The 112,866-nt window shown below is 71.9% G+C and carries 95 protein-coding genes, 1 tRNA gene and 1 CRISPR repeat array (1 of these 97 cut by a window edge); of the genes, 37 read left to right on the top strand and 59 right to left on the bottom strand.

Annotated features, from left to right (window positions below; all coding sequences use genetic code 11):
• Positions 1 to 57 precede the first annotated feature (57 nt).
• Entirely contained in the window at positions 58 to 1,593 is a 1,536-nt protein-coding gene (locus QT381_RS04000) for a recombinase family protein (protein ID WP_289247441.1), read from the top strand.
• Between the two features lie 42 nt (positions 1,594 to 1,635).
• On the opposite strand, the gene QT381_RS03995 is transcribed toward QT381_RS04000, so the two are convergent.
• The 13 genes from QT381_RS03995 to QT381_RS03935 all read right to left on the bottom strand — a co-directional run bounded on the left by QT381_RS03995 (position 1,636) and on the right by QT381_RS03935 (position 12,998).
• Positions 1,636 to 2,055: a type IV toxin-antitoxin system AbiEi family antitoxin domain-containing protein gene (locus QT381_RS03995; protein ID WP_289247440.1), complete on the bottom strand. Its 420-nt coding sequence runs from the start codon at positions 2,053 to 2,055 to the stop codon at positions 1,636 to 1,638.
• 226 nt (positions 2,056 to 2,281) lie between these two features.
• Positions 2,282 to 3,484, bottom strand: coding sequence for a tyrosine-type recombinase/integrase (locus tag QT381_RS03990; protein WP_289247439.1), 1,203 nt, complete (start codon positions 3,482 to 3,484; stop codon positions 2,282 to 2,284).
• Entirely contained in the window at positions 3,477 to 3,662 is a 186-nt protein-coding gene (locus QT381_RS03985) for a helix-turn-helix transcriptional regulator (RefSeq protein ID WP_289247438.1), read from the bottom strand. The genes QT381_RS03990 and QT381_RS03985 overlap by 8 nt, the downstream gene beginning before the upstream one ends.
• Positions 3,663 to 4,056: 394 nt before the next feature.
• On the bottom strand, positions 4,057 to 4,350 hold the full coding sequence (locus QT381_RS03980; protein ID WP_289247437.1) for a PIN domain-containing protein: 294 nt from the start codon (positions 4,348 to 4,350) through the stop codon (positions 4,057 to 4,059).
• A gap of 159 nt (positions 4,351 to 4,509) precedes the next feature.
• Positions 4,510 to 5,370: a hypothetical protein gene (locus QT381_RS03975; RefSeq protein WP_289247436.1), complete on the bottom strand. Its 861-nt coding sequence runs from the start codon at positions 5,368 to 5,370 to the stop codon at positions 4,510 to 4,512.
• 211 nt (positions 5,371 to 5,581) lie between these two features.
• A complete protein-coding gene (locus QT381_RS03970; protein WP_289247435.1) occupies positions 5,582 to 5,914 on the bottom strand; it encodes a 3'-5' exonuclease in 333 nt (110 codons plus the stop codon).
• A gap of 238 nt (positions 5,915 to 6,152) precedes the next feature.
• Positions 6,153 to 6,224, bottom strand: a tRNA-Gln gene (locus QT381_RS03965).
• A 68-nt stretch (positions 6,225 to 6,292) separates the two neighbouring features.
• Positions 6,293 to 7,786 carry a glutamate--tRNA ligase gene (gltX, locus tag QT381_RS03960; protein ID WP_289247434.1) on the bottom strand — a complete coding sequence of 498 codons (1,494 nt, stop codon included), beginning with the start codon at positions 7,784 to 7,786 and terminating at the stop codon, positions 6,293 to 6,295.
• Positions 7,787 to 8,078: 292 nt separating this feature from the next.
• Positions 8,079 to 8,717 carry a nucleoside/nucleotide kinase family protein gene (locus tag QT381_RS03955; protein ID WP_289247433.1) on the bottom strand — a complete coding sequence of 213 codons (639 nt, stop codon included), beginning with the start codon at positions 8,715 to 8,717 and terminating at the stop codon, positions 8,079 to 8,081.
• 92 nt (positions 8,718 to 8,809) lie between these two features.
• Positions 8,810 to 9,556 (bottom strand): fumarylacetoacetate hydrolase family protein, encoded by a 747-nt coding sequence (locus QT381_RS03950; protein ID WP_289247432.1) that lies wholly within the window; start codon positions 9,554 to 9,556, stop codon positions 8,810 to 8,812.
• 4 nt (positions 9,557 to 9,560) lie between these two features.
• Positions 9,561 to 10,637, bottom strand: coding sequence for a branched-chain amino acid aminotransferase (locus QT381_RS03945; RefSeq protein ID WP_289247443.1), 1,077 nt, complete (start codon positions 10,635 to 10,637; stop codon positions 9,561 to 9,563).
• A 60-nt stretch (positions 10,638 to 10,697) separates the two neighbouring features.
• Entirely contained in the window at positions 10,698 to 11,783 is a 1,086-nt protein-coding gene (locus QT381_RS03940) for a 3-isopropylmalate dehydrogenase (protein WP_289247431.1), read from the bottom strand.
• Between the two features lie 51 nt (positions 11,784 to 11,834).
• A complete protein-coding gene (locus tag QT381_RS03935) occupies positions 11,835 to 12,998 on the bottom strand; it encodes a glycoside hydrolase family 3 N-terminal domain-containing protein (RefSeq protein ID WP_289247430.1) in 1,164 nt (387 codons plus the stop codon).
• 59 nt (positions 12,999 to 13,057) lie between these two features.
• On the opposite strand from QT381_RS03935, the gene QT381_RS03930 reads away from it, so the two are divergent.
• Together QT381_RS03930 and QT381_RS03925 are read left to right on the top strand one after the other, a co-directional pair.
• Positions 13,058 to 14,383 carry a GNAT family N-acetyltransferase gene (locus QT381_RS03930; RefSeq protein ID WP_289247429.1) on the top strand — a complete coding sequence of 442 codons (1,326 nt, stop codon included), beginning with the start codon at positions 13,058 to 13,060 and terminating at the stop codon, positions 14,381 to 14,383.
• Positions 14,383 to 14,829, top strand: coding sequence for a 4'-phosphopantetheinyl transferase family protein (locus tag QT381_RS03925; protein ID WP_289247428.1), 447 nt, complete (start codon positions 14,383 to 14,385; stop codon positions 14,827 to 14,829). The genes QT381_RS03930 and QT381_RS03925 overlap by 1 nt, the downstream gene beginning before the upstream one ends.
• Here the strand turns inward: QT381_RS03925 and QT381_RS03920 are convergent.
• The 3 genes from QT381_RS03920 to serA form a co-directional block, all read right to left on the bottom strand.
• Positions 14,826 to 16,169 (bottom strand): M1 family metallopeptidase, encoded by a 1,344-nt coding sequence (locus QT381_RS03920; protein ID WP_289247427.1) that lies wholly within the window; start codon positions 16,167 to 16,169, stop codon positions 14,826 to 14,828. The genes QT381_RS03925 and QT381_RS03920 overlap by 4 nt on opposite strands.
• The gene (locus tag QT381_RS03915; protein WP_289247426.1) at positions 16,166 to 20,368 is read right to left on the bottom strand and encodes a Pls/PosA family non-ribosomal peptide synthetase; all 4,203 of its coding nucleotides are present in this window, start codon (positions 20,366 to 20,368) and stop codon (positions 16,166 to 16,168) included. The genes QT381_RS03920 and QT381_RS03915 overlap by 4 nt, the downstream gene beginning before the upstream one ends.
• 74 nt (positions 20,369 to 20,442) lie before the next feature.
• Positions 20,443 to 22,032: a phosphoglycerate dehydrogenase gene (gene serA, locus QT381_RS03910; RefSeq protein WP_289247425.1), complete on the bottom strand. Its 1,590-nt coding sequence runs from the start codon at positions 22,030 to 22,032 to the stop codon at positions 20,443 to 20,445.
• A gap of 321 nt (positions 22,033 to 22,353) precedes the next feature.
• On the opposite strand from serA, the gene QT381_RS03905 reads away from it, so the two are divergent.
• Positions 22,354 to 23,748: an HNH endonuclease signature motif containing protein gene (locus QT381_RS03905; RefSeq protein WP_289247424.1), complete on the top strand. Its 1,395-nt coding sequence runs from the start codon at positions 22,354 to 22,356 to the stop codon at positions 23,746 to 23,748.
• A 430-nt stretch (positions 23,749 to 24,178) separates the two neighbouring features.
• Positions 24,179 to 25,843 (top strand): sensor histidine kinase, encoded by a 1,665-nt coding sequence (locus QT381_RS03900; RefSeq protein ID WP_289247423.1) that lies wholly within the window; start codon positions 24,179 to 24,181, stop codon positions 25,841 to 25,843.
• A 195-nt stretch (positions 25,844 to 26,038) separates the two neighbouring features.
• Here QT381_RS03900 and QT381_RS03895 read toward each other — a convergent pair whose 3' ends face one another.
• Both QT381_RS03895 and QT381_RS03890 read right to left on the bottom strand, forming a co-directional pair.
• On the bottom strand, positions 26,039 to 27,871 hold the full coding sequence (locus QT381_RS03895; RefSeq protein WP_289247422.1) for a glycoside hydrolase family 2 protein: 1,833 nt from the start codon (positions 27,869 to 27,871) through the stop codon (positions 26,039 to 26,041).
• A gap of 57 nt (positions 27,872 to 27,928) precedes the next feature.
• Positions 27,929 to 28,942: a LacI family DNA-binding transcriptional regulator gene (locus QT381_RS03890; protein ID WP_289247421.1), complete on the bottom strand. Its 1,014-nt coding sequence runs from the start codon at positions 28,940 to 28,942 to the stop codon at positions 27,929 to 27,931.
• 171 nt (positions 28,943 to 29,113) lie between these two features.
• Here QT381_RS03890 and QT381_RS03885 point away from each other — a divergent pair, with 171 nt between their 5' ends.
• The 4 genes from QT381_RS03885 to QT381_RS03870 are packed head-to-tail and all read left to right on the top strand — an operon-like array spanning position 29,114 to position 33,284.
• Positions 29,114 to 30,427: an ABC transporter substrate-binding protein gene (locus tag QT381_RS03885; protein ID WP_289247420.1), complete on the top strand. Its 1,314-nt coding sequence runs from the start codon at positions 29,114 to 29,116 to the stop codon at positions 30,425 to 30,427.
• Positions 30,387 to 31,349 (top strand): carbohydrate ABC transporter permease, encoded by a 963-nt coding sequence (locus tag QT381_RS03880; RefSeq protein WP_502877426.1) that lies wholly within the window; start codon positions 30,387 to 30,389, stop codon positions 31,347 to 31,349. The genes QT381_RS03885 and QT381_RS03880 overlap by 41 nt, the downstream gene beginning before the upstream one ends.
• Before the next feature lie 10 nt (positions 31,350 to 31,359).
• On the top strand, positions 31,360 to 32,268 hold the full coding sequence (locus tag QT381_RS03875; RefSeq protein WP_289247418.1) for a carbohydrate ABC transporter permease: 909 nt from the start codon (positions 31,360 to 31,362) through the stop codon (positions 32,266 to 32,268).
• A complete protein-coding gene (locus QT381_RS03870) occupies positions 32,268 to 33,284 on the top strand; it encodes a glycoside hydrolase family 43 protein (protein ID WP_289247417.1) in 1,017 nt (338 codons plus the stop codon). The genes QT381_RS03875 and QT381_RS03870 overlap by 1 nt, the downstream gene beginning before the upstream one ends.
• A gap of 31 nt (positions 33,285 to 33,315) precedes the next feature.
• Here the strand turns inward: QT381_RS03870 and QT381_RS03865 are convergent, their stop codons facing one another.
• The 3 genes from QT381_RS03865 to QT381_RS03855 all read right to left on the bottom strand — a co-directional run bounded on the left by QT381_RS03865 (position 33,316) and on the right by QT381_RS03855 (position 37,430).
• Positions 33,316 to 34,455, bottom strand: a complete 1,140-nt coding sequence (locus QT381_RS03865) for a mannitol-1-phosphate 5-dehydrogenase (protein ID WP_289247416.1) — start codon at positions 34,453 to 34,455, stop codon at positions 33,316 to 33,318.
• A 159-nt stretch (positions 34,456 to 34,614) separates the two neighbouring features.
• Complete coding sequence (locus tag QT381_RS03860; protein ID WP_289247415.1) at positions 34,615 to 36,840, bottom strand: DUF4232 domain-containing protein; 2,226 nt, start codon at positions 36,838 to 36,840, stop codon at positions 34,615 to 34,617.
• Entirely contained in the window at positions 36,837 to 37,430 is a 594-nt protein-coding gene (locus QT381_RS03855; protein WP_289247414.1) for a sigma-70 family RNA polymerase sigma factor, read from the bottom strand. The genes QT381_RS03860 and QT381_RS03855 overlap by 4 nt, the downstream gene beginning before the upstream one ends.
• 83 nt (positions 37,431 to 37,513) lie before the next feature.
• Between QT381_RS03855 and QT381_RS03850 the strand changes: the two genes are divergently transcribed.
• A complete protein-coding gene (locus QT381_RS03850; protein WP_289247413.1) occupies positions 37,514 to 38,614 on the top strand; it encodes a DNA glycosylase AlkZ-like family protein in 1,101 nt (366 codons plus the stop codon).
• A 130-nt stretch (positions 38,615 to 38,744) separates the two neighbouring features.
• Here the strand turns inward: QT381_RS03850 and QT381_RS03845 are convergent, their stop codons facing one another.
• Positions 38,745 to 39,125 (bottom strand): hypothetical protein, encoded by a 381-nt coding sequence (locus QT381_RS03845; RefSeq protein ID WP_289247412.1) that lies wholly within the window; start codon positions 39,123 to 39,125, stop codon positions 38,745 to 38,747.
• 69 nt (positions 39,126 to 39,194) lie between these two features.
• Here QT381_RS03845 and QT381_RS03840 point away from each other — a divergent pair, with 69 nt between their 5' ends.
• Complete coding sequence (locus QT381_RS03840) at positions 39,195 to 40,037, top strand: FAD binding domain-containing protein (RefSeq protein ID WP_289247411.1); 843 nt, start codon at positions 39,195 to 39,197, stop codon at positions 40,035 to 40,037.
• Positions 40,034 to 42,778 carry a molybdopterin-dependent oxidoreductase gene (locus QT381_RS03835; protein ID WP_289247410.1) on the top strand — a complete coding sequence of 915 codons (2,745 nt, stop codon included), beginning with the start codon at positions 40,034 to 40,036 and terminating at the stop codon, positions 42,776 to 42,778. Before QT381_RS03840 ends, QT381_RS03835 begins: the two co-directional genes overlap by 4 nt.
• Positions 42,779 to 42,830: 52 nt before the next feature.
• Here the strand turns inward: QT381_RS03835 and QT381_RS03830 are convergent, their stop codons facing one another.
• From QT381_RS03830 to QT381_RS03820, 3 genes are all read right to left on the bottom strand, one after another.
• Positions 42,831 to 43,298: a nucleoside deaminase gene (locus tag QT381_RS03830; RefSeq protein ID WP_289247409.1), complete on the bottom strand. Its 468-nt coding sequence runs from the start codon at positions 43,296 to 43,298 to the stop codon at positions 42,831 to 42,833.
• A gap of 188 nt (positions 43,299 to 43,486) precedes the next feature.
• Positions 43,487 to 44,845, bottom strand: a complete 1,359-nt coding sequence (locus QT381_RS03825) for an 8-oxoguanine deaminase (protein WP_289247408.1) — start codon at positions 44,843 to 44,845, stop codon at positions 43,487 to 43,489.
• A 148-nt stretch (positions 44,846 to 44,993) separates the two neighbouring features.
• Positions 44,994 to 45,986, bottom strand: a complete 993-nt coding sequence (locus QT381_RS03820; protein WP_289247407.1) for an XdhC family protein — start codon at positions 45,984 to 45,986, stop codon at positions 44,994 to 44,996.
• Between the two features lie 97 nt (positions 45,987 to 46,083).
• On the opposite strand from QT381_RS03820, the gene QT381_RS03815 reads away from it, so the two are divergent.
• Together QT381_RS03815 and QT381_RS03810 are read left to right on the top strand one after the other, a co-directional pair.
• Positions 46,084 to 46,251 (top strand): hypothetical protein, encoded by a 168-nt coding sequence (locus QT381_RS03815; protein WP_289247406.1) that lies wholly within the window; start codon positions 46,084 to 46,086, stop codon positions 46,249 to 46,251.
• A gap of 130 nt (positions 46,252 to 46,381) precedes the next feature.
• Complete coding sequence (locus QT381_RS03810) at positions 46,382 to 47,713, top strand: amidohydrolase family protein (RefSeq protein WP_289247405.1); 1,332 nt, start codon at positions 46,382 to 46,384, stop codon at positions 47,711 to 47,713.
• A gap of 255 nt (positions 47,714 to 47,968) precedes the next feature.
• Here the strand turns inward: QT381_RS03810 and QT381_RS03805 are convergent, their stop codons facing one another.
• Entirely contained in the window at positions 47,969 to 48,925 is a 957-nt protein-coding gene (locus QT381_RS03805) for a PDR/VanB family oxidoreductase (protein ID WP_289247404.1), read from the bottom strand.
• A 493-nt stretch (positions 48,926 to 49,418) separates the two neighbouring features.
• The gene (locus QT381_RS03800; RefSeq protein ID WP_289247403.1) at positions 49,419 to 50,003 is read right to left on the bottom strand and encodes a helix-turn-helix domain-containing protein; all 585 of its coding nucleotides are present in this window, start codon (positions 50,001 to 50,003) and stop codon (positions 49,419 to 49,421) included.
• Between the two features lie 232 nt (positions 50,004 to 50,235).
• On the opposite strand from QT381_RS03800, the gene QT381_RS03795 reads away from it, so the two are divergent.
• From QT381_RS03795 to QT381_RS03765, 7 genes are all read left to right on the top strand, one after another.
• Positions 50,236 to 51,522, top strand: a complete 1,287-nt coding sequence (locus QT381_RS03795; protein WP_289247402.1) for an amidohydrolase family protein — start codon at positions 50,236 to 50,238, stop codon at positions 51,520 to 51,522.
• A gap of 2 nt (positions 51,523 to 51,524) precedes the next feature.
• The gene (locus QT381_RS03790) at positions 51,525 to 52,307 is read left to right on the top strand and encodes an ABC transporter ATP-binding protein (RefSeq protein WP_289247401.1); all 783 of its coding nucleotides are present in this window, start codon (positions 51,525 to 51,527) and stop codon (positions 52,305 to 52,307) included.
• Entirely contained in the window at positions 52,307 to 53,170 is an 864-nt protein-coding gene (locus QT381_RS03785) for an ABC transporter permease (RefSeq protein WP_289247400.1), read from the top strand. The genes QT381_RS03790 and QT381_RS03785 overlap by 1 nt, the downstream gene beginning before the upstream one ends.
• A 116-nt stretch (positions 53,171 to 53,286) precedes the next feature.
• On the top strand, positions 53,287 to 54,477 hold the full coding sequence (locus QT381_RS03780) for an ABC transporter substrate-binding protein (protein WP_289247399.1): 1,191 nt from the start codon (positions 53,287 to 53,289) through the stop codon (positions 54,475 to 54,477).
• Between the two features lie 92 nt (positions 54,478 to 54,569).
• Complete coding sequence (locus tag QT381_RS03775) at positions 54,570 to 55,895, top strand: FAD-binding oxidoreductase (protein WP_289247398.1); 1,326 nt, start codon at positions 54,570 to 54,572, stop codon at positions 55,893 to 55,895.
• Positions 55,892 to 56,737, top strand: coding sequence for a creatininase family protein (locus QT381_RS03770; protein ID WP_289247397.1), 846 nt, complete (start codon positions 55,892 to 55,894; stop codon positions 56,735 to 56,737). The genes QT381_RS03775 and QT381_RS03770 overlap by 4 nt, the downstream gene beginning before the upstream one ends.
• The gene (locus QT381_RS03765; RefSeq protein ID WP_289247396.1) at positions 56,734 to 57,315 is read left to right on the top strand and encodes a pyridoxamine 5'-phosphate oxidase family protein; all 582 of its coding nucleotides are present in this window, start codon (positions 56,734 to 56,736) and stop codon (positions 57,313 to 57,315) included. The genes QT381_RS03770 and QT381_RS03765 overlap by 4 nt, the downstream gene beginning before the upstream one ends.
• 355 nt (positions 57,316 to 57,670) lie before the next feature.
• Here QT381_RS03765 and QT381_RS03760 read toward each other — a convergent pair whose 3' ends face one another.
• The 5 genes from QT381_RS03760 to QT381_RS03740 form a co-directional block, all read right to left on the bottom strand.
• Positions 57,671 to 58,312 (bottom strand): class I SAM-dependent methyltransferase, encoded by a 642-nt coding sequence (locus QT381_RS03760; protein WP_289247395.1) that lies wholly within the window; start codon positions 58,310 to 58,312, stop codon positions 57,671 to 57,673.
• Entirely contained in the window at positions 58,309 to 59,373 is a 1,065-nt protein-coding gene (locus QT381_RS03755; protein ID WP_289247394.1) for a methylenetetrahydrofolate reductase, read from the bottom strand. The genes QT381_RS03760 and QT381_RS03755 overlap by 4 nt, the downstream gene beginning before the upstream one ends.
• 99 nt (positions 59,374 to 59,472) lie before the next feature.
• Positions 59,473 to 61,638: direct repeats of the CRISPR family, unit length 29 nt; unit sequence GTGCTCCCCGCGCGAGCGGGGATGATCCC.
• Between the two features lie 126 nt (positions 61,639 to 61,764).
• Entirely contained in the window at positions 61,765 to 62,859 is a 1,095-nt protein-coding gene (locus tag QT381_RS03750) for an ABC transporter permease (RefSeq protein WP_289247393.1), read from the bottom strand.
• Positions 62,856 to 63,503: an ABC transporter ATP-binding protein gene (locus QT381_RS03745; RefSeq protein ID WP_289247392.1), complete on the bottom strand. Its 648-nt coding sequence runs from the start codon at positions 63,501 to 63,503 to the stop codon at positions 62,856 to 62,858. Before QT381_RS03745 ends, QT381_RS03750 begins: the two co-directional genes overlap by 4 nt.
• Positions 63,500 to 64,528, bottom strand: coding sequence for a peptidoglycan-binding domain-containing protein (locus tag QT381_RS03740; protein WP_289247391.1), 1,029 nt, complete (start codon positions 64,526 to 64,528; stop codon positions 63,500 to 63,502). The genes QT381_RS03745 and QT381_RS03740 overlap by 4 nt, the downstream gene beginning before the upstream one ends.
• A 199-nt stretch (positions 64,529 to 64,727) precedes the next feature.
• On the opposite strand from QT381_RS03740, the gene QT381_RS03735 reads away from it, so the two are divergent.
• Entirely contained in the window at positions 64,728 to 64,880 is a 153-nt protein-coding gene (locus tag QT381_RS03735) for a hypothetical protein (protein ID WP_289247390.1), read from the top strand.
• Positions 64,881 to 65,361: 481 nt separating this feature from the next.
• Here QT381_RS03735 and rsmI read toward each other — a convergent pair whose 3' ends face one another.
• The gene (gene rsmI, locus QT381_RS03730) at positions 65,362 to 66,189 is read right to left on the bottom strand and encodes a 16S rRNA (cytidine(1402)-2'-O)-methyltransferase (protein ID WP_289247389.1); all 828 of its coding nucleotides are present in this window, start codon (positions 66,187 to 66,189) and stop codon (positions 65,362 to 65,364) included.
• Between the two features lie 35 nt (positions 66,190 to 66,224).
• Between rsmI and QT381_RS03725 the strand changes: the two genes are divergently transcribed.
• The 3 genes from QT381_RS03725 to QT381_RS03715 are packed head-to-tail and all read left to right on the top strand — an operon-like array spanning position 66,225 to position 69,864.
• On the top strand, positions 66,225 to 67,904 hold the full coding sequence (locus QT381_RS03725) for a dolichyl-phosphate-mannose--protein mannosyltransferase (RefSeq protein ID WP_289247388.1): 1,680 nt from the start codon (positions 66,225 to 66,227) through the stop codon (positions 67,902 to 67,904).
• Between the two features lie 59 nt (positions 67,905 to 67,963).
• Positions 67,964 to 69,268: an O-acetylhomoserine aminocarboxypropyltransferase/cysteine synthase family protein gene (locus tag QT381_RS03720; protein ID WP_289247387.1), complete on the top strand. Its 1,305-nt coding sequence runs from the start codon at positions 67,964 to 67,966 to the stop codon at positions 69,266 to 69,268.
• 26 nt (positions 69,269 to 69,294) lie between these two features.
• The gene (locus QT381_RS03715) at positions 69,295 to 69,864 is read left to right on the top strand and encodes a CoA-binding protein (protein ID WP_289247386.1); all 570 of its coding nucleotides are present in this window, start codon (positions 69,295 to 69,297) and stop codon (positions 69,862 to 69,864) included.
• 396 nt (positions 69,865 to 70,260) lie between these two features.
• Here QT381_RS03715 and QT381_RS03710 read toward each other — a convergent pair whose 3' ends face one another.
• On the bottom strand, positions 70,261 to 70,902 hold the full coding sequence (locus QT381_RS03710; protein ID WP_289247385.1) for a hypothetical protein: 642 nt from the start codon (positions 70,900 to 70,902) through the stop codon (positions 70,261 to 70,263).
• Between the two features lie 54 nt (positions 70,903 to 70,956).
• Between QT381_RS03710 and QT381_RS03705 the strand changes: the two genes are divergently transcribed.
• On the top strand, positions 70,957 to 71,706 hold the full coding sequence (locus tag QT381_RS03705) for an MBL fold metallo-hydrolase (RefSeq protein WP_289247384.1): 750 nt from the start codon (positions 70,957 to 70,959) through the stop codon (positions 71,704 to 71,706).
• 235 nt (positions 71,707 to 71,941) lie between these two features.
• On the opposite strand, the gene QT381_RS03700 is transcribed toward QT381_RS03705, so the two are convergent.
• From QT381_RS03700 to QT381_RS03685, 4 genes are all read right to left on the bottom strand, one after another.
• Positions 71,942 to 76,078 (bottom strand): OmpL47-type beta-barrel domain-containing protein, encoded by a 4,137-nt coding sequence (locus tag QT381_RS03700; protein WP_289247383.1) that lies wholly within the window; start codon positions 76,076 to 76,078, stop codon positions 71,942 to 71,944.
• Positions 76,079 to 76,202: 124 nt separating this feature from the next.
• Positions 76,203 to 77,360 (bottom strand): bifunctional 2-methylcitrate synthase/citrate synthase, encoded by a 1,158-nt coding sequence (locus QT381_RS03695; protein ID WP_289247382.1) that lies wholly within the window; start codon positions 77,358 to 77,360, stop codon positions 76,203 to 76,205.
• Between the two features lie 10 nt (positions 77,361 to 77,370).
• Positions 77,371 to 78,906, bottom strand: coding sequence for an MmgE/PrpD family protein (locus QT381_RS03690; RefSeq protein WP_289247381.1), 1,536 nt, complete (start codon positions 78,904 to 78,906; stop codon positions 77,371 to 77,373).
• A 55-nt stretch (positions 78,907 to 78,961) separates the two neighbouring features.
• Complete coding sequence (locus QT381_RS03685) at positions 78,962 to 79,420, bottom strand: ArsR/SmtB family transcription factor (protein WP_289247380.1); 459 nt, start codon at positions 79,418 to 79,420, stop codon at positions 78,962 to 78,964.
• A 534-nt stretch (positions 79,421 to 79,954) separates the two neighbouring features.
• Between QT381_RS03685 and hrpA the strand changes: the two genes are divergently transcribed.
• A complete protein-coding gene (hrpA, locus tag QT381_RS03680; protein WP_289247379.1) occupies positions 79,955 to 83,965 on the top strand; it encodes an ATP-dependent RNA helicase HrpA in 4,011 nt (1,336 codons plus the stop codon).
• 140 nt (positions 83,966 to 84,105) lie between these two features.
• Here hrpA and QT381_RS03675 read toward each other — a convergent pair whose 3' ends face one another.
• Positions 84,106 to 84,396: a hypothetical protein gene (locus QT381_RS03675; RefSeq protein ID WP_289247378.1), complete on the bottom strand. Its 291-nt coding sequence runs from the start codon at positions 84,394 to 84,396 to the stop codon at positions 84,106 to 84,108.
• Between the two features lie 50 nt (positions 84,397 to 84,446).
• Here QT381_RS03675 and QT381_RS03670 point away from each other — a divergent pair, with 50 nt between their 5' ends.
• Together QT381_RS03670 and QT381_RS03665 are read left to right on the top strand one after the other, a co-directional pair.
• Positions 84,447 to 84,704 carry a type II toxin-antitoxin system Phd/YefM family antitoxin gene (locus QT381_RS03670; RefSeq protein WP_289247377.1) on the top strand — a complete coding sequence of 86 codons (258 nt, stop codon included), beginning with the start codon at positions 84,447 to 84,449 and terminating at the stop codon, positions 84,702 to 84,704.
• Positions 84,701 to 85,114, top strand: coding sequence for a PIN domain-containing protein (locus QT381_RS03665; protein ID WP_289247376.1), 414 nt, complete (start codon positions 84,701 to 84,703; stop codon positions 85,112 to 85,114). The genes QT381_RS03670 and QT381_RS03665 overlap by 4 nt, the downstream gene beginning before the upstream one ends.
• 20 nt (positions 85,115 to 85,134) lie before the next feature.
• Here the strand turns inward: QT381_RS03665 and QT381_RS03660 are convergent, their stop codons facing one another.
• The 3 genes from QT381_RS03660 to QT381_RS03650 are packed head-to-tail and all read right to left on the bottom strand — an operon-like array spanning position 85,135 to position 86,632.
• Positions 85,135 to 85,536 (bottom strand): type II toxin-antitoxin system VapC family toxin, encoded by a 402-nt coding sequence (locus QT381_RS03660; protein ID WP_289247375.1) that lies wholly within the window; start codon positions 85,534 to 85,536, stop codon positions 85,135 to 85,137.
• Complete coding sequence (locus QT381_RS03655) at positions 85,533 to 85,763, bottom strand: FitA-like ribbon-helix-helix domain-containing protein (protein ID WP_289247374.1); 231 nt, start codon at positions 85,761 to 85,763, stop codon at positions 85,533 to 85,535. Before QT381_RS03655 ends, QT381_RS03660 begins: the two co-directional genes overlap by 4 nt.
• A 41-nt stretch (positions 85,764 to 85,804) precedes the next feature.
• Complete coding sequence (locus QT381_RS03650) at positions 85,805 to 86,632, bottom strand: aldo/keto reductase (protein ID WP_289247373.1); 828 nt, start codon at positions 86,630 to 86,632, stop codon at positions 85,805 to 85,807.
• A 94-nt stretch (positions 86,633 to 86,726) separates the two neighbouring features.
• Between QT381_RS03650 and QT381_RS03645 the strand changes: the two genes are divergently transcribed.
• Positions 86,727 to 87,821 carry a calcium:cation antiporter gene (locus tag QT381_RS03645; protein WP_289247372.1) on the top strand — a complete coding sequence of 365 codons (1,095 nt, stop codon included), beginning with the start codon at positions 86,727 to 86,729 and terminating at the stop codon, positions 87,819 to 87,821.
• A gap of 15 nt (positions 87,822 to 87,836) precedes the next feature.
• Here QT381_RS03645 and QT381_RS03640 read toward each other — a convergent pair whose 3' ends face one another.
• Together QT381_RS03640 and QT381_RS03635 are read right to left on the bottom strand one after the other, a co-directional pair.
• Positions 87,837 to 88,823, bottom strand: a complete 987-nt coding sequence (locus tag QT381_RS03640) for a ribonucleotide-diphosphate reductase subunit beta (RefSeq protein ID WP_289247371.1) — start codon at positions 88,821 to 88,823, stop codon at positions 87,837 to 87,839.
• A gap of 140 nt (positions 88,824 to 88,963) precedes the next feature.
• Positions 88,964 to 91,429 (bottom strand): ribonucleoside-diphosphate reductase subunit alpha, encoded by a 2,466-nt coding sequence (locus QT381_RS03635; protein ID WP_289247370.1) that lies wholly within the window; start codon positions 91,427 to 91,429, stop codon positions 88,964 to 88,966.
• 205 nt (positions 91,430 to 91,634) lie between these two features.
• Here QT381_RS03635 and QT381_RS03630 point away from each other — a divergent pair, with 205 nt between their 5' ends.
• On the top strand, positions 91,635 to 92,879 hold the full coding sequence (locus QT381_RS03630; protein WP_289247369.1) for an MFS transporter: 1,245 nt from the start codon (positions 91,635 to 91,637) through the stop codon (positions 92,877 to 92,879).
• A gap of 149 nt (positions 92,880 to 93,028) precedes the next feature.
• Here the strand turns inward: QT381_RS03630 and QT381_RS03625 are convergent, their stop codons facing one another.
• The gene (locus QT381_RS03625; RefSeq protein WP_289247368.1) at positions 93,029 to 93,490 is read right to left on the bottom strand and encodes a peroxiredoxin; all 462 of its coding nucleotides are present in this window, start codon (positions 93,488 to 93,490) and stop codon (positions 93,029 to 93,031) included.
• A 19-nt stretch (positions 93,491 to 93,509) separates the two neighbouring features.
• The gene (locus QT381_RS03620) at positions 93,510 to 94,070 is read right to left on the bottom strand and encodes an NADPH-dependent FMN reductase (RefSeq protein ID WP_289247367.1); all 561 of its coding nucleotides are present in this window, start codon (positions 94,068 to 94,070) and stop codon (positions 93,510 to 93,512) included.
• Between the two features lie 109 nt (positions 94,071 to 94,179).
• Here QT381_RS03620 and QT381_RS03615 point away from each other — a divergent pair, with 109 nt between their 5' ends.
• Positions 94,180 to 94,959 (top strand): alpha/beta fold hydrolase, encoded by a 780-nt coding sequence (locus QT381_RS03615; RefSeq protein ID WP_289247366.1) that lies wholly within the window; start codon positions 94,180 to 94,182, stop codon positions 94,957 to 94,959.
• Between the two features lie 13 nt (positions 94,960 to 94,972).
• Here the strand turns inward: QT381_RS03615 and QT381_RS03610 are convergent, their stop codons facing one another.
• The gene (locus tag QT381_RS03610; protein ID WP_289247365.1) at positions 94,973 to 95,959 is read right to left on the bottom strand and encodes an aldo/keto reductase; all 987 of its coding nucleotides are present in this window, start codon (positions 95,957 to 95,959) and stop codon (positions 94,973 to 94,975) included.
• A gap of 102 nt (positions 95,960 to 96,061) precedes the next feature.
• A complete protein-coding gene (locus QT381_RS03605) occupies positions 96,062 to 96,256 on the bottom strand; it encodes a hypothetical protein (RefSeq protein WP_289247364.1) in 195 nt (64 codons plus the stop codon).
• A gap of 180 nt (positions 96,257 to 96,436) precedes the next feature.
• Between QT381_RS03605 and QT381_RS03600 the strand changes: the two genes are divergently transcribed.
• Complete coding sequence (locus QT381_RS03600) at positions 96,437 to 97,441, top strand: DUF4349 domain-containing protein (protein WP_289247363.1); 1,005 nt, start codon at positions 96,437 to 96,439, stop codon at positions 97,439 to 97,441.
• Here QT381_RS03600 and QT381_RS03595 read toward each other — a convergent pair.
• Together QT381_RS03595 and QT381_RS03590 are read right to left on the bottom strand one after the other, a co-directional pair.
• Positions 97,431 to 97,736: a hypothetical protein gene (locus QT381_RS03595; RefSeq protein ID WP_289247362.1), complete on the bottom strand. Its 306-nt coding sequence runs from the start codon at positions 97,734 to 97,736 to the stop codon at positions 97,431 to 97,433. The two genes, QT381_RS03600 and QT381_RS03595, sit on opposite strands and share 11 nt — an antisense overlap.
• A 136-nt stretch (positions 97,737 to 97,872) precedes the next feature.
• Positions 97,873 to 98,301, bottom strand: coding sequence for a tautomerase family protein (locus QT381_RS03590; RefSeq protein WP_289247361.1), 429 nt, complete (start codon positions 98,299 to 98,301; stop codon positions 97,873 to 97,875).
• A gap of 94 nt (positions 98,302 to 98,395) precedes the next feature.
• Between QT381_RS03590 and QT381_RS03585 the strand changes: the two genes are divergently transcribed.
• Together QT381_RS03585 and QT381_RS03580 are read left to right on the top strand one after the other, a co-directional pair.
• Complete coding sequence (locus tag QT381_RS03585) at positions 98,396 to 98,974, top strand: TetR/AcrR family transcriptional regulator (RefSeq protein ID WP_289247360.1); 579 nt, start codon at positions 98,396 to 98,398, stop codon at positions 98,972 to 98,974.
• Between the two features lie 9 nt (positions 98,975 to 98,983).
• Positions 98,984 to 99,535: a GIY-YIG nuclease family protein gene (locus QT381_RS03580; protein WP_289247359.1), complete on the top strand. Its 552-nt coding sequence runs from the start codon at positions 98,984 to 98,986 to the stop codon at positions 99,533 to 99,535.
• On the opposite strand, the gene QT381_RS03575 is transcribed toward QT381_RS03580, so the two are convergent.
• The 6 genes from QT381_RS03575 to QT381_RS03550 form a co-directional block, all read right to left on the bottom strand.
• Positions 99,532 to 101,727 (bottom strand): glycoside hydrolase family 31 protein, encoded by a 2,196-nt coding sequence (locus QT381_RS03575; RefSeq protein ID WP_289247358.1) that lies wholly within the window; start codon positions 101,725 to 101,727, stop codon positions 99,532 to 99,534. The two genes, QT381_RS03580 and QT381_RS03575, sit on opposite strands and share 4 nt — an antisense overlap.
• On the bottom strand, positions 101,724 to 102,848 hold the full coding sequence (locus QT381_RS03570) for a glycoside hydrolase family 15 protein (RefSeq protein ID WP_289247357.1): 1,125 nt from the start codon (positions 102,846 to 102,848) through the stop codon (positions 101,724 to 101,726). Before QT381_RS03570 ends, QT381_RS03575 begins: the two co-directional genes overlap by 4 nt.
• Positions 102,849 to 102,915: 67 nt before the next feature.
• Complete coding sequence (locus tag QT381_RS03565) at positions 102,916 to 104,172, bottom strand: ABC transporter substrate-binding protein (RefSeq protein ID WP_289247356.1); 1,257 nt, start codon at positions 104,170 to 104,172, stop codon at positions 102,916 to 102,918.
• A gap of 55 nt (positions 104,173 to 104,227) precedes the next feature.
• The gene (locus tag QT381_RS03560) at positions 104,228 to 105,100 is read right to left on the bottom strand and encodes a carbohydrate ABC transporter permease (protein WP_289247355.1); all 873 of its coding nucleotides are present in this window, start codon (positions 105,098 to 105,100) and stop codon (positions 104,228 to 104,230) included.
• The gene (locus tag QT381_RS03555) at positions 105,093 to 106,001 is read right to left on the bottom strand and encodes a carbohydrate ABC transporter permease (RefSeq protein ID WP_289247354.1); all 909 of its coding nucleotides are present in this window, start codon (positions 105,999 to 106,001) and stop codon (positions 105,093 to 105,095) included. Before QT381_RS03555 ends, QT381_RS03560 begins: the two co-directional genes overlap by 8 nt.
• A complete protein-coding gene (locus QT381_RS03550; protein ID WP_289247353.1) occupies positions 105,998 to 107,236 on the bottom strand; it encodes an ROK family transcriptional regulator in 1,239 nt (412 codons plus the stop codon). The genes QT381_RS03555 and QT381_RS03550 overlap by 4 nt, the downstream gene beginning before the upstream one ends.
• A 109-nt stretch (positions 107,237 to 107,345) precedes the next feature.
• Here QT381_RS03550 and QT381_RS03545 point away from each other — a divergent pair, with 109 nt between their 5' ends.
• The gene (locus tag QT381_RS03545; RefSeq protein ID WP_289247352.1) at positions 107,346 to 108,212 is read left to right on the top strand and encodes a GNAT family N-acetyltransferase; all 867 of its coding nucleotides are present in this window, start codon (positions 107,346 to 107,348) and stop codon (positions 108,210 to 108,212) included.
• Positions 108,213 to 108,273: 61 nt separating this feature from the next.
• On the opposite strand, the gene QT381_RS03540 is transcribed toward QT381_RS03545, so the two are convergent.
• The 3 genes from QT381_RS03540 to pflB all read right to left on the bottom strand — a co-directional run bounded on the left by QT381_RS03540 (position 108,274) and on the right by pflB (position 111,925).
• Positions 108,274 to 108,762, bottom strand: a complete 489-nt coding sequence (locus QT381_RS03540) for an aromatic ring-opening dioxygenase LigA (protein WP_289247351.1) — start codon at positions 108,760 to 108,762, stop codon at positions 108,274 to 108,276.
• 129 nt (positions 108,763 to 108,891) lie between these two features.
• A complete protein-coding gene (pflA, locus tag QT381_RS03535) occupies positions 108,892 to 109,665 on the bottom strand; it encodes a pyruvate formate-lyase-activating protein (RefSeq protein WP_289247350.1) in 774 nt (257 codons plus the stop codon).
• On the bottom strand, positions 109,652 to 111,925 hold the full coding sequence (pflB, locus tag QT381_RS03530) for a formate C-acetyltransferase (protein ID WP_289247349.1): 2,274 nt from the start codon (positions 111,923 to 111,925) through the stop codon (positions 109,652 to 109,654). The genes pflA and pflB overlap by 14 nt, the downstream gene beginning before the upstream one ends.
• Positions 111,926 to 112,097: 172 nt before the next feature.
• On the opposite strand from pflB, the gene QT381_RS03525 reads away from it, so the two are divergent.
• On the top strand, positions 112,098 to 112,866 hold the 5' portion of the coding sequence (locus tag QT381_RS03525) for a universal stress protein (RefSeq protein WP_289247348.1). The gene runs 65 nt beyond the window's last position; the window shows 769 of its 834 coding nt (coding positions 1-769); the start codon lies at positions 112,098 to 112,100; its stop codon lies off the right edge, out of view.

Below are 112,866 nucleotides of genomic sequence, written 5' to 3'. Positions count from 1 at the left end.
TCATCGTGAAGATGCCTTTCGAGTGGGTTGTAGGAGATTCCTCGAAGGGACTACACGGTGACCGCGCCCACGTCTACGACGAGACCGGCCACCGCGAACTACACCACGTTAAGGGGCACTACTTCGATCCGAGACCAGATCGCTGATTGCCGCTCGTGGTGCGAGCCCCTCGGATGGAACGTCGTTCGCGTCCTCACGGATGCAGATCGGTCCGCCTCGCAGTGGCGCAAACAGGAACGAGAAGGGTTCGATGAGGCACTGAGACTCATCAACTCTGGCGAGATCGATGGATTCGTGACCTGGGAACCGTCGCGCGCCGCCCGCGACCTGGAGATCTACGTCGAACTGCGTGAGGCGTGCCAGAAAGCAGGCGTCCTCTACCTCACGCGCGGACGCGTGTACGACTTCGCTCGTTCGGACGATACGTTCTCGCTGGGTTTCGAGTTCCTGCGCGCCGAGGCGGATGCCAACACCATGCGCGAACGACAGCTGCGGACCGTGCGACTGCTCGCGGAGAGGGGGCGACCGCACGGGCGTATCCCCTATGGGTACCGCCGCGTCTACGAGGGCAGCACCGGGATTCTTGTGGGGCAGGAGCCCGACCCTCAGACCGGCGAGTACGTGAAGATGATGGCGCGAGAGATCCTCGGTGGGACTTCAGTGACAGCCGTTGCGGGCAGGATGCAGGATTCGGGTGCGCCGACGCCCCAGGGCCCCCGGAAGGGCAACGTCTCCGGCGGTTGGACCGTCGCGACCGTGAAGCAGATCCTGAGCAACCCGACGATCATCGGCAAGCGCGTCTTCCGAGGCGAGGTGATCGGGGATGCGGACTGGGAGCCGTTGATCTCCGAGGAGGACTTCGCTCGAGTCCAGCGGCTGCTGTTTGATCCACGGAGACGGGTCCACTCCGGTGATGGAGTCACGCCGAAGTCGCTGCTTTCTCACATCGCGCTCTGTGACTACTGCGGGCATCCGCTTCACAGGGTTCTGGGACCGGCGAAGGAGAATGCGCCCCGGACGGTGCGATACCAGTGTCAGTTCCGAGGTTGTTTCAAGATCACCATCGTGGCGGCGGCGCTCGACGAGTATGTCGTCGAGTTTGCCCTCTCATGGCTGTCGCGGCCGGAAGAGGTCGCACTCCTCGTCGGTGAAGACGACGGCTGGATCGGCCGTGCCGAAGCCGCCCGCAAGGAGTTGGCGGAACTCGAGGATCGACTTCAGGAAGCCACTGCCTCCTGCGCGCAGGGAGGGATCAGTCTCGCTTTGCTCACGAGGATCGAGAAGAACATCCGTCCACGGATCGAGCATGTCCAGCAACAGCTCGTCCTCCCTATCGCCGATGCCGCCCTCCGCGCGCTCGTCAACAGCGATGACCTGCCCACGGCCTGGGAGACGATGGACTTCACTGAACAACGCCGGATCATCAAGGCATTGTTCGAAATCCGCATCTCCAAAGCCCCCCAGCGCGGACCGCGTGGCTTTCAACCGGAGCGTGTATCGATCACTCCCCGAGCGCAGGGAGGCGAGGCACGGTACGACTCGGAGGAGATGATCCCCATCACGAGATCCACGACCCCAGCGCCATATGGGTAAGCACCGGATCGACATAGCGTACGGCCCTCTCATCCGCCATTGTCAGATCAGCAGGATCTCCAGGGTCTGCCGTATTGCGGGTGATGCCTTCGGGAAGTGCTGCGCCACGTCAAGCAGTTTCGAGGCGTAGTTGCCGCGCTCGCGGAGCCAACGCTTGAGCGCCCCGATGGCGAAGTCGCTGCCCCAGTGGTGGCTGAGGCGAAACAGGTCCACGATGGTGCGCTCGGCCGAGTACAGGCCGATCGACAGCCCGCCCGGTAGGGCGTACTCCGTGCGCCCGATGTGGAAGGTGTCGGGGTCGAAGCGGTGCCAGCCGATGTGGAGTCCGTGGACCGTCACCGGCTGGGTCCCGCGTGGGATGGCAATCTCGCTCTGGAACGGGATCTCGTCGGTGAGGTCATAGATCACAAGGGCGGTGCTCAGGCAGATGGTCGCTTCCGGGCGCTTGGCCGCGACTGCCATCCATCCTGCTGTGGTGTCGTCTGTGGCCCAGGCGCGCATGAACAGCCCTGGGGCGATCCGCTCGTACTCACCGGCTTCGAGTAGTTGCCCGAGTCTGTGGCGAGTGATCCCATGCATCGGGAGATCTCGGTATCGGAGAAGCACCGGTGCCTCAGCGTCCACGTCACCCCCTCTCGGCAAAACCATTACATATAGAGCATATCTGGCTTAGTTTCCGTTGATGGAGTCAGCTCCCCAGCAACTCGTCGAGGATCTCGACCGTGATCGGGTCGACTTCTTCGGCGCTGACGACGTAGCTGGCACGGGTGATCTGCTCGTTGGCATGTCCGAGCAGGCGCGATGCCAACGTCAACCCGGCCGCGCGTTCGACCAGGGTTGCGGTGGTGCGACGGTGGATATGCGTGCTGTACTCGTCGACTTCGACGCCGAGCTTCTCGAGGGCCTCGCGGTTGTCGTCGACGAAGGAACGCAGGAGCCGTTCATAGTTGCTGACGCTGATCGGGTTGCCGTTCTTCGTCCCGAACAGCAGCGCGTCCGGTCCCGAGGGTGCGAGCGCGAGGCGTCGCCGAACCGCGGCCGCCGCCAAGGCCGGCAGGGCGACGCGGCGACGCTGTCGGGTGCGCTTGGGAGCGTTCTTACGGACGATGCCCTGTTCCTTGTTCTGGATGATGGTGCCGTCGATCAGCATCGTCGGTGGTGCCGTCGTGATGTCCACGTCCCGGCGTCGCAGGCCGATGCACTCCCCCACGCGCGCAGAGGTGCCGAGCATGATGTCCATCCCGTCGATGAGCGCCCGGTGGTTCGGGCGCGGCCCGTCGGACTGGTCCTCGCGCCAGTGCTCCATCAGCTCGCGGATCCCGGCGATCTGCGCGGGCGTGAGGATCGAGGTCTTCTTCTCGGGCAGCGGCAGACGTTGCACGTCGCGGACCGGGTTGAACGGGATCGCGTCGTCACGGACCGCGTATCCGCAGATCAGCCCGAGCACTGCGCGCGCCCGGCGGGCTGCGGAGACGGACTTCTCCAGAAGGATCGCCTGGATGATGCGGTCGCACCGGCCGACGGTGAGCGCCCCGAGGGTGATCCCGCCGCACTGCGGCACGACGAGCCGCCGCAGCGTCGTCTCGTACGACTCGTAGGTGGAGAACGACAGGGACCCGGCGACGGCTCGGGCGCGGATCTGCTCCAGCCAGGCGACGCCGGCCTCGGCGATGGTGTTGCGGCTGTCGAGTCCGGTGAAGGCCGTACTGCTGAGCGCCTCTGCCCGGCGCAGGAGTCGAGCACGAGCCTCCTCTTCGGTGTCTGCGACGACGCGCAGTTGATGGAGGTTCCCACCGTCGTCGCGGGCTTGGGCTCGGGCGCGGTAGCCGGTGGCGAGGCGGGTGATGTGGATGGTGCCGATCTCACCGGCCGGGATGCGTGGCCTACCCATGCCGGCGCTCCTTCACCCAGGCGAGGAGCTCGTCGCGGTCGTAGCGGACGTGGCGGCCGAGCTTCAGCCAGGGTGGACCGGAGCGGGTCACCCTCCAGTCCTCGACGGTGCGTAGGGGCACACGGAGGAGGTCGGCAACCTCACGGCTGGTGAAAAGAACGGGCGTCGTCTGATCCATGACGGTCAGGTACGACCGGGCTCCCAGCAGTAGGCAGCCGCAACCGGCAGTACCCGGGGCAGTACGCCGCGGATCGGCAGCCCTGGCCGTGCCGGAGCGGTATTCCGTTCCGTATCTCGTCATCGGGCCCGAAACGGGCGCTGACCAGGGCATGGAAAATGGGCTGTTTAGCCGCGGAATCTCGCCGAATCTACTGCTGGGGTGCCTGGACTCGAACCAAGAACAACTGATGCGGTCTGCTCGATGTCGGAGTCGGCTCACGAAGCCCTGACTAACCAATGATTCATTGGCAAGTAGAGGATTCTGGTGATGGTCAGTCTAAGTCCGAACGCGGGTGGATACCGCCGATTTCTGGACGCTCGCGGCCAATGTGGACGTGAATGTGGACGCTAGGTCAGTCCATTGGAACGGCGAGCAATGTCAGCCCCGGCGCCTTCTCGAAGTGCTTGCGGTTCCCCGTCAGCAGCGGAAGCCCCTTTGCGATCGCACAGGCGGCGATCCAGCGATCGCCGACATGATGCGCCTTGTCGCCGAACGGATGTGCGCTCTTCCGCGCTTCGGCGAGCAGCCGAGCATAGGCGTCGATGACCTCGCGATCCTCGTCGACAGTCGGCGTCGAGTCGAGCTTCGCGACGACTGCCTCGAGCCTGTGCTCTCCCCACCCGGCGAGGTGGGCCCCGGACAACACTTCGGCACGAGTCTAAAACGAGATCAGCGGTCGGTGACCCGTGAGGGCTGCGGTCCATGCCGCGACAGGGTGGCCCTGCTTCGCCACGACTTCCTGAGGCGTGACGTAGAGCGCACTGAACACATCCGTGTCCAGCAGGGCGGTCTGAGCGGTCGTCACTCAGAGACCAATCGCCTTCACGTACGACTCCGCCTCGTCGTCCGTCAGACCTGGAATCCCGCCGAGCACCGGACCCGGCGCGCTGGCGAGGATGTCCTCGAGAGATACGACCTCACGCACCCCGAACGCTCCAGGAATCGGGGCCGCTGCCTGGATGACTGCTTCATGGATCTGCGCGAGCTTGCCCTTGGGGTCGCGCTCAGGAGCGCCGACCACCTCGACGTAGCCCCCGATCAGATGCCCGACCTGCACGTCGTTTGCAACGTTCGGCAGCGCGACTCGGTTGCCGACATCGTCGGTCACCTGAAGTCGGTGGGTATCGAGGTTCACCGCGCGAAGGCGACCGACAAAGGTGACCGAATCCGCCTCCGGCTCGACGTCGACCGCCTTCCAAGTCTCCCTGCGAGTCTCCGACGTCTTGAAGGTACGCCGCGCCTGGCCGCCCACCTTGAACTCCACCGTCGGCGCTGCCTTCTCCAGGGCACTGCGCAACTCACCGGCGGCGACTGCCAACGTGTCTGTCACCCACTCCGGTCGCTCGTCGACGGCGATCGACTCGACGATCGCCTGAAACTTCTCATCGAAGGACTTCTCCTCGTCCAGATCGAAGGCGAGTGCATCCTCGTCATCGGCACGACGAACGAGCAACTTCGTGCTGCCCGGCGCGAGCCCGATGCTGAGCTTCGCGACGCGCTGCGTGCGCTTCGACGGACGCCCCACCGGCTCCGCGTCCGTCTCCGCGCGACCGAGCTTCGTCGCGACCTCCTTGAGGCTCTGCACGATAGCGATGAGCTGATCGGCCTCAAGCTCCCCCTCGGGAGCTTCTCCGTCGATCAGCCGGAATTCGAACTGCGTGGCCACTGGGATCACCTCCGTCACCCTCGGTGCGCCGTCCTGAGGGCGTCCAGGCTACCGGCGGCGTCCGACATTGGTCGCGCATCCAGAGTATCGGCGCGACGCCTCGCTCCTCGACAATTGATCCGACGTGCGCAGACTCACCCGTCGCCGCGGTCACCAAATGGACAGCCGCTGAGCGCGCTCCCGAGCACCTCAGGGCCCGGTCCCCTGACCGTCAGCCATACGAGTCGTTGTAGGCGCCTTCCTTCGAGTGGTCGTGTCCGCAGTCGACGTGCCCCGCACGGATGTCCGACGCGACGGCCTGCACCTTGGACTTGATACCGGCAAGGAGCGCGTCATCGACGCGAGCGGTGTAGTCGTCGCTCTTTGCGTCGAGGTTGAGATTGAGCCCGCCCTGCCGGCGCATCGGGAACCGGTTCTTGCGCAGGCACGGGATGAACACCGCCGGCCACTGCATGCCCTTCGAGCGGTGCACGGTCGTGATCGTCACCGCATTCGGCGTCGCAAAGCCGCTGTCCTCGTCCGCTTCCTCGCCGACCGTCCGCATCGGGTGCCGAAGGTCTCCCCCGGGTAGGCGCATCGCCGACCCGGACCGACTCGGCTGCGCCCCGACTCGATGATTCATCGAGTCGGGGCAGCGGTTACCCGAGCAAGCCGTCAAGGATCACTGTTGTCGATGGATCGACGCGCTCGGCCGTGACGATGTAGGACGCAGCACCGCCGAGTGGCGGGAGGAGAGTCATGACGTACTGGCCTTTCCGCCAGTAAATCATTGGAAATCAAAGCTGGGGTGCCTGGACTCGAACCAAGAACAAAAGAATCAGAATCTTCCGTGTTGCCAATTACACCACACCCCAATGTGGCTGCCGGGTGACCCCGGCCGACGAACTACTATAGCGCATCCCGCGCGAGCGTCCGAACCGGGTCAGAGCTCGGAGCGGAGCGCCGCGAGGCGCGCGCGCGTGGACTCCGCCCCGAGGATCTCCATCGACTCGAACAGGGGCGGCGAGACCCGGCGGCCGGATATGGCCGTGCGCAGCGGGCCGAACGCGATGCGGGGCTTGAGGCCGAGTCCGTCGATGAGCGCGGTTCGCAGCGCGGCCTCGATCGCCTGCGTCGTCCACGAGTCGAGCGCCGACAGGGCCGCGATCGCCGCGTCGAGCACGGGGGCGGCGTCCGCGGACGGCATCGCGTCCGGCTGGAACTCGAGCGCCGCATCCGTCGTGAACAGGAACGCGAGCAGGTCGGGCGCCTCGCCGAGCAGCTGCATCCGCTCCTGCACGAGCGGCGCCGCGGCTGTCAGCCGGCGCTTGTGCTCGCCGTCGAGCGGGTCGAAGAGCCCCGCGCGCTCGAGGTACGGCACCAGTCGCGCCGCGAAGTCGGAGACCTCGAGCTGACGGATGTGGTCGCCGTTGATCGACTCCGCCTTCTTCTGGTCGAAGCGTGCCGGGTTCGGCTGCACGTCGGCGACGTCGAACGCGGCGTACATCTCCTCGCGCGAGAACACGTCGCGGTCGGGCGCGAGCGCCCAGCCGAGCAGCGCGAGGTAGTTGACGAGGCCCTCAGGGATGAAACCGCGATCGCGGTGGTGGAACAGGTTCGACTCGGGGTTGCGCTTCGAGAGCTTCTTGGTGCCCTCTCCGAGGATGACCGGCAGGTGCCCGAACCGCGGCACGAAGTCGGTCACGCCGATCTCGATGAGCGCGAGGTAGAGCGCGATCTGGCGCGGCGTCGAGGGCAGGATGTCCTCGCCGCGCAGCACGTGGGTGATGCCCATGAGCGCGTCGTCGACCGGGTTCACGAACGTGTACAGCGGGTCGCCGTTCGGCCGCACGACGACGAAGTCGACGGTGCTGCCGGCCGGGAACGTGATCTCGCCGCGCACGAGGTCGGTGAAGCCGAGGTCGACGTCCGGCACGCGCAGGCGCCACGACGGCAGCCGACCCTCGGCCCGGTACGCCGCCTTCAGCTCCTCGGTCGTGTCGCGGTCGGCGTTGTCGTAGCCCTGCTGCACGGGACGCCCGGCCGCGAGGTTGCGCGCCTCGATCTCCTCGGGCGTCGAGAACGACTCGTAGAGGTGCCCGGAGGCCTTCAGGCGCTCGAGGATGCCGAGGTAGATCTCCTTGCGCTGCGACTGCCGGTACGGTCCGTGCGGTCCGCCGACGTCGATGCCCTCGTCCCAGTCGATGCCCGTCCAGCGGAACGCGTCGACGATCGCGTCGTAGTTCTCCTCGGTGTCGCGGGCGGCATCCGTGTCCTCGATGCGGAAGATCAGCCGGCCGCCGGTGTGGCGCGCGTAGGCGAGGTTGAACAGCGCCGTGCGGATGAGGCCGACGTGCGGCACGCCCGTCGGGGAGGGGCAGATGCGCACCCGCACGTCGGAGCCGGCGGCGGTGCTGAACGGGAGGGTGCTGGACATCGACGTCCAGCGTACCGGCGCGTTCCGCGCGCGCGGATGTCGTCGCACCGGGACGAACACGCTGATCGGCTCGGTGACCCTGGGTGCTCGCGCGCCGAAGCGGTGTGTGCGTTTCGGATACTGGAGTTCGCGCACCGGGGTGCACGAACTCCAGTAAGCGATATGGATGCGGGTTCTCGGCGGGCGGCGCGCAGAGCGGTGGCCGGTGCGCGTAGCGGTAGCCGGTGAGCACAGCACAGCACAGCACAGCACAGCACAGCATCGCCCCGCGTCAGAGCCGCACCGCCCCGCGTCAGAGCCGCACGGTCGCGCTCGCGCGGCCCGCGGCCGCCTCGACGAGCCGCGCGTTCGCCTCGTCCGGGCCGAGCGCCCAGGCGCGGGCGGCATCCGGATCCTTGCCGAAGGCGATGTGGCGGGCGATGAGGCGCTCGAGGCGGATGTCGTGCGGCACCTCGAGCGCGTAGGTCACGTCGAGCAGGGCGGCGAGCTCGCGCCACGGCACGGCGTCGAGGAGCAGGTAGTTGCCCTCGACGATGACGACGCGGTGCTCGGGCTCGATGGCGATCGCGCCCGCGAGGGACTCCTCGATCGAGCGGTCGAAGCGCGGCAGGTACACCGCGCCGTCGTCGGCGCGGATGCGCGCGACGGCCGCGACGAAGCCCGACGCGTCGAACGTGTCCGGCGCCCCCTTGCGCTCGCGCCGGCCGAGCCGGTCGAGCTCGGAGTTCGCGAGATGGAAGCCGTCCATGGGCACGAGGGCGGCATCCGGGAGAGCCGTCGAGACGACCGCCGCGACCGTCGACTTGCCGACGCCCGGCGCGCCCGCGATGCCGACGAGGAGGCGGCGGTCGGCCGCGGAGGCGTCCGCGGCTCGCCGCACGAGGTCGGCGATGAGGCCGTCGACCCCGGCGAACTCGTGCGGCGCGCTCACTCGACGATCAGCCACGCGAACGAGAGGCCCACGATCATCAGCCACGACACGACCGCCGCGCCGAGCGCGCGATCGCGCCGTCCCATCCGCGCTCACCGCGCCCGGATGTCGCTGCGCAGCGTGCCGATCGTCGGGATCGTGACCTCGACCGTGACGCCCTCGTCGAGCTCGACGCCGTCGAGCAGCGGGATGAGGATGACGTCGCCCGGCAGCAGCGTCGCGACCGCGGATGCCTGCTCGATCGCCGTCGCGATGTCGGTCGAGAGCGTGCCGCGGCGCTTCTCGTCGCCGTCGATGTCGACGATCACCTCGACGGTCTCGGAGTCGAGCTCCGTCTCGATGACGGGGCCGAGCGGCGTGAACGAGTCGTACGACTTGGCCCGCGCCCACTGGCCGTCGGCGCGCGCGAGGTCGGTCGCGGTGACGTCGTTCGCGACCGTGTAGCCGAACACGACCTGGGCGGCGTCGCCCGGGCGCACGTCGCGCGCGAGGCTGCCGATGACGATCGCGAGGGCGCCGAACGCCTCGACCGTGCCGATGCCGTCCGGCACCCTGACGCTGTCGCCGGGGCCGACGACGGCCGTGTTCGGCTCGAGGTACATGACGGGGTCGACCGCGGCATCCGGGTCGTCCTCGTCGGGCACGCCCGGCACGAAGCCGATGAGCTTCGAGCGCGGGATGACCGGCGCCACGAGGCTCGCGTCGGCCAGCGGCACGCGCTCGTCGAGCGTGTCGAACCCGGCGAACAGCGGGTCGCCCTTCAGCACGACGAGCTCGTCGCCGTCGATGATGCCGTAGCGGGGCGGCTGCCCCTCCTGCACGAAGCGCGCGACCTTCACGCGGTCACTGCCCGACGTCGAGGCGCGTGGTCCAGCCGTGACGGTCGTCGACGCGGCCGTACTGGATGCCCGTGAGCTCCTCGCGCAGCGACAGCGCGAGCTCCGTCGACGCGTGCCGGATCTCCCAGGACGCCGTCTTGAGCGAGCCGATCGGCGCGACCACCGCGGCCGTGCCGCACGCGAACGCCTCGACGATCTCGCCCGACTCGGCGCCCGCGCGCCACTCGTCGATGTGCACGCGGCGCTCCTCGACCGTGAGTCCCCGGTCGCGCGCGAGGGTGAGGATCGAGTCCCGCGTGATGCCCTCCAGGATCGACGACGACTCCGGCGTGATCAGGGTGCCGTCCCGGCGCACGAGCACGATGTTCATGCCGCCGAGCTCCTCGAGGTAGCCGTCGTCGAGGAACAGCACCTGGTCGCATCCGTTCTCGTACGCCTCGGCCTGCGGCAGCAGCGATGCGGCGTAGTTGCCGCCCGTCTTCGCCGCGCCCGTGCCGCCCTTGCCGGCCCGGTTGTACTGGGTCGAGAGCCAGATGTTCACGGGGGCGAGGCCGCCCGTGAAGTAGTTGCCGGCGGGCGAGGCGATCACGTAGTAGTTGACCTTCTTCGCGGGGCGCACCCCGAGGAAGGCCTCCTTCGCGAACATGAACGGGCGCAGGTAGAGCGAGGTGCCGGGCGCGGACGGCACCCAGTCGCCGTCGGCGGCGACGAGCTCGCGGATCGAGGCGAGGAAGTACTCCGTCGGCAGCTCGGGCAGCGCCATCCGCACGGCCGAGCGCTGCAGGCGCGCGGCGTTCGCCTCCGGCCGGAAGCCGCGGATCGAGCCGTCCGCCCAGCGGTACGCCTTCAGTCCCTCGAAGATCTCCTGAGCGTAGTGCAGCACGGATGCCGCCGGGTCGAGCGCGATCGGACCGTACGGCTGCACGCGCGGCCGGTGCCAGCCGCCCCACTCCGACCAGCAGATGTCGACCATGTGGTCGGTGAAGTGGTTGCCGAAGCCCGGGTCGGCGAGGATCTCGGCGCGCTTCGCCGGGTCGACGGGGGCCGGGTTCGGGGTGCGGGCGAACTCGAGGGTGCGCAGTTCAGAGGCGGATGGTGCGAGCAGGTTCTTCACGGGTGTCCTTCTGCGAGGAGCGGATGTCTAATTCTGTGCCAGCAGGGCGGTGATCGCCGCGCCGACCTCGTTCGTCGAGCGCGGTGCGGAGCCGGAGCGCGCGGCGAGGTCGGCGACGACGGCCGCGTTCAGCCGGGCCGCGGCATCCGTCAGCCCGAGGTGGGTGAGCAGGAGTCCGGCGGACAGGATGGCCGCGGTCGGGTCGGCGATGCCCCGTCCCGCGATGTCGGGGGCCGAACCGTGCACGGGCTCGAACATCGAGGGGAAGGTGCCGTCCGGGTTGATGTTGCCGGAGGCCGCCAGGCCGATGCCGCCGCTGATGGCGCCGGCCAGATCGGTGAGGATGTCGCCGAACAGGTTGTCGGTGACGATGACGTCGAACCTAGCAGGGTCGGTGACGAGGAAGATGGTCGCGGCGTCCACGTGGAGGTACGAGACGGCCACGTCGTCGTAATCGGCCCCCACCTCGTCGACCGTGCGCTGCCAGAGCGAGCCGGCGTTCGTGAGCACGTTCGTCTTGTGCACGAGGGTCAGCCGCCCGCGGCGGGCGCGGGCCTGCTCGAACGCGAACCGCACGACGCGCTCGACCCCGAACCGCGTGTTGATGCTGAGCTCGTTCGCGATCTCGTGCGGCGTGCCGCGACGGATGACGCCCCCGTTTCCGACGTACGGCCCCTCCGTGCCCTCCCGCACCACGACGAAGTCGACCTCGCCGGGCGCCTTGAGCGGGCTGTCCACGGACGGGTACACGACGGTCGGCCGCAGGTTGACGTAGTGGTCGAACGCGAACCGCAGCTTGAGCAGGAAGCCGCGCTCGATGATGCCGCCCGCGAGCCGCGCGTCGCGCGGGTCGCCGCCGACCGCGCCGAACAGGATCGCGTCGTGCCGCGCGAGCCGCTTCAGGTCGCCGTCGTCGAGGATCGTGCCGGTCGCGAGGTAGTGCTCGGCGCCGAACGGGTACTCGGTGACGTCGAGGCGCACCCCGTCGTCGTGCTGTCCAGAGGCGGTCGCCGCGGCGAGCACGGCGAGCGCCTCCCGCACCACCTCGGGCCCGATGCCGTCGCCGGGGATGGTCGCGAGGGAGATCGTGCGGGTCGGTGCCGTGCCAGTCACGCGGTTCAGGGTATCGGTCGCCGCCCCGCGTCCGCCCGCCGCCGGCTCGCGTCACCTGTCGGGGCGGAGCGCCGCCTCTCCAGCCAGGACGCGGCGCGCGGCGGCGTCCACGACGGTGCGGAACGCCGGGTCGGACCCGGCCCGGGCCACGACGCCGTCGATCATCGGGTCGGCCACGGCGGGCGTGCGGCTCACGAGCAGGAGGTCGCACCCGGCCGTGAGGGCGAGGATCGCGCGGTCAGCGGGGCTCCAGGCCGCGAGCTGGGTCGCGCCCGAGATGTCGTCGGTGATGACGAGTCCGTCGAACGCGAGCTGCTGCCGCAGCAGCCCCGTCACCACGGTCGGCGAGAACACCGCGGGCGCGGAGCCGTCGATGCGGGCGTAGATCGCGCTGGAGACCATGACGAGCGAGGGACCCGCGGCCGCGAGGCGCGCGAAGGATGCCGCGGTCGGCCCGTCGGCACCGGTCACCGCATCCGTCACCCCGGCGGTCGTGTCGGTGTTCCCGTCGACGTAGCCGAGCCCCGGGAAGTGCTTGAACGTGGGCGTGACGCCCGCGTCGCGCAGGCCGTCGGCGACGGCGCCCGCGTGCGCGGCCACCGCGTCCGCGCTCGTGCCGTACTCGCGATCGAACGCCGCGATCGGCGGGTTGTCGGCGTCCGCGGATCGCACGACGTCGGCCACCGGCGCGAGGTCCACGTCGACGCCCGCGGCGCGCAGCTGGCGGCCCCAGCCGGCGGCCCGCCCGCGCAGGACCGCCGGATCGACGGCACCCTGGTCGAGGGCGCTCGGGATGGTGTCGAACCCGGGCCCGGACAGCACCTGCACCTGCCCGCCCTCCTGGTCGGTCGCGACGAGCAGGGGCCGGTCGCCGCCCGCGTCCCGCAGCCGCTGCACGACCCGGGCGGTCGCGGCGACGCCCGCGGTCGATCGCCCGGAGAGGAACACCCCGCCCACGGAGCGGTCGCGCACCAGTCGCCGCGCGGTCGAGTCGTCCCCGGCGGCGGGGGCGCCGACGACGAACAGCGCGCCGACCTCCTCCGCGAGGCTCATCCCGGCGATCGGGTCGGGCGTCGCCGGCGTGGTCGGGGCCGGACTGGTCGGCGCCGGAGTGGTCGGGGCCGGGCCGGAGGGCGCGGGCGCCGGGCTCGGGCTGCAGCCGGCCAGGGCCAGCAGGACGAGCGCGAGGCAGACGGATGCGGAACGGCGCAGCATCCGTTCAGTCCTACACCGCCCGGCACCGCCGTGCCGGGCCCTGCTCTAGCGTGAGGGGGGTGACCGAGCACTACCTCACGCACCCCCTCGACGAGACCTCGCGCGGCCGGCTGGCCGAGCGGGGTCTCACCCTGTCCCTCGTCGACCCGGAGGACGTCGACGCGCGCAACGCCTGGTTCCAGGCGGATGTGCGCGGCTTCCTCGGCGGACGGGCGTCGGCCGAGCGGCTCGACGAGGCTCGCGACTACCAGGCCGACCGCCGCACCACGGGCGTGCACGACCCGCGGGTCGGCGCCGTGCCGGTCGCGACCTCGCAGGGCTGGATCGCCGAGCTGACGCTTCCGGGGCTGACGACCGTGCCGTCCTGGGCGATCAGCAGCGTGACCGTCGCGCCGACGCACCGGCGGCTGGGGATCGCGACCGCGATGCTCGAGGCGGAGCTGCGCACCGCATCCGCCCTCGGCCTTCCGGTGGCGGTGCTCACCGTGAGCGAGTCGACGATCTACCACCGCTTCGGCTTCGGGCCGGCGACCTGGCTCGCGGGCTTCGAGATCGAGACGAAGCGGGAGCGCTGGCGCGGCCGGCCCGCCTCGGGTTCGCTGCGGTTCGTCGAGCCGGAGGAGTTCCGCGAGACCGGACGCGCCGTGCTCGACCGCGCGCGCCGGGCGCGGGTCGGCGAGATCGAGAAGTCGCGCTACCTCGCCGACCGGCTCACCGGCCCGCTCGCCTCGAACCCCAAGAAGGACGACCACCGCGTGGTGCGCTTCGACGACGCGGCGGGCGAATGCCAGGGCTTCGTCGTCTACACGGTCGCGGGCAACGACGAGGACTTCGCGATGGCGATCCTGACGGTGCAGCACCTGGTCGCGCTGACGGATGACGCCTACCTGGCGCTCTGGCGCTTCCTCGTCGAGCACGACCTCGTCGGGATCGTGCGCACCTTCACGACCGCGGTCGACGAGCCCCTGCCCCACCTGCTCACCGACTTCCGCCGGGCCAAGCAGGTCTGGCTCGAGGACCACCTCTGGGCGCGCGTGCTCGACGTTCCCGCCGCCCTCGCCGCGCGCCGCTACGAGCGCGACGGCTCGGTCGTGCTGCGCGTCGACGATCCGCTCGGCTTCGCGGCCGGCGTCTTCCGGCTCGACGTGACGGGCGGCGTCGGCACGGTCACGCGGCTCGAGCCCGCCGTGCCGACGGACGCGGGGACGACGGATGCCGGGGGCGTCCCGGCCGTCGATCTCGCCGTCACCGCGCTCGGCTCCCTGCTGCTCGGCGGGATGAGCGCGGGCGACCTCGCGCTGCGCGGCGAGCTCACGGGCGACGTCGCGCTCGTCGACGCGCTGTTCCGCACGGCCCGGCCTCCCCACCTCGGAAGCTGGTTCTGATGGTCGACGTGCGGGAGGGCGACCCGGGCGTCGCGTTCGCGCACCGCTGCGCGCTGTGCGGCTCCGGCGATCACGGCCGCCCCGTCGTCGCCGACGGGTTCGTCTCGCTCACCCGCGCCCTCGGCCGGGTGTTCGTGGCGCGCTCCGACCGGCCGGTCGGCGTCGACGCGGAGCCGATCGCGGCGGGCGACGAGCGGGTGCGCGCGATCGGGCGGCTCACCGGCGTCTGGTCGGCCGAGCACTGGACGCGCGTGGAGGCGGTGCTCAAGGCGGACGGGCGCGGGCTCGCCGTGGACCCGGGGCGCGTGCGCGTCGAGGGCGACCGCGCCGAGCTCGACGGCGTGCGCTACCGGCTGCGCCGGCATCCGTTCGACGCGGCCCTCGTCGTGACGACGGCGGTCCGGGACGACGGCACCGGCACCGGCCTCGGAGCGGGCCGCCGCTAGGGCAGCCGCGGCAGCGGCATCCGTTCGAGCCACGCGTCGAAGAGCGCGTCGAGCGGCCGGCCCGCGATCCCGGCGGCGTGCGCGCGGAACTGCGCCGTCGTCGCGCAGGTCCGGGCGAACCGCCCGGTCCAGGTCCGCAGCACCGCGAAGAAGAGGTCGTCGCCGATCTCGAGCCGCAGCGCGTGCAGCGCGAGGGCGCCGCGCTTGTAGACCCGGTCGTCGAACATGTCGTGCGCGCCGGGATCGGCGAGCACGAGGTCCTGCGGCAGCGAGCGCAGCCGGCGCTCGTGCGAGCGCGCGTGCGTGTCGGCCGACGGACCGGCGGACGCCTCCGACCACAGCCACTCGGCGTAGCACGCGAATCCCTCGTTGAGCCAGATGTCGCGCCACGTCGTGAGACCCACGCTGTTGCCGAACCACTGGTGCGCGAGCTCGTGCGCGATGAGGCGCTCCCAGGAGCCGGCGCCGTCGGCGTGGTTCGCGCCGAAGATCGCCATCGCCTGCGCCTCGAGCGGGATCTCGAGATCGTCGGGCGTGATCGCGACCGTGTACGACGGGAACGGATACGGCCCGAACCGCTCGACGAAGGCCGCCATCATCGCCCCGAGCGCGCCGAAGTCCGAGCGCACGCGATGGCCGATCGCGCGGGGTGAGACGATGCGGCCGGGCACGCCCGCGAGGTCCACGGCCGACGTCTCGAGGCGCGCGACGACGATCGCCGCGAGGTAGGTCGCCGTCGGCTGCTCCATGACGAAGCGCCACTCGCGGCGCCCCCGGGTCAGCCGCGAGCCCGCCGGCACGCCGTGGCCGACGACGGTGTACTCGGGCTCGGTGGCGACCCGCACGTCGTAGGTCGACCGGCGGGCCGGGTGGTCGTCGCACGGGAACCAGGTCGGCGCCCCGGTCGGCTGGGCCGCGACCAGGGCGCCGTCCTCGAGCTCCTCCCAGCCGACGCCGCCCCACGTGCTGCGCCGCGGCCGGGGCGCGCCGCCGTACTCGATCCGCAGCGTGAACGTCGCGCCCGCCGGCACCGGCGCCGGCAGCGGGATGCTGAGCTTCGACGCGCTCTGCCGCACCTTGCCGACGCGCACGCCGTCGACCGCGGCCCTCGTGACGCCGAGGTGCGCGAGGTCGAGCGTGACCCGGGTCAGGTCGTCGAGCGCCACCGCGGTGAGCGTGGCCGTGCCGTCGAGCCGGTTCGTCGCGACGCGGTAGCGCAGGTCGAGGTCGTAGTGCGCGACGCGGTAGCCCGCGTTGCCGCTGCCCGGCGCGTACGGGTCGGCAGCGGCATCCGTCCCGTAGCCCGGCCCGGCGCCCGCCGCCCCGGAGCGACCGGTCACGCGCGTCGCTTCGCGCGGTACTCGCGCGTGTGCACCTCGCGCCACGGGCCGATCGGGTTGCCGCTCCAGCGCGAGCCGACCGGCACGACCTCGCCGCGCATGACGAGCGATGCGGGACCGACGGTGCCGTGGGCGCCGATGCGGGACGCCGGCAGCACGACGCTGTGCGGCCCGAGGGTCGAGCCCGGGTCGAGCGTCACCGTGTCCATGCTGAGGATCCGATCGTGGAAGAGGTGCGTCTGCACGACGCATCCGCGATTGACGGTAGCACCGTCGCCCAGGGTCACCAGGTCGGCCTCCGGCAGCCAGTAGCTGTCGCACCAGACGCCGCGGCCGATGCGCGAACCGAGGCTGCGCAGCCACCAGACCAGGGCGGGGGTGCCCGCTGCCGCCCTCGCGAACCAGGGTGCGGCGACCATCTCGACGAACGTGTCCGCGACCTCGGTGCGCCACACGTACGACGACCACAGCGGGTACTCGGTGGCACGGATGCGGCCCACCAGCAGCCACTTCGCCGCCGTGCTCACGGCGGCCGACACCGCGCCCGCCGCGAGCATCACGACGCCGCTGACCGCGACCGCGAGCCCGACGTGCACGGTCGCGAGCGCCGCGAGCACGAGCAGCACCGCGACGCCGATCGCGCACGTCACGACCACCGGCACGAACCGGCACAGCTCCCACAGCGTGCGGGCGACGCGCAGGCTCGGCGACGGCCGGTAGGTGCGCTCGACGTCCTCCCCCTCCGCGACCGCGCGGCGCAGCCGCATCGCGGGAGAGCCGAGCCACGACGATCCGGGCTTCGCTCGGCGCGGGGCGGCGGACAGCACGGCGACGAGGCCGTCCTTCGGCACGCGGTGACCGGCCGGCGCCATCCCCGAGTTGCCGATGAACGCGCGCTTGCCGATCTCGACCCGCGCGATCCGCAGCCAGCCGCCGCCGAGCTCGTAGCTCGCCACCATGGTGTCGTCGGCGAGGAACGCCCCGTCGCGGATGGTCGTCATCGCGGGCAGCAGCAGCACGGTCGACGCCTCCACCGTGCGCCCGACCCGCGCGCCGAGCAGCCGCAGCCAGACCGGCGTGAACAGGCTCGAGTACAGCGGGAAGAGCACGTCCCGGGCCGCGTCGAGCAGCCGCTCGGTGCTCCAGACCTGCCAGCCGACGCGGCCGCGCACGGCGTGCACGCCCTCGGTCAGCCCGATCGCGAGCAGTCGCACGAGCAGCACGACGGATGCCGCGAACACGACGCCCGCGACGAACACGCCCGGCACGAGCCCGATCGCGGCGCGCGCGACGAGCTCGCCGACGGTCGACGCGCCGCGCACGAACCCGGCCGTCACGGCTCCCCCGGCGGCGAGCGCGACGATCGGCAGCAGCGCGAGCACCGTGCTCGAGGCGCCGAACGCGAGCAGCCAGCGGCGGCCACGGGCGGGACGGTCCGCGGGCCACCATCCGCTCGCCGTGCCGACCCGCTGCGCGGGCGAGCCCGCCCAGCGCTGGCCGGAGGGCACCCGCCCGAACACGCTCGACCCGGGCGCGATCTCGGCGCGCTTGCCGATGCGGGTGCCGGCGAGCAGCGTCGATCGCGCGCCCACGGTGCTGTGCGCCCCGATCCGGATCGCGCCGACCCGCACGATGTCGCCGTCGATCCAGTGGCCGGCGAGGTCGACCTCCGGCTCGATCGACGCGCCCTCGCCGATCTCGAGCATGCCCGTGACCGGGGGCAGCGTGTGCAGGTCGACGTCGTCGCCGATGCGCGCGCCGAGCGCCCGCGCGTAGTACGTGATCCAGGGCGCGCCCGCGAGGCCGACCGCGCCCACCTGGTGCGCGGCCTGCTCGGCGAGCCAGAGCCGCAGGTGCACCGAGCCGCCGCGCGGATGGTCGCCCGCGCGCACCCCGGCGAGCAGCAGCCGGCACGCGACGACCGCGATCGCCATCCGGCCGAACGGCGTGCAGAACACCAGGCACGCGGCCGCGAGTCCCCAGCCGTTCACCCGCGGCAGCAGCTCGAAGCCGCCGATGCCGCCGAGGATCGTCGTCACGAGCAGCGCGAAGACGAGCCAGCGCACGCCGCCGAGGATGTACAGCGGCACCCCGAGCACCGACTGCAGCACCTGCATGCGGCGCGGGGTCGGGGTGACGCGGTGGTAGTCGTCGCGACCGGCCGCCGGATCGCCCTCGCGCTCCGCGGCGCGCTCGGCGAGCGCGTCGGCCATCGCGCCGAGCCGCGGATGCGCGTAGATGTCGGCGACCGTGAGCTCGGGGTCGTCCTCGCGCAGCGCGGCGAGCAGCTGCGCCGCGGCGAGCGAGCCACCGCCGAGGTCGAAGAAGTTCGCGGACTCGTCGGACACCGGCACGCCGAGCACCGCCTGCCAGCGGTCCGCGAGGGCGCGGCGGTCCGCGGCGAGGCCGGAGTCGTCCGCCTCGACGCCCGGCAGCGGCCAGGGCAGCGCCGCCTTGTCGACCTTGCCGCTCGTGCGGGTAGGCAGCTCGGCCATGAGATGAAGGAGCGGCACGAGCGCGGCCGGGAGCTCCCCGCGCAGGCGCGCGAGCGCATCCGTCGTGCTGAAGGCCGGGTCGGTGCTCGACAGGTAGCCGACGAGCACGCGGTTGCCCGCATCCGTCTCGCGCACCGCGACGGCTGCGCCCGCGACGCCGGGAAGCCCCTGGATCGCGGCCTCGATCTCGCCGAGCTCGATGCGGCGGCCGCCGACCTTCACCTGGTCGTCGGCGCGGCCCTGGAACACGAGACCCGCGCTCTCGAACCGCACCAGGTCGCCCGACCGGTACGCGCGATCCCAGCCGAGCTGCGGATGCGGCGCGTACTTCTCGGCGTCCTTCGCCGGATCCAGGTAGCGCGCGAGTCCGACCCCGCCGATGACGAGCTCGCCGACGCCGCCCTCGGCGACGGGGGTGCCGTCGGCGCCGACGACGGCGAGGTCCCAGCCGTCGAGCGGCAGGCCGATGCGCACGGGTCCGCCGCCGCCGAGCAGGGCGGCGCACGCGACGACCGTCGCCTCGGTGGGCCCGTACGTGTTCCAGACCTCGCGTCCGTCGACCGCGAGGCGCTCGGCGAGCTCGGGCGGGCAGGCCTCGCCGCCGAAGATGAGCAGGCGGACGTTCTCGAGCGACTCGGCCGGCCACAGCGCCGCGAGCGTCGGCACGGTGCTCACGGCGGTGATGCCGCGGGCGGTGAGCCACGGGCCGAGGTCCATGCCGCTGCGCACGAGCGCCCGCGGGGCCGGCACGAGGCACGCGCCGTGCCGCCACGCCAGCCACATCTCCTCGCAGCTCGCGTCGAACGCGACGCTGAGGCCGGCGAGCACCCGGTCCCCGGGACCGAGCGGCTCGTCGCGCAGGAACAGGCTCGCCTCGGCGTCGACGAACGCCGCGGCGCTGCGGTGCGTGACCGCGACGCCCTTCGGCACCCCGGTCGAGCCGGACGTGAAGATGATCCAGGCGTCGTCGTCGACCGTCGGCGGGGCGACGATCGGCAGCGCCGCGGACGACGGATGCGGTGCGTCGCCCGCGAACAACGCCCCACCCTCCCCACCACCCGCCGCTGGTTGAGGAGCGCCCGAGCGCAGCACCCCCGCCGCTGGTTGAGGAGCGCCCGAGCGCAGCGCCCCCGCCGCTGGTTGAGGAGCGCCCGAGCGCAGCGAGGACGCGTCTCGAAACCCCGCACCCTCCCCACCCGCCGCTGGTTGAGGAGCGCCCGAGCGCAGCGCCCCCGCCGCTGGTTGAGGAGCGCCCGAGCGCAGCGAGGACGCGTCTCGAAACCCCGCACCCTCCCCACCCGGAGCGCCCGCCGCATCCGTGCTCGGGAAGTACGCCCCCGAGCCCCCGATCACCCCGCGCACGCGGGCCTCGCCGAACACGAGGTCGGCGCGCTCCTGCGGGTCGTCGGCGTCGACGGGCACGTACGCGGCGCCCGCGGCCAGCACGCCGAGGATCGCGATGTACAGCTCGCGCGAGCCCGAGGCGAGGCGGATGCCGACCCGGTCGCCGCGGCGCACGCCGGCCGCCTGCAGCTGGGCTGCGGTGCGGATGACGCGCGCCATCAGCTCGCGGTAGCTGAGCGCGCCGTCGGCATCCTCGAGCGCCGAGGCGTCCGGATGCGCGACCGTCGTGGCGCGCAGGACGTCGACGAGCGTGCGGGGCGCCGCTGCGCGGTCGGAGGCGAGCAGCAGGCCGGGTGTCACGGGCGGACCCTATCGATTCGGGGTGAACGGCCGGTGCCAGCCCCGCTCGACCGCCCCTCGGCCGGAGACACCGGTCAGGCGGTGATGTCGATCTCGCGCAGCAGCTTCGCGTCGATCGCCGCGCGCACGCGGTCGAGGATGTCGTCGGCGACGGGCGAGTCGACGGTGAGCACCGAGAGCGCCTGTCCGCCGGCGGTCTGGCGCGCGATCTGCATGCCGGCGATGTTGATCGACGCGTCGCCGAACTCCTTGCCGTACACCGCGACGATGCCCGGACGGTCCGTGTAGACCATGACGATGTGGTGCTCCGCGAGCGGCACCTCGACGTCGTAGCCGTTGACCTCGACGAGCTTCTCCACCTGCTTCGGGCCGGTCAGCGTGCCCGAGACGGAGATCTGCTGGCCGTTCGCGAGCGCGCCGCGCAGCGTGAGCACGTTGCGGTACTCGTCGCTCACCGTGTCGGCGATGAGGCGCACCTCGAGGCCGCGCTGCTCCGCGAGCAGGGGCGCGTTGACGTACGACACGGTCTCCGAGACGACGTTCGTGAAGATGCCCTTGAGCGCCGCGAGGCGCAGCACGCTCACGTCGAGCGCGCCGATCTCGCCGTGCACCTCGACGTCGACGCTCGTGAGCGGGCTGTCGGCGAGCGCGGCGAACACCTGGCCGAGCTTCTCGATGAGCGGGATGCCGGGGCGCACGTCGGGCGCGATCGCCCCGCCGGCGACGTTCACGGCATCCGGCACCAGCTCGCCCTCGAGCGCGAGCTTGACGCTCTTCGCGACCGCGACGCCCGCCTTCTCCTGCGCCTCATCCGTCGACGCGCCGAGGTGCGGCGTCAGCACGACGTTGTCGAGCTCGAGCAGCGGCGAGCCGAGCGGCGGCTCCGTGACGAACACGTCGAGTCCGGCGCCGGCGATCGTGCCGGCCTGCAGCGCCTCCAGCAGTGCGCTCTCGTCGATGAGTCCGCCGCGTGCGACGTTGACGATGTAGGCGGTGGGCTTCATCCGCGCCAGCTGCGGGCCCGCGATCATGCCGGTCGTCTCGGGCGTCTTCGGCATGTGGATCGTGATGAAGTCGGATGCCGCGAGCAGCTCGTCGAGGCCCAGCAGCGTCACGCCGAGCTGCTGCGCCCGCGCGCTCGTGACGTAGGGGTCGTACGCGACGACCTTGACGCCGAAGGCCTGCAGGCGCTCGGTGATGAGCGCGCCGATGCGGCCGAGGCCGATGATGCCGACGGTCTTCTCGAAGAGCTCCGTGCCGGTGTACTTCGATCGCTTCCAGGTGCCCGCGGCGAGGCTCGCGTGCGCGGCCGGGAGGTGGCGGGCGAGGCTCAGGATGTGGCCCACCGTGAGCTCGGCGGCCGAGATGATGTTGCTCGTCGGCGCGTTGACGACCATGACGCCGGCGCTCGTTGCGGCCTTGATGTCGACGTTGTCGAGCCCGACGCCGGCGCGCGCGACGACCTTGAGCTGCTTCGCAGCGGCGATCGCCTCGGCGTCGACCTGAGTCGCCGAGCGGATGAGCACCGCGTCCGCCGTCGCGAGCGCCTCGAGCAGGGCAGGGCGGTCGGTGCCGTCGACCTGGCGGATGTCGAAGTCGGGGCCGAGGGCCTCGACGGTCGCGGGCGAGAGTTCTTCGGCGATGAGCACGACGGGCTTGGCCACGGATGCGGTTCCTTCTGGGCGGGGACGACGGGGCGGGCGTGCGCCCTCGAAAGCCCCGCGCCAGTCTACGGAATGTTTCGGGGGCGTTACCGCGGGGTGGGGTGGGCGGGGCAGGCGGGGCGGGGCGGGCGGGGCGGCGCGGGGCGGGCGGGGCAGGCGGGGCGGGCGGGGCGGCGGTGGCGGTCGCGGGCTCGCAGCGGGGCTCGCAGCGGTGCTGGTCGGGAGCGCGAAATCTTTTTCGATCGCATTTGCCCACAGGGCTTCTGTTCCTCGTATCTATGTGCTAGCATGGGTCCTGCGCCGGAGTTAGGAATCCCTCCGATGCTCGACGCCCTCACCCGCCTCACCGAGGTGACCCGCGACCTCGCGGCGCTCGGCGAGCCCGCGGCCATGGACGACGGTGCTGTTCTCGCCGCGACCGCACTCGCCGGCGACCTGCGCCGACTCGCTGACGCCGTCGGCGTGCAGCTCGCGAGCGCCGTCGTCGAGCGATCCGAGGCGGGCGACGCGGACTCGCTCGCCCGACGGCACGGCGCTCGGTCAGCCGGCACCCTCGTCGCCGAGAAGGCCCGGATCGACGCCGGCACCGCCGCCGCGTGGTGCGCGGTCGGAGCCGCGACGGCGCCGCGCGTGAGCCTGCTCGGCGAACGACTGCCCGACCCCCATCCGCCGGTCGCGGATGCCCTCACCGCGGGTTCGATCAGCGCGTCGGCGGCACGCCAGATCATCACGACCCTGAACGAGTGCGCGGTCGCGGCCGACGACGCGGTCGCGCTCGAGTCCGTGCTCGTCGACCACGCGCGCACGCTCGAGCCCCGAGACCTCGCGCGGCTGTGCACGGAGGTGCGTTCCCGCTACGCGCCGGAGGGCGCCGAAGCGCGCGAGGCCGCGCTCCGAGCGCGCCGCGGGCTCCGGGTCACCCAACTGCCCGACGGCATGACGCGGTGGACCATCGACTCCGACCCCGAGTCCACCGGCTTCCTGCTCACCGCGCTCGATGCCCGCACCGCACCGCGCCGAGCCGTGCGCTTCGAGCCGGATGCGCGCGACCGCGTCGACGCGACCGGCGCTCCTGGCGCTCCTGGTGCTCCTGGCGACGCTGCCGACGCCGGCGACGAGCGGCAGGCGCTGCCCGCGGACGACCGAACCCTCGCCCAGCGCCGACTCGACGCCCTCGTCGATCTCGCCCGCGAATCCCTCGCCCACGACGACGGAAAGCTCGCCGGAACGAGCGTCGCCATGGTCGTGACCGTGCCCCTCAGCACGCTGCGGACCGGCCTCGGTGAGGCGCACCTCGCCGGCGTCGACTCCCCGGTCAGCGCCAGCACCGCCCGCCGGCTCGCCGCCACCGCCGGAATCATCCCGGCCATCCTCGGCGGCCCCTCCGAACCCCTCGAACTCGGCGACGAACAGCGCCTGTTCACCGAGACACAGCGTCGCGCGATGGCCGTCCGCGACAGCGGATGCGCGTGGCCGGGCTGCAACGCCCCACCCGGCTGGTGCGAAGCCGCGCACATCCACCCCTGGTGGGCACGCGGCCGAACCGACCTCGAGAACGGCGTGCTGCTGTGCCGATTCCACCACGCCCTCTTCGACCGCGACGGCTGGACGCTCGAGTGGCGCGACGGCGTGCCCTGGTTCACCCCGCCTCCCTGGGTGGATGCGACGGGCACGGCGCGTCGGGGCGGTCGCAACGTCGCCGGTCTCGCGGCGTGAGCCTCCGGCCCGCAGTGCGACCCGCGGAGAAGCGAATGCGGAGAAGCGGATGCGGAAGCGGAAGCGGAAGCGGATGCAGAGAAGCCGACGCCGAGAACCCGACGCGGCGCCGGGCGCCGGTGCTCGCGCACGGAGGTACGCTGGCCCCGGGCTTCCGTTCCCGGGGGAGGTGATCGTGGCCCTCCCGATGACACCGACGTCCACGGGTGCGTCTCCGACGGACTCGCGGCCTACCGCCGCGCCCCCCACCGCCGCGCCCCCCACCGCCGCGCCCCCCACCGCCGCGCCGTCAGCACCGTCAGCACCGTCCGCGCCATCGTCCGCCGCGCCGTCAGCACCGTCCGCACCGTCAGCACCGTCCGCGCCATCGTCCGCCGCGCCGGCCGCACCGAGCATCCGGGCCCGCATCCGCCGGCTCGCACCGCTCGTCGTGTTCGGGCTCGTGCTGCTGAGCAACGCGGTCTACCTCGTCGGCCTCGCGATCGTGGGCGCGGTGCCCGAGCTCGACTCGGTCGTGAACGTCGGGCTGCGCCTCGCGCCGACGTGGTCGCCCGCGCTCGTCATCGCGACCGTCGCCGTCTCACGTCGCGAGGGCCGCGCGACCATGGTGCTCGCGGCGCTCGCAGCGATCGCGTGGGCCGTCGGCGACTCGATCTACGTCGGCATCATGGGCCCGAGCGGATACGCGCCGTCGCCCGCACCGTCCGACCTGCCGTACCTCGCGTTCTACGCTCTGCTCATCGCGGCGATCGTCGTCGCGTTCGCGCCCGGTTCGCGCCGGGTGGTCGCATCCCTGGCCCTCAACGGCGCCGTCGCGAGCCTCGGTGCGGCGAGCGTGCTGCTCGTCATCGTTCAGCCGGTGCTCGACGAGGCCGCAGCGGCCGCGCCATCCGTCGAGACGGCGCTCGGCATCGCCTACCCCGCGCTCGACGTCGTGCTCGTCGCGATCATCGCCGGCTACGCGAGCGCGCCGGCCGTGGCCGGCTCGCGTCGCGCCTGTTGGCTGGTCGCCGGCATCGCCGTGTTCGTCTGGAGCGACGTCAGCTACCTGTTGCTCGGCGAGTCCGACAGCTACGCGGCCGGCTCCCCCATCGACGCCGGCTGGGTCGTCGGCCTCGCCCTCATGGCGTGGTGGGCGGTGCGCCCGGGCGCCGCGACATCCGCCGCGCACCTCGCCCGCCGGCGCACCGCCGCGCTCGGCCTCGTCACGCCCGGGCTCGGCGTGCTCGCCGCACTCGGAGTGCTGCTCTGGGCCTCACAGACGCGCGTCATCCTGCCCGCCGTGGTGCTCGCCGCGCTCACCGTCGCGCTCGCGACGGTGCCGATCGTGTTCCGCCAGATCACGCTCGGACGCATGCTCGCCGTCGAGCAGCGCGCGCTCGCCGAGCTCCGCCGGCTCGACGAGGCCCGCAGCGAGCTCACGGCGACGCTCACCCACGAGCTGCGCACCCCGCTCACGTCGATCGTCGGCTTCACCGAGGTGGTGCGCGACGGCGGAGCCGGTCCGATCACCCCGGAGACGGATGAGATGCTCGGCTCCGTCGAGCACAGCGCGCGACGCCTCACGGAGATCATCGAGGAGATGCTCGTGCTCTCCCGGCTCGACTCCGGGGCGCTCGAGATCGCACCGGTGCCCACGGATGCCGCGGCGGTCGTCGCGCGCGTCGTCGACGATCTGCGTCCCGCCGCCGAGCAGCGCGGCGTGACCCTCGAGCTGGCGCCCGCCTCCACCCCCGCGCCGGCCGCGATCGCCGACCCGGTGCGCCTCGGACACGCACTCACGACCGTGATCGAGAACGCCGTGAAGTACACGCCCGCCGGCGGGCGCGTGACGGTCGTCGCGTCGGGCGGCGTCGATCCCGAGCTCGTCGAGGTCGTCGTGCGCGACACCGGAATCGGCATCCCCGCGGCCGACCTCCCGCACGTCTTCGAGCGGTTCTACCGCGCCTCGAACGCCGGCTCCTCGCGCGTCGCGGGCTCGGGCCTCGGCCTCGCGATCGCCCACGGCATCGTCGAGGCGCTCGGCGGCTCGCTCACCGCGACCTCCGAGGTCGGCGTCGGCACGGTCATGACCGTGCGCCTGCGCCGCGCCTGACCGACGAGGCAGGCAACCGACCAGCAGCACAACCGACCAGCAGCACAACCGACCAGCAGCACAACCATCCAACAGCGCAACCAACCAACAGCACAACCGACCAACAGCACAACCAACCAGCAGCACAACCGACCAGCACAACCGACCAGCCGACCCGTTCCGCGACTCGACGGACCAGCCGGCCGCGCTCGGCCGTCAGCCGGCGATGATCGCGCGGAGCGTCTCGATCGGGAGCTTGGGCAGCCGATCCTCGGTCAGCAGACCGTTCACCTCGAGCCCGGTGTCGGTGAGCTGTGTGTAGCAGAATCCGGCGAGCCCACGTGCCGAGCGCACCGCGCCGATGAGGGCCCGCAGCCGGCTCTCGAAGTCGTCCGCATCGACCGCGGTCGAGTAGCCCCACGCGCCGCCCGCGTCTGCGGCGGCGAACTTGACCCCGCCGAACTCGGTGAGCAGCACGCAGGCCGGCACGGGCGTGCCGCGGTCGAGCCAGAGGATGCGGCCCGCCGGACCGCGGCCCTCGACGAGAGCCGCGACGGCCCCCTCGTCGGCATAGCGCTCGGCCATGATCGCGCCGTCGGGCTCGTAGTCGTGGATCGTGAGCAGGTCGGAGCCGACGTGCTCCCAGCCGTCGTTGCTGATCACGGGCCGCGACGGATCGAGCGCGCGGGTGAGGTCGGCGAGTCCGCGCGCGTAGGCGCGCTGGGCGGGGACGCTCGCGATCTGCTGCACCCCCCAGCTCTCGTTGACGGGCACCCACGCGACGATGCTCGGGTGCGACGAGTCGCGCCGAACTGCGGCCGTCCACTCGGCGGTGGTGCGCGCGATCGCGACCGGGGAGAACTCGTAGGCGCTCGGCATCTCCTCCCAGACCATGAGCCCGAGCCGGTCGGCCCAGTACAGGAAGCGCGGATCCTCGAGCTTCTGGTGGATCCGCGCGAACGTGAAGCCGAGCGCGAGGATGAGCTCGACCTCCTCGCGCAGCGCCTCGGCACTCGGCGCCGCGAGGTGCGACCGCGGCCAGAAGCCCTGCTCGAGCACGCCGCGCATCGGCGTCGGCCGGCCGTTGAGCACGACGTCGGCGCCCTCGACGCTCACCGAACGGATGCCGAGGTACGACGCGACCGCATCCGTCGTCCGTCCGTCCTCGCTCACGCTCACGCGGGCGTCGACGAGGTGCGGGTGCGCGGGACTCCAGAGCAGCGGCTCGAGGTCCTGCCCGTTGCGCAGCCGCGCGACCGGCACGCTCAGCGAGACGCGGGGCCCCTCGACCGGCACCTGGGCGGAACCGAGGGCGACGCCGTCGAGCTCGAGCTCGACCCGCAGCACGGCGCCGGGGAGACGCGGGGCAACGGTGAGCTCGATGTCGGCTCGCACCGCGGCACCGATCAGGTCGACCGTCCAGGCGAGGTGCGCGACCGAGGTCGCGGCGACGCTCTCCAGCCACACCGGCTGCCAGATGCCCGTCGTGCGGTCGTACCAGATCACGTGCTGGTCGAGCTCCCAGTCCTGCTTGCCGCGCGGCTGCGCGACGTCGGCCGGGTCGTCCTCGACCCGCACGACGACGAGGGCGCTGTCACCGCCCGCCGCATCCGTGATGTCGATCGAGAACGGCACGTGCCCGCCCTCGTGCGACCGGACGTGGATGCCGCCGATCCAGACGTCGGCCCGGTAGTCGACGGCCCCGAAGTGCAGCAGCAGTCGCTCGCCCGACCCGGCCGCCGCGCGCTCCCCGGGCTCGATCACGCGCTGGTACCAGACGACCGGGTGGAATCCGGCGTCTCCGATGCCCGACGCGGGCGACTCGGGCGGGAAGGGCACGATGATCGCGCCGCCCTCGGCGTCCGCCCAACCGCGGTGCCAGCCGTCGCGCCGCCCGACGTCGTCGGGGTCGTCGCGGAACCCCCATCGTCCGCCGAGGTCGGCCCAGTCGGGGCGCACGAGCTGCGGCCGGGGGTACCGGCCGTCCTGAGCCGACGCCCGAGCGAGCACGGATGCGACGGGCACGTCGTCGGCGACGAGGAATTCCATGCGCACCAGTGTGCGGGAAAATTCCAGCGCTGTAAATCCGATCGCGGCTCCCCGCCCTCAGGCGACGGCCGGCGCGCTCTCGCGCACGACCAGCCGGTGACCGATGAGCTGGTGGCGGCCGAGCCCGTCGAACCCGCCGAGCCGATCCGCGAGCAGGTCGAGGGCCGTCTCGACGAGCGCGCGCACGTCGGGCGCCACGCTCGTGATGGACGGGTGCGTCATCGACGCGAGCGAGATGTCGTCCCAGCCCGTGATCGCGATGTCGTGCGGAACGCGCAGGCCGGCCTCGTGCACCGCCCGCACGGTGCCGATCGCGGCCAGGTCGTCGCGGCAGACGAACCCGTCGACGCGCACCCCCGACGCGAGCGCCGCCCCGACCGCCTGTGCAGCGCTGCGGGCGCTGATCTCGTCGGTCGCGACGAGCAGTGCGGGGTCGACGGCCAGCCCGGCCCCCTCGAGCGCGGACTGGAAGCCGGCCAGGCGCAGCGTCGACGTGCGCGACAGCCCGCTCACCTCGTGCCCGACGAATCCGAGCCGGCGCCGGCCGAGCGCGAGCAGATGCCGGGTGGCCTCGGCCGCGGCGGCCGGATTGTCGATCATCACCCGGTCGACCGTGATCGGCGCGGACTCCTCGCCGAGCAGCACGAGGGGCAGGTCCTGCCGGTGCTCCGCGATCTCGGCCGACGACATCCGTGCGGGCTGGAAGAGCAGCCCGTCGACGAGCCCCGCCTCGCGCGCGGACAGGATCTGGCGCTCCCGGTCGAGGTCGGCGTCGGTCTGCTCGAGCAGCACGCGGAAGCCGCGCTCCCCCGCGGCGTGCGCCACGACGCGGGCAAGCTCGGCGAAGTACGGCAGGCTCACGTCGCTGAACGCGAGGGCGATCATGCCGGTGCGCCCGGTGGCGAGCTGGCGGGCCGAGATGTTCGGCCGGTAGCCGAGCGCCGCGATCGCGCTCTCCACCCGCTGCCGGGTCGCCGCGCTCACGTGCGGGTAGTCGCGCACGACGTTCGAGACGGTCTTCATCGAGACGCCCGCGACCCGCGCGACGTCTTCCAATCGCACTCGCGGCATCGGTGCCCCTTTCGCCGAGCGGAGCCGAGATCATCGTATCCAGCGAGCACACGGTCGCGTCGCTCCGACCTTGACCGCCAATTTACAGCGCTGTACATTGCTGGCAACCCCACAGCCGGATGTCCGCGTCGCGGGCGTGCACCCCGGCGGGCACTCAAAGGAGAGCAATCCATGAAGAGACCGCTGCGCGGCATCATCGCCGCCGTCGCGATCGTGGGACTCGGAGCGAGCATCGCCGCGTGCTCCTCGTCCGACGCCCCCTCGACGGGCTCGGTCGATGCGGGGGCCGACTACTCCGGTCCCGATGTCACGATCACGTTCTGGAACGGGTGGACCGGCGGCGCCGCGCCCACGATCGTTCCCCAGCTCGTCAAGAAGTTCAACGACGAGCACCCCACCATCACCGTCAAGGAGCAGGCCATCGAGTGGGCGGACATCGCCTCGAAGATGCCGCTCGCGATCAAGTCGGGAAAGGGCCCCGACGTCGCCGTGCTGCACGGCGATGACATCGCCACCTACGGCGCCCAGGGTCTGCTGCTCGACGCCGGCGACGTCGTGAAGAACCTCGGCTACAGCGCCGACGACTTCCCGGGCGGCCTGCTCGACAACGCGCAGTACAAGGGCGTGCAGTACGGCGTGCCGTGGAGCGTCACGCCCCTCGGGCTCTACGTCAACAACGACGTGCTCGAATCGGCCGGCCTGAGCACGACCGACCTGCCGACGGATGCCGCAAGCTACACCGCCGCGCTCGATGCCCTCAAGAAGGCCGGCGTGCAGGGCGAATGGGTGGACGGCTTCGTGTTCACCGGCACGTTCGAGTTCGAGTCGCTGCTCTGGCAGTTCGGCGGCGACCTGTTCAACGACGACGTGTCGAAGGCGACGTTCAACTCGAAGGCGGGCGTGCAGGCGCTGACCTGGATGCGCGACCTCGTCGACAAGGGCTACAGCCCGGCCAACGTGGCGCAGGACGGCAATTTCAACGCGCTCGTCGGCGGCAAGACGGCGTTCAATTGGAACGGCGTCTGGCAGACCACGAACGAGGCACTGCAGAGCGTCGACCACCAGGCCGTCGCGGTGCCGCAGATCGGCACGCAGCAGGCGGTCTGGTCGAGCTCGACGCACTGGGTGTTCCCGGCCAACAAGGGCCAGGACCCGAACAAGTCGGCCGCCGCGGCGGCGTTCGTCAAGTGGATGAACGACAACTCGCTCGGCTGGGCCGACACCGGCGAGCTGCCGGCGCAGAACTCGATCCGCGAGGACCCGGCGCTGCTCACGGCGCACCCGGAGCTGAAGGTGTTCCTCGACGAGCTCGACTACGCGCACTACGAGACGGTCGCGCCCGGAATCACCACCGCGGTGGCCGAGATCACGACGGCCGTCAACGAGGCGGTGCTCGGCAAGAAGTCCCCGCAGGATGCGCTGGATGACGCCGCCAAGAAGGCGGATGCCATCCTGCAGCAGAACGCGGCCACCTACGGTGGCTGACACCGTCGTCACCCTGTCCGCCCGCGGGGCCGTCCGGCCCCGCGGGCGGGCGCCCCGCGGTCGGCGCACCCTGACCGCCTACCTGTTCCTCGCGCCGTTCCTCGTGCTGTTCCTGGCGTTCGTCGTGACGCCCGCGGTCTCCGGACTGTGGATCAGCCTGCACACCTGGAACGAGCTGCTGCCGCTGCATCCGTTCGTCGGGCTGAAGAACTTCATCGACCTGTTCTCGCCCGACGGCCTGTACGCCGACGACTTCTGGGAGAGCATGCGGGCGACCGGCCTGTTCGTGGTGCTCAGCGTGCCGTGCCTGCTCGTCATCCCGCTCGGCATCGCGCTGCTGCTGAATCGCAGGGTGCGGGCCGGCGGCGTGTTCCGCGGCATCTTCTTCGCGCCGTACGTGCTCGGCGTCGCCGTGATCAGCGTGCTCTGGCGCTTCCTGCTCGACCCGCAGCTCGGCGCCGTCAACGCCCTGCTCGGCGCGGACATCCCGTGGACCGTGCAGGTGCCCTGGGCCTGGGTCTCGCTCGTCGGCATCACCGTCTGGTGGACGCTCGGGCTGAACACCGTCATCCTGCTCGCCGGTCTCAAGGGCATCAGCGCCGACCTCTACGAGGCGGCCGCCCTCGACGGCGCCGGCGCCTGGCGATCGTTCCGCAGCGTGACGCTGCCCGGGCTGCGGCCGGTGATGACGTTCGTCACGACGACGACCCTGCTCGCGAGCGCGAACATGTTCGGCCAGTCGTTCCTCATCACCCGCGGCGCGCCCGGCACCGAGACCCGCACGGCGATCATGTACATCGCCGACCAGGGTCTCGGCCAGGGGAACATGGGCGCCGCGGCGGCCATGAGCTACATCCTCTTCATCATCCTTGCGGGCGTGAGCGTGCTCAATTTCCGCCTCCAGCGCGACACGACGAGATGAGACCGGCGCGATGACCTCCACCCTCGACCGCCCCGCTCCCGTGGCCGACGGCCCCGCGGATGCCGCCGCCCGCCCGCCCCGCCACCGACGGTCGTTCGCGCGAGCGCTCCCCGACCTCGTGGTCTACGTGGCGCTCGTCATCATCGCCGCGGCCATCGTCGTGCCCCTGCTCTGGATGCTGCTGACCTCGTTCCGCACCGACTTCGACACGGTCACGCGTCCCGCGGTGCCGATCCCCGATCCGTGGACGACCGACGCGTACCGGACACTCCTCGGCGGCGCCGCGCCGATCCTGCGCTGGTTCGCGAACAGCCTGATCGCCGCGGCCTCGCAGACCGCGATCGTGCTCGTGACGGCCTCGATGGCCGCGTACGCGCTCGCGCGCCTCGAGTTCCCGGGCCGCCGGATCGTCTTCGGCGCCCTCATCGCGACGCTGCTCGTGCCGGGCGTCGTCTTCCTGGTGCCGAACTACCTCATCATCGACCGGCTCGGCTGGCTCGACACCCTGTGGGCGGTCATCGTGCCCGGCTCGGCCGGCGCGTTCGGCGTGTTCTTCCTGCGCCAGTTCTTCGTCTCGCTGCCGGGCGACATCGAGGAGGCGGCGCGCGTCGACGGCGCCGGGGACGTGCGCATCTTCCTGCGGATCGTGCTGCCGCTCGCCCGTCCGGCGCTCGCGACCCTCGCGGTGCTCACCTTCCTGACGAACTGGAACGACTTCATCTGGCCGGTGTACGTGCTGCTGAGTCCCGAGGTGCAGACGCTCCAGCCCGGCCTCTCGACGCTCGAGGGCAGCTACCAGACGCACTACGGGATCATCATGGCGGGCGCGGTCATCGCATCCGTTCCCGTGCTCGTGCTGTTCACGCTCGCGCAGCGTCAGATCGTCGAGTCGGTCGCGAACGCGGGGATCAAGGGCTGATGGCGCGCCCGGTTCGGCGCGGACGCGTCGTCGCGGCATCCGTCGGCGCCGCCGCCGCGATCGCCGGCGGCGCGCTGGGCGGATGCGCGTCCGGCCCCGCGGATCCCCGTGACGCGACCGGGCCGTCGAGCCCGGCGGATGCGGCGCTCGCCCCGTTCGCGATCGACGAGGACTTCCCCGACCCCGACCTCGTGCGCGTCGGCGACCTCTGGTGGGCGTACGCGACGAACGGGCCGGGGGTGAACGTGCGCGCGGCGACCTCGGCCGACCTGTCCGAGTGGGAGGTGTCGGCCGTCGATGCGCTTCCCGACCTGCCCTCCTGGGCGTCGTCCGGCAAGACCTGGGCGCCCGACGTGAGCGCGCTGCCGGACGGGCGCTTCGTCATGTACTTCACGGCCGCGGCGACCGCAGAGGGAACGCAGTGCATCGGCGTCGCGACCGCCACCGATCCGGGCGGGCCGTTCCTGCCGGCCGGCGACGGACCGCTCGTCTGCCCGGTCGACGACGGCGGCGCGATCGACCCGGCGAGCTTCGTCGACGCGGACGGCTCGCGCTGGCTGCTGTTCAAGAACGACGGCAACAGCATCGGGGCGGACACCTGGCTGCAGCTGCAGCGGGTGAGCGACGACGGGCTCGCGCTCTCCGGCGACCCGGTGCGCCTCATCCGCCAGGACCAGCCGTGGGAGCACGACCTCGTCGAGGCCCCGACGCTCGTGCGCCACGACGGCCGCTACGTGCTGTTCTACTCGGCGGCGAACTATGCCGACGACAGCTACGCGATGGGCTACGCGACCGCGGATGCCCTCACCGGGCCGTACGCGAAGGCCGACGGACCGTTCTTCTCGACGGATCGGTCCGGCGGCCGTTACCTCGGTCCGGGCGGGCAGGACGTGGTCGCCACCGACGACGGCGACGTCATCGCGTTCCACTCCTGGGACGAGCTGTACCTGTACCGCGGCATGCACGTCGCGCCGCTGCGCTGGAACGACGGGGTGCCGTCCGTCGCGACGGGCTGACCGCCGGCGGGCACGCGTCAGCTGCCAGGCGTCAGCGGGACAGGCGCAGCTCGACGACCTCGACGAGGTGCGGGAACAGCGGATGCGACGGCTCGATCCCGGTGATCTCCGGCACGAGCTCGGCGGCGGGCCGGCCGCTCGCGAGCAGCGCCTGCAACTCGACGCTCTCCGCATCCGCCGGCACGTCGAAGCGCAGCGCGGCGCCGACGGCGTTCAGCAGGTCCCACGCGGTCTGACCCCGCTCGACGAGCTCCGCGGCGGGCGCGATGAACCGCTCGTGACGGCTGAGCTTGCGCAGCGGCGAGCGCCCGACGCGCTCGCACGTGTCGGGCAGCGCCGGGTTCGAGATGCGCTTGAGGGTCTTCTCGATGTAGGCCTGCTGCTCCTCGTCGGTGAAGCCGTGCTTCTCGACGATGAGCGTCTTCGTCTCGGCGAGCACGGCGCGCACCTCGGCCTGCAGCTCCGGCGAGGCGAGCGCCTCGCGGATCGACGTCCAGCCGCGGTCGATGCCGTGGTAGGCCGCCGCCGCGTGCCCGGTGTTGACGGTGAAGAGCTTGCGCTCGATGAACGGCTCGAGGTCGTCGACCCAGGTGATGCCGTGGATGTCGGGCGTCGGCACCCCCGCCGCCTCGAACGGGCGCCGGTCGACCACCCATTCGTGGAACGACTCGATCGTCACGTCGAGCCCGCCGTGCTGCTCGGGCACGATGCGGTCGATCGCGCAGTTCGCGAACACCGCGCCGTCGAGGGAGCCGTGCTGAGCGACGGCGTCGCGCAGCAGGTCGGTGCCGCCGATCGCGTTCTCGCACGCGATCACGACGAGGGGGGCGGCATCCGCGGCGCGCAGCGCGAGCCCGCGCGCGATGACGGGCGCGACGAACGGCAGGATGCGCGCGCCCACCGCGGTCGTGACGACATCCGCGGCGGCGATCGCGGCCACCACGTCGTCCTCGTGCGTGCGCGAGTTGATGGCGCGGTATCCGTCGACGACGTGCGTGCGGGCGCCGTCACCGACCTCGATCACCTCGTAGCTGGGCTGGGCCTGCAGGGCGCCGATGAGCTCCTCGCTGACGTCGGCGAACACGACCTCGTAGCCGCTCGCGTGGAGGAACTGGGCGACGAACCCCCGGCCGATGTTTCCCGCACCGAAGTGCACCGCTGTCGAGCTCATGCGTTCATTGTGGCGCGGATCGGGTGCAACGGATGCGCGCATCGTGCAGACGCCCCGCTGGTTCGCGAGTTGCCCACGTCGATGGCTCGCGCGCGCTGGCGAGTGCCCAGCGTGGGCAGCTCGGCGGCGGGGGCGGCGGCTCAGCGCCCTGCCGTGGCTTCAGCCGGGCGGGACGACGCCGATGTCGCGGCGGACGAGAGCGGATGCCTCGCTGCCGTCGGTGTCCGACCGCACGGTCACGCTCGCGCCCTCGGGCAGCTCGAACGGCAGCTCCACGTACGACGTGGACAGCGCGAACGGGCCGTGACAGGCCGGCATCTTCTGCTCGAACGACGTCTGCACGACGAGGTCGTCGCCGTCGCGCCACCATTCCGCGATCTCGCTCGGGCATCCGGCGGACCCCGCCATCACGAGCTCCAGCCGAACTCCGTCGACGAGCGCCAGCGGCCTGCCGTTCAGCACGCTCGACCGCAGGCCGGCATCCGCGATCTCGGTGTCGTCGATGCGGGTGACGTCGGGGGCCGCGTCGACGGTCGGCGTGCTGCCGAACGCGGTGAGCGTGTCGGCATCCGTCTGCTCCGCGCAGAACTCGGCGTCGCCGCCCGCCGTCACGCTCTCGGTGTCGCCGTCGCCGGCGATCGAACCGGGGAGTCGAAGGGTGAGGCGGGCGCCCACGCAGTCGATCGCGACGTTCGCGAGAGCGAGTTGAGCGTACGCCACACCGCCCGACGGGAGCACGAGTGGGCGACTCGGGTGCATCGACTGGATCGTGACCGACGCGACCGCCACCGAAGCTAGCCCCTCGAGGATGCAGGGCTGTGCGCCGATGTTCGTCACCGCGAGGTCCGCCCGTTCGCCCTGACTCGTCGAGACGCTCTGCGTGGCGAGTCGGAGGGCGTCGGCCGCGCACCGCGGCACGACCGTCGTCGTGTCGTCAACGCGGATGGTGTCGGACTGGCCGAGCTCATCCACCAGGGTGACAGCGGACACCCCTGCACCGAGATCCGAGGGCACTGACACGGTGGTGGTCGTGGGCGCGAGCGAGAGCGGGCACGTTGCCGACGACTCGGTCGCCTTCCGTTCGATGACCAGCTGATCTCCGTCGCGTGCGAGGGTCGCGGGCTGTCCGGCGCACCCTCCCCGCGACGCGATGGAGATCGACGAGCGGTCCTGCCCCCAGTACGCGACGGGAGCCGCCTCGATCGTCAGGCCGACCGACGTGCCATCGGCGCGGAGCGGGAGCCCAGCCCACCGATGCGCGAACACGTCGACCTCGCCCGTGGACGCCGTCGGGCTCGGGACATCGGGAGAGAAGGCACCCCACACTCCGCTGTGGCCGGAGGGGGCGCACATTCCGAGGGGGCGCACCGTCGCGATCGTGCCCGAGGCGTCACCGCGCGCCTGGACGGACAGGGAGGCGGACTGCGCGCGGCGCGCCTCCGCGCACGGCGCATCGAGCGCGTACGCGATCGTGGTCAGGGCGCCGCCCCCTGGTTCGAGGACCAGGGCGTCGTCGAGGATGCCCGTCGGGGCATCCGAGGCCGTGGTCAGCGTTGTCGCCGCGCCCGCCGCATCCGTCACCGTGACCTGCGCTGCGACGGGAAGAGCGCACGTTTCACTCGACGCGTTGACCACCGCCACGGCAGACACTCCGGCCGGCGTGGACATCCACCCCGTGTCCGCCTGCGAGAGCTGGTCGGCGCGGCAGAGCGGCACGACGACATCCGTGAGCACGGGCACCGTCTGGTCGTCGCCGGGGTGGGTGCGGTCGTACGCGTCGCCGAGCACGCGCACGGCATCGACCGGGTACTCGGTCCTCACGCGGAAGATAACGAATCGTCCGACTGCCGAGCAGGCGTCCGAGGACGGCTCGGCGAGGGGTGTGATCGTGAGAGTTCGGCTGCCGTTGGCCGCTGTGCCGAACCCACCGATGTCGAGGTCGTCGACGGCGCCGCAGTCGCCGGTGAGCACCATGATCTCGAGGGTCGTGCCGTCGGCCTCCCGATACGCGGCGATGCCGACGACCCCCTCGTCGTTCGAGTCGCCGTTGTACAGTGCCTTGCCGTCGGCGCCGTAGGGCAGGCCCGACCACTGGTCGATGAGCGCCGTCGGTGCGGTACTGGTCGGTGCGGGTGCCGACGGGTGCATCGCCTCGCGCACTCCGGGAACGAACACGACGATCGCGACGACGGCCACGGCGACGACGCCGGCGAGGGCGACGTTGGCCGCACGTCGCCTCGCGTTGCTGCGGCGATGTGCGTCGATCGGCGCATCCGGGGCGTCCACCTGCGTCGATCGACGCACATCGCGGCCCGAGGGGTGCCACCGTGCGGGCTCGCGGGTGCGGGCGAGCCACTCCTCCGGCGTCGGGTGCTCGCGGCTCATCGGTCGGTCCCGTCCGATGCGTCGGCAGCGGTGCCGGGGCGCGTCGACTCGGATGCGACCGGCGTCGACCGCTCGGCCGCGGCCGGCGTCGGCGGCTCGGCCGCGGCACCCGTGGGCCAGGTCGCGCGCAGCGAAGCGAGCGCGCGGTGCGCCTGCGTGCGCACCGTCACGGGGGTGATGCCGAGCGTCCTCGCGATCTCGCGATCGCCGAGGTCGGCGTGGTAGCGCAGCACGAGCACCGCGCGCTGGCCCTCGGGCAGGGCCCGCAGGTGCGCGAAGAAGCGCTCGTCGTCCTCGTAGCGCAGCAGGCCCGCGTCGTCGACCGCGCGCTCGGGCACGGCATCCGTCGGGTGCTCGCGGCGCCGGCGCACGGTGTCGATCGCCGCGTTCGTGACCGCCCGCCGCAGGTAGGCGAGCGCGGTCGCGTCCCGCAGTCCGTGCCAGCGCGGCGCGACGGCGATGATGGCGTTCTGCACGGCGTCCTCCGCATCCCCCCGGTTTCCGGTCACGAGGTAGGCGAGGTGGAGCAGCGACTCCGCGTGGTCTCCGACGACGCGCGTGTAGCGCGCATCGGCAGTCCACTGCGCCATCCGCCCTCCCTCTCCCGAGTTATACGCGAGCCGGGGTGCGGATTGTTGCCGACCGCGTCGGATGCGGCGGTTACGCTCGCCGCATGAGCGCCCCGGCCGAGCACCTCACGCTCGAGGAGGCCCGACGGGTCGCGGTCCTCGCCCAACTGCTCAGCGCCCCGCGACCCGACGGCCTCGTCGAGACCGTCGACCGCCTCGGCGCCGTCCGCATCGACCTGACCGCGGCCGTCGCGCCGAGCGCGGACCTCATCCTCTACGACCGCCTCGGCGCCGCGTTCGAGCCCGACCAGCTGCGCCGCGCGCTCGACGACCGGGTGCTCGTCGAGCTCGACGGCTGGGTGCGCCCGATGGACGACCTGGCGATCTGGCTGCCCGAGCTGCGCGCCGGCAGCGCGTACCGGGGCCCGCGGAGCTGGCTCGCGGCGAACGCGGGCTTCCGGCGCGACGTGCTCGACCGCATCCGTGCCGAGGGTCCGCTCGTCGCGACCGACATCCCCGACACGAGCGCGGTCCCGTGGCCGTCGAGCGGGTGGACGAACGACAAGAACGTCGTCAAGATGCTCGACCTGCTGCACACCTCGGGCGAGCTCGCGATCGCCGGCCGCGACGGCCGCACCCGCCGGTGGGACCTCGCCGAGCGGGTCTACCCCGCCGACCTGCCGGCCTACTCGCGCGACGAAGCGGCACGGATGCGCAACGAGCGCCGCCTCGCCGCCCGCGGCCTCGCACGAGCCCGCGACGTCGACGCCCCGATCGGCCGCGACGACATGACGAGCGTCGGTGTCGCGGCGCACGTGACCGGGCTCGACGGCGACTGGCGCGTCGACCCCGAGGCGCTCGCGACCGTCCGCGCCGGCGCATTCGAGCCGCGCACCGTGCTGCTCAGCCCGCTCGACGCGTTCTGCTCCGACCGCGAACGGATGCTGCGGCTGTTCGACTTCGACTACGCGCTCGAGATGTACAAGCCGGCCGCGAAGCGCCGCTGGGGCTATTTCGCGCTGCCGATCCTCGACGGCGACCGCCTCGTGGGCAAGCTCGACGCGGCGGCCGACCGCCGGCGGGGCACCCTCACCGTGAACGCCGTGCACGAGGACGCGCCGTTCGACGACGCCCGGCGCGCCCGCGTCGACGCGCAGATCGCGGCGCTCGCCGCCTGGCTCGGTCTCGAGCTGCTGCTGCCCTGACCTCCGCCCTGGTCGAGGAGCCGCGAGCACCGCGAGTCAGCGTGGCAACCGTAAGAGGCTCTCGGTCACTGACTATGTAGCTGGGGTCTGAAGCCGCCGGTTTCGGCGCTCGTCACAGCCGCGACACCTTCTACTCCGGATGCGAATATCCGGATCGCGCTCGCGCTTGAAGCACCTGGGCCACTCTGTCGGCGTCCGACACGAAGTCAGAGACACGGGCGTTGAGGGGAAGGGTGGGGTCGAATCCGCTCAGTCGACACCATTCCGTCTCGTCGGCCCCAGAACTCCCGCCGCTTTCGACGAAGATCTCGTACAGCGTCCCGTCAGCGGCGGCCCAGGCCGCAACCTCCGCAAGGTCGCGAGCGTCGCGCACGTCGAATACATCGGAGTTCCATGCAGTCGGCTGCGGCGACCATTGAGCCCTTCCTGCGTGCGCCCAGAAGCGAACGACGAATTTCGGCCAGGTCACCGTAGGCAGGATGCTGCCATCGATCGAACGCTCGATTTCCACGATTGAACGGTATGAGGGCTCTGCTGCGCGTTACGCGCACGACACATCCGTGCGGTTCACTCTGGATGCATGGACCTCGTCGGAGTCACCACGATCCGCACCCCGCGCGACCGCGCGGAGATCGCCCTCGCGTCCGGCGACCGGGTGATCGGCGGGGGCACCTGGCTGTACTCCGAGCCGCAGTCGGGCTTCGACACGATCGTCGACCTGACGAGCCTCGGCTGGCCCGAGGTCGAGGAGACGGATGCCGCACTCACCCTCGCCGCGACCTGCCGGCTCGCGACCGTGCACGGTCTGCGATCGCGGGAGTGGGCCGCCGCGCCGCTGTTCGGTCAGGCCGTGGAGGCGCTGCTCGCGAGCTTCAAGGTCTGGAACGTCGGCACGATCGGCGGCAACCTGTGCTTCGGCGTGCCGGCGAGCGCGATGGTCTCCCTGACGACGGCGCTCGACGCGGAGCTGCTGCTGTGGGGCGCCGACGGCGACCGCACGGTGCTCGCCGCGGACTTCGTGCGCGGGCCGCGCGATCTCGACCTCGCGCCCGACGAGGTGCTGCGCAGCATCCGTTTTCCTCGGGCCGCGCTCGACGGGCGCACCGCGTTCCGCAAGATCGCGCTGTCGGACCTCGGCCGGTCGGGGGCGGTGTCGATCGCGCGCCTGGGCCCATCGACGGGCTCAGGGAGCAGCGGAGCGAGCTCAGGAGACGAGAGCGAGTTCGTGCTGTCCGTGACGGCGGCGACCGCGCGGCCGTGGGTGTTCCGCTGGCCCGGCGTGCCGGGCGACGCGGAGCTCACCGCGGCGCTCGACGGCGTCGACGACTGGTACTCCGACGCTCACGGCGCCGCCGACTGGCGGGAGGCGATGACCCGTCGCTTCGCGGTCGAGCTGCGCGACGAGCTGGGGGCCGGCTCGTGAGGATCACCGTCGACGGCCACGAGCTCGAGGTCGATCCGAAGCCCGGCCAGGTGCTGCGCACCCTGCTGCGCGAGCACGACGTGTTCAGCGTCAAGAAGGGCTGCGACGCGGGCGACTGCGGCGCGTGCAGCGTCATCGTCGACGGCGAGCCCGTGCACTCGTGCATCTACCCGGCGCACCGCGTCGACGGACGCACCGTGACGACGGCCGCCGGTCTCGGCACGGTCGAGGCGCCGCATCCGGTGCAGCAGGCGTTCGCGGATGCCGCGGGCTTCCAGTGCGGGTTCTGCACGCCCGGTCACGTCGTCACCGTCTCGACGCTGTCCGAGGAGGTGCGCGCCGACCCCGCCGAGCTCGAGCGCCACCTCAAGGGCAGCCTGTGCCGGTGCACGGGCTACCGCAGCATCCGCGACGCGATCGAGGGCGTCGCGAACGTCACAGCCGACGGCGGCGCCGGGGATGCCGTGCGACCGCCCGCCGCGATGCGCGTCGTCACGGGGAGCGAGGAGTACACGCTCGACACCCCGCGTCCGGCGACCGGACTGCTGCACCTCGCGGTGCTGCCGTCCCCGCACGCGCACGCGCGCATCCGCTCCATCGACGCGAGCGCCGCGCTCGCCCTGCCGGGCGTCGTCGCGGTGCTCACGCACGAGGACTCCCCCGCGACGCTCTATTCGACCGCGCGGCACGAGCACCGCACCGACGACCCCGACGACACCCTCGTGCTCGACGACGTCGTGCGGTTCCGCGGGCAGCGGGTCGCGGCCGTCGTCGCCGAGAGCGCGCGGCTCGCGACCGAGGCGACCGCGCTCATCCGCGTCGACTACGAGGTGCTCGACGCGGTCTTCGACCCGGACGAGGCGCGCACCGGGCGCGCACCGCTCGTGCACGGCGAGAAGAGCCTGAACAACCGCATCGCCGAGGCGCAGCGCAACGTGCTCGCCGAGCTGCACGGCGAGGCGGGCGACCTCGCGGCCGGACTCGCGGCGGCGGATGCGGTGGTCGAGGGCGAGTGGACGACCTCCCGCGTGAGCCACGCCGCCCTCGAGACGCACGCGACGCGCGGTTGGCTCGACGACGACGGCCGCCTCGTGCTCCGCACGAGCTCACAGGTGCCGTACCTCGTGCGCGACGAGATCGCGCACATCTTCGACCTCGACCCCGAGCGGGTGCGCGTGTTCACGAAGCGTGTCGGCGGCGGCTTCGGCGGCAAGCAGGAGATCTTCACCGAGGACCTCGTGACGCTCGCGGTGCTCGCCACGGGACGCGCCGTGCAGTACGAGTTCAGCCGCGAGGACGAGTTCGTGCGCGCATCCGTTCGGCACCCGATGCGGGTGCGCGTGACGCTCGGCGCGACCGCGGACGGCGCGCTCACCGCGATGCACATCGACCAGCTGATGGACACGGGCGCCTACGGCAACCACGGCATCGGCGTCATGTACCACTCGGTGAGCGAGAGCATCTCGGTGTACCGGTGCCCGAACAAGCGCGTCGACGCCGAGAGCGTCTACACGAACAACCCGCCGTCGGGCGCCTTCCGCGGCTACGGGCTCGGCCAGGTGATCTTCGCGATCGAGGGCGCGATGGACGAGCTCGCGCTGCGGCTCGGCATCGACCCGTTCGAGCTGCGGCGACGCAACGTCGTCGTCCCGGGCGATCCGATGATCGTCACCGACCCGCACGAGGAGAACGACCTGATCTACGGGTCGTACGGCCTCGACCAGTGCCTCGACCTCGTCGAGCGCTCGCTCGCGGACTCGCGCGATCAGCACCGCTGGTCGAGCCGGCCGGGACCCGCACGTCCCGCGGTCTCGGCACGCTCGCCCGGCGACCGGGGCTCGACCGGCGGCGGCTCGCCAAGCGAAGAGGGCTCGACCGGTGAAGAGGGCTCGCCGGGCGACGGCGGGTGGCGGATCGGCGAGGGCATGGCGCTCGCGATGATCGCGACGCTGCCGCCCCGCGGGCACATCGCGACCGCGGATGTCACCGCGCTCGGCGACGACGCGTACGAGATCCGGGTGGGCACCGCCGAGTTCGGCAACGGCACGACGACGGTGCACACGCAGCTCGCCGCGACCGCGCTGCGGACGACGCCCGGCCGCATCCGGATCGTGCAGTCCGACACGGATGGCGCGCGCTACGACACGGGAGCGTTCGCCTCCGCGGGGGTCGTCGTCGCCGGGCGCGCGCTGTACGCGGCGTGCCTCGACCTGCGCGCGAAGCTCGACGCGCTGCCCGCCGAGCAGCACGCCGGCGTGAGCGCGTCCGCGAGCCACGACGGCACGCCGCGCTCGGTCGCGTTCAACGTGCACGGCTTCCGGGTCGCCGTGAACCCGGGCACGGGAGAGGTGCGCATCCTGCACTCGGTGCAGGCGGCCGACGCCGGCACCGTGCTCAACCCCGAGCAGCTGCGCGGGCAGATCGAGGGCGGCTCCGCCCAGGCGATCGGCACCGCGCTGTTCGAGGAGGTGATCGTCGAGAACGGCGTCGTGACGAACGGCACGTTCCGCAACTACCGGCTGCCGAAGATCACGGACGTACCGCGCACCGAGGTGCTGTTCGCCGACACCCACGACGAGCTCGGCCCGCTCGGCGCTAAGTCGATGAGCGAGGCGCCGTACAACCCGGTCGCGCCGGCGCTCGCGAACGCGATCCGGGATGCCCTCGGCGTCCGCCCGACCGCCCTGCCGATGTCCCGCGACCGCCTCTGGCGCCTCGCCCAGAGCTCCCGCCTGTCGTGAGGGGACGCATCCGGTCGGAATGGGCCGCGCTATTCCGACGGATTGCGTCCCCTCAGCCCCAGAAGCCCTTGTGGGGCGCGGCGGCCTCGTCCTCGATGAACGGACCCTCGACCCGGATCTCGCGCTGCCCGTGCGCGAACACCTCACGGCTCGGCAGCTGCAGGGTCGGGTTCTCGGGGTGCGCGCCGGTGCGGGCGTAGAGCTGGGCCTCCGAGAGAGCGAACACGACGCGCGAGATGCCCGACCAGTAGATCGCTCCCGAGCACATGGCGCACGGCTCGGTGCTCGTGTAGAGCGTGTAGCCGCTGAGGTCGCCGCCGAGGGCGCGGGCGGCGTTGCGCACGAGGTTCGTCTCGGCGTGACCGGTCGGGTCATGCTCCGTGACGACCGTGTTCTCGGCCTCGAAGGCGATGGCGCCCGCGGCATCCGTCAGCAGCGCTCCGAACGGATGGTTTCCGTGCCCGCGCGCGCTCGTCGCGATCGCGATGGCCCGGCGCAGCAGCTCCTCGGTGGCGGTCATCCGTCCAGTCTGGGGCACCGTCCGCCCCGCCCCGCCCGGCCCCGCCCCGCCCGGCCGTGACGCGTGTGAGGACGTTCTGCGCGTGTGAGGACGACGCAGACCGTCCTCACACGCGCAGAACGTCCTCACACGGGGTTGGGCGGGGCGCACACGGGGACGCGGGGCACACACGAGGGTGCGGGCGGGGGTCAGGCGCGGGCCGCGAGGTCGGCGGATGCCGTGGCCGCCCGGCGCGCGATGTCGTCCTGGTCCGCGCGCGCGAGGTCGCCGTCGCGCACCACGACCTCGCCGTTCACCCACAGGCGCGCGAGCGGCGGCTGACCGCCGAGGGTGAGCGCGGCGATCGGATCGGCGATGCCCGCGTGCTCGACGTCGTCGATGCGCCACAGGGCGAGGTCCGCGAGCTTGCCGGGCTCGATCGAGCCGATCTCCCGCTCGCGGCCGAGCACGCGCGCACCGCCCATCGTCCCGATCCGCAGCGCGTCGCGACCGGTCATCGACGAGGCGCCCCACGCGAGCCGGTTCATGAGCACGGCGTTGCGCAGCTCGGTGCCGAGCTGGCCGCTCTCGTTCGACGCCGCGCCGTCGACCCCGAGCCCGACCGGCACGCCCGCCGCGAGCAGGGCGGGCACGCGCGCCGTGCCCGCGGCGAGGCGCGCGTTCGACGACGGACAGTGCGCGACGCCCGTGCCCGCGGCGGCGAACCGCGCGATGTCGGTGTCGTCGAGGTGCACGCAGTGCGCCATCCACACGTCCGGACCGAGCCATCCGACGCTCTCGAGGTAGTCCGTCGGACCCATCCCGAAGCGCTCGAGCGTGAACGCGGCCTCCTCGACCGTCTCGGAGCCGTGCGTGTGCAGTCGCACGCCCAGCCCTCGCGCGAGCACCGCGGCCTCGCGCAGCAGGTCGGTCGTGACGCTGAACGGCGAGCACGGCGCGATCGCGACGCGCACCATGCTGTCGGAACCGGGGTCGTGGTAGCGGGCGACGGCGTCCGCGGATGCGGTGAGCGCCGCATCCGTCGTCTCGACCGCGAAGTCCGGCGGCAGGCCGCCCTGCGATACGCCGAGGTCCATCGAGCCGCGCGTCGCGTGCAGGCGCACGCCGATGTCGGTCGCCGCCGCGATGATGCCGCCGAGGATGTCGCCCGAGCCCTGCGGGAACACGTAGTGGTGATCGCCGACCGTCGTGCAGCCGCTGCGCGCGAGCACGGCCATCGCGCCCGCGGCGCCGTCGCGCACGAGGTCCGCGTCGATGCGCGCCCAGGTCGGGTAGAGCGCCACGAGCCAGTCGAACAGGATGCTGTCCTGCGCGTAGCCGCGCGTGAGCCACTGGTAGAGGTGGTGGTGCGTGTTGACGAGTCCCGGCGTGACGAGGTGCCCGCGCGCGTCGAGGCGGGTCGCGCCCGCCGTGAGCTCGGGCGGCGCGTCGCCCGAGCCGACGCCGGCGATCCGGGTGCCGTCGATCGCGACCCAGCCGCGCGCGTGCTCCGTGCCGACCGGGTCGACGGTCGCGACGACGGCGTTCTCGATGACGGTACGGCTCATGACCGGGCACCGCCCAGGTGCGCGCGGCTCGCGCCGGCGCGGCCGACGCGCGTGGGGCTCGCCTGCGGCCGGGTCGACTGCGCGCTGCCGGCGCCCGCACGTCCCGCGCCCGGGCGGCGCACGCGCGCACGTCCCGCGATCGGGCGACTCACGCGCGGCTGCCCGCGCGCTCCAACGCGGGGACGGATGCCGCATCCGCTCGCGCGTGGATCGTGCCGGTCGTCGTCGCGAGCGCCGCGACGGATGCGCCGGTGCGGGCCGCGATGACCTCCGCGAGGATCGAGACGGCCGTCTCCTCGGGCGTGGAGGCGCCGATGCGCAGCCCGATCGGGGAGCGCAGGCGGGCGAGCTCCGCATCCGTCACCCCGCGCTCCGCGAGGCTCGCCCGGCGGCGGGCGTCGGTCGTGCGGCTGCCCATCGCGCCAACGTAGCCGGCCGGGCTGCGGAGCGCGATCGCGAGGCTCTCCGCGTCGAAGCGCCAGTCGTGGCTGAGCACGCAGATCGCGGTGTGCTCGTCGATCGCCGGCCCAGAGTCGACCGCCGGCCCAGAGTCGACCGCCGACGGAGCCTGGACCTGTCGGGCGAGGTAGTCCGTCGGCCACTCGACGACGACCTCCGCGGTCGGGAAGCGCTCGCTCGTCGCGAACAGCGGGCGGGCGTCGACGACCGTGACGGCGAAGCCGACGGCGCTCGCGGCGCGCGCGAGGGCCGCGGAGAAGTCCATCGAGCCGAGGATGATCATCCGCCGCCGCACGGGACGCCGGTCGACGTAACCGCACACCTCGACGGCGCCCGCGTCGAGCTGGGCGACGAGCGCATCGTCGAGCGGCTGCACGTGCACCCGGATGTCGCCGCCGCAGGTCAGGCCGACCGCGAGGGCGTCGTCGTCGCTGATGCCGTAGTCGACCGTCCGCGCGTGCTCCCCGTCGAGCACGGCCTGGCACTCGCCGACGAGCGCGCCCTCGACGCAGCCGCCCGCGATGGTGCCGATCACGCGGTCGCGGCCCGCGGCATCCCGTGCGAGCGCCATGCTCGTGCCGAGCGTGCGCGGCGCGCTGCCCTCGATCGAGATCGCCGTGGCGACCGCGACGCGCTCCCCCCTGCGGAGCGCGTCGAGCAGCCCCGCCGCGATCTCGAACATGCCGCCATGCTTCCAGGCTCCGGTTTCGCCCGTGTTTCTCACCGCGCCGGGACCCACGCGCGGCCCGAGCGCGTAGGGTTCGCCCCACAGGGTCACCGTGGCTCTCGACGGAGGCATGACCATGGGCGAGAAGTCCGCACGCAAGGGCACGAAGACGGCGCCCGACAAGACCCTCAAGGAGAAGCGCGCCGCGAAGGCCGACAAGAAGGCCGCGAAGGACCGCGTCGCCTCGACGGATGCGGTGAGCCGCGTGCGCGCGAAGTAGCGCGAGCGGCGCCCGCCAGCCCGGCCGCGCCCCCGCCAGCCCGGCCGCGCCAGCGCCCCCGCCAGCCCGCCCGCGCCCGCCAGCCCGGCCGCGCAACAGCGCCGACACATCGCGGTGCTAGACCGAGGGCATGCTGCGCATCGAGGGAGCCCAGGCGATCGTCGTCGACCGCGACACCGAGACGAGCGGCGACCTGCTGCTCGGCGACGCCGTGCTCGACCCGGCACGGGGCGGGGGCGAGCGCGGGGGCGGGGCCGCCGAGACGCTCGACGCGTCGGGATGCATCGTCACGCCCGGACTCGTCAACGCCCACCACCACCTGCTGCAGTCCGGGTTCCGCACCCTGCCCGGCACGCGCGGCGTGCCCATGGCCGACTGGCTGCCCGCGATGGCGGCGGCGTACGGCGCCGCGGGCATCGACGCCTCGCTCGTGGCGGCCACGGCATCCGTCGGCGTCGCCGAGGGGCTGCTCTCGGGCGTCACGACCGTCGCCGACCACATGCTCAACTGGGACCACGGCTCGCCGGTCGAGGACACCGTCGACGTCGCGCACGCGATCGCGGATGCCGCGGCATCCGTCGGCGGCCGGCTCGCTCTCGTGCGCGGCTCGGCGCGGGAGGACCCGGCCCGGGTCGCGGCGAGCGCCACCGCCATCGCGGAGTCGTTCGCGCTGACCCGCGGGGTCACGGCCGACGGGATGCTGCAGCTCGCCGTCGGTCCCGCGGGCGTGCACTCGGATGCCGAGGCGACGTTCCGCGGGCTCGGCGAGGTCGCGGCGGCGTTCGGCCTGCGCCGGCGCACGCAGGCGAACGAGCAGGTCGACGTCGCGATCGCGCTCGACCGGTACGGCCGGCGTCCGCTCGACCTGCTCGAGGACTGGGGCTGGCTCGCTCCCGACGTCACGATCGCGCACCTCGTCGGGGTCACCGACGACGAGATCGGCCGGCTCGCCGCCGCGGGCGTCACGGGCACCCACGCCCCCGGATGCGACGTGCCGATGGGCTGGGGCGTCGCGCCCGTCGCGCGGTTGCGTGCGGAGGGGGTCGAGCTCGGCCTCGGCACGAGCGGCGGCGGATCGAACGACGCGGGACACCTGCTCGCCGACGCGCGGCTCGCGATGCAGGTCTCGGGACTCGCGGTGCTGCCCGACGGCACGGCCGGCCCGCAGCTCGACGCGCGTGACGTGCTCTCGATGGCGACCGCGGGCGGCGCGGCCGGGCTCGGGCGGCCGGAGCTCGGTCACCTGCGCCCGGGTGCCGCGGCGGACGCGTGCGTCTGGGACGTGAGCGGCGTCGCGGATGCCGGCGTCGCCGACCCCGTCGCGGGGCTGCTGTGGGCGGCGCCCGGGCGCCGGCCGCGACACGTGGTCGTCGGCGGACGCGTCGTGGTGCGGGACTACGCGCTCGTGACGGCCGACGAGCGGGAGCTCGTGGCGTCGCTGAACGCGCGGCTCGCCCGCTGACGAGCTCCCCGCTGGTCGGCGGCGCCCGCCTTCCCGCTGGTCGAGGAGCGCCGCCCCCGCTGGTTGAGGAGCGCGGCCCCGCTGGTTGAGGAGCGCCCGAGCGAAGCGAGGACGCGTCTCGAAACCACCCGTTCCCCGAACGATCCGTGGTGGCCTCGAGACGCGAGCGACGCTTCGCGCCGCGCGCTCCTCGACCAGCGGAGGCGAGACCGCAGCACCCCGACCAACGAGGGGTAGATCGTGGGACGCCTCGACCTACAGGTCGAGCACGAGCCGCGGGCAGGCCGCGCGCGAGACGCACACGTACATCACCCGGTTCTCCGCCTGCTCTGCGGGCGTGAGGATCGAGTCGCGGTGGTCGACCTCGCCCTCGATGACCTCCGTCTCGCACGTGCCGCAGGTTCCCTCGCGGCAGCTGGAGAGCACGAACGCCCCCGCCTCCTCGGCGACCTCGAGGATCGACCGTTCCGGCGGCACCTCCACCGTCACCCCGGTGAGCGCGAGCTCGACCTCGAACGGGTACGGGTAGACGGGCGGCGTGAGGTCCTTCGCCTCGAAGCGCTCGACGTGCACGCCGTCCGGCCCGACGACGGGCGCGAGCGCGGACTCGACCGCGTCGAGGTAGTGCGCCGGCCCGCACGCGTAGACCGCGGCATCCGTCGGCAGCGTGGCGGCCAGCGCCGCGAGGTCCAGACGCGTGCCCTCGTCGGAGACGTGCGCGGTCACGCGGTCCGGATGCGCCGCGGCGAGCGCGTCGACGAGGGCCATGCGCGACCGGGTCGAGCCCGAGTAGTGCAGCGACCAGTCCAGGCCGCGCGCGACGGCATCCGCGATCATCGACGTGATCGGCGTGATGCCGATCCCGGCCGCGAGGAACACCACGGGCACGGATGCCGCGGGCGCGAACGCGAACAGGTTGCGCGCGCCGCGGATGCGCAGCTCGTCGCCCGCGGCGACCGCGGTGTGCATCCATTCGGAGCCGCCCCGCCCGGCGCTCTCGCGCAGCACCGCGATGCGCCACACGCCCGGCGGCGCGGCGAGCAGGGAGTACTGGCGCTCGACGCCGTCCGCCATCCGCACGTCGATGTGCGAGCCGGGCGTCGCGGGCGGCAGCGCGCGCAGGTCGGAGACCAGATCGACCTGCACGACGTCGGCGGTGAGCGGAACGACGGCGGCGACGCGCACGCGGCGCTCGGGTGCGGCGGAGCTCATGACCGGCGGGCCTCCCCCCTCGTGACGGCACGGCGTGATGGCGCGGAACGGCGGTCTCGCCCCCGCCGGTCGAGGAGCGCGCGGCGCGAAGCGTCGCCCGCGTCTCGAGACCACCACCGCTCGGTCGACGGACGAGTGGTCTCGAGACGCGACACTCGCTCCGCTCGCGGCGCTCCTCGACCAGCGGACGGCGACAGGCGAGTGGTCTCGAGACGCGACACTCGCTCCGCTCGCGGCGCTCCTCGACCAACGGACGGCGACGCCGCCGACCAGCGAGAACGGCGCCCCCGCCGGTCGAGGAGCGCGCGGCGCGAAGCGTCGCCCGCGTCTCGAGACCACCACGGCTCGGTCCGCGGACGAGTGGTCTCGAGACGCGACACTCGCTCCGCTCGCGGCGCTCCTCGACCAACGGACGGCGACGGGCCCGTGGTCTCAAGACGCGGCGCTCCTCGACCAGCGGACGCGGACGCCGCCGACCAGCGGGTACGTGAGCTCATGACCGGCGGGCCTCCTTGATGGTGATGGCGCGGTACGGCTCTCCGTCCGGCGACGCCCAGCGGTGGCCGATGCCGCCCGCGAAGTAGATCGAGTCGCCCGGGGCGAGCACGGTGAGCGGCTTGCCCTCGAGGTCGATGGCGACGCGGCCCTCGATGGCGTACACCCACTCGTCCTCGTCGTGGCGGAAGTACTCGCCGAAGTCGGTGATGCGGCTCGCGATCTCGACGGGCACGAACCGCCGGGTGCCGTGCACGAGCATCCGCCCGTCGGTGAGGCCGTATTTGGCGTGGGTGCCGTCGGTCGCGCGCGTCACGGTGACCGCGGGCTGACCGGCGAACCGCTGCTCGTCGTCGATCGACGCGAACAGCTCGACCTGGCTGGAGCCGAGCGCGTGCACGATGCGGTCGAGCGATCCCATGCTGGCGCGCGCGAGCCCGCGCTCGACCTGCGAGAGGAACGGATGCGACAGGCCGGCGAGCTGGGCGAGCTGCGCGAGGGTGAGCGATCGGCCCCGGCGGAGGTCACGGATGCGGGCGCCGAGGCGCGTGGTCTGCGCGTCGATCGCGTGCGTCTCCCCCACTCGCCCTCCCCTCGCTCGTCTCGCTCGTCTCCGGCCGTCCCATGGATATCACGCGCCGTGGCCGGATCGTGGCCGGATGACCCGGAACGAAACTGCCGCGTTACACGACGGAAACGGGGCGCTCGTACCGTGATCGATGTTGACGCTATCAACATTTGGAATCGCTCAACCGAGCGCAACCGACGGCCGCCCCGACGCAGCGGATGCCGTCCCCGAGACCGAGGGAGGCCGCATGTCCGCTCTGCCACTGCGCGTCTCCCGTCTCACGGGGGCACGTCTCGCCGACGGCCGGCTCGTCGACGTCGAGCTCGACGGCGATCGCGTCAGCGCCGTGTCGCCCGCGGGGGGCGCGGGCGACACGGCCGATGCGGCGGACGCCGGCGCGACCCTCGACCTCGACGGCTTTGTGCTGCTGCCGGCCCCGGCCGAACCGCACGCGCACCTCGACAAGGCGCTCAGCTGGGACCTCATCGAGCCGCCGATGGGCGACCTCGAACGGGCCATCGAGTCCTGGGTCGCCTACACGGCGACCATGACCGAGGAGTCCATCGCCGAACGGGCCGAGGCCCAGGTGCTCGCGATGGTGCAGCGCGGCACGACCGCCATCCGCTCGCACGTCGACCTGCTGCGCACGGGCGACCCGCTGCGCGGCGTGCGGGCACTCGTCGGCGTGCGCGAGCGGCTCGCCGGCATCGTCGACCTCGAGCTCGTCGCGCTCGCGAGCTCGGAGGCGTCCGACGCCGTCGTCGAGGGCGCGCTCGACCTCGGCGTCGACCTCGTCGGGGGCGCTCCGCACCTCGCGCCCGAGCCGCTCGCCGACCTGCGCCGGCTCGTGGCGATCGCCGAGCGCCGCGACGTCGGCGCCGACCTGCACACCGACGAGTCGCTGCACGGCCCGCTCACGATCGTCGAGTTCGCGCGCCTCGTGCGCGGCTGGTCGAGGAACGCGAGCGCCGGGCACTGCGTGCGCCTCGGCACGCTCCCGCTCGACGAGCTCGCCGAGGTCGTCGCGGAGGTGGCGGCGAGCGACCTCGGCGTCATCTCGCTGCCCATCACGAACCTCTACCTGCAGGGCTGGGACGACCCGGTCGCCACCCCGCGCGGGCTCACCGCGCTGCGCGCCCTGCTCGACGCGGGCGTGCGCGTCGGCGCCGGGGCCGACAACGTGCGCGACCCGTTCAACCCGGTCGGCCGCTCCGACGCGCTCGAGACGGCATCCCTGCTCATCACCGCCGGGCACCTCACGCTCACCGAGGCGTACGACGCGGTGAGCGTCGGCGCGCGCGACGTCATGCGCCTGCCCGACGCGCGCATCGCCCCCGGCTCGGCCGCCGAGTTCCTCGCCGTGCGCGCCACCGGCCTCGCGGATGCCGTCGCCTCCGGCCCCGTGGGCCGGCTCGTCATCCACCGCGGCCGCCTCGTCTCCCGCACCGTCGCGACGACGGAGACCGCCGTGCCCGCCCGCCGCTCAGCACCCCTGTCCCTGCCCCCGTCCGTGCCCCTCGAACAAGCGAGCTGATCATGACCATCACCGCTCCGCCGCCCAGCACCGCGCCCGGCCCCGCGCCGACGTCGACCCTGCTCGACTTCCGCGACGTCGCCATGACCTTCCCGAACGGGACTGTCGCGCTGCACGGCGTCGACCTCACCGTGCAGCGCGGCGAGTTCGTCTCCGTCGTGGGACCGTCCGGCTGCGGCAAGTCGACCCTGCTGCGCATCGCATCCGGACTCGAGGCGGCGTCGCATGGCACCGCCTCGGTCGCCACCGACCGCATCGGCTACGTCTTCCAGGACGCGACCCTGCTGCCGTGGCGCAGCGTGCGCGCCAACGTCGAGCTGCTCGCCGAGCTGCACAAGACGCCGAAGGCCGCGCGGGCCGCGAAGGCGCAGGAGGCGATCGACCTCGTCGGCCTCACCGGCTTCGAGAAGAGCCTGCCCAAGCAGCTCTCCGGCGGCATGCGGATGCGCACCTCGCTCGCCCGCTCGCTCACGCTCGACCCCGAGCTGTTCCTGTTCGACGAGCCGTTCGGCGCCCTCGACGAGATCACCCGCGAGCGCCTCAACGACGAGCTGCTGCGGCTGTTCGTCGAGAAGCAGTTCGCCGGGCTGTTCATCACCCACTCGGTGAGCGAGGCGGTGTACCTCTCCACGAAGGTCATCGTGATGTCCGGCCGGCCCGGATCGATCGTCCGCGCGTTCGACGTGCCGTTCCCGATGCCACGCGACCCCGACATCCGTTTCACCGCCGAGTTCGGCGAGCTCGTCGGCGAGGTCTCCCACGCGCTCAAGGAAGGACACCGCTGATGGCCGAGCTCGGAGCGGTCCAGGTGCCGACCGGCAGCGAGAGCGTCGCGATCGCGAACGCACGGATGGCGCGGGCGCGCGCGAGCTTCACGCGCGCCCGCGTCGTCCTGCCGCCGCTCGGTGTGCTCGTGCTCATCATCGCGCTCTGGTACGCGGGCGCGGCGATGTTCGACGCCCAGGGCCGGTCGTTCGTCCTGCCCTACCCGCACCTCGTGTTCGAGCACTGGTTCCTCGACCCGGCCCGCCGGCTGGAGATCTTCGCGTACACGCTCAACACCATCCAGGTGATGCTCATCGGCCTCGCGATCGCGATCGTCATCGGCGTCGTGTGGGCCGTGCTCATGTCGCAGGCGAAGTGGCTCGAGCGCTCGCTGTACCCGTACGCGGTGATCCTGCAGTGCATCCCGATCCTCGCGCTCGTGCCGCTCATCGGCATCTCGATCGGCTACAACACCCCCGCGCGCATCGTCGTCACGGTGATGATCTCGCTGTTCCCGATGGTGTCGAACACGCTCTTCGGCCTGCAGTCGGCCGAGCGCGGGCAGCGCGAGCTGTTCCAGCTGCAGGGCGCGTCGCGGCTCACGCGCCTCATCAAGCTGCAGTTCCCGTCGGCGCTGCCGCTCATCTTCGTCGGCCTGCGCAACGCGGCCGGGCTCTCCGTGATCGGCGCGATCGTCGGCGACCAGTTCTTCAAGCGCGGCGACCCCGGCATCGGCGTGCTCATCTACAACTACGCGTCGCGGCTGCAGTCCGCCGACCTGTACGCCGCCATCCTCACCGCGTCGCTGCTCGGCGTCGTCGTGTTCCTGCTCTTCGGCCTGCTCGGTCGCCTCGCGATCGGCCGCTGGTACGACTTCGGCTGACGCCGCACCGGCGCCGGGCCGAACCGGGGACGGATGCCGCATCCGTCGCCACTGCACCACAGCACCACCCCGCATCACCCATCCCGCACGCATCACCTTTCGACCCAAGGAGCACCATGCGCACACGCACAGCAGCACGGGGGGCGGCCGCCATCGGCCTCACCCTCGTGGCCACCCTGGCCCTCGCGGCCTGTAACGCCGTCGACACCACGGGCGCCGACGGCGGGAGCAGCGCCCCGAGCGCGGCGGCCGACGGCGTCGACCTGTCGAGCGTCTGCCCGGCGAACGTCGTCATCCAGACCGACTGGAACCCGGAGTCGGAGCACGGCCACCTCTACGAGCTGCTCGGCGACGACTACACGGTCGACGCCGCGAACGCGACCGTCTCGGGCCCGCTCATGTCCGGCGGCAAGCCCACGGGCGTGAACGTCGAGATCCGCTCGGGCGGACCGGCGATCGGCTACCAGACGGTCACGAGCCAGATGTACGCCGACACCTCGATCACGCTCGGCTACGTCACGACGGACGAGGCCGTGCAGCTGTCGGACCAGTTCCCGACCACGGCCGTGTTCGCGCCGCTCGACAAGAGCCCGATCATGATCATGTGGGACCCGAAGACCTACCCCGACGTGACCGACATCAAGTCGCTCGGCACCGCGCTCGAGAGCTCGGGCGGCGTCATCCGCTACTTCGGCGGATCCGCCTACATGTCGTACCTCATCGGCGCGGGCGTGCTCGACGAGAAGGTCACCGACGGCAGCTACGACGGCACGCCGGCGAACTTCGTCGCGAACAAGGGCAAGGACGCGCAGCAGGGCTTCGCCTCGGCCGAGCCCTACCTCTACAAGAACTCGCTCGACGGAGCGTCCTTCGACGTGAAGTACCAGCTCGTCAACGACACCGGCTACCCGATCTACGCCTCGGCGATGTCGGTGCGCTCGGCCGACCTGGAGAAGCTCACGCCGTGCCTCAAGGAGCTCGTGCCCGTGCTGCAGCAGGCGGAGGTCGACTACTTCAAGGACCCGACCAAGGCCAACGCGCTCATCCTCGACCTCGTCAAGCAGTACGACAACGGCTGGATCTACGACCAGGGCGAGGCCGACTACTCGGTCGACACCATGAAGAGCGTCGGACTCGTCGGCAACGGCGACAACGACTACATGGGTGACATGACCGACGAGCGCGTGCAGAAGGTGATCGACGACACCACGCCGATCTTCACCGAGCAGGGCACGCCGCCGAAGTCCGGTCTGACCGTCAAGGACATCGCCACCAACGAGTTCATCGACACGTCGATCGGATTCTGACGCCCCCCGGGCCGGCGAGTGGTCCCCACGGGGACCACTCGCCGCCCCACTCGTCCCCATGGGGACCACTCAGCCCACCGAAAGCACCACGAATGCCCCAGAACTCCCCCGACATCGACGGCCTGCACGCCGAGCTCATCGAGCTGCTCGGCGAGAAGAGCGTCAGCCGCGAGGACCGCGCGCTCGACCGCGCCTCCGTCGACGGCGCCTACCTCTCCCCGGTGATCAGCGAGAAGCTGCCCCTCGGACACGCCGACCTCGTGGCCTGGCCGACGGATGCCGCCGCGATCGCCGCGACGGTCGCGGCATCCGTTCGGCACGGGGTGCCGATCACGCCCCGCGGCAAGGGCACCGGCAACTACGGGCAGGCGATCCCGTTCGCGGGCGGTCTCGTGCTCGACACGAGCCGCGCCCGCGCGATCGTCGAGGTCGGCGACGGCTACCTCGTCGCCGACGCGGGAGCGCCGATGGCGGCGCTCGAGCAGGCCGCGATCGCGACCGGCCAGCAGCTGCTGATGTACCCGTCGACCGCGAACTCGACCCTCGGCGGGTTCCTGTCCGGCGGATCGGGCGGAACCGGCAGCATCCGGCACGCGTCCAACTCCGACGGCTTCGTGCTCGCGCTCGACGTGGCCCACCCGGCGAGCGGCGGCGAGCTCGTGCACGTCGAGGGCGAGGACGCCCAGCCCTACGTGCACACCTACGGCACCGCGGGCATCATCGCCCGCGCCACGGTCCGGCTCGAGCCGCTGCAGGACTGGCGCGGCTTCTACGCGAGCTTCGACCGGTTCGAGGACGCTCTCGCGCTCATCCACCCGTTCGCGCTGCTCGAGCCGACGCCGCGCCTGACGAGCGCCGACAACCCGATCCTCTCCGATGCGCTGCCGCGCGTGCCGGGTCTCGCCGACGGCCGCGCGAGCCTGCGGGCGATCCTCGACGTCGCGACCCTCGACGAGGCCACCCGGCTCGTCGAGTCGGTCGGCGGTCGGGTGGAGGACGTCACCGAGGGCCCCATCGAGACGATGAAGATCTCGATGGTGAGCTACAACCACCCGATCGAGTGGCTGCAGAAGGCGTACCCCGACACGTACTTCCACGTCGAGGTGTCGGGCGACGCGCTCGTCACGCGCATCGACGACGTGCAGGCCGTCTACCCCGGCGGGATGCTGCACATCGAGAGCCAGCACGGCCGCCCGATCGGAATGCTCGCCGGCGAGTACGTGAGCGAGGACGAGGTCTACGCCGGCTTCGACAAGCTCCTCGCGCTCGGCGTGGGCTTCCACAACCCGCACCAGTGGTTCGTCGACTTCCACCCGGATCGCACGCGCGAGCTCGCCACGCGCACGGACCCCGACGGGCTGCTCAACCCGGGCAAGCTCGTGCCGCCGACCGTCGTGACGGGAGGGAAGGTCTCGTGACCGGCACGCCGCCCACCCGCGAGCTCGCGCACCTGCCCGGGCCCGCACTGGCATCCGCCCTCTCCTCCGGATCGATCGTGGTGCTGCCGATCGGCGCGATCGAGCACCACGGACCGCACCTGCCGCTGTCGACCGACTGGCTCATGGCCGACCTGGTGTCGACGGATGTGGTGGCCGCGGCCGTCGAGGCCGGTCTCGACGTGTGGCGGCTGCCGGCGATCGCGTACGGCAAGTCCGACGAGCACTTCTGGGCGCCGGGCACGATGTGGGTGTCGTGGGAGACGCTCATGCGGGAGGTCGTCGAGCTCGGCGACGCGGTCGCCGCGACCCCGGCCCGCACGCTCGTGATCTACAACGGCCACGGCGGCAACCTCGCGCTGCTGCAGGTCGCGCTGCGCGAGATCCGCAAGCGCACGGGCCTGCGCACCTTCCTCATGGGGGTGTCGATCAAGGCCGCCGTCGACGAGCCGGGCGGGCTCGACGAGCGGGGCTTCGGCATCCACGGCGGGCACGAGGAGACCTCGCTCGTCGCGTACCTGCGGCCCGACCTCGTCGACCTGTCGAAGGCCGACCGCTGGGTGCCCGACCACCTCGCCGATCTGGAGCTCGTGCGGTTCAACGGCGGGCCCGTGCAGTTCGGCTGGCTGTCGAACGACTTCGACGACGCCGGCGTCATCGGCGACGCGCGCTTCGCCTCCGCCGAGCACGGCGCGGTCGTGCACGAGCGGGCCGTCGCGCACGGCGTCGCGGCACTCGGCGAGATCGCGCGATTCCGGCACCGGCCGGACGGTCCGGCGCCCATCGAGGCCGCGCTCCTCGACGACGCGGGCGGCGCGCGGTGAGCGGCCTGACCGCGGCGCCGTTCTGGTCGACGCTCACCGAGTGGCTGCCGCCGAACGACGCGATCGACCGGCCGCAGATCCAGATCGCGACCGTGGACGAGACCGGGGCGCCCGACATCCGCACGGTGCTGCTGACGTCGTTCGACGACGAGGGCTTCGCCTTCAACACGGATGCCGCGAGCCGCAAGGTCGCGCACCTCGCGGCCGACCCGCGCATCGCGATCGTGATCCTGTGGCCCGGGTTCACCTGGCAGCTCACGATCCAGGGCGCGGCGTCGCCGGCGACGCACGAGCAGTGGGCGGCGGCGTACGCGAAGCGCTCGCCCTACCTCAAGCAGCTCGCCTGGCAGAACTCGCTCGAGTTCGCGCAGCTGCCGCACGAGGAGCGCGTCGCCCGGTGGACGGCGTTCGCCGCCGAGCACGACCTCGACGAGATCGGGCCGTCGCCGACCTGGGCGGGGTTCATCGTGCGGCCGACGCGCCTCACGTTCTGGCGCTCGGACCCCGACACGGCCTCGCAGCGCACCGAGTACCGCCTCGTCGACGGGGTCTGGGAGCGCCACCTCCTCGCGGGCTGAGCGCCGCGCCGCGCCGCCCCGCCGCCCGGCCCGCCGCCCCGCTGGTCGAGGAGCGCGCGACGAAGTCGCTCGCGTCTCGAGACCACCACACCCCCACCACACACGCCCTGGTCTCGAGACGTCAACTCGCTCCGCTCCCGGACTCCTCGACCACCGGATACCCCCCGCCGCCCGGCCCGCCGCCGGCTGGTCGAGGAGCGCGCGACGAAGTCGCTCGCGTCTCGAGATCACCACACCCCCACCACACACGCCCTGGTCTCGAGACGTCAACTCGCTCCGCTCCCGGACTCCTCGACCACCGGATACCCGCCCGCTGGTCACCGGAGGTGCCCCTCCCCGACCAGCCGGGTCGGCGTCAGGCCGGCGCTCGCGCGACGAGCACCGTGTCGAGCGCGACGCCCTCGGGGGTCGGGCGCTCCACGCGCCCGACGGTGACGATCTCGAGAGCGGCCGCGGCATCCGTCAGCTCGTCCGGGTCGAGCAGGATCGTCCGGTCCGGCGGGCCGCCGACCGTGTTCGTGCGGTCGTGTCCGATGATCGCGAGCGTGCCGCCGGGGGCGAGCGGCGCGGCGCGCACGACCGTGGCGAGCGCCTCCGCGCCGATGTGCACGAACGAGAGCAGCACGAGGTCGAACCGCGCGTCCGTGCGCCACTCGCGCAGGTCCGCGACGACCCACTCGAGCTCGAGCCCCTCCGACTCGGCCCGGGACCGGCCGGTCGCGACGCCCTGCTCCGCATAGTCGACCGCCGTCACGCGCCAGCCGCGCGCGGCGAGCCAGAGCGCGTTGCGGCCCTCGCCCGCGCCGAGGTCGAGCGCCCGTCCGGGTGGCAGGTCAGCGAGCGTCGCCTCGACCCAGGCGTTCGGCGACCGCGACCAGATCGTGCCGCCGGCGGAGCGCGCGTCGCGGTAGCGCGCGTCCCATGCGGCGGCGGTGTCGGTGCCCTGCGCGCTGGCCGTGTCGGCCGGGACATCGTGCCCGTGCCCGTGCTCGCTCATCGCAGCGCCGATCCGATCGTCGCGAGCGCTTGGGCGAACCACTCCTCGCGGCCGGGGGCGGCGCCGCCCGAGAGGTTGACGCCCGCGACGCCGTCGATCGCGAGCATCTCCCGGCTCAGGTCGATCGCGGCGGCGATGCCCTCCGCGAACGGATCGGCGGCCGACAGGATGCGGTCGAGATAGCCGGACGGCAGCACGAGCGTCGTGAACGTGCGCAGCAGCTCCGCGCTCCCCCGATCGACGACGATCGGGATGCACGGCAGATACGCGAGGTCGGCGCCGAGGTCCTGGGCCGCGGCGACGAAGTCCCGCACCGGGCCGGCGCCACCCGCGTGGTTCACGAAGCACACCTCTGCGCCGGCGCGGGCCTTCTCGAGCAGTCGGGCCGGCCGGCGCTCCACCGGCGGCGTCGCGGGGGCCTCGGCGACGCTCACGAGGTGGCCCGCGGACCGGGCGAGGGACGCGAGCTCGGTCGAGTCCAGGTCGAAGACGGGCACCGCATCCGGACGCTCGCCGGTGCGGGTGTGGTCCCCGGTGACGCAGTGCACGCCCGCGACGGCGACGCTCGCGAGCCCGGCGAGCTCGCCCTCGAGCGCGACCCGGTTGCGGTCGCGGCAGTTGAGCCCCGTCCAGACGTCGATGCCGGCGGCCCGCAGCAGCTGTGCGCGCAGGCTCGGCGAGAACTGCACGCGGGCGGCCGCGGCGTCGCCCGCGAGCACCGCGTCGACGGACCCGGCGAGGATGCCCGCGCAGCGCGCGAGGGACTCCGCGTCGAGCGCGCGGGCCGGCAGATCCGCGACCACGACGTCGCCCTCCGCGAGCCGTGCGCGCATCCACTCGGCGCGAACGGATGGCACCGGATCCGGCACCGGGTCGCTCGCGCCGGGGGCGGCATCCGTCTCGATGCCGCGCCAGCGCACGGTGTCCAGCTCGACGAATGCGCACGGATGCGGCGCCACCTCGCACTCGCCGCCGAACCCGACGCCGCCGCACGGCCCGTACGTCATCCGCTTGGGGCAGGCGAGGGTGGGGTTGCTGGCGGCGGCGGCGGTGGTGGCCATGGCCGATGGTCCCACCGGGGTGTTTCACGCGCGTGTCGCGCACGACCAGAACTGAACGCGACCGAGTGGCCGCCTTGGATAATGTGCTGGTCAGCAAGAGTGCTCCCCGCGCGAGCGGGGATGATCCCCTCAATCACCACGACTAACATCCTGACTAAGGGTGCTCCCCGCGCGAGCGGGGATGATCCCCGGTAGGCCCGATTGCAGCGACATGCTCACCAGTGCTCCCCGCGCGAGCGGGGATGATCCCTCAGACCAATCAACAATGGGCGGCCCGCGTGTGTGCTCCCCGCGCGAGCGGGGATGATCCCGGGACGAAACCTGTCGGGTTCCGGATGCTTGGGTGCTCCCCGCGCGAGCGGGGATGATCCCAACCTGCACCGTGCGGCAAAGCAGCTCGGCGTGTGCTCCCCGCGCGAGCGGGGATGATCCCTACGGCCCTCAGTGCATAGCGTGCAACCTCGGGTGCTCCCCGCGCGAGCGGGGATGATCCCCCGATCTGCTGAAGCACATTGAAAGGCGCATCGTGCTCCCCGCGCGAGCGGGGATGATCCCTTATCCTAAAAGTCGCGGGGGAGAATCCGAAAGTGCTCCCCGCGCGAGCGGGGATGATCCCGCTGCCCCAATCCCGTTCATTCGTGCCGCACGGTGCTCCCCGCGCGAGCGGGGATGATCCCAAGAACGGCGTTCCCAAGGCGGTGGCCTCCCTGTGCTCCCCGCGCGAGCGGGGATGATCCCCCGAAGCCGGACGTCAAGCTGAACAAGAACGGGTGCTCCCCGCGCGAGCGGGGATGATCCCGATCCCTAACGGGTTGCCAATCGTGTCGAACTGTGCTCCCCGCGCGAGCGGGGATGATCCCGAGGACCGGCAGCGCCTCAAGCCGTTCATTCCGTGCTCCCCGCGCGAGCGGGGATGATCCCAGCTACCACGACAAAGATCAGTGCCAGCCACTGTGCTCCCCGCGCGAGCGGGGATGATCCCGCTTCTAAGGGCATCGACAAGAACCACATCGAGTGCTCCCCGCGCGAGCGGGGATGATCCCGCGCCGACCCGTCAATGTTCTCTAGCACCGTTGTGCTCCCCGCGCGAGCGGGGATGATCCCGGGGCCCGTTGGAGGTAACGGAACCAATTCGTGTGCTCCCCGCGCGAGCGGGGATGATCCCGTCCGCAACGACACCATCCGCAAGTGGGAGTCGTGCTCCCCGCGCGAGCGGGGATGATCCTTAGACGATACGACAATGGCGGTCGAATCTACAGTGCTCCCCGCGCGAGCGGGGATGATCCCGGTGTGTTCGTTCTCACCGATTTTATGAACTCGTGCTCCCCGCGCGAGCGGGGATGATCCCGGCCGAATTGTCGGGAGCGTCAGTCCCACTTTGTGCTCCCCGCGCGAGCGGGGATGATCCCCCCTTTAAGGGCGAATCGGCGGGACTCGCCCTGTGCTCCCCGCGCGAGCGGGGATGATCCCTACAAGTAGCATGATTCGATTCCCTACATCCTGTGCTCCCCGCGCGAGCGGGGATGATCCCGGCATCCAGAATTGGGCGAAAGAAGCGGGGCTGTGCTCCCCGCGCGAGCGGGGATGATCCCATATGTGTCGCGTTGGCGATTACGGATTGGGGGTGCTCCCCGCGCGAGCGGGGATGATCCCTCAAACCAATCAGCAATGGGCGGCTCGCGTGTCGTGCTCCCCGCGCGAGCGGGGATGATCCCTACGGCCCTCAGTGCATAGCGTGCAACCTCGGGTGCTCCCCGCGCGAGCGGGGATGATCCCGCGAGTGCGCTCATGAAGGCGTTGCAGATCGCGTGCTCCCCGCGCGAGCGGGGATGATCCCTCATTGACCTTGCTGACACCGGTCAGCTCGTAGTGCTCCCCGCGCGAGCGGGGATGATCCCGTCGCCGCGGACGCTGTCGCCCAGGCCCGCGTGTGCTCCCCGCGCGAGCGGGGATGATCCCTACGGCATCTACCTCGCGACGGGTCCGTCCCCGTGCTCCCCGCGCGAGCGGGGATGATCCCAGGAACGCGGTGATCGCGCGGTCACGTGTGGTGTGCTCCCCGCGCGAGCGGGGATGATCCCACTACCCCCTATTGTGTGGGGCTGTCAAGCGCGGTGCTCCCCGCGCGAGCGGGGATGATCCCGAGGAGGCGCGGATTAAGGCCGCGTTAAGGGAGTGCTCCCCGCGCGAGCGGGGATGATCCCTGGCCGCGCAGGGCCGCACGCAGGACTGGCTGGTGCTCCCCGCGCGAGCGGGGATGATCCCTCCTGGCGCCCGCGGTCGCCATGACGCGCCCGTCCGGCGAGCTGGGGAGGAGCGAGCTTCGAGACGGCGCTGGCGCGCCTCCTCAGCCACCGGAACACGGCGCTGGCGCGCCCCGAGCCACCGGAGCTACGGGACGCGCAGTTCCTTGACGGGGTCACGCACGCTCGCGATGACGCCGGGGAACACGGCAGCCAGGACGGCGATGAGGAAGCTGAGCAGCGCCAACGCCCCGGTGTAGGCGCCTGCGGGGAACGGATCGTGATTGGCGGCGAGCAGGACAAGCGCGGCCACGACCCCGCTCGCAGCACCGATCGCCCCGACGATTCCGGTCTGAGTCATGAGCAGGGCGACGATGAAGCCCCGCGACGCACCGAGCGCGCGGCGGCGACCGAAGTCCTTGCGGCGCAGCAACACGAGCCCGCTCAGGATGACCGCGAGCAGTGCGCCGGTGATGCCGAGCACCCCGACGACGAGCGCGTTCGAGAAGCCCCCGAGTTGTTCCCCGATGAGTGTGTGCAACTCTGCGAGCGCCTCGCTGGTCTGAATGGAGGCCTTCGACGGATCGATAGCGCCGAGGAGGGGGGCGATCGCGGTGGCGAGAGACTCGATGTGCTCCGGTGAATCGGCGACGGCGACGATCATCCCCACGGGCTGGTCGGTTGCATCGGGCTCAGGTATGAGCACGAGCGGGTCGAACTGGCGAAGGAAGTCCGGGGGGTCGAATGTGCCGTCGATCCCGTACTCGGCACCCGTGCTGAGCGTTATGCCACCGGCACCGTCGTGGAGCCCCAGCACTCTGAGCGCATTCGCGGATGCATAGGCGCCCGTCGCATCCGGAGGCAACCCCAATGTTCGCGTGTCGTCGCCATAGACGAATCGAGCCGCTACCGACGGACCGCCTCCGATGAGGGAGTTGGTGGAATCGGCGGCGTTGGAGAAGGCTGCGGCCCACTCGACGTGGTCGAGGGACGAGACGCGAAGCAGCGCGGCCGTGGTGATACCAGCGCCTCCGTCGTCACGGATTACGATCGCACGGCTTCCCGCGTCGTCGATGGTTCGTAGCACCGCCTGCTGCGCGCCGACCGTGCGACCGGCCGTGAGCATCACGGCGACGATCACGCTCGCGACGAGGGCGACGGTCAGAATCGATCCCACGCGTTGCGCGCGCGCGGCCAACAGCGCTTCGCGCATGAGCGCACGTGCCATGGGGAAGGCCGTCATAGCGAGATCACTCGATCGCAGGCTACGGCAACCTCCGGCGAGTGCGTCACGACGACGACAGCGCCGCCTCGTCCGGCATGCTCGCGGAGGGCATCAACGACGACACCGCTGGAGGCCGGATCGAGGTTACCCGTCGGTTCGTCGGCGAGCACGATCTGGGGTTCACCGAGCAAGGCCCGGCACAGCGCGATCCGCTGCGCCTGACCTCCCGACACCTCACCGGGTCTTCGGTCGACCGGCACGTCCACGCCGAACCGGTCGAGCAGCGTTCGGGCTCGCGACGCGGCGAGCAACCGGTCGGCGCCGCGATAGAGCGCCGTCTCGGTCACGTTGTCAATGATCGTCCGCGTCGGATCGAGGGCGGCATCCTGGAACACGAAGCCGAAGCGGGATGCACGCAGCGACGACCGCTCGCGATCACGCAGCCGCGACGTCGGCTGACCGCCGATGAGCACCTCGCCGCCCCGGATTCGCAGCATGAGACCGAGCAGGAACAGCAACGTCGACTTCCCTCGCCCTGACGGCCCGACCAGGGCGGTCATCGCGCCGGCCGGAAAGGTGGCGGTCCAGCCGTCAAGCACGTTCCGGTCGCGCTCGTAGCCGAAGACGACCTCACGGGCCTCCAGGGGTTGCGCGCCCGTCATCCACTGCTCCCGGTCGGCACCCGCACGTGGAGCCCGGCGTCGACGCCCGTGACGACGGCCATCCCGTTAGCCGTGGCGCCGACGGAGACGGCGTGCGTCGCGCCCCGCGCGTCGACGACTCGCGTGGAACCGTCGGCTGCTGTGACGAGAGCGGCGGTCGGCACGACGAGCCCGGTGGTGTCCGGCACCACGACGATGGTCGCATCGAGCAGCGTGCGTCCCTGGGGCGGCACCGCCGCGCAGTCCTCGCCACAGACCGCGGAACCGTCGGCAGCCTGCAGCGCGAGGGTGACGGTCTGTCCGTCATCCGCGGTGCGGCGGGAGGCGACCGTGCTGGTCCAGACCGCGCCGTCCGGGCCGGTGATGTCCACTCCGGCTCCGTCGGGCACCTGGTTCGCCTGGGCGGTCGTCACGTCGATCGAGAAGGACGGAGCGTCCGCGAGCACGGACAGGACCGGCTCGCCGCCGCTCAACGTCGCGCCGATCGCGACGGCCTGCGGGTCCAGCGCCACCCGCGTCGGCAGCTCCGCGACGTAGAGGAGATCGCCCGGCCGAACGACACCGTCCGGGACGACGCCGAGCGACCTCTGCCACGCCTTCACGGCGATCTCGGTGGCGGCATCCACCGTCCCCGAGATCGAGCCCCGGTAGAAGCCCAGGGAGATGAGCAGCCGCTGGAGCTGACGCACGTCGGCGCCGGCTGTCCCGCGTGCGATCGAGCGAAACGACGGCACCGCGCCGACGGCTACGATGACGGGCCGCAGACCCACCGTGTAGAGCACATCCCCCGGCCGCACGGAGTCGCCCGCAGCGACATCGACCGAGGTAACGATCCCGTCCGCCCGGTTCGTGCCAGCCGCAGCGGTCGACCACAGCGCTGCCGCGCTCAACTCGAACGACGAGCCGACGGAGCCCTGTACCACCGTCGCCGTCGCATAGTCGACGGCGGAGACCGGATCCTCAGCCGGGTGCAGCACGATGCTCAGCGCCCAGCCGCCAGCAACGCCTACGGCGAGGATGAGCACACCGACGAGCGCGAGCGTAGCCGGCCGCCGCGTACCCTCTCTGGGTTCCGAGTCCACCACTCACGAGCCTTTCCACCGAGCCGAGCGAGTTCGAGATGAGGCGTCCGATCGGGATTTGACACGACGCCTGTCGGCTAGTTTAGTGGAAGTAACTCACGTCCGCAGGCCAGTTCCGCCGTCATTCGAAGGAGGCAAACCCATGAAGCCGTCGACCTCGCGCAGGGCCGCCATCTACTCCACGATCGGCGCCTCGGTCTCGTCCAGCTCCGCGACGACCGACGGCGCTTTCCAGCCGACGGACAATGGTGTGCGGTGCGTCAACTGGTCGCAGCGGCCGCGGCAGCGGTACTGATCGCGGCTTCGGCGACGGGATGCAGTTCTGCTTCCAACGCCATCCAGGAGCGCGCGTCGCCTGCGCCGTCGGCCATCGTGCCGACAGATCAGGGGCAAGCGGAGTCGCACCTGAACGACTGCATGTCGAAGCGCGGTTGGCCGGTCGATGCACAAGGGGGCATGGACATTCCGAATGATCAGGTACAGAGGTACCTTGACGACGTGAGTGATTGCTCGTCTCGTATGTCTTACCGAAAATGGACGAACGCCGACTAGAAGACGAAGTATGAAGGCTCTTTAGGGGTGCGCGATTGTCTCACGAAGGCCGGTTACCCAACCCCAGCCGACACACCCTCACTCCAGGTGTTCACGGAGCAGTTCAAAGCTGCTCAGAAGGCCGGGAACGCGTTTTGGGACCCCTACGCGCTCATCGACCCCAGTGACATGGACAAGGCTCTCAAGGTGTGTCCGGAGCCGCCCGCGATTTTCTGACCTCATGGTCAGCGGCGGGCGACGAGGGCGGCCTCGTAGAGGTCGCGGCGGCTGAGCCCCGTCTCCTCGGCGACCTCGGCCGTCGCCTCCTTGAGCCGCGAACCCGCCGCGACGAGCGCCACGACCTGCGCCACGCCGTCGTCGAGAGAGGCCGTCGCCGGCGCGGCACCCTCGACGACGATCGCGATCTCGCCGCGCGCCCCCGCGGCGAACCGCTCCGCGAGCGAGACCAGGGTGCCGCGCGCGACCTCCTCGTGCAGCTTCGTGAGCTCCCGGCACACGACCGCGCGGCGGTCCGCGCCGAACGCCGTCGCGAGGTCGGCGAGCGACTCGGCGAGCCGGTGCGGCGACTCGAAGAACACCATCGTGCGCTCCTCGCGCGCGAGCGGGGCGAGGGCCGCGACGCGCGACCGCCGTGGCAGGAAGCCCTCGAACGTGAACCGGTCGGTCGGCAGCCCCGACACGGCGAGCGCCGTCAGCACGGCGCTCGGTCCCGGGATCGCGGTGACCGTGACATCCGCCGCCGCCGCGGCCGCGACGAGCGGGAAACCGGGGTCGCTCACCGCGGGCATGCCGGCATCCGTCAGCACGAGCACGTCGACGGATGCCGCGAGCGCGACGATCTCGGCGGCCTTCTCCGCCTCGTTGTGCTCGTGCAGGGCGATGAGCCGCGGGCGGTTCTCGGCACCCCCGCGTTCGACACCGAGCGCGCGCATGAGCTGCACGGCCGTGCGGGTGTCCTCAGCGGCGATGACCTCGGCGTTGCCGAGCGCCTCGATGAGGCGGCGGGAGGCGTCGCCGAGATTGCCGATTGGCGTCGCCGCCAGGATGATCACGGGTCCATGCAACCACGCGCCCCTACGATGACGTGGTGAGCGATGCGCCCGGGTTCGATGAGCTGGTCGGCACGGAGGGGCTTCGAGACGGCGCTGGCGCGCCTCCTCCGCCAGCGGGCACGAAGAAGCAGCGCATCATCCGGGGGTCGCGGCTCGACCGGTGGTGGCGTCGCGTCACCGTGACGCCACGCGCGCAGCGGGCGTACCGCTGGGGAGCCCCCGGGATCGTCGTGCTCGTCGCGATCCTCACCCGGTTCGTCGGCCTCGGCCACCCGGACACGATCGTGTTCGACGAGACCTTCTACGTGAAGGACGCCTGGAGCCAGTGGAACCTCGGCTACGCCGCGACCTGGCCCGACGACGCCGACGCGAAGTTCGCGGCCGGGCAGACCGACATCTTCACGGCGATCCCGTCGTTCGTCGTGCACCCGCAGCTCGGCAAGTGGATCACGGGCCTCTTCATGGCCCTGCTCGGCCCGGAGCACGCCTACGCCTGGCGCGTCGGCGTCGCCCTCGCGGGCGTGCTCGGCGTCGTGCTCATCATGCTCGTGGCGCACCGGCTGTTCCGCTCGACGCTGCTCGCGGTCATCGCCGGCGGCCTGCTCGCGATCGACGGCAACGCGATCGTGATGAGCCGCGTCGCGCTGCTCGACAACTACGTGATGCTGTTCGCGCTGCTCGCGTTCTACCTGCTGCTGCGCGATCGCGCGTGGAGCGAGTCGCGCCTGCTGGCCTGGCGGGTCCGCCGCGAGAGCGAGGGCAGGAGCACGGATGCCGGACCCGCGCTCTGGTGGCGACCCTGGCTCATGGCCGCGGGCCTCGCGCTCGGGGCCACGGCATCCGTGAAGTGGAACGGCATCTACTTCCTCGCGATCTGGGCGGTGTGGAGCGTCGTGAGCGACGTGCTGCTGCGGCGCAAGCACGGCATCCCGGGCTGGTTCGCGGGCACGCTCGTGAAGCAGGCGCCGGTCAGCTTCCTGCTCACCGTGCCCCTCGCCGCAGCCGTCTACCTGCTCACCTGGGCGTCGTGGTTCACGAGCGACAACTCCTACGACCGGCACTGGGCCGAGTCCGCCGGCAACGCCTGGACGGGCCTGTGGTCGTGGGTGCCGGTCGACCTGCAGAGCTTCCTGCACTACGAGAAGAGCGTCTGGGACTACAACATCGGCGAGTCCCGCCCGCACCCGTACCAGGCGTATCCCGCGACCTGGCTGCTCATGATCCGGCCGACGAGCATGTACTACCAGGCGTTCGACCAGGGCCAGATCGATCCGGGGCAGGGCGCCTGCACGGCCGCGTCGTGCGGCGAGTCGATCACGGGACTCGCGAACCCGCTCATCTGGTGGGGCGGCGCGCTCTCGATCCTCGTGCTCGTCGCCGTCTTCGTGCTGCGCCGGCAGTGGCAGGTCGGCGCGATCCTGATGGGCATCGTCGCCGGCTACCTGCCGTGGCTGCAGTACTCCAACCGCACGGTGTTCCAGTTCTACACGATCGCCTTCGAGCCCTACCTCGTGCTCGCGCTCGTCGCCGTGCTGGGCATCGCGATCGGCTCGCGCCGAGATCCGCGGCCGAGGCGCACGGTGGGGCTCGCGTCCGCGGGCGCGTTCCTCGTGCTCGCCGTCGCGCTCAGCGTGTTCTACTGGCCGCTGTGGACCGCTCAGCTGCTGCCCTACGACGTGCTGCGCCTGCACTGGTGGCTGCCGACCTGGGTCTGAGCGGATGCCGCCGAACGTCACGCGGTGTCACGCGCGAATCGCTCGGATAGCCTCGAGCCGTGACCGATGACCTCGACCGGAGCTGGGGCTTCCGCACGCGCGCGATCCACGCGGGCACCATCCCGGATGCCGTCTCCGGCGCCCGGGCGCTGCCGATCTACCAGTCCACCGCGTTCGTGTTCGACGACACCACGGATGCCGCAGCCCGCTTCGCGCTGCAGAAGTACGGCAACATCTACAGCCGCCTCGCCAACCCCACGGTCGCGAGCTTCGAGGAGCGCGTCGCGAGTCTCGAGGGCGGCATCGGCGCGGTCGCCACGGCATCCGGTCTCTCCGCGGAGTTCATCACGTTCGCGACCCTTGCCGGCGCGGGCGACCACATCGTCGCGAGCGCGAACCTCTACGGCGGCACGATCACGCAGCTCGACGTGACGCTGCGCCGGTTCGGCGTCGAGACCACCTTCGTGAGCTCGAGCGACCCGGCCGACTACGCGAGCGCGATCACCGACCGCACGAAGCTCGTCTTCGCCGAGACGATCGCGAACCCCTCGGGCGAGATCGCCGACATCGAGGGCCTCGCCGACGTCGCGCACGCGCACCACCTGCCGCTCATCATCGACTCGACGATCGCGACGCCGTTCCTCAACCGGCCGATCGAGTGGGGCGCCGACGTCGTCGTGCACTCCGCCACGAAGTTCCTCGGTGGCGCCGGCACGACGCTCGGCGGCGTCGTCGTGGAGTCGGGCCGCTTCCACTGGGCGAACGAGCGCTTCCCGCTGTTCGACCAGCCCGTGCCGAGCTACGGCGGGCTCAACTGGCACGGCAACTTCGGCGAGTACGCGTTCCTCACCCGCCTGCGCGCCGAGCAGCTGCGCGACATCGGCCCGGCGCTCAGCCCGCACTCCGCATGGCTGCTCGCGCAGGGCGTCGAGACACTGCCGTTCCGGATGCAGGCGCACGTCGACAACGCCCGCATCGTCGCCGAGTGGCTCGCCGCCGATCCGCGCGTGGAGCGCGTGCTGTGGGCGGGGCTCGCCGACCACCCGCACCACGAGCGCGCGGCGAAGTACCTGCCCGCCGGTCCCGGCAGCGTGTTCTCGTTCGAGGTGAAGGGCGGCCGCGGCGTCGGCCGCGGCGTCATCGAGAACGTGCGCCTCGCCTCCCACGTCGCGAACATCGGCGACGCGAAGACGCTCATCATCCATCCGGCGTCGACGACGCACGCGCAGCTCAGCGAGCAGCAGCTCGTCGAGGCGGGCGTGCTGCCCGGCGTCATCCGTCTGAGCGTCGGCATCGAGGACCCGGACGACATCATCTACGACCTCGACCAGGCCCTGCACCTGGCGACCGCCGCCGCTCACTGAGCCTGTCGAAGCGCAAGGAGAACACCATGACGGATGTCGCTACCGCGACGCTGGCCAACGGGCTGACCTGCGAGCTCCCCGCCTCGTCGCCGCTCGCGAGACTGCTGCGCAGCCAGCGCACGTGGGTCGGCCCGAGCGCGCGATCGCGCCAGGGCATCCTGCGCCGCGCGAAGAGCGTCGCGATCGTCGGCGCGAGCGACAAGCCCAGCCGGTCGAGCTACTTCGTGGCCACCTACCTGCTGCAGTCGACCGACTACCGCGTGTACCTGGTCAACCCGAACGCCGAGACGATCCTCGGCCAGCCGGTCTACCGCTCGCTCGCCGACCTGCCCGAGGTGCCCGACATTGTCGACGTGTTCCGCAGGGCCTCGGACATCCCGTCGGTCGTCGACGAGGTCGTCGCGGTCGGCGCGCCGACGATCTGGGTGCAGCTCGGCATCTGGAACGAGGACGCCGCGCGCTACGCCGAGTCGAAGGGGCTCGAGGTCGTCATGGACCGCTGCATCAAGATCGAGCACGCCCGGTTCCACAGCAACCTGCACCTGCTCGGCTTCGACACGGGCGTGATCTCGAGCAAGAAGCAGGTGCTGCGGTAGGAGCGCCCCGACCCACTGCCCCCGCCCGCTGGTCGAGGAGCGCCCCGGCCCGCTGGTCGAGGAGCGCGCGACGAAGTCGCCCCCGCCCGCTGGTCGAGGAGCGCGCGACGAAGTCGCCCGCGTCTCGAGACCACAACACCCCCCGAACGCATGGTCTCGAGACGCCGACTCGCTCCGCTCGCAGGCTCCTCGACCAGCGGAGGCGCCCGCACCCCGCCCACCCGCTGGTCGAGGAGCGCGCGACGAAGTCGCCCGCGTCTCGAGACCACAACACCCCCCGAACAGATGGTCTCGAGACGCCGACTCGCTCCGCTCGCGGGCTCCTCGACCAGCGGGGCCTCGCGGGCTCCTCGACCAGCGGGGCCTCGCAGGCTCCTCGACCAGGGGGTGCTGCTCTCAGCCCGCCGTGGGATAGGTGTTGCCGGCGCCGTTGTCCGTGACCGGGCCGATTCCGCCCGGCGCCGTGATCGCGTTGCCGTTGCCCGCGATGGCCGCGCTCGTGACGCTCGTCGCGCTCTGCACGCGATTGCGGTCGCCGGCGATCGCGACGGTGTCGATCGCCTGCGCGTTCACGGTGTTGTCACCGCCGTTGATCACGAGCGGGCCGACGGTCGGGAACGACACGGTCACGCCCGTGCCGCTCACCTCGAGGTTCGCGACCGCGGGTCCGTCGACCGCGAGGCCCGTGCCCTCGACGAGCACGCTCGGGCAGTCTCCGGTGAGGTGCGTGTCGACGGTGATCGTGACCGCCGTGCCCCCGCAGTCGGCGGTGACCGGTCCGTCCGACGGCGCCGTGACGGACGGCTCGGGGGCGGCATCCGTTTCCGGGCTGGTCGGTGTCGTGACCGGCGGTGTCGTGGCGGGCGTGGCGGGCGGTGGCGTGGCCGCCGACCCGGGGGCGGTGGGGTGCGGTCCGCCGAAGCCGGGCAGGCCCGCATCCGCGCCCGCCCCGGAGCACCCGGCGAGCAGCGCGCTCGCGGCGGCCACGAGCGCGAGCAGCGCGATGCCGGATCGGGGCGGCACGACAGCGCGTCTCATGCCCACCACCCTAGGGCCGCCCGCCGCCCCGGCGATTCGTCATATCCTCGCTCTATGTCGACGACGATCACGTATATCGGGGGCCCGACCGCACTGCTCGAGTACGCGGGGCTCACGATCGTGACCGACCCGACCTTCGACCCGCCGCAGACCTACGTGAACCCGGGTGCGACGACGCTCGTGAAGACGGCCGCGCCGGGCATCGCGCGCGAGGAGCTGCCGCCGATCGACCTCGTGCTGCTCAGCCACCACGGGCACAAGGACAACCTCGATTTCGAGGGGCTCGAGCTGCTCGCCACCGGCGTGACGACTCTGAGCACCGCGGATGCCGCCACCGAGCTGTTCGGCGGCGGCCTCATCGGCCTCGACGACTGGGAGTCGCACGTCATCGGCAGCGTCACGGTGACCGCCGTGCCCGCGCTGCACGGCCCGCCGGGGAGCGAGCGCTGGGTCGGCCGGGTCACCGGATTCGTGCTCGAGGCGGACGGCCAGCCGACCGTCTACGTCAGCGGCGACAACGCCTCGCTCGGCCTCGTCGGGCAGATCGCCGAACGCTTCCCCGGCATCGACATCGCGCTGCTGTTCGCGGGCGCCGCGCGCACGCCCGTCGCCCCCGGCGTGCTCACGCTCACGAGCACGGATGCCGCCCGGGCCGCCCGCATCCTCGGCGCCGCCCGCGTGGTCGGCCTGCACACGGAGGACTGGACCCACTTCACCGAGACCCGCGCGGACCTCGAGGCGGCGTTCACGGCGGCGGGCGTGCCGCTCGTCCCGACGCCGCGCGGCGAGCGCGTGACGCTCTGAGCTGCTGCGCGTTGAGCGGGCAGGTCAACCGCAACGCGTCGGTTGGAGCTGTGTACGGCTGACCAGCCCAGGCGAGACCTCCCTCCTCGCATCGTCGTCGACCGGACGCCGCACCGTATGACCGCGACGTTCAATGGCCCCTGCAGCTGCGGCCGTCCCTCCGGTCCGACGTGCGCCCGGTCTCACAGTGGCGCTTCGTCGTCGGGACCCCGCTTGCTGCTCGCGCAGCTCGAGCTCATCCGGCGCGTCGAACGGTGATCGCCTTCGTCGCCGAGGATCCGGTCGCGGTGCTCGAGCCGGCGTACCTGACGCTCGCCCGGTAGGCGCCGGTCTTCAGCTTGGGCAGCCGCAGCTTCGCCGTGCCCGTGCTCGACAGGGCGAGCTTCTTCGAGACGACGGTCGTGTTCCTGCCGTGCACCCGGCGCGTGACCGTGACCGAGACCGTTCCCGACGACTTGACCGTGGCAACCTTCACCCTCACCAGCGCCTTGAGCCGGGTCGTGACCTTCTTCGGGGAGACGGACACCGTGGTCGAGCTCGTGGCCTTGAGGACCTCGACCCGCACCTGGTCGCTCGAGGACGCGAACACACTGTCCCCCGAGTACGACACGAGGAGCTCGCGAGAGCCCACGGCCAGGGACTTCGGCAGGGTGATGCTCGCCCGGCCTCCCGACACCGTGCTCGAACCGACGAGGACGTTGCCATCGGTGACCCGCACCGTGCCCGACGGGATGCCGTTCGCACCCGTGACGCGCACGGTCACCTTCGCGGCCTTGCCGTAGCGCACGCGCGACGGAGCCACGATCGCCGCGGTCGCGGTGCCCGCGAGCACCGTCCCGGCCGCCGGAACCGACGCCGTGTTCGTCACCTCGACGTTCCCCGCGACATCCACTGCCCGGTACTCAACGGTCGCCGCGGCCGACCCGGCCGTGATCGGCACCGAGTACGTCGACCACGAACCCGAGGCATCGACCCGGTACTCGATCCGCGCCACCCCCGACACGTCGTCGGACGCCCGCAGGCTCACCGTGCGCGCCGAGCCATCCACGATCGCGCTGGACACCGGCGCTGCCGAATCCACCCGTACCGTCAACGACACGACATCCGAGACGTTGCCCGACGCGTCGACCGCCCGCGCCCGAAGCGTGTGAACGCCATCGGCCGACACGCTCGCCGACGCCGACGAACCCGGGGTGGACACCCACTCCCCGCCGTCGAGCGAGTACTCCGTGGCGTCCACCGCATCGTCGTCACTGGCCGACACGGCGACCGACACGGGCGCGGTGAACCAGCCCGACGCCGGCACCTGGGTCGAGGTCGACGCCACCACCACCGGAGCCGTCACATCCGGCACCGACCCATCAGCACACGGCGCCGACAACGGCTGCAGCATGCCGGCCGGGGCGTCGTACGAGGTGCAGATGCCGGGCTGTGCGGCGAGGTCACCGCTGACGGTGACGCCGGCGGGGGTGACGTCGACGTGGTAGCTGGTGCCGAGGTGCGTCAGATTCGACACGCCCCCGTCGGCACCGGGCAGCGTGATGAACGTCGGTGTCCCGTAGTCCATTGCGAACCCGTTCATGAGCCAGACGTCGTCGATGAACTGGCTGATCCCGAATGTGGAGGGGATCTCGCCATTCGCAACGGGGCCGTCGCTCGACGCGTTGTAGTTCTCCGAGAACGCGTGCGCACGCGTGATGTCGCGAAGCACCGCCTCGACCGCCACCTGCGCCGCATCCGCCTGGCCGTTCTCGAGCAGACCGTCCACCAGGTACTGCCCGTCGGGCGCCTTGAGCCCGGCATCCTCGGTCGCGATCCCGGCGAACTGAGCGTCAGGGTCGTAGACGGAGGTGAACAGGTCGAGGAGGGCCGTCTTCTGGCTCGCCGTCAGACCGGGCACGTGCAGTCCGGCGAGCACCGCGTCGGGCGTGCCCTTGGACTGCGGCAGCCCGCCATCGAGCCCGAGGTGGACCCAGTAGAACTGCGTCGCGATTCCCTGCGGGAAGAACCACGCGGCGTACTGGTCCTGCAGGTGCTGCTGGGAGGTCAGATACGAAGCGCCATCGGCCGTCCGGCCGAGCACGGCCGCGACCTGCTGGGCGTAGTCGAAATCGACCGCGAGCGAAGCCACGAACTCCGCATCCCGCTCGTCCTGCCACGTGGCGTGCGTGTTGTCCGGGTAGGTCTCGTTCGGGTAGTGCGACGTGTTGTTCCACTGCGGATGCCGCTCGGACCACGCGAGGAATCGCTTGAGCGCCGGGTAGACCGTCTCGAGCGACGCGGTGTCACCCGTGACCGAGTACAGGATCCATGCCGTCTGGGCGATCCGGGACGGCAGCGCCTCACTCGCGGTGCCGAACTGCCCGTCGTCCTCCCCGCCCGGGTCGTTCGTGACGGCGCCCATCATGCCCACGAAGATGTCCCACGCCGTCGTCGGGTCGATGTACACGAGCTGCTGGAGCGCGAGCGGACCGTCCCAGAACGCGCTGAGCGTGTTGTGCGTGAAGCCCGGGCTGTAGTACGTGTCGGCCTTGCCGACCGGCATCTGCGCGTGCGTGCTGCCGTTCTCTGGCGTCGCCGGGAGGACGTTCATGTCCAGGCTCACGAAGGCGTTGTAGTACGTCGCCTCGACCTGGTCGCTCGTCACGCCCTCGTCGCTCACGTGGTCGGGCGAGAAGTCCTGCACGACCGGCACCCTGTCGATCACGCCGTTCCAGAAGTCGATGTCGCTCTCCAGCGCCGCCGTTGCGACCGACGTCGACGCCGCGTTGGCGGCGCGGTCGGATGCCGACTGCGCCGCGTCCGAGTCGTCGCCCACGGCGTAGCCGAAACCGACCGCGCTCGTCGCGTCGGACGGCAGCACGACGGCCCACGAGCTCGCGCCGGTCGTGTCGGGGAGCGGGTCGAACCCGATGGCTCCGCCGAAGAAATAGACCTCGGAGGCCGCCGGGAAAGCGATCGCGCTCGCGTAGGAGGAGTTCGTCAGCGTGACGACCTTGCGGCTCGAGTCCCAGCTCGCCCTGCCGTTGAATGTGCCGTACAGCGTCGGCGCACCCGCGCTGAGGTCGGGCGTCACGATCCGCGCGATCGTGTCAGCGTCGACGAACGCGTCCTGAGTCGTGTAGCTGCCGTTGGAGCCGTACGTTCCCGTGTAGTCGAGCGACTGCGGGTTCCACGTGTTCGTGCTCTCGCTCGCGGCCTGCAGCCAGTCGCTCACGGCGTTGTTGATGATCTTGACCGAGCGAACCGTCACCGAGGCCGAGCCCCGAGTGCCGTTGACCCAGAGCTGGACCTGGTTGAACGACGTGGTCACCCCGGACAGATCGAAGGCGAACGTGCCGAGGTTCGTCGTGTTGGCCTGGAGCGTGTCGACATTGGTTCCGTTCCGTCCCAGAGTCACCGACCACTGGGTGCCCGTCCCGCCGAGCGACGCCACGTCGACGACCAGGACGGGCTGCTTCGAGACGTCGACCGACACGGCTCGCTGCGCGCGTCCCCACGGGTTGCTCGCGCCGGAGTCGAGGGCGAGCACCCCGCCGCCGGGGGTGCTGGTGAGCGTCGCGTCGAGGCCGGACCACTGCGCGACCGACGACGGCGTGAAGGTGTCCGACAGTGCCGGGGTGGCGTGGATGGACAGACCGCCGAAGGCGACGGACGATTCCCCCCTGGTCCCGCTGACCCACAGCTGCACCTGGTTGAAGGCGACGCTGACGGCTGACAGGTCGTAGCTGAAGTTTCCGGTCTCGTTCGTGTTGCCCTGCAGCGTGTCGACGTTGTTGCCGTCGTTGCCGAGTGTGACGGACCACGCGGTGCCGCTGCCCGCGAGTGCCTTGACGTCGACGAGGAGCGTCGAGTCCGTCGAGACGTCGACGGACACGGCGTGCTGCACGTGCCCCCAGGTGTTGCCCGAGCCGGCGTTGAGCGAGAGCGTGCCGCCCGAGCCCGTGCTGGTGAGCGTCCCGTCGACGCCGGACCACTGCGTGACCGAGTCCGTTGTGAACGAGTCCGAGAAGGCGGGCGACGGATCGCCCTCGTCGATCGCCGGGAACCGCGCCGGCTCGCCGGTGGTCAGCGCGTCGCTGACGACGTTGGCCGCCGCCTGCTGGCTGCCGTCCGCGAAATAGGCGGTGTCGAGCCTGTCGACGTCCGACGGCGTGACCGTTCGGCCGGGGTTCAGCGTCAGTCTCGACTTCGGCATCGAGAGCCAGCGCTGCTGCTGTGCGCTGCTGTCCGCGAGCTTGTCGACCGTGAAGCCGCCCGGGGCGGCGTCGGCGTTCGCGACACCGGGGGCGGTGAGCCCGATGCCCGAAAGCGCCAGGCCGACGATCGCGATCCGCGCTGAAAATCGCACGAGTGGTAACCGAGTTCTCATCAGTCTTCCTTGTCTGAGGAACGGTGGGATATTTACCGAAGCGTTTCGGTAATCGCGACCATAGCAACCTCGAACGGCGCGGGCAAGAGCGTGAGCCGCGTCAGCCAGTGGGAGCCGGGGCTCCTCAACCGGCGGCGGATGCCGGAACGGCGCGCTGCGCCGGGCCCGCGTAGGCCGAGAGCGGGCGGATGAGCGCGTTCGACGCGAACTGCTCCGCGACGTGCGCCGTCCAGCCCGTGACGCGCGCCGCGACGAACAGCGGCGTGAAGATCGCCGTGTCGAAGCCGATGAGCGCGTACGCCGGTCCCGACGGGTAGTCGAGGTTCGGTTTGATGCCCTTCGCGGCGTCCATGGCGCCCTCGAGCGCGTCGTACAGCTCGATGACGTCGGGCCGCTCGTACTCCGCGACGAGCTCCTCGAGCGCCGCGCGCATGGTCGGCACCCGCGAGTCGCCGTTCTTGTAGACCCGGTGCCCGAAGCCCATGATCTTGCGCTTCTGCGCGAGCGCCGCGTCGAGCCAGGCCCGCGCGGCATCCGCCCCCGCGCCGCCCGACGCACGGATCTCGTCGAACGCGTGCTGCACCGCCTCGTTGGCGCCCCCGTGCAGCGGGCCCTTGAGCGCGCCGATCGCCGCGGTCACCGCCGAGTACACGTCGCTGAGCGTCGAGGCGACGACCCGCGCCGTGAACGTCGACGCGTTGAACGAGTGCTCCGCGTACAGGATCATCGACCGGTCGAACGCCGTCACGACCCTGAGGCTCGGCACGTCGCCGAACGTCAGGTGCAGCAGGTCGGCGCTCCAGCCGAGGTCGTCCCGCGGCTCGACCGCCTCGAGTCCGCGCAGCCTCCGTTGGGCGTACGCGACGATCGCGGGCAGCTTCGCGAACAGACGGATGCTGCGCTCGCGCGTCAGGTCCGCGTCGGTCCAGGAGGCGGGGTCGTCGGTGAGGCCGGCATCCGTGGCTCCGAGCACGCTCACCGCACAGCGCACCACGTCCATCGGGTGGGCGCTGAACGGCAGGTCGTCGATCGCGCGACGCACGTCGTCGTCGAGGGAGCGCTGCGAGCGCTCGAGCGTCTCGAACGCCGCGAGGTCCTCGGGCGTCGGCAGCTCGCCCGTCCAGAGCAGCCAGGCGACCTCCTCGAAGGTGCGGCTCGCCGCGAGCTCCTGCACGGGGTAGCCCCGGTAGAGCAGCGAGTTCGTCTCCGGGTTGACCTTGCTGATCGCGGTCGCGTCGGCGACGACGCCGACGAGCCCTTTCCGGATCTCGGGATCTGCCACAGTGCGCCTCCTAGAAGATGCCGCGGGTCGTGCGAGTGGGGACGTCGGCGACGACGGTGAGGCCGAACAGCTCGGCGGCGGTGAGCTCGGGCAGGCGCTGGGCGGTGTCGAGGAAGCGCTCGGCCTCGGCATCCGTCAGCACACCGTCGGCGAGCGTACGGAACTTGGCGACGTAGTCGACGCGGGCGAACGGCCGGGCGCCGAGCGGATGCGCGTCGGCCACCGCGATCTCGTCGACGATGCGCTCGCCGCTGGCCAGCTCGATCTCCACCCGGCCCCCGAACGCCTTCTCGGCCGGATCGGTCGAGTGGTAGCGCCGGGTCCACTCGGCATCCTCGGCGGTCGTGACCGTCCGCCACAGCTCGACCGTGTCGGGCCGACCCGCGCGCTCGGGCGCGTACGAGTCGACGTGGTGCCAGGCACCGTCCTGCAGCGCGACCGTGAAGATGTACGGGATCGAGTGGTCGAGCGTCTCGCGGCTCGCGGTCGGGTCGTACTTCTGCGGGTCGTTCGCCCCGGAGCCGATGACGTAGTGCGTGTGGTGGCTCGTGTGCAGCACGGCGCGTGTGACGCTGGCGGGATCGCGCAGCTCCGGGTGCTCGCGGCCGAGCTTGCGCGCGAGGTCGATCCAGGCCTGCGCCTGATACTCCGCGGAGTGCTCCTTCGTGTACGTGTCCAGGACGCCGAGGCGCGCCTCGCCGCGCTCGGGCAGCGGCACGCGGTAGGCGGCATCCGGTCCATCGAGCAGCCACGCGATGACGCCGTCCTCGCCCTCGTAGATCGGGGTCGGGCTGGTCTGCCCGCGCATCGCCCGGTCGACGGCCTCGACCGCCATCTTGCCGGCGAAGGCGGGAGCGTGCGCCTTCCACGTCGAGATCTCGCCCTTGCGGCTCTGCCGGGTCGCGGTCGTGGTGTGCAGCGCCTGCCCGATGGCCTGGAAGATCGTCGCGGTGTCGAGCCCGAGCAGCGTGCCGATGCCCGCGGCGGCGCTCGGCCCGAGGTGCGCGACGTGGTCGATCTTGTGCGCGTGCAGGCTGATCGCGCGCACGAGGTCGACCTGGATCTCGTATCCCGTGACGATGCCGCGCAGCAGCTCGGCGCCGCTGCGGCCGGCGTGCTGCGCCACGGCGAGGATCGGCGGGATGTTGTCGCCCGGATGCGAGTACTCCGCCGCGAGGAACGTGTCGTGGTAGTCGAGCTCGCGCACGGCGACGCCGTTCGCCCACGCCGCCCACTCCGGGCTCGTGCGACCCGAGCCGTCCGGCGCCCCGGCCGGGCCGGGGTCGACGCCGAAGACGGATGCGCCCGCTCCCCCGCGGCTCACCGGGTGCGCGAGCGCCTGGTCGCGGCTGGCGAGGGTCGGCCCGCGGGTGAGGCTCGCGGTCGCCACGGCCGCGTTGTCGATGATCCGGTTGATCACCATGTCGGTGACGGCATCCGTAGGCGTGAGCTGCTCGCTCGCGACCTCCGCGATCGCCCAGGCGAGCTGCTCCTCGCGCGGGAGCGCGTCGGCGCTCGGGTGGACACGGACGTCGTGGATCCTCACCCGCCCAGCCTAGGTGCGCGCCCCGCTCGAACGGGCCGGTCAGTCGAACGGACGGTCAGTCGAATAGGCCCGGGGGTGCCCAGAGGTCGTCGCGACGATCGCGACCGCGCAGTCCCTTCGCCTCGCCCGAGGGAAGCCGCGGTGGCCGCGGCGGACGCGGTGGCCGCAGCAGCATCGAACGGACCACGGGAAGCGCGTGCTCCGGCTGGGGATCGTAGTCGGCGAGCCATCCGATGCGTCGCTCCCACAGCTCCTCGAGGTCGCGCACCTGCGCGCGGAGCAGATTCAGGCCCGTGCCGTCGAGGAAGTAGTGCCGGATCGGCCCGTCGAGCCGCACGTCGATCCACTCGTTCTCGAGCAGGATCCTGAGGTGCCACGTCGCCGCACGTCGGGTCACCGAGAACTCGGCCATGACCACGTCGCCGATCTCGGTCGCCGTGTGCGATCCCGATGACAGCAGTTCGATGATGCGTCTTCGGATCGGCTCGCTCATCACCTGGAACGGATTCATCACGCGCCGAGCGTCTCGCAACAGCGCCCGCCCGCCGCAACCTCGATCGCTCCCCGCGTACAACGTCGCACGGAACGGCCAGTGGAGGACTGGACGACCGGCCCGCGCCTCCTCGGCCCCGCGCCGCCCGCCTGGCCCGTGTTGAGTCCCGCCCAGCGCCCACCGACCAAACCGTGATGCATTTCGCTTACTGGAGTTCGTGCACCACGAGCGCGAACTCCAGTAAGCGAAATGAACACTGCGAGCGAACGGCCCGCGAACAGGCCCGAGCACGAACAACGGAGCGGCGGCGGCGTCCCGAGCACGAACAGCGGGGGCGGTTCCGGCGCGAACACGAGCATCGGAGCGGCGACGGCGGAGTTCGTGCACCACGAGCGCGAACTCCAGTATGCGAAATGAACACTGCGAGCGAACGGCCCGTCAACACGCCCGAGCACGAACAGCGGGGAGCGGCGGCTCCGGCCCGAGCACGAACAACGGAGCGGCGGCTCCGGCCCTGCGGCGCGCGAGAGCGCCGCCGAATAGACTGGACGGCTCATGTCCGAGACCCTCCCGACGCCGACGATCGTCTACCCGCCCGAGCTGCCGGTCAGCGGCCGGCGGGACGACATCATGGCCGCGATCCGCGACCACCAGGTCGTCGTCGTCGCGGGCGCGACGGGATCCGGCAAGACGACCCAGCTGCCGAAGATGCTTCTCGAGCTCGGCTACGAGCGCATCGCGCACACCCAGCCGCGCCGGATCGCCGCCCGCACGATCGCCGAGCGCATCGCCGACGAGCTCGGCAGCGACCTCGGCGGGCTCGTCGGCTACCAGGTGCGGTTCACCGACCAGGTGTCGAAGAGCACGCGCGTGACCCTGATGACCGACGGCATCCTGCTGAACCGCATCCATCGCGACCGCGACCTGACCGGATACGACGCGATCATCATCGACGAGGCGCACGAGCGCAGCCTCACCGTCGATTTCCTGCTCGGGTATCTCACCCGCATCCTGCCGCGACGCCCCGAGCTCAAGGTGATCGTCACGTCGGCGACCATCGACCCGGAGAGCTTCGCGCGGCACTTCTCCGCCGCGACCGGGGCCGAGGTGCCGATCATCGAGGTGTCCGGGCGCACGTTCCCCGTCGACATCCGTTACCGCCCCCTCGTGCGCACGGATGCCGCCACCGACGACCCGGACGACTCCCCCGTCGAGTCGGTCGACCTCATGACCGGCGTCGCGGATGCCGTGGCCGAGCTCATGCGCGAACCCGACGGCGACATCCTGGTGTTCCTCAGCGGCGAGGCGGAGATCCGGGACGCCGAGGACGTGCTGCGAGGACGACGCTTCCCCGGCACCGAGATCCTGCCGCTCTACGGGCGGCTCTCCGCGGCCGACCAGCACCGCGTGTTCGAGCGCTCGACGACGCCCGGGACGCGGCGCCGGGTCGTGCTCGCCACGAACGTCGCCGAGACGAGCCTCACGGTGCCCGGCATCCGCTACGTCGTCGACGCGGGCACGGCGCGCATCAGCCGGTACTCGGCGCGGGCGAAGATCCAGCGGCTGCCGATCGAGGCGATCTCGCAGGCATCCGCGAACCAGCGCTCCGGCCGCTCGGGTCGCACGAGCCCGGGCATCGCGATCCGCCTCTATTCAGAAGAGGACTTCGCGAAGCGCCCCGAGTTCACCGAGCCGGAGATCCTGCGCACGAACCTCGCGGCGGTCATCCTGCAGATGATCTCGCTCGGACTCGGCGACATCGGCGCGTTCCCGTTCCTGCAGCCGCCGGACGCGCGCGGCGTGAAGGACGGCATGGACCTGCTGCGCGAGCTCGGCGCGGTCGACTCCGGATCGCGCGACGCCGACCCGCGCATCACGCGCATCGGCCGCCAGCTCGCCCAGCTGCCCGTCGATCCCCGCCTCGGCCGGATGATCGTCGAGTCGAAGAAGCACGGCGTGAGCCGCGAGGTCATCGCGATCGTCGCGGGCCTCTCCATCCAGGACCCGCGCGAGCGCCCCCTCGACAAGCGCGCGCACGCGGATCAGCTGCACGCGCGGTTCACCGATCCGACGAGCGACTTCATGACGCTCCTCGCCCTCTGGGACTACCTGAAAACGAAGGAGAAAGAGCTCTCCGGGAGCGCTTTCCGGCGCCTGACCCGCGCGGAGTACATCAACTTCCTTCGTTTTCGGGAGTGGGAGGACGTGTCTCGGCAGCTCACCCGCCTCGCGAAGCAGATCGGGCTGACGATCGACGAGGCCACGGAGACCCCGGATGCCGCCGGCATCCACCGGTCCCTGCTCGCGGGCCTGCTCAGCCAGCTCGGCATCCGCACCGTCACGTCGGACAAGACCGGCGCGAAGCGCGAGTACGCCGGCAGCCGCAACACCCGGTTCGCGATCTTCCCCGGCTCGGCGCTCGCGAAGAAGCAGCCCGAGGCGGTGATGAGCGCCGAGCTCGTCGAGACCAGCCGCCTGTTCGCCCGCATGAACGCCGCGATCGACCCCGCGTGGGCCGAGCCGATCGCCGGCGACCTCGTCAAGCGCAGCGTCGCCGAGCCGCACTGGTCGCAGAAGTCGGGCGCGGCGATGGCCTACGAGCGCGTGACGCTCTACGGCGTGCCGATCGTGCCGCGCCGGCGCATCCAGTTCGCCCGGGTCGACGCCGCCGAGGCGCGCGAGCTGCTCATCCGCGAGGGACTCGTCGCCGGCCTCATCCCGCGCGAGTGGAAGAAGGGTCGCGCCTGGGAGTTCGAGCGGCGCAACCACGCCCTGCGCGCGGAGCTCGCGGAGATCGAGGAGCGCACCCGCCGCCGCGACATCCTGCTCGACGACGAGAACGTCGTGCGCTTCTTCGACGAGCGGATCCCCGCAGACGTGACGGATGTGCGCGGCTTCGAACGCTGGTGGAGGCAGCAGCTGCAGTCCACGCCCGACCTGCTCACGATGACGCCCGAGGCGCTCGTCGACGACGCGACGGATACGGATGTCGACGAGCGGATGTTCCCGCGCGAGTGGCACCAGGGTGACCAGACGCTCGCCCTGAGCTACCGCTTCGAGCCGGGAGCGGATGACGACGGCGTGACCGTGAGCATCCCGCTGCCGCTGCTGCCGAGCATCCGGCCGGCGGGATTCGACTGGCTCGTGCCGGGACTGCGCGAGGAGCTCGTCGCGGCGATGATCAAGACGCTGCCGAAGGCGATCCGCCGCTCGGTCGTACCCGCGAACGACTGGGCGCGGCGCTTCGTCGACGAGCTGAACCGCACGCTGGTCGAGGAGCGCGCGAGCGCAGCGAGCCCCCGTCGCCCCCCGCTGGTCGAGGAGCGCGCGAGCGCAGCGACCCCGCACCACACCCCGCTGGTTGAGGAGCGCGCGAGCGCAGCGACCCCGCACCGTCCGCCGGTTGAGGAGCGCGCGAGCGCAGCGAGCCCGCGTCTCGAGACCACCGCCCTCGACGAGACCCCGATCGCCGAGTGGCTCGCTGAGCAGGTGCGCCGGCACACCTACACGCCGATGGATGCCGACGACGTCGACGGGAGCCGCATCCCCGCGCACCTGCGCATGCGCTTCACCGTGGTCGACGACCGGGGCCGCACGATCGCCGCGAGCCGCGACCTGACCGCGCTGCGCACGAAGCTCGCGAGCCGCACCCGCCAGTCGGTCGCGAACGTCATCGCCGCCGCCCCCGTGCGCGTCGCGAACGCGATCGAGCGCGCCGGTCTCACGACGTTCGCCATCGACGAGCTCCCCCGTGCGGTCGACACGCCCCACGGCACGGGCACGGTGCGCGGCTACCCCGCGTTCGTCGACGACGGAGCGACCGTGAGCATCCGGGTGCTCCCGACCGCGGGCGAGCAACTGCGCGCGATGCGGGGCGGCATCCGTCGGATGTTGCTGCTCGCGATCCCGTCCCCGGTGTCGTACGTGCAGGAGCACCTCACGACCGCCGAGAAGCTCGCGCTCGCCGCGAGCCCGTACCGTTCGACCGCGGCGCTGTTCGAGGACTGCCTCGTCGCGTGCATCGACGCCGTTGTGCCCGAGCCGGTGTGGACCCGCGCCGAGTTCGACGCCGCGCGCGATCGGGTGTCGGCCGGCATCCTCGACCAGATGTTCGCCGTCGTCGCGCAGGTCGCGACGATCCTCGGCGCCCAGCGCGACGCCGACAAGGCGATCTCGTCGGCGAGCTCGCTCGCGCTCATGGCGCCGCTCGCCGACGCCCGCGAGCAGCTCGCGAACCTCGTCTACCCGGGCTTCGTCTCGGCCGCGGGGGTCGCGCAGCTGCCGCGCATCGCGGTGTACCTGCGCGGGATCCAGCATCGCGTGTCGAAGCTCGCGGAGAACGTCGGCCGCGACCGCACCTGGATGGCGGAGCTCGCGGAGGCGACGCAGCGCTACGTGAGCGCGGGCGGCGACCTCCCCCTCGCCCCCGGCGCCCCCGCGCACCTGCGTCACGCGCGCTGGATGCTCGAGGAGCTGCGTCTCTCGCTCTTCGCCCAGCACCTGGGAACGGCCGAGCCGGTGAGCCTGCAGCGCATCACGAGGGTGCTGAGCTCCCCCGCTGGTTGAGGAGCGTCCGAGCGAAGCGAGGCCGCGTCTCGAAACCCCGCCCACCCCCGCTGGTCGAGGAGCGCGCGACGTAGTCGCTCGCGTCTCGAGACCACGACAACTGGCCCGGGAACGGCTAATGCGGTCGCCCCCAGCGAACGTCAGCCGCCGCTCGCGCCTGGGGCGAAGCGAATCAGCCGGAGGTCATCCACGGACGTGCCCTCGATGACGAACGACTCGACGTCGCTCCCTCCCAACTGGACGCGATTCACGCGCGGCAGACCATCGACCGTCAGACCAGCGAGGTCGAGCGCTGCGGTGATCGGGTTCTCGAACGGATGCCACGGATGACCGCCGACGAGCACCGGTACGTCATCCGATCCGTCGATGAAGGCGAGCAGCACACGGCAGTTCGCGAACACAGAGCTCGACCAGAGGGGGCCGAAAGCCACCTCGTGATGCGAACCTAGATAATGTCTACTTCGCCGCGTACCATGACCGCATGGGCACCCTCACCAAGGCGCAGCTCCGTCAGAACCCCTCCGCGGCGCTGCGTGCGGTGGAGACCGCGGCTGCGGAGTACACCATCACCGATCACGGGCGCCCCGTCGCCCGTCTCGTCCCGATCGAGACCGTGCCATGGGTACGTCTGACGGGCGGCTCGGTGCTCGGCGCGGACCAGCCGATCGACCCGACGTGGCTGGCCGAATGGAATGCCGACCGCGATGCCGATCGGCTCCGGGGCGACGACCGACTGTGAGGCACATCCTCGACACGGGCGTGCTGATCGCCGGCTCGCCGCTGACCTCGGATGGCGCGGCGATCACGGCGATCACCCTCGCCGAGCTGGAGTTCGGCGTGGTCCGCGCTGCTCAGCGCGGTGACGGCAGCGTCCTGACCCGCATGCGCAATCTCGAACGGGCGCGGGCGATCTTCGGCCAGGGACTGCCGTTCGGCGGTGAGACCGCGCCCCACTTCGGCCGGGTCGTCGAGGCCGAGCTCGGCGCGGGTCGCAATCCCCGCGCTCGGCTGGCGGACCTCATGATCGCCGCGATCGCCCTGCAGCACGGCGCCGCCCTGCTGACGACGAACCCCGCCGACTTCGCGGCGCTCGTCGGGCTCATCGAGGTCGTGGGCGTCACGCAGCAATCGGAGGCACCGGGGCCGTGAGGCCCGATCGACCGGTCTACTCAGTCCAGCGCCACCAGTTCCACGTCCGCCTCGTGGCCCGGCGCGCGCGCCAGGCGCGTGTCCGCCGTGAGCAGAGGTGCACCCAGCAGCTCGGAGAGGGCGACATATGCCGCGTCGTACGCGGTGAGGTTGTCGCGCAAGCGCCACACCCGACGCGCGAGCAGCGCGTGGTCGTGGAGGACGATATCGAGATCGAGCAAGGTCTCGAGCGCCGCGTCCGCGTCGCGCGGGGCGGTGTGCCCGCTGGCCACTCGCCGCCGGAGCACCTGCGCGACTTCCAGGACGACGAGTTGCGGCGCGTGCAACGCGACGTCGGGATCGGCGATCCGCGCGCGCACGCGGCCGGCCAGGGGCAGCCCGAGCAGAACCTCGACCAGGACGGATGCGTCGAGGACGATCACCGTGAATCGCGCTCCGCTCGCACGGACTCCGCCGCGGTCTCTCCGCGATAGTCGCTGGGCGCCACCACCGCGAGACGCGCCATCAACTCGCCCCGCGTGGGCCGCTCGACCGAACGCCGAAGCTCTCCGAGCGCGAGATCAGAGAGCGTCACCCCCTCGCGAGCAGCACGCTCCTTGAGGCGCCGATGCAGGTCGTCCGGGACGTTGCGCACTTGGATGAGGGCCATGCGATCATGATGCGCGCATCACCATCGCATGCGCAATGGGGTCAGTTGACCTCGAGCGGATCGCCGCCGACGCGCTGGCCGCGGTCGAGCGCGTCGATCGCCGCCATCTCGTCCGGCGTCAGCTCGAAGCCGAAGACGTCGAGGTTCTGCGCGATGCGCTCCCTCGAGTTCGACTTCGGGAACACGATGAGGCCGCTCTGCAGGTGCCAGCGGATGACGACCTGGGCGGGCGAGACACCGTGCGCCTCCGCGGCCGAGGAGATCGCCCTCTCGCCGAACAGGTCGTATTTGCCCTGACCGAGCGGACCCCACGACTCGATCGCGATGCCGTGCTCGGCACCGTAGGCGCGCAGCTCCCGCTGGGCGAACGCGGGGTGCAGCTCGATCTGGTTGATCACCGGCACGCTCGACGCCGCCGCGATGATCTCGTCGAGCTGTCCGATGGTGTGGTTCGAGACGCCGATCGAGCGCGCCTTGCCGGCCGCCTTGATCTCCTCGAGCGCGAGGTAGGCCTCGACGTGGTCGCCGCGCCGGGTCGGCCAGTGCGTGAGGTAGAGGTCGACGTAGTCGAGCCCGAGCTTCTCGAGGCTCGCGTCGATCGCCGCGTGTGCCTTCGCGGTGGCGTGGCTGTCGTTCCAGAGCTTCGTGGTGATCCAGAGCTCGTCGCGCGGGATGCCGGACTTCGCGATCGCCGCGCCGACACCCTGCTCGTTGCGATAGATCGCCGCCGTGTCGATGTGGCGGTAGCCCGCCTCCAGGGCGTCGCTGACGATGCGCTCGGTCTCGTCCGGGTCGACCAGGAACACCCCGAATCCGAGCTGGGGGATCGAGCGGCCGTCGTTGAGCGTGAGAGTGGGGACTGTCGTCATGCCCCCAACTCTTCCACTGCGGCCGACCCCTCGCCGAGAGAACGCAGGGAGCGATCGGTAGTCTGGATGTCCGCGAACTGAGAAGAGGTGCCCCGTGCGACACCGCGTCCTGTCCGCCTGGACGACCGCCGTCCCCGTGCTCGGCGTGCTCGCCGTGCTGCTGACGTTCGGCCGGGACCTGCCCGCGCTCGGCGCTGCCCTGGTCGGCGCCCTGCTGATCGTCGCGGTGTTCGCCGCCGTGCACCACGCCGAGGTCGTGGCGCACCGGATCGGCGAACCCTACGGCTCGATCGTGCTCGCCGTCGCCGTGACCGTCATCGAGGTGGGGCTCATCCTCATGCTCATGCTCGGCGGCAAGGGCGACACGACGGAGCTCGCGCGCGACACCGTGTTCGCCGCCGTGATGATCACGACGAACGGCATCGTGGGCCTCAGCCTGCTGCTCGCCGCGCGGCGCGAGGCGCCCCGCTTCAACTCGGAGGGCGCGGGCGCCGCGCTCGGCGTCGTCGCGACCCTGTCCACGGTGACGCTCGTGCTGCCCTCGTTCACGACGTCGGGGGCCGGTGCGACGTTCTCCCCCGGGCAGCTCGCGTTCGCCGCCGTCGCGAGCCTCGTGATGTACGCCGTGTTCGTGTTCGCGCAGACGCGACGGCACCGCGACTTCTTCCTCCCCGTGGACGGCGACGGGCAGCTGCTCGACCGGGACGGCGACGGCCACGTCGACCGGCCGAGCGGGCGCACCGCTCTCGTCAGCCTGCTGCTGCTCGTGCTCTCGCTGGCATCCGTCGTCTTCCTCGCGAAGGCTCTGCAGCACACCATCGAGGACATCGTGGATGCGGCGGGCGTGCCCGAGACGTTCGTCGGCGTGGTCATCGCCCTGCTCGTGCTGCTGCCCGAGGGCATGGCCGCGTCGAAGGCCGCGCTGCGCGACCGGATGCAGAACAGCTTCAACCTCGCCTACGGCTCGGCGATGGCCTCGATCGGCCTCACCATCCCCGCGATCGCGGTCGCGATGATCTGGATCCAGGGCACGCTCACGCTCGGCCTCGGCGCGAGCCAGATCGTGCTGCTCGTGCTCACGGTCGTCGTCGGGACGCTCACCGTCATCCCCGGGCGCGCCACGCGCATCCAGGGCACGCTGCACCTCGTGGTGTTCGCGGCGTTCATCTACTTCGCGATCGCGCCGTAGCGCGGCCCGACCCCGCTACTTCGTCGTCGCCTTCGCGTTCGACTCGTACGACGTGTTCGTCGACTCGAAGAAGTTGACGAGCTGCAGCGTGTCGTTCGCCGCGGCCATCCACTTCGCCGGGTTCGAGACGTTGTAGTGCGCCTCGAAGCCGAGCTCCTCGAGCCGGCGGTCGGCGAGGTACTTGACGTACTGGTTGATGTACGTCGCGTTCAGGCCGAGGATGCCGTTCGGCAGCAGGTCGTTGTTGTACTGCTCCTCCATCTCGACCGCGTCGAGCACCATCTGCTTGATCTCGGCGGCGAACTCCTCCGTCTGCAGGTCGGGGTTCTCCTCGAGCACGGTGAGGATGAGGTTGATGCCGAACTTGAGGTGCAGGCTCTCGTCGCGCACGATCCAGTCGACGAGCGAGCCGAAGTTGCGCAGCAGGTTCCGCTGGCGGAACGACAGCGCGACCATGAAGCCCGAGTAGAACCAGATGCCCTCGAGGATGATGTTGTACGCGACGAGGTTGCGGATGAAGTCCTTCCTGCCCTCCGTCGTCGTGATGTCGAGGGTCTCCTCCGTCATGCGGCGGATGTAGCTGACCTCGAACTCCTCCTTGCGCGCCATCGACGGGATGTCGACGTGCGAGTTGTAGGCCTCGTCGCGATCGATCGGGAACGTCTCGAGCACGTACTCGAACGACATGCAGTGGTTGGCCTCCTCCCACATCTGCTTCGCGAGGTAGAGGTGCGCCTCGGGAGCGTTGACGTACGGGTAGACGCCGAAGGCGAGCGCCTTGTTGACGAGCAGCTCGTTCGGGTTGAAGTACGAGATGAGAAAGGTGACCGCGTGGCGCTCCTCCTCCGTCATCTTCTTGAAGTCGGCGAGGTCCTCGCCGAGCTGGATCTCGTTCGGGAACCAGGTGTTCGCGACGGCCTGGTCGTACAGGTCCATGGCCCACTGGTACGTGACGGGCTTGAGGAGGAGGCCCTCCTTCACGCCGGTGCCGAGGATCGGCATGGTGTGTCTCCTAAGAAAAATCGGTTACTGGCAGCTCTCGCACTGCAGGTCGTCCATGGGGTCGATCGGGACGACGTAGTCGTTCGCGAGCGAGACCGCGCCGGTCGCCGTGTCGTGGTCGTCGAGCGGGATCGTGGTGCTCACTTGCCGAGTCCCCCGAACCCGCGGCGCGCGGGCGCGGCGGCCGCGGCCGGCGCGGCCTCGGCGGGAGCAGCGGATGCCGGGGCACCGAAGCCCTTGCGCGCGCCCGACCCCAGCTCCTCGGTCTTGTTGACCTTGACCGTGGACTGCTCGGCCGTGTGCCGCGGCTTCATGTGCAGGTAGTAGGTCGTCTTCACGCCGCGCTCCCACGCCGCGTAGTAGATGTCCATCATGTCGCCGAGGTCGCGCGTCTCGAGGTACATGTTGCGGCTGATCGCCTGGTCGATCCACTTCTGCGCGCGGGCCGCGACGTCGAGGAACGCGTACGGCGAGAGCTGGAAGCTCGTCTTGTACACGGCCTTGAGCTCGTCGGGGATGGCGGCGATGTTCTGCACGTCGCCCTGGCTGCGCAGCACGGCCTCGCGGGTGGTCTCCCACAGGCCGAGCCGCTGCAGGTCGGCGACGAGGTTGCGGTTGACCTCGAGGAACTTGCCGTTGCTCGTCGCGCGGCTGAAGATCTGCGCGAACTGCGGGTCGATGCCGGGCGTGGTGCCCGCGACGAGACCGATGGATGCCGTCGGTGCGATCGCCATGAGCGTCGCGTTGCGGATGCCGCCGGCCACCTTCGCGCGCAGGGCGTCCCAGTCGAGGCGGGTCGTGCGGCTCACGGCGATCGGCGTGCCGCGGTCGGCCTCGGTGAGCGCGATCGAGTCGAACGGCACGAGACCCTGCGACCAGCGGCTGCCGGCGAAGTTGTTGTACGCGCCGCGCTCGCGGGCGAGGTCGGCCGACTCGTCGATCGCGGCGTAGGAGACGTGCTCCATGACCTCGTCGATGAGCTCGGCGGCCGCCTCGGACTCGTAGCTGATGCCGAGTCGCTCGATGACGTCGGTGAAGCCCATCACGCCGAGGCCGATGGCGCGGTTCTCCTGGTTGGCGTGGTCGGCCTCCGGCACGCTCGACACGGTGATGTCGATGAGGTTGTCGAGCTGGCGCACCGCGCTGCGGGCGCTGTCCTCGATGAGCGACCAGTCGAAGCCGAGCGTGCCGTCCTCCGCCTCCGTGAGGTGCTTGGAGAGGTTGATCGACGCGAGGTTGCAGACGCTGATGTTCTCCAGGTCCTGCGGGAGGCAGATCTCGGTGCACAGGTTGGAGAGGTGGATCGTGCCGGTGTTGTTGTTGAGCGCCCGGTTGTTGATGGTGTCCTTCCAGGTCAGCCACGGGTGGCTCGTGGTCTGGAGGGACATCAGGATGTCCTTGAACTGGGCGCGGGCGCTGATCCTGGTGAACGTGCGCAGCCGGCCGGCCTCGGCATCCGCGACGTACTCCGCGTAGCGCGCGCTGAACGCGGCGCCGTAGAGCTCGTTGAGGTCGGCGACCTCGAGCGGGTCGAAGAGGTACCAGTCGTCGTCGTTCTGCACGCGCTTCATGAACTCGTCGGAGATCCAGACGGCCGTGTTGGCGGTGCGGGTGCGGCGGTACGGGTCGCCGGAGTTCTGGCGCAGGTCGAGGAACTCGGGGAAGTCGGCGTGCCAGTTCTCCATGTAGAAGCACAGCGCGCCGAACTTCTTGCCGCCGCGGCTCACCGCGCGCAGCACGGAGTCGATCGTGTGCATGAACGGGATCGGGCCGGTCGACGTCGTGTTGTTCGAGCGGATGGGCGAGCCCTGCGAGCGCAGCTTGGTCACCGAGAGGCCGATGCCGCCGGTGCCCTTCGTGAGCCACATGACGTCGCGCACGCTCTTCGCGATGTGCTCGATGTCGTCCTGCATCTCCATGACGAAGCAGTTGGAGAGCTGCGGGTAGGCGGTGCCGGCGTTGACGAGGGTCGAGCCCGCGGCGACGTACTCCAGCTTCGACATCTTCTCGTAGAAGCCGATGGCGGCCGTGGTCGGGTCGGCCTCGTTGAGGCTCAGGCCCATCGCCACGCGCGCCCAGAAGAACTGCGGCACCTCGAGCGGCTCGCCGTTGCGGGCCTTGATGCCGTAGCGGTTGTTGAGCGTGACGAGGCCGATGTACTTGAACAGGCCGTCGCGCTCGGGATCGAGGGCGGCGGCGACGCGGTCGAGGTCGAACAGCTCGGTGAAGCGGGGCTCGAAGAGGCCCTCGGCGACACCGCGCTCGATGTTGGCGCGGAAGTGGCCGACGTGCAGTGCGCGGAGCTGCTCGGCGGTCTCGTAGTCGCCGAGCACGGCCTTGTAGATCGTCTTGAGCAGCAGGCGGGTGGCCACGATGTCGAACGCCGGGTCGTCCTTGACGTTCTGCAGCGCGACCTGGATGACCGCCTCGTCCAGCTGCTGCGTCGTGATGCCGTCGAACAGGGTGAGCTCGAGCTCCGACGCGATCTGGGTGACCCACGTGATGTTCTCGTCGAGGCCGGCGCTGGCGTGCTCGATCGCCAGGTTGATCTTGTTCGCGTCGTACGGCTCGCGCGTCCCGTCGCGCTTGACGACCGTGATTGCCACTCGGTATCCCCTCGTCGGATTCGATCCAGATGTGCCACGGATGCGTCGGAGACAGACCATCCGGTTCCGCGGCTCGATCACTATATATCCGGCCGCCGACATGGGCAGGGCACTACATCTAGTGGGCGTGTCGTCCACAGGACGGGGATAACTCCGCCGGGTTCTCCACACCCTGTGCACGATCGAGCGGCCCTAGGCTGGGGGCATGGCGGGAGGATACGGCGAGCTGCTGCGCGCGCCCGGCGTCGCCCGCCTCATCGCCGCGCAGCTCACCGCGCGCTTCCCGAACGGGATGCTGTCGCTCGCCTACCTGCTGCACATCGAGGGCATCTTCCACTCCTACGGCGCGGCCGGGCTCGTGCTCGCCGCCACCTCGGTCGGCCAGGCGATCGCCGGCCCGCTGCTCGGACGCGCGATGGGCGTGTGGGGCATGCGCCCGGTGCTCATCCTCACCACCGCGGTGTGCGCCGCGACGATGCTCGGCGTCGCGTTCCTGCAGCTGCCGCTCACCGGCTACGTGCTCATCGGCTTCGTCGGCGGCCTGAGCCTGCCGCCCGTGCAGCCGGCCGTGCGCACCATCTACCCGAAGATGGTCAACTCGACCCAGCTGACCCGGCTGTTCAGCCTCGACGCGAGCGCGCAGGAGATCATCTGGATCGCCGCGCCCGTGCTCATCACGTTCGTGTCCGTGCAGATCTCGACGGTGCTCGGCATCCTGCTCTCCGTCGCGTTCCTGGTCGGCGGCGGCGCCTGGTTCATCGCGAGCCCCGAGGTCGGCAAGGTGCGCATCCCGCGCTCGAAGCGCCGGTTCGGGCTCGTGCTCACCCGGCCGCCGGTGCTGCTCGCGACCGTCGTCGGCATCCTGCTCATCGGATCGTGCTCGGCGCTCGAGGCGAGCGTCGTGGCGACGTTCGGCGAGGGCGGCCCGCAGGCCGGCCTCGTGCTCGCGATCTGGTCGGTCGCCTCGCTCGTCGGCGGGCTCGCGTTCGGCGACATCCCGATCGGCCCGTCCGCGCTCGGACGACGGATGCTCGTGGTCTTCGTCGGCACGCTTCTCGCGGTGTTCGCGGCCGCGTTCTTCGGCCCCGACCTCGCCCCCTCGGCGCAGTTCTGGTCGCTCGCCGGCACGCTCGCGATCGCCGGCCTCGGCATCGCACCGTGCCTCGCGGTGATGTTCGCGATCGTGTCGGCATCCGTGCGGTTCAGCGACACGGCCGAGGCCTACGGCTGGGTCGGCACGGGTCAGCTCATCGGCGCGGCGGCCGGCAGCGCGGTCGCGGGCTTCCTCATCGACGGCCACGGCGCGACGGGCGGATTCGCCGTCGGCGCCGTGTTCGCGCTCATCGGCACCGTGATCGCCGTCGTGTTCCGCGGCGCGCACCCCGACCTGCGCGGCCGCGACGCATCGCCCATCCCGGACACCTTCCCGGTGCCCGTGCAGCCGAGCTAGCCGCACCGCTGGTCGAGGAGCGCCCGAGCCCCCGCTGGTCGAGGAGCGCCCGAGCGAAGCGAGGTCGCGTCTCGAGACCAGCACCCGAACACCGCCGGTCGAGGAGCGCCCGAGCGAAGCGAGGTCGCGTCTCGAGACCAGCACCCGGCTCAGGCGGCGAGCGCCTCCACGAGCCGCGCGACCTGGCCCACCGGGTCGACGGCGCGCCAGGCGAGCACGATCCGCCCGTCGGCGTCGATCGCGAACGTCGAGCGGATGGGTCCCACCGTGGTCTCGCCGTTGCGCACCCGCTCGCCCCAGGTCGCGTACGCCTCGTGCACGGCGTGGTCCTCGTCCGAGAGCAGGGCGAAGTCGAGGTGCTGGTCGGCGACGAACTCGGCGTTGCGCTCGGGCGCGTCCGGGGAGACGCCGACGACCGTCCAGCCGGCCGCGCGCAGCGGGCCGAACGAGTCGCGGAACTCGCACGCCTCGGTCGTGCAGCCGGGGGTGAACGCGGCCGGATAGAAGTACACGATCACCGGGCCGGTCTGCGCGGAGAGCGACCAGCGCGATCCGTCGTGGGCGGTGAGGGTGAAGTCGGGGGCGAGGTCGCCGACGTCGGGAGCTGTCATGCCCCCATCCTGCCCCGGGTCAGCGGTTCTGCAGCGGGCGCAGCACGGGCGCGAGCTCGGCGAGCTCCGCGAGCAGGTGGCCGGCGATCGCCGTCTCCTTCTCGGTCGGGGTGAACACGCCGTCGGCCACGAGCGCACCCGCGAACGGGATCTCCACGTTCGCCCCGGTCTTGACGAGTCCGAGCGCCACGAGCACGGGCGTGAGCGCCGTCACGCCGCGCGTTCCGGCCGAGACCCCGCCGTAGCTCACGACGCCCACGGGCTTGCGCCACCACTCCTGCGACAGGTAGTCGAGGGCGTTCTTGAGCGCCGGCGAGAACGAGTGGTTGTACTCGGGCGTGACGAGCACGATCGCGTCGGCGACGTCCACGCGCTCGCTCCAGGCGATCGTGTGCGCGTGCTGGTAGTCGCGCAGGCGCGGGTGGTTCGGCTCGTCCATGAACGGCAGCGCCAGCTCGGCGAGATCGGCGAGGTCGACCTCCCAGCCCGCCTCCTCCGCGAGCGCCCCCACCCAGCGGGCGATGGGCAGACCGGTGCGCACGGGGCGCACGGAACCGACGATGACGAGCAATCTGTTCACGAGAGGCAACTATATAGGTGACGCGTCACCGCCGCCGGGCCGCGCACGATTCCCGCCATCCGGCGTCACGCGCGACCTGCGGATGCCGCCCCGCCGCTAGCGTGACGCCATGGCCCGGCCCGCCCCCGCTCCCGTCGCGCTGCCCGAGCGGCACTGGCATCCCGCATCGTCGCCCGCATCGTCGCCCGCATCGTCGCCCGCGTCCGCGCCGCGCGCCCTGCTGCTGCACGGCATCAACGGCGACGGCGGCACCTGGTGGCGCGTCGGGGCGTCGCTCGCCGACCTCGGCTACGCGGTCACCGCGGTCGACCTGCGCGGGCACGGCACGGCGCCGCGCACCGAGGACCACCGCCTCGCGGCCTACGCCGCCGACCTGCCCGCCGGCCCGTGGGACCTCCTCGTCGGGCACTCGCTCGGCGCAGCGATCGCCGTCGTCGCCGCGACCGGGCGCATCGCCCGGCGCCTCGTGCTGCTCGACCCCGTGCTGCGCATCGAGCCCGGGGAGTTCGACGGCGTGCGCGAGGCCCAGCTCGACGAGCTCGACGACACGCTCGAGTCGATCGCCGCGGCGCGCCCGCACTGGCATCCGGACGACATCGCCGCGAAGCACGCTGCCGCCCGGCGCGTCGCGCGCGCGACCGTCGAGGGCTCGTTCGCCGACAACCACCCCTGGGACATCGTCGACCGCGCGATCGCACTGCCCGTCCCGACGCTCGTGATCGGCGCCGACCCCGCCGTCTACACCACGTTCCCGGTCGCCACGGAGCGGGTCGTGACGGCGGCGAACCCGCGCGTGAGCGTGCGGCGCGTGCCCGGCGCCGGCCACTCCGTGCACCGCGACCGCTTCGACGAGACGCTCGCGGTCATCCGCTCCTGGCTCGCCGACTAGCGCGCGGCGCGGCTCACCAGCGGCCGTGCACGGCAGCGCGGAGCAGCCGGTCGTAGATGTCGCGCACGCCGAGGGTGAACGACCCTGGCAGCGGACCGACGGATGCCGCGGTCGCGTTCGCGCGCGCCTGCTCGGGCGTGCGCGCGCCCGGGATCGCGCTCGTGAGCCCCTCGAGCTGCACGAGCCAGGCGAGCGCTGCGGTCGCCGGCTCGAGCTCGTGCTCGCGGGCGAGCGCCGCGAACTCCCGGGCGGCCTCGACGCCGGTCGCGTAGTCGACGCCGGAGAAGGTCTCGCCGACGTCGAACGCCGAGCCGTCCCGGTTGTAGCTGCGGTGGTCGTCCGGCGCGAAGACCGTGTCGAGACCGTAGCGCCCGCTGAGCAGTCCCGAGGCGAGCGGCACGCGCGCGAGCACCGCCACGCCCTCGCGCGCGGCCACCGGCAGCACGGCCGAGACGGGCTTGAGCCGGAACGCGTTCACGATGATCTGCACGCTCGCGACGTTCGGCATCTCGATCGCGGTGAGGGCCTCGTCGACCGTCTCGACGCTCACGCCGTAGGCGGCGATGACGCCCTCGTCGACGAGGGTGTCGAGGTCGTCGTAGACCTGATCGCGGTCGAACACGATCGTCGGCGGGCAGTGCAGCTGCACGAGGTCGAGCGTGTCGGTGAGCAGGTTGTCGCGGGAGCGGTCGATCCACGCGCGGAAGTTCTCGAGCGTGAACTCGTCCGGCTCCTGCGGGCCGCGACGGCCCATCTTCGTGGCGACCGTGACGCCCGCGTCGCGGTGACGCGCGAGGTAGTTGCCGATGATCCGCTCGCTGCGGCCGTCACCGTAGACGTCGGCGGTGTCGAACAGGGTGACGCCCGACTCGACGGCGGCGTCGAGCACGGCATCCGCGTCGCGCTCGCTCACCGCACCCCAGTCGGCGCCGAGCTGCCAGGTGCCGAGACCGATGACCGAGAGCTGCGCGTCGAGGCGCTCGCTGCTGCGCGTCTCCATGGGCTCAGCCTATTGCGCGCTATCGCGCGCCCGGGGCCCGGCCCGGACAGACGGATGCGGCGGTCACCGTCGACCGCCGCATCCGTGGTGAGGGCGCCGCGCTCAATCGCGCAGCTTCTCCTTGTATTCGTTCTTGGCCTTGGTCGCGTCGCGCTCGGCCTCCGCGCGCCTGACGTCGCTGTCGGCCTTCGCCTCGTCGACCCGGTCGCTGACGCGTTCCTTGGCGTCGTCCACCGCCTCGCCGATGCGCTTGCCGGTGGCCTCCGCCGCGTCCTTCAGGTTGTCTCCGATACCCATACCGGTCTCCTCTCGTCCGTTCGTCGCGACGCTACGCCGGTCGCGCGGCACCGGGCACGGCGCGCGACGAGTGCCCAGCGCGCGCCCAGCCGGGGGCCGCGCGGCGGCGCGAGCGTGACGAACGAGAGGCCGGGAACGTTGGCTGTCGCGCGCGATCCCCCGCCGCCTACCGTGGGCGCCATGATCGCGCGCGCCCTCCCCGCTTCCGTGCTGCTCCTCGTCGCTCTCGCCCTCGCCGGCTGCTCCGCCGGATCGGGCGTGTCGAGCTCGCGCTCGGACTACGACGTCGGTCAGGCCCCCGAGGTCGCGGTTCCGGGCGCGGGCGTCGCGGATGCCGCCGCCGACGGTGGCGCCGGGGGCGACTCCGGCGGCGACGACTCCGGCGGGGTGGCCTTCTCCCCCGCCGACCGGCAGGTCGTCACGACCGGCACCGCGACCCTCACGGTCGACGACCCCGCGGATGCCGCGGCCGATGCCACGCGGATCGTCGAGTCCGCGGGCGGCCGGGTCGACGCGCGCACCGTGACCGCGCCGACGGACGGCGACCCGGGCGGGGCGACGCTCACGGTGCGCATCCCGTCGGACCGGCTCACCCCGACGATGGACGCGCTCGAGGCGCTCGGCGAGGTCGAGCGGGTGTCACTGAGCGACTCCGACGTCACCCAGACCGTGCAGGATCTCGACGCGCGCATCACCGCCGCGCGCACGTCGGTCGACCGGCTGCTCGCCCTGCTCGGCGCGGCCGGCAGCACGAAGGACCTCATCGCGATCGAGAACGCGCTGCAGCAGCGCCAGGCGGACCTCGAGAGCATGCAGGCGCAGCAGCGCTACTACGCCGACCAGGTCTCGATGGCGACCGTCGACATCTCCCTGGTCGCCGTCGAGAACGCGCCGGTCGACGCCCCGAGCACGTTCCTCGACGGCCTCGCGGGCGGCTGGGGCGCGTTCGTCGCCTTCCTCGCCGGCGCGCTGGTCGTGCTCGGCGCCGCCCTGCCGTGGCTCGCCTTCCTCGCCGTGCTCGCGGGCGTCGTGCTCGCGGTCGTGCGGGGCCGAGGGCGCTCGCGCGCTCGCCGGCGTCCGGCCGCGGATGCCGCCGACGACTCCGGCGAGGAGCCCGCCGACGCGGCCGGCGACGACGCGGACGACGCCGCGGACGAGGCGCCGGGGACGACGATCAGGCGATGAGCTCCGCGCGCGCCGCGTCGACGACGTCGTGCCACGGGATGCCGGCCACGGCATCCGTCTCGGGCCCGGGGAACCGGTCGACGATCGCGAGCGCCTGCTCGCCCTCCCCCGCGATCACCGCGCGCCGCGCGACGTCGGAGAGCGTGTCGAGGGCCGCAGAGACGAGGTCGCGCTGCATCGGCGTGGGCATGGTGTGCGCCCGCTCGAAGCTCGTGCGCGCGAGCAGGAGAGCGTCGTGCAGCTCAGCACTCGGCGTCGTGCGCGCCGGCGTGCGGCGGCGGAAGATCGAACCCACGTCACCCCCCGTTCGAGTGAGACATCCTCGCTCGATTCGACGTTAGCGACAGACCGGCCCGGACCGCAAGCATCGGCGCCGGATTTCTCAAGGTTTCGTTATCTCGCGCCCCCGTGCCGGGTCGCGGCCCGGCCGATCAGCCCGCCGCGGCCGCGATCTCGGCGCGCGCCGCCGCCACGATCTCGTCGTTGGTGTGCGCGTGGCCCCACAGCCCCCAGCCCCCCGGCACCGCCTCGGTGAGCAGCACCCAGGTGCGCCGCACGAGGTCGGGGTCGCCCGCCGCATCGGCGACCAGGCGGGAGAGCTCGGCGACGACGGCGAGCTGCTGATCGCGGTCGAGGGCGCCCGCGTTCGTGAGCACCTGCACGCGCGCGTGCGCGCTCGATCCGTCGACGTCGGCGATCGCGGCGGCCGGCAGCTCGTGCACGAACGCGGCCGTGTTCGACCGGAACATTGCGATGCCGGGCACCCGCTCGATGCGCATGACGGTCGCGGCGGCGGCCGTCGCGAGGGCGTGCGGATCGGCGATGAGGCCGACGGGAACGGTGATGTCGATCATGGGCATGGCTGCGCTCCAGGTGCGGCTCGATGATTATGACGTTTGTCATAGCCATGATCGCTATGCTGAGCGTCATAGTCAAGACCGAGGGGAAGAAGCGGTGGCGGGCACCACGAAGGACCGGATGATCGACAGCACGATCACGCTGCTCGCGATGCGCGGCCTGCAGGGCACCGCGTTCCGCGACGTCGTCGAGCACGCGGGAGCGCCGCGCGGGTCGATCTACCACCACTTCCCGGAGGGCAAGGACCAGCTCGTGAACGCGGCCGTCGATGCCGCGGGCGCGCGCGCCGCATCCGTGCTCGACGCGGTCGCCGGCCGGCCGCCGCTCGAGATCACCGAGCGCTTCCTCGCGGTGTGGCGCGCGGTGCTCGATCGCTCCGAGCTGCGCGCGGGCTGCGCCGTGCTCGCCGTCACCGTCGCGACCGACTCGACCGCCGTGCTCGACCACGCCGCCCGGGCGTTCCGGTCCTGGCGCGCCCGGATCGCCGAACTGCTCGAGGACGGCGGTGCGGATGCCGCGGCGGCGGCCCGCTTCGCGGCGACGCTCGTGGCGGCGTGCGAGGGCGCCGTCGTGATCGCCCGGGCCGAGCGGAGCACGGAGCCGTTCGAGCTCGTCGCCGACCAGCTGCGCGAGGCGGCCACGCGTCTCGCGCCGGGCGTCGGTCCCCGGGAATAGCGTGGCGGGATGCCACCGGATGAGCGCTGCGTCGCCCCCGGGTGCGACGCGCGAGCGGATGCCGGCTCCCCCGTGCCGCTGTGCGCGCTGCACGCGATCGCGGTGCACGACCACGTCGGCGCGGCCGCCGGCGCGGCCGATCTGCTGCCGTCGCCGTGCCTGCTGTGCGGCGGGCGGGTCGGCATCCGTTATCCGTCCGGCGCGGTGTGCGCCGACTGCGGCTGGGTCTACGGCGACGTGCCCGACGCCGACCTCCCGCCGCCGCGCATCGACGTCGTCTACTACGTGCGCTTCGGCGACCGGGTGAAGATCGGCACCTCGGCGAACCCGAGACAGCGCCTCGCAGTGCTCCCGGTCGACGAGCTGCTCGCCTTCGAACGCGGCGCGCGGGCGCTCGAGCAGCGCCGGCACGCCGAGTTCGCGAGCGCGCGACTCGGCACGAGCGAGTGGTTCGCCGCGACCCGCGAGCTGCTCGCCCACGCCGCCGACCTCGCGGGCGGCGTCGACCCGTGGACGCACTACGCGCGCTGGCTGGCGCGGGCGGTGGCGCTGCGCGGCTAGGGAAGCGTCGAGAACGCGGAACCCCATCGCCGCCACGCGTCCGCGCGCAGGTAGACCGGGATCACGTCGAGCGGCACGTCGCGCTCCACGAGCCCGGAGCCGACGTGCGCGCCGGTCCACGCGTCCACCCACGAGCCCTCCGGCAGGTAGCTCGTCCAGGTCGTCGCGCCCTCGTCGACGACCGGCGCGACGAGCAGGTCGTCGCCGAGCGTCCACTGCAGCGGCCGCCGCCAGACCTCCGGGTCGTCCGGGTGATCGAAGTAGAGCGGGCGCATGAGCGGCGCCGAGGTCGCGATCGTGCGCGCCGCCGACTCCCGGAGGTAGGGCAGCAGCCGTTCGCGCAGGTGCACGAAGCGCCGGAAGACCGGGATCACACGGTCGTCGCCGGAGCGCTCCTGGATGTTCCACGGCGTGCGCTGACCGGAGGGCGTGCGGTGGTGGTTGTACTCGGCGTGGTACTGCATGATCGGCACGAACGCGGCCGCGGCCGCCGAGCGCAGGTAGAGCTCGGCCGTCGGCACCTCGCCGGAGAAGCCGCCGAAGTCCCAGCCCCAGTAGACGATGCCGCTGGATGCCGCGGAGAGCCCGGCGTAGAGCGACCAGCGGAACGCGTCCCAGGTCGAGTTCTCGTCCCCGGCCCAGAACGCGCCGTGCGCCTGGCTCCCGGCGAACCCGGCGCGGCTGAACGTGACGGGCGCGCGGCCGGCCGACTCGAGCAGGTCGCCGTAGGCCTTCGCGTAGTGCACCGGGAACAGGCCGTTCACCTCGTCGCCTCGCCGGCCGTCGAGGTAGCGCAGGTCGCGGCCCCAGGCGTGCTCGCCGCCGTCGGTCTTGAAGCCGTCGATGCCGACCTCCTCGACGAGGTAGCGGCGCTTCTCGGTCCACCAGCGCGCCGCCCGCCCATCCGTGAGGTCGGGCATGAGCCCGAGCGGGAACCACCAGCCGCGGTTGCGGTACGGGCGCAGCGTGCCGTCGGGCGCGACCTCGCGCACGAGCACGTTCTCCGCGATCGCGGCGCGGGCGTCCGCCGCCGCCTGCCCGCGGGGGTGCGGCCGCGTCTTGATGAGCGGGATCTGCCACAGGTGCACTCGGATGTCCTGGCCGTGCAGGTCATCCACCATGCCCTTCGGGTCGGGCCACGCCTCGCCGAACTCGAAGTCGGCGAGGCGGTGCGGTGCGCCGTCCTCGGTGACCGCGTAGCGCGCATCCCGGAACGCCGTGAACGTGCTCTCGTCGCTCCACGCCTCGATGACGATCGAGCCGACCGGGATGTCGTGCTCGCGGTGCAGCGCGACCTGCTCCATGACGGCGGCCTGCGTGTTCCACTCGTTCGCGCTGCCCCAGAGCCGGAACACCCAGTCGGGCAGCTCCCGCGGGCGGCCGACCTCGGCGAGGAACGCGTCGAGCACCTCGCGCGGCGCGCCCTCGTAGACGCCCACCTCGAGCGCGGTGGTCGCGTCGCTCGGGGCGTCGACCTCGCTCTCGATCCACAGTCGGTCGCCGTCGGTCGCCCCGATGTCGAACCAGACCCGGCGGCTGGTGCGCACGTGGAAGCCCCAGCCGCGACCGCCGACCACGTGCGCGAACGGCATCGGCAGGTACGTCTTGCGCTCGGCGCCCTGGCTCTTGTACTGCTCGAAGACGACCGAGTCGAGCTCGGTGCCGCGGTGGTCGAGCGCGTCGTAGCGCTCGCCGAACCCGGTGACGTGCTCCCCCGGGGCGAGCGGCAGCGCGAAGCGCACGCGACGGATGCGGTCGCCGTCGTCGAGCGCGGTCGTCGTGCCGGGCAGCGCGCCCCCGACGATCCCGTCCGCATCCCGCCACGCCGAGACCGTGAACGGGAACCAGCGGGACACGCTGCCGTCGGTGCGGAAGCGGTAGCGGTGGCGCTCGCCCGCGACGAGTCCGTCGAGGGTGACGCTCCAGCCGCCCGCGGCCCGGGCCAGGCGCGCCTGGGCGGAGGCGAGGTGCCCGCCGTCGACGGTCTGCCCGCGCGACGTGCGCGCCACGCGAGCGAGGGGCACGGTGCGGATGCCGCCGGGCCCGTCGAGCTCGAGGTCGACGCGCTCGACGTCGGCGCTCGCGCGCACGCCGAGCGTGAGCGGCTCGCCCGCCACCGGGTCGACCGGCGAGCGCTGCTCCGTGTCGACGGAGTACGGGTGACCGGATCCGAACGGGCGGTGCCGGATCACGCGGACACCCCCGCGCTGATGCCGAGCTCGACGGCGAGGCGCACGTACATCGCGTGGCTCCAGAGCAGCGGGCGCGCGACCGGACCCCATCGCCGCGTCCACTCCTCCTCGCGACCGGGGTCGAGCGCGAGGTCCGTGACCTGCTCGGGGAGGTCGCCCGCGGCATCCGCGGTTCCGGCCGACCACTCGAGCAGGCGAAGCGCGCCCGCCCGGTCGCCGCGCGCGTTCAGCGCGAGCCCCAGGAAGCAGCTGAGCAGCGGCCAGCGGCCACCGCCGAAGTACGTGTCGGCGCGGAACCGGTACACCCCGCCGCCGACCTCGAGCGACGCCAGCACCTCGTCGACGGTGGCCGACCCGATGGGCGACCCGGCCGGGAAGACGGCGAGCGGGGCGACGATCGCGGCCAGGCTGCCGTCGACCTCCGCGGTGCCGATCCACTTGGTCAGGTGGCCGCTCGCGCGCCCGTCGGACTCCATCAGGGCACGGATGCCGTCGACCGCCGCGAGCGTGGCGTCACGCTCGCTGAGCACGCCCGCATCCGTGCCCGCCTCGAGTCCGGCCACGATGCAGCCGAGCGTGGAGACGTGCACGCGCTCGTCGTGCTCCTCCCACCAGTCGAAGCACGGGCGCCGCCACGAGCTGACGAGGTAGCGGGCGGTCAGGTCGAGCGCCCGCGCCCAGCGGCGGATGTCGAGACCGTGACGCTGCGCGTGGGCGGCGGCGGCCCACATCCACGTGCCGTAGCCGTCGAGCTGGAAGTCCCACCACTCGTCGTCGCCCTCGCCGCCGTCCATCGTGAACCTCGTCGGCAGCATGTCGGCGTCGGGCAGCGGCGTGCCGGCGGCCGCAGCGGCGACGATCCGCTCGATCTGGTCGGCGCGGTCGATCACGACCCGCGCGCACCAGTCGAAGAACCGGGTCGCCGACTCCGCCTCGCCCGCCGCGGAGACCGCGTCGGCGATGAACGCGCCGTCGCGGAACCAGCAGTAGCCCGCGTAGGCGGAGAACGTCGGACTCGCGACGAACGCGCCGGAGTCGTCTTGCAGCCGCAGCATCAGGGCGACGCTGGACCGGGCGAGCTCGGAGAGCGCGGCCGGCGACGTGCCGGTCGTGTCGGTCATGGGGGTGCCTCTCGTCGTGATCGGGGCGGGCGATCCGGGGGCGCGCGCCCCCGGATCCGTCCCCGGTTCAGCCCTGGAGCAGGGCGTTGATCTTCTTCTCGGCGTTGTCGAGCGCCTGCTGCACGGTCTCGCGGCCGGCCTGCGCCTCGATGAGCTCGTTCGTGATGTCGTCCTGCATCTCGGACTGGTTGTCGCCGATCGAGGGCGCGGGAGCGATCTCCTTCGCCGCGTCGAACACGGCCTGGCGGTTCTCGGGCTTGCCCTTGTCGAGGTAGGTCGCGAGCTTGGCCGAGTCGGCGATCGGCGGCAGCTCCCAGCCGGAGTCGAGACGCACGTCGACCATGGTGTCGGACGAGGACATGAACTCGGCCCACTTCTGCGCGGCCTCCGGATGCTTGCTCGTCGCCGAGACGCCGATCGCGTTGGAGAACACGGCGTTCGCGTGCTGGGTGTTGCCCGGCTCGACGGCGATGTCCCAGTCATCCGCGTCGTCGGCGAAGGCGCCGAACATCCAGATGCCGGTGTGCAGCATCGCGAGCTTGCCGTCCTTGAACAGGTTCGTGTCGAAGTCGGCGGTGCCCTGCCCGTCCTCGATAGTGGGCATCGTCGTGCCGCTCTTCTGCACGAGCCAGTTCGCCGCCTCGAGGCCTGCGGGGGTGTTGAAGGCGACGCTCTTGCCGTCCGGGCTCAGGAAGCTCGCGCCGTTCTGCACGAGCACCTTGTAGAACTCGTTGTAGGTCACGGGCTGGTGGTCGCCCCAGACCCCGGCGGCCTGGTCGGTGAGCTTCTCGGCGGCCGCGGTCTCGTCCGTCCAGGTCCAGTCGGCGGTCGGGTAGTCGAGGCCGGCCTTGTCGAACAGCGCCTTGTTGTAGAACAGCACGACGTCGCTGAACGACGTCGGCAGCGCGTACTGCGTGCCGTCGGTCGCGTAGCTGGACAGCAGCGAGGGGCTGTAGAGCGAGGCGTCGACGCCGTCGAGCGGCGCGAGCACGCCGTTGGCCTGGTACTGGCCGTACGCGGAGGGCCCGTTGATGTCGAAGACGTCCGCGGCGGTGCCGGCCGCCAGGTCGGTGTCGAGCGCCGTGCCGTACGAGTCGTAGGGCAGGGTCTTCACGTCGACCGTGATGGTCGGGTTCTCCTTCTCGAACGCGTCGACGATCGTGGCGAGGTTGTCCTCGTTCCCGCCGTTCGAGATGAAGTTCGAGTAGGTGATCGTCACCTTCTCGTCCGGGTCGTCGGCGGGCGTGCCGGATGCGGCGCATCCGGTGAGGGCGAGTGCGACGACGGCTCCGATGCCGGCGCCGACCGCGAGGGTGCGGTTCATGATGGCGATCTCCTTTGATTCGGATGGATGCTGATGGTGCGGTGGGAGTCCGGGATCACTTGATCCCGGAGCTGGCGACGCCCTGGATGACGTATCGCTGGGCGAAGATGTAGAGCGCGAGCATCGGCAGGATGCTCACGACGGAGCCGGCCATGATGACGTCCCAGTCGGACGTGTACTGGCCCTGGAGCCCGGCGAGCGCGATGGGCAGCGTCTGCAGCTCGGGCGAGCGCAGCACGATGAGCGGCCACAGGAAGCTGTTCCAGCTGTTCATGAACGCGAAGACCGTGAGGGTCGCGATGGCCGGCCCGATGTTCGGCAGGATGACGCTCGCGAAGATCCTCAGGTGGCCCGCGCCGTCCAGCGTCGCGGCCTCGTCGAGCTCGCGCGGCACCTGGTTGATCGCCTGCCGCAGCAGGAAGATGCCGAACGCGGATGCGATGCTCGGCAGCAGCGCGCCCAGGTAGGTGTCGATGAGCCCGAACGACTTGAGCTCGACGAACAGCGGCACGATGAGCACCTGCAGCGGGATCATCATGGTCGCCAGGTACACGCCGAACACGACGCCGCTGCCCCGGAACGGCAGCCGGCTGAACGCGTAGGCGGCGGTCGAGCTCGTCACGAGCTGGGCGAGCGTGGTCGCGACCGCGAGCATCAGGCTGTTGAGCACGACCTGCCCGAACGGCCGCTCGGCGAACAGCCGCCCGTACGCGCCGAGCGACGCATCCGACGGGATGAGCTCGGGTGTCGAGGTGAGCGTGGCGCCCGGCGTGATCGACACGACGACCGTCCAGACGAACGGCACGAGCATCGCGAGCGCGCCCGCGATGACGACGACGTGCAGCAGCACGGTGCGGGCCCGCCGTCCCGCCGAGCCGTGCGCCCTCGGCGCCGCGACCGCGAGGGTGCGCACGGCGGTGTCAGCCATAGACGACCCACCTCCTCTGTCCGCGCACCTGGATGAGCGTGACGGCGAGCACGACGACGAACAGCAGCCAGGAGAGGGCGGATGCCTCCCCGGCGCGCCCGTAGCGGAACGTGAGGTCGTAGATCTGCTGCACGACGACCTCGCTCGCCCCGTTCGGTCCGCCCCCGGTCATCGCGTACACCTGGTCGAAGACCTGGAACCCGTTGATGAGCGAGATGACGATGACGAAGAACGTGGACGGGGACAGCAGCGGGAGCGTGACGCTGAACAGCCGCCGCCACCATCCGGCTCCGTCGACGCGGGCGGCGTCGTGCAGATCGGTCGGGATGGCCTGGAGTCCCGCGAGCAGGATGACCATGACGAAGCCGACGTCCTTCCAGGCGGACGCCAGGATGATCGAGGGCATCGCCCAGTGCGGATCGGTCCACCACCCGGGACCGTCGATGCCGAAGAATCCGAGCACGCTGTTGACGACTCCGGACTTCGGGCTCAGCAGCCACCGCCACACGATGGCGACCGCGATCCAGCTCGTGACGACGGGCAGGAAGTAGATGCCGCGCAGCAGGCCGCGGCCCTTGAGCGCGGTGTTGAGCGCGAGCGCGAGAGCAAGCCCGACGACGTACACGATCGGCAGGTAGCCCGCCACGTACGAGAGCGTGTGCAGGAACACGTCGCCCGTCGTCGGGTCGGTGAGCAGGGCGACGTAGTTGTCGAGCCCGATGAACCGCGCCGGGGCGAGCAGGTTCCACCTGGTGAGGCTGATCCACGCCGCGCCGACCATCGGCGCGAGCACGAAGAGGGCGAGCGGGACGGCGCTCGGCAGCAGGAAGGCGAGCACGACGAGCGCGTAGCGCAGGCGCCGTCCCGCCGGCGGGCGCGGGCGGATGCCGACGACAGTCATGAGCCGGACGCTTCCGTGCCCGCGCCGTCCTGCGCGGAGACCTGCTCGGCCAGGCGCTGACGCACGAGCCGGCCCTGGTCGCCCGCGACGCCCTCGGCGTCGAAGGGCGTGGCGAGCACGAGCGCGGCGGCGCCCTGCGCCCAGCTGTCGTCCTGCCAGCTCTCGACGACCACGGGGATGCCGCGCTTGCCCGGGACGAGCGAGCCTCGGAAGGCCGGCTCGAATCCGAACGACCAGTGATCCCAGGCCGAGACGCCCTCGCCGAGCAGGATGATGATCTCGGGGTCGATGACGTTGACGACGCCCGCGAGCGCACGTCCGAGGGTGTGCCCGGCGTCGCCGAACAGCGCCTGCGCGCGCGCGTCCCCCTCGTCGGCGGCGGCCCGGAGCGCGGCCATGCCGGCGTCGGGGGCCAGGATGCCCTGCTCGCGAGCCCGGCGCAGGAGGGCGGCCTCGCCCACGATCGCCTCGAGGCATCCGCGGTTGCCGCACTGGCACGGCGGGCCGTCCAGCTCGACGGGCACGTGGCCGATCTCGCCGGCGCCGCCCCCGTGCCCGCGCAGCACGGCACCGTCGGTGACGATGCCCGCGCCGACGCCGGTGCCGATGGTCACGACGAGGAAGTCGCGGTGCCCGCGTCCGCGTCCGAAGAGCCGCTCGGCCATGCTCAGCGCGTTGACGTTGTTGTCGACGATGACGGGCAGGCCGAGCGCGCGCTGGAGCGCGTCGCCGAGCGGCACCCGGGTCCAGCCGAGCTGGGTCGAGTCGACGACGCCGGACTGCTGCTGGAGCACGCTGCCGGGCACGCCGACCCCGACGCCGAGCAGCGGCGCGTCGCCTCCGCCGGCGATGAACCGCTTGAGCAGCGTGACGAGCTCCGAGACCGCGAGCACGGATGCCGCGTCGAACGGCTCGCTCGCGGTGCGCAGCAGCTGCCCGCCGATGCCGACCTCGACGAAGGCGACGTGGTCGGCGACCACCTTGACGCCGATGGCGCGCCCCGCGCTCGAGGCGAGGCCGAGCAGGCGGGCCGGCCGGCCGCCGTTCGACGAGCTCCGGTCGAGCTCGACGATGAGCCCGTCGCCGATCAGGTCGCGGGTGAGCTGCGTCATGAGCGCGGGTGACACGCCGAGCGCGCGCGAGAGATCGGCGCGGGATGCGGACCCCTGCGCGCCGAGATGGGCCAGGATCGCCGAACGGTTGACGTCGGCACCGGCTCGAGAGCGAATCGCCATTGTTTCCTCTTTTATTTACCTGCGAACAAACCCTAGGTGCAAGCGCCCGCGACGTCAAACCCCGCCCGCTCCCCCGTTCGGGGGCGCGGGCATGGTGTTGACTCGGCGCATGGCGTTCGAGCTCGCGGTGCCGTCCGTCGAGCAGCTCGACGGGATCATCGACACGCTCGCCGGCTGGCAGCGCGACGACGCCCCGATCCAGCTGCATCCGGGCGACCTGGGATGGCACGCGCGCCTGGGCGCCGCGGCGACGGCCGCGGCGGTCCGCGTCTGGCGGCAGGACGGACGGCTCGTCGCGATCGGGCTCCTCGACGGGCCGGAGGTGCTGCGCCTGACGCTCGCGCCCGCGCACTGGGATGCGGACGGCATCGCCGCCCGGATCGTGGCCGACGTCTCCGATCCGCTGGCCGGCGTGTTCCCGGCGGGGACCGCATCCGTCGAGGCGCCGGACGGCACCCGCGTGCGCGACCTGCTCGACGCGGCCGGCTGGGAGGCCGCCGATTCGTGGTCGCCGCTGCGGCGCGACCTCTCGGTGCCGGTACCCCCGCCCGGCCTGCGCATCGAGATCGTCGGGCCGGACGACGTGCCGGCGTTCACCGCCGTGCATCGCTCGGCCTGGGACAGCACGCGCTTCACCGACGTGGTGTGGCGCGAGATGGCCGCGGGTCACGCGTTCGCGAGCGCACGCGGCCTGCTCGCGCTCGACGACGCCGGCACCGCCGTCGCGGGCGTCATCGTCTGGTCCGCCGGCGCAGGCCGGCCGGGACTGCTCGAGCCGATGGGGGTGCATGCCGGCCACCGCCGGCACGGCTACGGCACGTCGGTGTGCCGCGCCGCGGCCGCCGAGCTGCAGCGGATGGGGGCGTCGAGCGCGATGGTGTGCACGGAGAGCGTGCGCACGAGCGCGATCGCGACCTACCGCGCGGCGGGGTACGAGCCGCTGCCCGAGCGACGCGACCGCACCCGCCGGGAATGAGCGGGGCGCGCCCGACGAGGTGTCGAGCGCGCCCCGATGACGCGACGGATACGGATGCCGCTCAGGCTCCCGCGCGACGGCGCGTTGCGGGCACGAGGCGGGTGAGCGCGAAGCCCAGCAGGCCGACGATGAGGCCCGTGCCCATCGCGAAGGCGGCGACGCCGAACGACACGACCGACGTGAACAGCGAGGCCCGCAGGAACGAGGCGTTCATGACGGTGGCCCGCATCGGGTCGTCGCGATCGAGCTGCGCGTAGGTCTTGCCGTCGCTCATCTCCAGCGCGTGCGTGTTGATGATCGTGGCCTGCGCGTAGGCGCTCAACGGGCCGTCGACGGTGTTGCCCGCGAGGAACGGCGCGTCCTCGGCGACGGTGATCTTCTGGTCGGCGAGCTGCGAGCTCACCATGCCCCAGACGGTGCCGCCCGCCGCGATCATGACGATGCCGGCGAGGATGCCGACGAGGCCGATCCAGCGCACGACGGCGAGGCGGACGGTGCTCACCGCGGCGGGCGCGGCAGCTGCGGGGGCGGGGAGAGCGGTGGCGGTCATGGGATTCCTTCTTCCGTGGATGGCCGGTGAGTGGATGGCCGGTGAGTGGATACCTCCAGGCAACCGCGCGCCGGGCCTCGCGACGGGGCCGAAGGTCCCCCGTTCGCGAGCGGCCCGCGCCGCGAACGGTCAGTACACGGTGAGGCCGCGTGCGCGGAACTGCTGCTGCACGCGCGCGACGAGGTCGGCATCCGGGGGCCGCACGCCCTCGAGGGTGTACGGCCGGCCGAGTCGTGCCCACTTGCCGGCGCCCAGCTGGTGGAACGGCAGCACCTCGAGGCGCCCGACGTTCGGCCAGCGCTCCACGATGTCGGCGACCGCCTCGACGTTCCGGACGCCGTCGGTGAGTCCCGGCACGAGCACGAAGCGCACCCAGGTCGGCACGCCGAGCGCCGCGAGCCGGTCGCCGAACTCGACGGTGGGGCGCAGCGGGCGTCTCGTCACCTCGCGGTACACGTCGGGCAGCCCGGACTTGACGTCGAGCAGCACGAGACCCGTGTCCGCGAGCAGGGCGTCGGAGGCGCGCGCGCCGAGGAAGCCGGACGTGTCGAGGGCGGTGCGGATGCCCGCCTCGCGGCAGGCGCGGAACACGCGCTCGACGAAGGCCGCCTGCAGCAGCGGCTCACCCCCGGAGATCGTCACCCCGCCACCGGTCGCGTCGAACACCCCGCGATAGCGGAGGATGCGGGCGATCACCTCGTCGGCGCTCGTCTCGACGCCGTCGTGCAGGAGGAGCGTGTCGGGGTTCTGGCAGTACTGGCAGCGCAGCGGGCACCCGGAGAGGAACAGCGTCATCCGGGTGCCCGGTCCGTCGACGGCGGTCACGAGCTCCCAGGAGTGCACGCTCGCCGTCTCGCCGGACGCGACCATCGCCGCGGTGCTCGGCCGGTCAGACCCCGGCATGGAACGTCCTGCTGATGACGTCGAGCTGCTGCTCGCGCGTGAGGCGCACGAAGTTCACGGCGTAGCCCGAGACCCGGATCGTGAGCTGCGGGTAGCGGTCGGGGTGCTCCATGGCGTCGACGAGCGTCTCGCGGTTCAGCACGTTGACGTTGAGGTGGTAGCCGTGCGCGGCGGTGTACGCGTCGAGCAGCCCGACGAGGTTCGCGCTCTGCTCGACGCGGGTGTGGCCGAGGCCCGCGGGCACCACGGTGGTCGTCAGCGAGATGCCGTCCTGCGACTGCTCGTAGGGGAGCTTCGCGACGCTCAGCGCGGAGGCGAGCATGCCGTGGGTGTCGCGGCCGTTCATCGGGTTCGCCCCGGGCGCGAACGGCGCCCCGGCGCGGCGGCCGTCGGGGGTGTTGCCGGTCGCCGCGCCGTAGACGACGTTCGACGTGATGGTGAGCACCGACTGGGTGTGCACGGCGCCGCGGTAGGCCGGGTGCCGGCGCACGAGCTCCATGAACTCGGTCACGACGGCCACGGCGATCGCGTCGGCGCGGTCGTCGTCGTTGCCGTACGACGGGTACTCCCCCTCGACCTCGTAGTCGACGACGAGCCCGCTGGCGTCGCGCACCGGCCGCACCGTGGCGTAGCGGATGGCGGAGAGCGAGTCGGCCGCGACGCTGAGCCCGGCGATGCCGCAGGCCATGGTGCGCAGCACGTCGCCGTCGTGCAGCGCCATCTCGAGCCGCTCGTACGCGTACTTGTCGTGCATGTAGTGGATGCAGTTGAGGGCGTCGACGTAGGTCTCGGCGAGCCAGCCGAGCAGCCTCCGGTAGGCGGCCCAGGTCTGCTCGTAGTCGAGCACGTCACCGTCGAGCGGTGCCGAGGCGGGCGCGATCTGCTCGCCGGAGACCTCGTCGCGACCGCCGTTGATGGCGTAGAGCAGCGCCTTGGCGACGTTGACGCGCGCGCCGAAGAACTGCATCTGCTTGCCCACCCGCATCGGCGACACGCAGCACGCGATCGCGGCGTCGTCGCCCCACGACCCGCGGATGAGGTCGTCGGACTCGTACTGGATCGCCGACGTGTCGATCGACACCCGCGCGCAGAAGTCCTTGAACCCGGCCGGCAGCCGCGGGCTCCACAGCACCGTGAGGTTCGGCTCGGGGGCCGGGCCGAGGTTGTAGAGCGTCTGCAGGAAGCGGAACGACGTGCGCGTGACGAGCGTGCGCCCGTCCTCGCCGACGCCGCCGATCGTCTCCGTCACCCAGGTCGGGTCGCCCGAGAACAGCGCGTCGTACTCGGGGGTGCGCAGGAACCGCACGATGCGCAGCTTGATCACGAGGTCGTCGATGAGCTCCTGCGCCGCCGACTCGGTGAGCACGCCGTCGCGCAGGTCGCGCTCGAGGTACACGTCGAGGAACGCCGTGTTGCGGCCGATCGACATCGCCGCGCCGTTCTGCTCCTTCACCGCGCCGAGGTAGGCGAAGTAGAGCCACTGGATCGCCTCGCGCGCATCGTCCGCGGGCCGGCGGATGTCGTGGCCGTATCCGGCGGCCATCGTCACGAGCTCCCGCAGGGCGCGCACCTGCTCGGCGTTCTCCTCGCGAGCGCGGATGGTCTCCTCCGACGACGGCCGCGCGTCGAGCTCCGCGCGCTCGCCGCGCTTCGCGGCGATGAGCGCGTCGACGCCGTAGAGCGGCACGCGGCGGTAGTCGCCGATGATCCGGCCGCGGCCGTAGGCGTCGGGCAGTCCGGTGATGAGGTGGCTGTGCCGCGCGCGCTTGACGGCCGGCGGGTACACGTCGAACACGCCGTCGTTGTGCGTCTTGCGGTACCTCGTGAAGATCGTCTCGAGCTCGGGCGACACCGGGTAGCCGTAGGTCGTGAGCTCGGTCGCCACCATCCGCCAGCCGCCGAGCGGCATGATCGCGCGCTTGAGCGGCGCATCCGTCTGCAGGCCGACGATGAGCTCCTCGTCGCGGTCGATGTAGCCGGGCGCGTGCGCGGTGATCGAGGCGGGCGTGTCGGCGTCGACGTCGTAGACCCCGCGCTCGCGCTCCTCGGGGAACATCGTGGTCAGCCGGCCCCAGATCCGCTCGGTGCGGGCGGTCGGCCCGGCGAGGAACGCGTCGTCGCCGTCGTACGCCGTGTAGTTGCGCTGGATGAAGTCGCGCACGTCGATCGCGGCGCTCCAGGTGCCGCGATCGAATCCGCGCCACGGGTCACGCGCCCCACGGGCGGTGTCGGTGCTGGTCGGGTTCTCGATGATGCTCACGGTCGTCTCCTCTGCGGCGGGCACCGGCACCGGCGCCCCGGTGATCCCAGCCTCGACCGGGACCGGCACCCGGGGTAGGGCGAAGGTCCCGTGATCGCGGGACGGGACTTTCGGCCCGGTCGCGCCGACCCGCCGGATCGAGGATGGGACGGACGGCGAAGGAGGTCGAGGCGTGACCGGCAGGTGCATCGTGGGGTTCGACGGCAGCGGGCCGAGCGAGCGGGCGCTCGCGTGGGCCGTGCGCCGGACGCGCGCGGTGCCCGCGCCGCTGCGTCTGCTGCGCGTCGCCACCGCCGCCGACCGGGACACCGCATCGACCGCGCTCGACGCCGTCGTGGACCGGGTGCGCTCCGCGCAGCCGGGGCTCGAGGTCGACGCCCGCGTGGTCGGGCCGGCCGCGGGCGGCGGGTCCGTCGCGGACGCGATCGCGCGCGCCACCGGACCGGACGACCTGCTCGTGATCGGCACCCACCAGCATCCGTTCCCCCGAGGCGGGGTCGCGCGGAGCCGGGCCTGGGACATCGCGAGCGCCGTCGGGTGCCCCGTGGTCGTCGTGCCCGACGTCGACGTGCGCCTGCGATCGGGCATCGTCGTCGGCATCGACCAGCGCTCGTCCGGGGCGCGGCTCGCCCGGGTCGCGGCGGCGGAGGCCGGTCGGCGCGGCGACGAGCTGCTCGTCGTGCAGTCGGTGGGCTCCCGCCGGCCCGCGCGCCCGGCGCGCGAGGGGCTCGCGATCGAGGACGCCGTCGCGGGCGCGCGCGACTCGGCGCCGGGGGTCGTGGTGTCATCCGCCGTCGTGCACGGCGAGCCGGCCCGCGCCCTGCTGCACGCTGCCCGGGATCGCGCGCTGCTCGTCGTCGGCGAGAGCACGACGCCGGATGCCGGTGCCGTCGCGACCCCCGTGCTGCGCGACGTGCTCACCGGAATCTCGTCGCCCGTGC

The sequence above is a fragment of the Galbitalea sp. SE-J8 genome, assembly GCF_030345695.1.
Classification (GTDB): Bacteria; Actinomycetota; Actinomycetes; order Actinomycetales; family Microbacteriaceae; genus JAUASV01.
Note: the sequence above shows the minus strand (reverse complement) of the source record. Positions and strands in the feature narration are given on the sequence as shown.

Bases quoted from the DNA above. Each gene is read 5' to 3' on its own strand.
- QT381_RS03995 (WP_289247440.1), bottom strand. From the start codon at position 2,055: ATGGCAGTCGCGGCCAAGCGCCCGGAAGCGACCATCTGCCTGAGCACC.
- QT381_RS03990 (WP_289247439.1), bottom strand. From the start codon at position 3,484: ATGGGTAGGCCACGCATCCCGGCCGGTGAGATCGGCACCATCCACATC.
- QT381_RS03985 (WP_289247438.1), bottom strand. From the start codon at position 3,662: ATGGATCAGACGACGCCCGTTCTTTTCACCAGCCGTGAGGTTGCCGAC.
- QT381_RS03970 (WP_289247435.1), bottom strand. From the start codon at position 5,914: ATGCGGACGGTCGGCGAGGAAGCGGACGAGGACAGCGGCTTTGCGACG.
- gltX (WP_289247434.1), bottom strand. From the start codon at position 7,786: ATGTCCAGCACCCTCCCGTTCAGCACCGCCGCCGGCTCCGACGTGCGG.
- QT381_RS03935 (WP_289247430.1), bottom strand. From the start codon at position 12,998: ATGCTGCGCCGTTCCGCATCCGTCTGCCTCGCGCTCGTCCTGCTGGCC.
- QT381_RS03925 (WP_289247428.1), top strand. From the start codon at position 14,383: ATGGTCGACGTGCGGGAGGGCGACCCGGGCGTCGCGTTCGCGCACCGC.
- QT381_RS03905 (WP_289247424.1), top strand. From the start codon at position 22,354: ATGCTCGACGCCCTCACCCGCCTCACCGAGGTGACCCGCGACCTCGCG.
- QT381_RS03895 (WP_289247422.1), bottom strand. From the start codon at position 27,871: ATGGAATTCCTCGTCGCCGACGACGTGCCCGTCGCATCCGTGCTCGCT.
- QT381_RS03890 (WP_289247421.1), bottom strand. From the start codon at position 28,942: ATGCCGCGAGTGCGATTGGAAGACGTCGCGCGGGTCGCGGGCGTCTCG.
- QT381_RS03885 (WP_289247420.1), top strand. From the start codon at position 29,114: ATGAAGAGACCGCTGCGCGGCATCATCGCCGCCGTCGCGATCGTGGGA.
- QT381_RS03880 (WP_502877426.1), top strand. From the start codon at position 30,387: ATGCCATCCTGCAGCAGAACGCGGCCACCTACGGTGGCTGACACCGTC.
- QT381_RS03875 (WP_289247418.1), top strand. From the start codon at position 31,360: ATGACCTCCACCCTCGACCGCCCCGCTCCCGTGGCCGACGGCCCCGCG.
- QT381_RS03870 (WP_289247417.1), top strand. From the start codon at position 32,268: ATGGCGCGCCCGGTTCGGCGCGGACGCGTCGTCGCGGCATCCGTCGGC.
- QT381_RS03865 (WP_289247416.1), bottom strand. From the start codon at position 34,455: ATGAGCTCGACAGCGGTGCACTTCGGTGCGGGAAACATCGGCCGGGGG.
- QT381_RS03860 (WP_289247415.1), bottom strand. From the start codon at position 36,840: ATGAGCCGCGAGCACCCGACGCCGGAGGAGTGGCTCGCCCGCACCCGC.
- QT381_RS03855 (WP_289247414.1), bottom strand. From the start codon at position 37,430: ATGGCGCAGTGGACTGCCGATGCGCGCTACACGCGCGTCGTCGGAGAC.
- QT381_RS03850 (WP_289247413.1), top strand. From the start codon at position 37,514: ATGAGCGCCCCGGCCGAGCACCTCACGCTCGAGGAGGCCCGACGGGTC.
- QT381_RS03840 (WP_289247411.1), top strand. From the start codon at position 39,195: ATGGACCTCGTCGGAGTCACCACGATCCGCACCCCGCGCGACCGCGCG.
- QT381_RS03830 (WP_289247409.1), bottom strand. From the start codon at position 43,298: ATGACCGCCACCGAGGAGCTGCTGCGCCGGGCCATCGCGATCGCGACG.
- QT381_RS03825 (WP_289247408.1), bottom strand. From the start codon at position 44,845: ATGAGCCGTACCGTCATCGAGAACGCCGTCGTCGCGACCGTCGACCCG.
- QT381_RS03820 (WP_289247407.1), bottom strand. From the start codon at position 45,986: ATGTTCGAGATCGCGGCGGGGCTGCTCGACGCGCTCCGCAGGGGGGAG.
- QT381_RS03810 (WP_289247405.1), top strand. From the start codon at position 46,382: ATGCTGCGCATCGAGGGAGCCCAGGCGATCGTCGTCGACCGCGACACC.
- QT381_RS03805 (WP_289247404.1), bottom strand. From the start codon at position 48,925: ATGAGCTCCGCCGCACCCGAGCGCCGCGTGCGCGTCGCCGCCGTCGTT.
- QT381_RS03795 (WP_289247402.1), top strand. From the start codon at position 50,236: ATGTCCGCTCTGCCACTGCGCGTCTCCCGTCTCACGGGGGCACGTCTC.
- QT381_RS03790 (WP_289247401.1), top strand. From the start codon at position 51,525: ATGACCATCACCGCTCCGCCGCCCAGCACCGCGCCCGGCCCCGCGCCG.
- QT381_RS03785 (WP_289247400.1), top strand. From the start codon at position 52,307: ATGGCCGAGCTCGGAGCGGTCCAGGTGCCGACCGGCAGCGAGAGCGTC.
- QT381_RS03780 (WP_289247399.1), top strand. From the start codon at position 53,287: ATGCGCACACGCACAGCAGCACGGGGGGCGGCCGCCATCGGCCTCACC.
- QT381_RS03775 (WP_289247398.1), top strand. From the start codon at position 54,570: ATGCCCCAGAACTCCCCCGACATCGACGGCCTGCACGCCGAGCTCATC.
- QT381_RS03760 (WP_289247395.1), bottom strand. From the start codon at position 58,312: ATGAGCGAGCACGGGCACGGGCACGATGTCCCGGCCGACACGGCCAGC.
- QT381_RS03755 (WP_289247394.1), bottom strand. From the start codon at position 59,373: ATGGCCACCACCGCCGCCGCCGCCAGCAACCCCACCCTCGCCTGCCCC.
- QT381_RS03750 (WP_289247393.1), bottom strand. From the start codon at position 62,859: ATGACGGCCTTCCCCATGGCACGTGCGCTCATGCGCGAAGCGCTGTTG.
- QT381_RS03745 (WP_289247392.1), bottom strand. From the start codon at position 63,503: ATGACGGGCGCGCAACCCCTGGAGGCCCGTGAGGTCGTCTTCGGCTAC.
- QT381_RS03735 (WP_289247390.1), top strand. From the start codon at position 64,728: ATGAAGCCGTCGACCTCGCGCAGGGCCGCCATCTACTCCACGATCGGC.
- QT381_RS03715 (WP_289247386.1), top strand. From the start codon at position 69,295: ATGACGGATGTCGCTACCGCGACGCTGGCCAACGGGCTGACCTGCGAG.
- QT381_RS03710 (WP_289247385.1), bottom strand. From the start codon at position 70,902: ATGAGACGCGCTGTCGTGCCGCCCCGATCCGGCATCGCGCTGCTCGCG.
- QT381_RS03705 (WP_289247384.1), top strand. From the start codon at position 70,957: ATGTCGACGACGATCACGTATATCGGGGGCCCGACCGCACTGCTCGAG.
- QT381_RS03700 (WP_289247383.1), bottom strand. From the start codon at position 76,078: ATGAGAACTCGGTTACCACTCGTGCGATTTTCAGCGCGGATCGCGATC.
- hrpA (WP_289247379.1), top strand. From the start codon at position 79,955: ATGTCCGAGACCCTCCCGACGCCGACGATCGTCTACCCGCCCGAGCTG.
- QT381_RS03670 (WP_289247377.1), top strand. From the start codon at position 84,447: ATGGGCACCCTCACCAAGGCGCAGCTCCGTCAGAACCCCTCCGCGGCG.
- QT381_RS03655 (WP_289247374.1), bottom strand. From the start codon at position 85,763: ATGGCCCTCATCCAAGTGCGCAACGTCCCGGACGACCTGCATCGGCGC.
- QT381_RS03650 (WP_289247373.1), bottom strand. From the start codon at position 86,632: ATGACGACAGTCCCCACTCTCACGCTCAACGACGGCCGCTCGATCCCC.
- QT381_RS03640 (WP_289247371.1), bottom strand. From the start codon at position 88,823: ATGCCGATCCTCGGCACCGGCGTGAAGGAGGGCCTCCTCCTCAAGCCC.
- QT381_RS03630 (WP_289247369.1), top strand. From the start codon at position 91,635: ATGGCGGGAGGATACGGCGAGCTGCTGCGCGCGCCCGGCGTCGCCCGC.
- QT381_RS03625 (WP_289247368.1), bottom strand. From the start codon at position 93,490: ATGACAGCTCCCGACGTCGGCGACCTCGCCCCCGACTTCACCCTCACC.
- QT381_RS03615 (WP_289247366.1), top strand. From the start codon at position 94,180: ATGGCCCGGCCCGCCCCCGCTCCCGTCGCGCTGCCCGAGCGGCACTGG.
- QT381_RS03610 (WP_289247365.1), bottom strand. From the start codon at position 95,959: ATGGAGACGCGCAGCAGCGAGCGCCTCGACGCGCAGCTCTCGGTCATC.
- QT381_RS03605 (WP_289247364.1), bottom strand. From the start codon at position 96,256: ATGGGTATCGGAGACAACCTGAAGGACGCGGCGGAGGCCACCGGCAAG.
- QT381_RS03600 (WP_289247363.1), top strand. From the start codon at position 96,437: ATGATCGCGCGCGCCCTCCCCGCTTCCGTGCTGCTCCTCGTCGCTCTC.
- QT381_RS03590 (WP_289247361.1), bottom strand. From the start codon at position 98,301: ATGCCCATGATCGACATCACCGTTCCCGTCGGCCTCATCGCCGATCCG.
- QT381_RS03580 (WP_289247359.1), top strand. From the start codon at position 98,984: ATGCCACCGGATGAGCGCTGCGTCGCCCCCGGGTGCGACGCGCGAGCG.
- QT381_RS03570 (WP_289247357.1), bottom strand. From the start codon at position 102,848: ATGACCGACACGACCGGCACGTCGCCGGCCGCGCTCTCCGAGCTCGCC.
- QT381_RS03565 (WP_289247356.1), bottom strand. From the start codon at position 104,172: ATGAACCGCACCCTCGCGGTCGGCGCCGGCATCGGAGCCGTCGTCGCA.
- QT381_RS03560 (WP_289247355.1), bottom strand. From the start codon at position 105,100: ATGGCTGACACCGCCGTGCGCACCCTCGCGGTCGCGGCGCCGAGGGCG.
- QT381_RS03555 (WP_289247354.1), bottom strand. From the start codon at position 106,001: ATGACTGTCGTCGGCATCCGCCCGCGCCCGCCGGCGGGACGGCGCCTG.
- QT381_RS03550 (WP_289247353.1), bottom strand. From the start codon at position 107,236: ATGGCGATTCGCTCTCGAGCCGGTGCCGACGTCAACCGTTCGGCGATC.
- QT381_RS03545 (WP_289247352.1), top strand. From the start codon at position 107,346: ATGGCGTTCGAGCTCGCGGTGCCGTCCGTCGAGCAGCTCGACGGGATC.
- QT381_RS03540 (WP_289247351.1), bottom strand. From the start codon at position 108,762: ATGACCGCCACCGCTCTCCCCGCCCCCGCAGCTGCCGCGCCCGCCGCG.
- pflA (WP_289247350.1), bottom strand. From the start codon at position 109,665: ATGCCGGGGTCTGACCGGCCGAGCACCGCGGCGATGGTCGCGTCCGGC.